The organism is Verrucomicrobiia bacterium, from assembly GCA_035577545.1.
Lineage (GTDB): Bacteria > Verrucomicrobiota > Verrucomicrobiia > Palsa-1439 > Palsa-1439 > Palsa-1439.
Genome location: DATLVI010000009.1, coordinates 1 through 115,343, shown reverse-complemented (window position 1 = coordinate 115,343; position 115,343 = coordinate 1). Strand labels below are relative to the sequence as shown.

Here is a 115,343-nt window from a genome sequence, read left to right as displayed (position 1 = left end):
TTCCAAAGATCCAGCCGAGCAGAAACAGTACTGTGTGGACGCCGAACAACTGGCTCGCGCCGCCGTGAAGCTCAAGCCCGATGACTCGAAAGGTCACGCCTACCTGGCCGTGGCCGTCGGTAAGCTCGGACTGTATGAGGGCGGAAAACGCAAAGTCGAACTGGCCAATGAAGTGCAGAAGGAAGCCGAGCGGGCCATCAAGCTCAACAATAAGGAAGATCTCGGCTACCACGTGCTGGGCGTCTGGAACCGCGAAATGGTCGAGTTGAACTGGGTCTTGCGAAAGTTCGCCGAGTTGATCTACGGGAAATTTCCTTCCGCGTCGCTGGATGATGCAGTGCACGATCTCACGCGCGCCGCCCAGATCGCGCCGCAGACAGTCCCGCACCGCGTGGAACTTGGCATCACTTTCGCCTCCGGACGTCGGTGGCAGGAAGCCAACGATAACCTCCAGAAGGCGCTCGCCATGCCGAAAGCCTGGGTCACGGATGAGTATTATTGGGAGAAAGCACGCCAGGCGCTCCCACGAGTGAAGTCGCATCTTGACTAACGGGTCCATGGCAGTCCCCCCGGCACAAGTTCTCAGCGTCACAGAATTGACGCACCGTGTGAAAGGTCTGCTCGAAGAACGCTTCCCGAAGGTGTGGGTCGAGGGCGAGATCTCCAATGTTCGCTCTCCATCCTCCGGCCATATCTATTTCACACTTAAAGACGCCGGTGCGCAACTGGCCGTGGTCCTCTTTCGGGGCGTCGCGGCCAAGGTCGGGTTCAAGCTGAAAGACGGCTTGCAGGTCATCACGTTCGGTGACATCAGCGTTTATGAGAAGAGCGGGCAATACCAACTCGTTGCCCGCCAGCTTCTCCCGAAGGGATTCGGCGCCCTCCAGTTGGCCTTCGAGGAGATGAAGCAGCGTCTCGCCAAAGAAGGACTTTTTGATTCGTCGCGTAAGCGGTCAATTCCCGTGCTGCCACAACATATCGGGTTGGTCACATCGCCCACGGGTGCGGCGATCCGCGATTTCCTCAACATCATCGGCCGCCGCTTCCCCAACGTGCACATCGTTATCTACCCCGTGCGCGTGCAGGGCGAAGGCGCCGCTACAGAAATCGCCGCTGCCATCGACGACTTCAACACGCTCCATGCCTCCGGTCACCTACCTCTCGATGTACTTGTTGTTACCCGTGGTGGCGGCTCGCTCGAAGATCTGTGGGCTTTCAATGAAGAGTTGCTCGCCCGTGCGCTCGCCCGGTCCCAGATCCCAACGATTTCCGCTGTCGGGCATGAAATTGATTTCACCATTGCCGATTTCGTTGCAGATCTGCGGGCGCCAACACCCAGCGCTGCCGCAGAACTGGTCGTGAAGGCGAAAGAAGAATTCAAGCAGCGCATGGCCCAGCACCAGGTGCGTCTGCAAAGCGACTTACGGCTCCGGCTCAGCGCGGCCCGCCAGCGCTTTTCTGATTTGGCCTCCAACTACGTGTTTCGCCGACCCACGGAAATCATCCATGAATACCAGCAGCGAGTCGACGACTCGGGCCACCGTCTGGCGCTGGCCGCTCGGGCAATTCTCGCGGGGCAACGATCGCGGATGGCGACCGCCTCTGGAACATTCGCACTTCTCAGTCCCGGGGCGCTTCTGGCCAACGGACGGCGGCGAGTCGGTTCCAACGAACAGAGCCTCCGCATGGCGTGGGCTCACCGCTGGCAGGAAACGGGGCATCGCTTGGCCCAAGCCAGTGCCAAACTTGAGCTTCTCAGCCCGAACGCCACGTTGCGGCGGGGTTACAGTATTACGCTGGTTCCCGGGACCGGGGAGATCGTCCGCAGCGTAACGCACGTCAAGCCAGGAACCAAGATTTCCACCAAGGTGCTTGATGGCGCATTCGGTTCTGTGGTATCCTCCTCCACTGACGTATAATGAAAGGCAAGAAAAAGGGAGCCGAGCCCGTTCTGAGCAGGAACGGGCTAACGTTTGAGTCGGCCATCCAGCGGCTCGAGAAGATCGTTGCCGATATGGAGGCTGCGGAATTGCCGCTCGAGGAGGTTCTCAAGAAGTACGAGGAGGGCACCCGTTTGGTGCGGTTCTGCAGCCAGAAACTGGACGAAGCGGAGAAGAAAATCGAGATCCTCACCAAGAAGACCGATGGTAGTGTCTCACTGGAACCGTTTGAACCCGAACAGGTGGAAAGCGGTGAAGAAGAGTCCGCGGACGAGAGCGGTAAGTTATTCTGACAAGCAAGGAGCCTAGAATGGGACGTTATCTTGACATGATCAATTCGCCGGCTGACGTCAAGCTGCTCACGATGGAGCAACTGCAGACGCTGGCACAGGAAATCCGTGACGAATTGATCACGGTGCTGAGTAAGACGGGCGGCCACCTGGCGCCGAATCTCGGCGTGGTAGAGTTGACCATCGCACTACACCGCGTGTTTGAATCTCCCAAAGACAAATTCGTCTGGGACGTCAGCCACCAGGTCTACGTCCATAAGCTCCTGACCGGCCGTCGCGGGGAGTTTTCCAAAATTCGACAGACCGGCGGCCCCATGGGTTTCGCATTCCGTGCGGAAAGCCCCTACGATTGTTTTGGGGCTGGCCACGCAGGTACGGCGCTTTCCGCCGCGCTCGGGATGGCCGCAGCCCGTGACCAGGGCAAAACGGATGAGAACGTCATCTGCATCGCCGGTGACGCGGCCCTTACGAATGGCATCACGTACGAGGCGCTCAACAACATCAAAGCCACCACCAAGCGTTTCATTGCCATCCTTAATGATAATGAGTGGAGCATTGCGAAGAACGTCGGCGCAATTGCCGAGTACCTCAATCGCATTGTGCGCCATCCGTCTTACGCGGCGGCACACAAGCGGATCGACCACTTCCTCGAGCGCTTCCCCCGCGTCGGCCCCGAACTGGCGCAGATCGGCCATAAGGTGGAAGAGGCCGTCAAAGGCTTCATCGTCCCCAGCCTGCTGTTCGAGGAGTTTGGCCTCCGTTACATCGGCCCCGTCGACGGCCACAACACCCAGTTACTTATCGAGACGTTGACATGGGCCAAGCAGCAGGAGGTGCCGGTACTAATACACATTCTCACCAAGAAGGGCAAAGGCTATGAGAAAGCCATTGAGGACCCGCAAACGTTCCATGGCTGTGGACCATTTGACGTTGCCACTGGCAAGTCGCCGCCGAAGAAGGAAGGCGTGCCGGCCAATTATCAGGATGTTTTCGCTGACGCTCTTGTGCGGTTCTGTGACGTAAACAGCAAGCTTATCGGCATCACGGCTGCAATGCCCAGCGGCACGAGTCTTATTCGACTCCAGAAGGCGAAGCCTGACCGTTATTTCGACGTGGGTATCGCTGAGGAACATGGGGTCATTTTTGCGGCGGGTATGGCCACCATGGGGTACCGGCCTGTCTGCGCAATTTATTCCACGTTTCTTCAGCGCGCCTACGACTGCATCATTCACGATGTCGCGCTGCAGAACCTGGATGTGATCTTCGCCATGGATCGCGCCGGTTTGTCGGCCAATGACGGTCCAACTCATCATGGCGTGTTTGACATCGCCTATGCGCGATGCATACCACGGGCGATCCTTATGGCGCCCAAGGATGAAGACGAGTTTGTTGATATGTTGTGGACCGCGCTGCAAAATCATGGGCCCATTTTCATCCGCTATCCACGCGGTGCCGGTGAAGGTGTGCCTATCAAGGAACGTCCTGCCATCCTGCCGCTTGGCAAAGCCGAAGTGCTGCAGCACGGAACTGATGTCGCTGTGATTTTCTATGGCGCCATGACCAAGATGGCGCGCGAGACAGTTGCGGCCTTGCAAGCGGACGGCCTGTCGGTCGCCCTGATCAACGCGCGGTTCTGCAAGCCGATTGATCGTGAAGTGATTGAGAAATACGGACGCATCTGCAAGGTGCTTTGCACGCTGGAGGATCACGTGCTGATGGGCGGTTTTGGTAGCGCTGTCCTGGAGGCGCTCGAAGACTTGCGAATTGACACACCTGTCGCCCGCGTCGGTTGGCCCGATAATTTCCTCGAGCACGCCTCGAGCAACAAGGATCTCCAGGACAAGTATGGCCTGAACTCCAAAACCGCGGTTGCCCGGGTTAAGGAGCTGCTCGCGGAATCCGCGACGCGGCACGAGAAGCCCCAACAGTTTCGTGTGCTCGGCGCCGCAAGTGCACGTACAGCCTAGTGGGAGTCGGACTGCCCCGCAGTAAGCTTGGTGGCTACAACCATGCGTGAGCGTATCGATACCCAACTTGTTACCCGCGGTTTGGTGGAAAGCCGCGAGAAAGCGAAGCGCTTCATTCTCGCGGGAGCGGTCCGCGTTAATGGACAGCTCGCCCACAAGCCCAGCGAGCTTGTCGCGGAAGATGCCGTACTCCTCATTGAAGTTGCCGACAAATATGCCAGCCGCGGTGGCCACAAACTCGAAGCTGCACTTAACGCGTTCCAGATTTCCTGTCGTGGCCTCATTTGTGCCGATCTCGGCGCTTCCACGGGCGGTTTCACAGATTGCCTGTTACAGCGTGAAGCGGCGCGCGTGTATGCCGTAGATGTCGGCAAGGGCCAGCTCGACTGGAAGCTGCGCCAGAATGCACGCGTCGTCATCCACGACGAGATCAACGCGCGCAATCTCACGGTGGCCACTCTTGGCGAACTCGTTGATCTCACGACCATTGACGTCTCATTCATCTCCTTAACGAAGGTCCTGCCTGCGGCTGTCGGCATCCTCAAGGCTGGGGGCGCGATTGTGGCGCTTATCAAGCCACAATTCGAAGCGGGGAAAAAGCTCGTGAAAAAAGGTGGTGTTGTGCGAGACTCCCGGGTACACGACGCCGTGACGAAGATGATCCAGGACTTTGCAACGGAGACACTCGGGTTGACCCTGCTGGGAGTCATCGAGTCTCCCCTGCTCGGTCCAGCCGGCAACAAGGAATTTCTCATCGCACTTCACAAACCGTGAAACTCCGCATCCCAAGGACTGTAGGCGTCGCCGTGCACGCCGGGAAACCCCAAGCGCGTGACCGCTTGTGCGAATTGCTCTCGCTGCTCGAGGACAGCAAAGTCGATGTCCTGCTCGAACACGAAGCAGCCACCCTCGCAGCCAGGCCCCAGGCAGGCCGCACACTCAAGCACATCGGGAAAACAGCCGATCTCATCATCGTACTCGGTGGCGATGGCACGATTCTTCGTGTAGCCCGTGAACTGGAAGGCTCCGCCGCACCCCTTCTCGGCGTGAACCTGGGCAATCTTGGGTTCCTCACAAGTGTTCACGGCGACAAGCTGATGAGTGCTGTTCGTGAGATCTTGCGCGGCGAGTATCAGGTCAGCGAGCGCCAAGCGCTGCAGGCCACACTCTTGCGGGCCGGCCGACGCAAAGAAGCGCTTCGGGCCCTCAATGATGTCGTGGTTTCCCGCGGCGCGTTTTCGCGGATTGTGCGCCTCAGATTGTCAGTTGATGGTGAGTTGTTGACAGAATATGTATGCGACGGCATGATATTCGCCACGGCAACCGGTTCGACTGCATATTCGCTGAGTGCGGGCGGGCCGATTATGGTGCCGACAGCACGGGCGCTGATAATCACGCCCATCTGTCCGCATGCGTTGAGTAATCGTTCCGTCATCGCAGGCGAGAACTCAGTGGTTCACTGTCAGGTTATGGGTGCGGCCGGCGAATTGCTGTTAACGGTGGATGGCCAGGTGCAATTGCGGATGGAACCGGGCGATGAGGTGGAGGTTCGCCAATCGTCCCGCGCCATCCAATTGGTCACGCCGAAGAATCATTCGTATTTTGAAGTCCTAAGGAAGAAATTGAAATGGAGCGGTGCAAATGTCTAAAGGACCGAAACCTTCTCCATCGAAAATTGCGTCGTTGTTAAGTCCCGAGGCAATCCGACTGGAGTTGCAGGCGAAACAGAAAGTCGCGGCGCTGCGTGAAGTCGCGGAATTGCTGGCGCAAAGCAAATGTGTTGGCAATTTCGAGGCGTTCTTCAATGAAATCTTACAGCGCGAACGCGTCAGCAACACGGCTCTCGGCCACGATGTTGCGATTCCCCACGCGCGCACCGACCAGTGCTCCGACATCCTGATCGCCGTTGGCCGCAGCCGCGACGGGATTGATTTTGAAGCCAAAGATGGCCAACCCGTAAAGTTAATCTTCCTGATCGGCACACCGAAACAGATGGTGACCGATTACTTGCGCGTAGTGGGAACCCTCGCACGCCTGCTCCGGCAGGACGATCTCCGTCAGCACTTACTGGATGCCCCGGACGCCGCCGCATTTATCAAGATCATAGAAACTGCCGAGTCGTAACGCGAGCATCACGGCACCACGTCACGTTTTCAGTGAGGCCAGATAGCGCTCCGCGTCGATCGCTGCCGCGCAGCCAGTTCCCGCCGCTGTGACCGCCTGCCGGTATACGCGATCCACGCAGTCGCCTGCTGCGAACACACCCGCCACACTCGTGTAGGTGCCATTCTTGCAGAGGATGAAGCCGTCGCCGTCCCGATCAATTTGCCCCTTGAATAGATCCGTGGAAGGCACGTGGCCAATTGCTACGAATACGCCCGCACAGGGCAGTTCGGACGATGTGCCCGTCTTGACGTTCTTGAGTTGCACGCCGGTCACGATGCCCTTCTTGGAATCATAGATGTCCGTCACGGTCGTGTCCCATACGAGCTGAATCTTTGGATTCGCAAAGACCCGTTCAGCCATGATCTTCGAGGCGCGGAGGCTGTCGCGCCGGTGAATGAGATACACCTTCGACGCAAAGTGCGTCAGGTAAGTGGCCTCTTCACATGCCGAGTCTCCGCCGCCGACAACGACCAGGGTTTGGTTGCGAAACATCGGCAGGGCTCCGTCGCACGTTGCACAATACGTCACGCCTTTGCGCTCGAGCAATCCCTCGTTCTTCAGTCCCAGATGCCGATGTGAAGCGCCGGTTGCAATGATGATCGCCTTCGCTTCGACAACTTCATTGTCCAGCCACAACCGGGAAGGCGACTTGCTGAAATCAACTTTTGTCACGGTCACACCGTAGCGGGTCCGCGTGCCAAAACGTTCCGCCTGCTTCTGCATCGCCATCATCAATTCGGTGCCATCGACACCCTCGGGAAAACCCGGGTAGTTCTCAACGATGCTCGTCGTGGTGAGCAACCCGCCGGGTTGCTCGCCGGTGAGCAACAGCGGGTATAGATTCGCGCGCGCGGTGTACAGCGCCGCCGTCCAACCAGCGCAACCGGAGCCAATAATAATCACGTTTTCCATGTGCAATTCCAAACTCGTACCAACTAGGATGCGTGAGACTAATGGCAAGTTGCAGCGGCGGTCAAGGCTGGAGCCGGACTGGGCCGGTATCAGGATTGAACATGACCGCCCGGGGCGGCTGGTTTCGTGCTGTCCCGTCGAAGTTGCTCGGCCAGGATGATTGCGCGAGCCACTTCAACAAGTTTTCGATTCTCATTGCGCGCCGTCTTCTGCAGCTTGAGGTACGCGGCTTCCTCGTCGATGCCCGTTTGTCGCATCAGGATGCCTTTAGCCCGCTCAACAATCTTGCGCGACTCCAGGGCCTCGTTCATCTGCTGGATCTTCGCTTCCAAGTCCTTTGACTTCTTGAAGTTCGCGAGTGCCAACTCAATGGCCGGTTTGAGCTGCTCGCCGGTGAACGGTTTGACGAGATAGGCGTTGGCCCCGGCCCCGGCTGCCTCGCTGCCGAGACCGGACTCTGTATGAGCGCTCAGAATGATAACGGGTGTTGGGCGCTGGCTTTGAACGAGTCGCGCGGCCTCCAAGCCATCCATTTTCGGCATGCGAATGTCAAGTATGACCAGATCTGGATTGGTTTCACGCGCGAGGGCCACCGCCTGTTGACCGTCACCGGCTTCGCCGACGACTACATGTCCCATCGCCATGAGTATCTTCCTCACCACCATCAGCGTGAGACCATCGTCGTCGGCAATGAGGACTCGAAGAGCTTTCATCTAAACCTAAACAACCGCAGTCGCTTCTCCATTCGCATCTTAGTGCGGTCCCTTCCAAAGTCAAGCTCGTGCCGCCGCGAGCGCGGACGGGTTGCGTTCGGCAGGCCCCGGCCCATGTGGAACAACCTCAAATTGCAACTCGGCATGGACGCCGTCATCGCGCGAATGAATCTTCAGATCGCCGCGAAGATTTACTTGCGCCAGTTGCGCCACGATATTCATCCCCTGCCCTTCGAACTCACGCCAGTCCTTGCCATCGTCAAACCCGCCGCCATTGTCGGACACAACCAACAGTACATGAGTACTCTGTTGCCGGCATTGAATTTGGGCACGCAACGGCTGGCCCGCCGACGGGCAGCCGTGGAGGAAGGAATTGGAAACCAATTCGTTGACGATCAACGCGAGCGGCACGGCCTGGTCCGCCCCCAGCCACAAGTGTTCGACATCGACCGTCACTTCGGGCACTCCGTTTGTTCCCGGCTTGGAACTAACAAGCGTGTGCACGATGGTTGTAATCAATCTATGTACATCCACTTTCTCCGGCATCTCTTCACTCAACAGGTTGTGCACCTGCGCAATTGCCTGGATTCGCGTTATCGCCGTCCGCAGGAATTCCGTTGTCGATCCAACCTGGGCGGTGTCGGCCTCCAGTTGCAACAATCCAGAGATCATCTGCAAGTTGTTCTTGATGCGGTGATGCGCCTCCTCTATGAGCAACTGCAAGAGATGGTTCTTACGGCCGAGATCTTTCAACAGCTGTGCGTTGTCGATCGCCACCGCGGCCCGGCTGGCAAACGCCTCCATGAGTTCAAGATTTGCTGGCGTAAACTCAGCGGCGTTCAGACCGTGTCGCGTCAAGCTAAGGGCGCCGATAAGTTCATTACGGGAAATCAAGGGAACAACCAGGGCGGATCGAACACCCGTCGCGCGCAACACGGGACTATATCCATGCTCCACGACTTCCTGACGGGTGAATATCCTCCCCTGACGGTGCGGCCGAATCTGACCGAAGAGACCGAGCGTCGCCGGATAGCGCATGCCGATGAGTCGCGTAAAGTTTGTGCTGGCGGCGACGATCTCCACACGTTCCTCCACCGCGTCGTAGTGGGAAATGTAGGCGGCGCCGGCCTTGAGCAGCGTAGCAGCACGCTGCAGAATGCGCTGCAGCAGCGGCTCTAATTCGAGTTGTTGGGCGCTGCCACTGCTGATGTCCACCAGCGCCGTGAGCTTTTCGTTCTCCCGGAGTTGCGTCTCGTACAACCTGGCGTTGACAAGCGCGATACCCAGCTGATTCCCCATGGCCGTGATCATCTCCACAACTTCCGGGGTGAACTCAATCGGTTGGCGATTCACCAGAGCGAGCGTTCCCAGCAACTCGCCTTTCGCCCTCACAGGCACCACGATGATCGCTCGGAAGCCGTATGGCGCCGCCATGGATGGGACGGCAGGCGGGTGCACGGTCATATCGCCTATCACCACCGCTTGGCCGGATGCTGCCACGTAGCCGGGCGTGCCTTCACCCCACTTCAAGACGCCGACTTCTTCTACAAACTTGTCGGGCAGCCCCATTTGCAGGTAGAGACGTAGCTGCTGCAGTTTCAGATCGGCAAGATAGATGGCCCCACCGTTCATGCCCGCACTTTCCAAGGCGACCTCAAGTGTATTCCGGGCGATCTCGTCGATATTCAGGGAAGAATTGGCCACCGCAGCCAACGCAGTAAGGGCCGCGAGCTGCCGATTTCGCCGGAGCAATTGTTGTTGGCGTTGGCGTGCCTGGGTAACATCGCGGACGATGAACTGCAATTCACTTACGTGCTCTCCCTCACGCGAGAACACGCTGCCGCTGCACTGCAAGTCGATCCACAACCCGTCCTTGCGATGAAAACGGTATTCGAGATTGTGGATGGCTTCACCACCCATCAGAGTGTTGAACGCGCGCCGCACGGTTTCAACATCTTCCGTGTGGACGTACTCCAACAAACCCGTCCGTGCCACCTCGTACAGGGCATAGCCAAAGATCCGCGGGAAGGCGCTGTTGACAAACCGCGGCCGTCCCGATGTATCCGCGATGTAAATCGCGTCGTCAGAGTTCTCAACCAACGCGCGGTATTGCTCTTCGCTCGCGCGTAAATCGGCCTGTAACTGCGCGTGCACCATTGCGTTGCCGATTTGGTTGCTGACCACCTCGATCAGATCAACGTCGGCCGCGTCGAATTTCCGCAACTTGTACGTGCCCAGCCCCAGCAACCCGACGACGAACCCGTGCGCGCGAATAGGTACCAGCACGGCTGAATGAAATCCCGCACGTACGACATCGGTGCGGAATACGTGCGTGTTCAAGGTGAAGTCCTCAATGATGCGCGCCTCGCCATTCAGAACGGCATCAATGATCTCCGTACCCTTGGGCAATACGGTCACTTGTCGAACAAACGCTTCGTTCAGCCCGCGCCAGGCAAACATATGAAGAGCCTTGTCTGTATCCTGCCAGATATACACCGAGCCTGCATCCACTTTCATCACAGCCAGGATGGCATCGAGAGCGTTGTCGGCAATCTCCTTGAGGTTGAGGGTGCGGTTGATGGCGTCGGCAACGAAATTGATTGCCGTCAAGCGTGGGTCGCGCAAGGGCTTCGGCGCGGACGTGGTGGGATCAGGAGATTTCATCGCGGCCAGCCACGTAACTACCTATACCAGAAAAGCAGTGTCTTTTCACCAACTATTCTTGATATTATGGCGCAACTTATGAGCAACCTCGACAAACTGGAAGAGATATTTCGCCTGCAAGAGCAACTCAATGAGCGCATCGGCGTGGACACTACCAAGATGACCGACGAACAGCGCCAACAGTGGGTGCTCAACTACTGCCGCGCCATGACACAGGAAGTCGCCGAATTGACCGACAGCGTCCCGTGGAAATGGTGGGCCAAATACCAGAAGTTCGACAAACAGAACGCCCGCGTTGAAGTTATCGACTTGTTACACTTTCTCGTTTCCATCGCCCAGGTCCTCGAGATGACCCCGGCTGATTTCTATGAGGCCTACGCCAAGAAGCACCAGGTCAATCTGGCCCGGCAGGACAGCGGCTACCAGACCAAGGACGAACATGACAGCAAGCACATTTGAGCGAAATTCGCATCGTGTCTGGAAACGTCGACGGCTTCCTTCGGTAAGGAAGCCGTGACGATAATGCTTATTGTATGAAGTGTCCTAAGATTCCGTTCCGGCTTCTTCCTTCTTCTTGCCGGCTGCCTTCTTGGCCTTGGGCACTTTTATTTCCTTTGCTGCCGGCTCCTCGGTCTTGTCACTCTTCTCGGAATCGGGCGCAGCCGTAACGGTGCCCGTCCACTCGAGAATGGCTATCTCGGCGGCGTCACCCATGCGTTGGCCGACGCGCACGATGCGCGTGTAACCGCCGTTGCGATCGCCGTGCTGTTTTCCGAGCTCCGCAAAGAGCTTCTCGACAGCGGGCTTATGCCGCAGGAACGCGATGGCCTGGCGACGATGGTGCAGCGTACCTTTCTTAGCGAGCGTGATCATCCTGTCGGCGTAACGGCGCGCGACCTTGGCCTTGGCAATTGTGGTCCGGATGCGGCTGTGTTCAATCAGGCTACACACAAGGTTGGCCAGTGTGGAGCGCCGATGCTGGGACTTCATCCCGAGTTTGGCTGTACGTTTACGATGTCGCATGACGTTGTGTCCCCTGTGTCAGTCCGACGCTTATTCCGTCGCCGGTGCCGTGCCGGAAAGCACGGCTTCCACACCCTTGTTCGGATCCACCGCTTCAAGCAGGGCCGCATCGAATTTCATTCCAAGCGTCAGGCCAAGCGCGGAGAGCTTTTCCTTGATCTCGTTCAGCGACTTCTTGCCGAAGTTGCGGTACTTGAGCATTTCCTGCTCGGTTTTCATGGCCAATTGGCCAACTGTGGTGATATTGGCGTTGTTCAGGCAGTTTGCGGCGCGAACGCTGAGTTCGATCTCGTTGACGCTCATGTTAAGGATCTTCTTCAGTTTCGCCTGCTCAACGCTGACCTTCTCGCCCGCCTCCTCGAATTCAACCACAACATTCTTATCGTAATCGCAGAAGACATCGAGGTGGTGACGCAGGATACTCGTGGATTGCACCATGGCATCTTCAGGTGTGATGCGCCCGTCGGTCCAGACCTCAATAATGAGCTTGTCGTAATCCGTGCGCTGGCCAACACGCGTGTCTTCGATACTGTAGCGCACACGGCGCACGGGCGAGAACAGTGAGTCGATGGCGATCACACCGATCGTTTGTTCTTCCTTCTTATTCTCTTCCGCCGGGCAAAAGCCGCGCCCCACTTTGATTTCGAGCTCGGCTTCAAAGTGCATCTTCTTATCAATCGTGCAAATATGCTGTTCAGGGTTGAGCACTTCCACGACTTGGTCGCTCTTGATGTCGGCGGCGGTTACGGCACCCTCCTTGTTGGCGGAAAGATAAACCACATGCGCCTCCCGGCTATGGGACTTCAACAGCACCCGCTTCAGGTTAAGCACGATGTCGGTCACGTCTTCGACAACACCGGGAATGCTCGTAAACTCGTGCGGCGCACCTTCGATCTTGACAGAGCTGACCGCAGCGCCTTCGAGCGAGCTCAGCAGCACTCGGCGCAGCGAGTTGCCGATGGTATGGCCGTAACCCGCTTCGAGGGGTTCGGCAATAAACTTGGCGTATGTCGGCGTGGCGGTGGCATCATCACGAACCAACCGCTTGGGCATTTCAAAACGACCTAGACGAACGGGCATGGTGAACTTCTCCTCTGAGTCGGGTTTCCCGCGTTCTAGAAGCGCGGACCTACGACTCGTTGTCGCGTCCGAGGAGCGGACATCGGTTTTGGTTATCTAGAATAAAACTCGACGATTAACTGTTCATTAACGATTGGCTGAATCTCATCCCTTGAAGGAATGCGAACGACCTGCCCCTTGAATGCGTCCCGCGTGAAAGAGATCCAGCTCGGCACGGGTCGCACTTGCGCCGACTCCAAACTCTTCGTGGCCAACTGGCGCGTCGCGGGGGTTTCCCGGACCTCGATCACATCGCCGGGCTTCACGTTGAACGACGGCGACGATACCTTACGACCGTTCACGCGGATGTGTCCGTGGGTGACCATCTGTCGTGCAGCCGGGCGCGTCGTCGCAAAACCAATGCGAAAAACGACGTTGTCGAGACGTGTTTCGAGCAACTGCAACAGCGTTTCACCCGTAACGCCACGTTTCTTCAGCGCTTTTTCGAACATCCGACGGAATTGCGCTTCCATCAGTCCATACTGGTAACGCAACTTCTGCTTCTCGGCCAATCCCAAGCCGTAGTCGCTCTGCTTGCGCCGCGACTTTTTGGGGCCGTGCACACCGGGTGGATACGCGCGTCGCTCCAGGTACTTCGACGGGCCGAATATTGGTTGGCCGAATCGGCGACTAATGCGAACTCGTGGTCCTTTGTATCGTGCCATGGTAACGAAATCTCCTGACTATACGCGGCGGCGCTTCGGGGGCCGGCAACCGTTGTGCGGAACCGGTGTCACGTCTTTGATTACTGTGATCTCCAGGCCGATGGCCTGCAATGCGCGGATCGCCGACTCGCGTCCGGTACCGGGACCCTTCACCCACACTTCAATTTCCTTCAGTCCGTGAGCCATACCCTGTCGCGCGGCGTCCTGGGCCACCAACTGCGCCGCGTATGCTGTGCTTTTGCGCGAACCCTTGAAGCCGACACGGCCCGCGCTCGACCAACCGATCACCTTTCCCTTGAGATCGGTAATTGAGACCACGGTGTTGTTGAATGTGGCCATAATGTGGGCAATGCCTTGGAAAACGTTCTTGCTGTGCTTGGCCTTGACGACCTTCTTGGCCACTTCGCCTTCAGCCAGGGCCTCGGCAGCCGTCGTCGGCACCGCGGGCGCTGCCGGTGCAGCAACGGCTCCCGTCACTTCGGCCTTTGGTGCGGGTACGCTGGCCTCAGCAGCGGGGGCTGCCGGCTTCGCTTTTGATTCCTCGGATTTCTTTGGTGCTTCTTTAGCCATCGTGCTCCTTCAAATTGAAAATATGATCAGGCCTTTGGGGCTGCCTTGGATTCCTTGGCGCGGGTGACGCCGACCGTCTTACGCGGTCCTTTGCGGGTACGCGCGTTTGTTGACGTGCGCTGACCGCGCACCGGCAAGCCTTTCTTATGACGAGTTCCGCGGTAGCAATTGATACTCATCAAGCGCTTGATGTTCGTCTGCAGTTCGCGACGCAGGTCGCCTTCGATTCGATACGTCTGCAGCACCGTCGACAGGTGCGAAAGCTGTTCGTCATTCAAGTCCTTCGCGCGAACGTTTGGATCGACGTTCGCCTTCTCACAGGCTTGAAGCGCGGTCGTCGGGCCGATCCCGTAAATGTAACGGAGCGCGATCCCGATCTTCTTTTGGTCTGGTACTTCTACACCGATCAAACGTGCCATAGCTACACCTCTACCCTTGACGCTGTTTGTGACGCGGATTGGTGCAAATTACGCGCACCACTCCCTTGCGCCGCACAACTTTGCAGCGTTCGCACAATCGTTTCACCGAAGGTTTAACTTTCATTTTTATCCTGTTTCCTTACTACTCTTTCTGCCGAAACGTAATCCGTCCCTTACCCAGATCATACGGTGACATTTCAATCATCACCTTGTCACCCGGTAACAACCGAATAAAATGCAGTCGCATCTTACCCGAAACATGCGCCAAAACTCGATGCTTATTCGGCAACTCCACCCGAAACATCGTGTTCGGCAGCAATTCGACTACCGTGCCTTCGACTCGTATGGGCTCTTCCTTAGCCACGTCAAAATCTCTGCATCTCCATCCGTTACGAGTACCGTGTGCTCGAAGTGTGCGCTAGGCGCACCATCAGCCGACACCACGGTCCAACCATCACTCAACATCACGACATCCTTTGTGCCGGCATTGATCATCGGCTCGATGGCCAAGGTCATGCCCGGCTTTAATTTCGGCCCGTCCCCGGACCGACCATAGTTCGGTATCTGCGGCTCTTCGTGCATCTTCCGTCCTACGCCGTGTCCGACAAATTCACGGACCACCGAAAACCCTTGCGACTCGACAGTCATTTGCACCGCGTGCGATATATCGCCCACTCGATTGCCTGCCCGCGCCGCCGCGATCCCCGCCTGCAGTGCCTGTTGCGTCACCTGGAGCAGCTGCTGCGTCCGCGCCTCGACAACACCAACAGCTACCGTCGTCGCATTATCCCCGACAAACCCATCCAAAATGATACCGATATCGAGACTGACAATATCGCCGTATTGCACGCGCCGCTTGCTCGGGATACCGTGCACAACTTCCTCGTTCACAGACACACAGATATGCCCGGGGTAGCCCTTGTATCCGAGAAACGGGCTCTTGCCCCCGACCTTCGCGATCAACTCGGCCGCAACGTCGTTCAACTCAGCCGTCGTGCGTCCGGGCTGTACTTCCCGCACAACCGCAGCCAATGCCTCCGCCGCCGCGTTACATGCGGCTCGCATCCGCTCAATCTCGTCTGGCGTCTTGATTACGATCACGACTGCAACAATCCCACAATATCCGCAAAGACTTTGTCTTTCTGTTGACCGCCATCCACACGCTTCAGGATTCCCGCCCGTTCGTAGTACTTTACCACATCCAGCGTCAACTCGTCATAGATATCCAACCGCTTCCGCACGGTGTCCGCTGTGTCGTCCGCGCGCTGTACCAGTTTGCCGCCACATCTGTCGCAGATCCCCAGCCTCTGTGGGGGCACGAACTTGCTATGATACAGCGTACCGCATTTTTCGCAACTCAGCCGTCCAAGCACACGCTGGAGAATATCCTCTTCCCTGGCATCGAGCAGTATGGCCACCGTGACGGGCATCTCTCTCTCACGCAGCACGCGGTCAAAGGCCTCGGCCTGCGCGCGAGTTCGCGGGAACCCATCAAAGATGAACCCACTGTCTTGGCCATGCTCGTCAAGCCAAAGCCGCACGACCTCAATCGTAATTTCATCGGGCACCAACTGCCCTTTGTCAATGAACTGCTTCGCCGCTTCGCCGACCGGTCCGCCTTTTCGGATCGCCTCGCGGAACATCTGTCCTGTCGAAACGTGTGGGACACCAAGCGCGGTGCTCAACGCCGCGGCGGCCGTGCCTTTGCCAGACGCCGGCGGTCCCAAAAACACCATGCGGTGCTGACCCACGTCAGTCACCCCCTCGCCGCCGTCAGCGGCGACCTCGCAATTTACCCTTGCGCAAAAAACCATCGTAATGACGCATTACCAGATGCGACTCGACCTGCCGCATCGTATCGAGCATCACACCGACCGTAATCAGCAAACTGGTCCCGCCAAAGAAACTCGCCGTTAAATATGGCAGGCGGAAGTTGTGGGACAAAATATAAGGAATCACGGCAATGATCGTCAAGAACACCGCTCCAGCCAGGGTGATACGTGTCATCGTATGATCCAGGTATTCCGCTGTCGGTCGGCCCGGTCGAATCCCCGGTACGTAACCACCATAGCGCTTCAAGTCATCCGCGATTTGCAGCGGGTTGAATTGGGTTGCCACCCAAAAGTATGAGAAGAACAGAATCATCAGCCCATAAAGAGTGAGATAGAGCGTCTCCCCCTCCGTTAGGGCACGCGATAGTTTTTGAAATGTCGGCATTTGCAACATGGAAAACAGCTTCGCGGGGAAGAGCAAAATCGCCTGAGCAAAAATGATGGGCATCACCCCTGAATAGTTGATCTTCAACGGCATAAACGTCTGTCCACCGCCCAGCATCTTCCGTCCCACCATTCGTTTGGCGTATTGGACGGGAATCTTGCGTTGCGATTCAGTTACTGCAATAACCGCTGCGGTCACCGTCACCGCCATCACGAGCAGTAAAAGCGCATGAAGGAGGTTGAACTGGCTTTGCGGTCCAACGAACAAGCGCCATGTCAGACCAATCGCCCGCGGGAGACGATCGACAATACCCACGGTGATGATGATCGACATCCCGTTGCCAATTCCACGCTCCGTGATTTGCTCGCCGACCCACATCAACAGAACCGTCCCACTGGTGATCGTGATCACTGTCAAAATCTCAAAACCCACTCCGGGATTGGCTACGAGGACTCCATGAAAGCCCGAGAAAAGCTGTTCCGGATGTTCGAACATCCTCGCCAGGAACCAGCCCTGGATAATGCACAGGCCAACGGTCATGTAACGCGAGTACTGGATGATCTTCGCGCGGCCGGTCTCGCCTTCTTGCTTGAGTCGCTCCAACGATGGCATGACTGCGGTCAGCAGCATCATGATGATCGAGGCGCTGATGTACGGCATGACGCCGAGGGCGAACACGGCACACTGTTGCAGTGCGCCACCCGTCAGCATGTCCGCCAACCCCACGATACTCCCCCCGACCTGCTTTTGGACGTCCTGCATGTAGACGTTCAATTCCGTGGGATTTACCCCCGGGCACGGGATATTGGCGCCAAGTCGTGCAATCGCGACCATGCCGAGCGTGAAAAGAATCCGCCGTCGCAGTTCGGGGATTTTCCAGCAGTTGAGGAATGCGGAGAACATACGTAATTAACAAGCGCCCGTTACTTGTCTCCCGCAGGTGCTTTCGTTGCGGGCGCTGCTGCCGCCGCTTCTTTATGATGAATACTGCGGAGCGGCAGTTCTTCACACTGACCGCCTGCCTTTACGATTTTGTCGCGTGCCGTGGCGCTGAAGCGTTGGGCTTTCACCGTGAGCTTTTTCTTGAGTTCCCCATTGCCGAGCACTTTCACACCTTCAAAGAGTTTGCCCGCCAGACCGGCCTCCGCGAGCGCCTCGGGAGTCACCACGGCGCCATTATCGAACGCATTGAGTTGCTCGACGTTAACGATCGTGTAAATAGTCCGAAAGTTGGCGTTATTAAAACCGCGCTTCGGGATCCGGCGCAACAAAGGCATCTGACCGCCTTCAAACCCAAGACGAATCGAACCACCGGAACGCGCAGTCTGACCTTTGCCGCCGCGTCCGCTCGTCTTGCCGTGCCCTGAACTCTCGCCAATGCCCAGGCGTTTCGTACGGTGCTTGGCACCGGGCCGCGGCTTCAAATTGTGCAATCTCATCGTCATCTTAGCTTACCCCTGCCGTCGCTTGCCGCGTGAAACCGCGCACGCGAAAAATCTCCTCACGAGGACGGAGTTGCAGCAATGCGTCGATTGTCGCCTTTACAACGTTCACGGCATTGCTGGAACCCATCGATTTCGTCAACACGTCACGCACACCGGCGGCCTCGATGACCGCACGCACGCCGCCACCCGCGATGACGCCGGTGCCAGGTGACGCGGGACGGAGCAACACGCGACCTCCGCCAAACACGCCGATTACCTCGTGTGGAATCGTGGAATTCCTCCGATTGATTGACACCATGGACTTCTTCGCCTGATCCGTACCCTTGCGGATGGCATCCGCAACTTCATTGGCCTTGCCGAAGCCCCACCCCACGTGACCGCGGCGGTCGCCCGCGACCACCAGTGCGCTAAAATGGAAACGGCGTCCGCCCTTGACAACCTTGGCGCTGCGGTTGACATAAACAACCTTTTCAATGATCTCCCCGCCCCCACGTTCGAGTTCGACGCCCAATTCCTCAACGACCGCCACAGGGGAAGCTTCCTTGTCCAGGGGAGTTACGGGCTTTGCAATTTTCGGTCTTTTGTCAGGTGCCATAATTAAAATTTCAGTCCCGCTTCGCGCGCCGCGTCTGCCAACGCTTTGACACGCCCGTGATACCGCAACCCACCGCGGTCGAAAACGACCTCGGTGATTTTCTTCGCCTGCGCGTTCTGTGCGGCGAGTTGACCAACTTTCTTCGCGCCCTCGACCGTCCCCTTCGCGCCCTTCAATTCGGCCGCCACCGTGCTGGCGGCAGCCAGGGTTACGCGCTTCACGTCATCGATGAACTGCACATAAATGTGCTTGCTCGTAATGCAAACACTCATGCGCGGGCGCTGCGCCGTGCCCTGGATCTTCTGCCGCAGACGCAGGTGCCGGCGTTGTCGCGCTTCAACTCTGTTTCTTGGAACCATGTCTTATATACCCAATTAACCCGCTGTGGTGACGGTCTTGCCCGCCTTGCGGCGCACTTGTTCACCCACGTAGCGGATGCCTTTGCCCTTGTAAGGCTCGGGCGGATAGAAACGGCGAATTCGCGCCGCAGCCTCACCCACCATCTGTTTGTCCGCGCCTTCAACTGTGATCTCGGGCTTCTTGTCCGCCGTATCCGCCACCGAAATCTTCACACCCTTTGGAATCGCGAAAACGATCGGATGCGAATAACCAAGGGACATCTGCAAATTCGTTCCCTGCACGGCGGCGCGGAACCCCACGCCCTCGACGAGCAGCTTCTTGGTGTAACCTTCGTTGACGCCCTTGACCATGTTCGCAATCAAGCTGCGCGACAATCCCCAGCGGGACTTGCCGACGCGATCAAGCTGCGCTGTGGTCGCGAGGATCTTACCGTCTTTTACCGCGACCTTGATCGGCGAGGGTACGACCCATTCCAACTTGCCCTTCGGCCCTTCGATAGAGATCGCCTGACCTTTCACTTCGACCTTGGTCTTGGCCGGAATCTCAACGGGTTTTTTGCCAATTCGTGACATAATGCATCACCAAACGTACGCCAAAAGCTCTCCGCCCACGTTCGCCTTTTTGGCTTCGTGGCCGGTCATGATCCCACGCGAGGTCGTGAGAATTGAAATCCCCATCCCGCCCAGCACGCGCGGCACATCCTGCGAACCGACATAGCGCCGCAGCCCCGGTCGGCTGATGCGCTTGATGCCGACGATCGCGCGCTCTTTGCCGATAATCTTGAGCTGGATCTTCAACACCTGCCGCCCATTCTCCAACTTCTCCGCGTAGAAATCCGCGATATAGCCCTGCCGCTTTAGCACCTTCGCAATCTCCGCCTTAAGGCGCGAATACGGCACGAGCACGTCCGGCTTGAGAGCGCTATTCGCGTTGCGAATCCGCGTCAACATATCGCCAATGGAATCGGTTACGTTCATCGAATTACCAACTCGCTTTCACCACGCCGGGAACCTTCCCCTGGCTGGCCAACTCACGGAAGCAGATGCGGCAAATCTTGAAGCGCCGAATGTACGCACGCCGACGGCCACAGTTTTGGCACCGGTTGTACGCTCGCGCCTTGAACTTAGCGGGCCGACGCTGCTTCACTTCCCAAGTCAGTTTCGCCATACTTCGATCCTTTAACTGCTGAACGGCATGCCGAGCAGTTTCAAAAGCTCCTTCGCTTCCGCATCCGTGTTCGCCGTGGTTACAATTGTTACGTCCATACCCAAGTTGTGCTTGATCTTGTCCAGCTCGACCTCGGGAAAAATCGTTTGGTCCTTCACGCCCATGGTATAGCTGCCGCGGCCGTCGAACCCCCGCGGATTCATACCTCGAAAATCGCGAATGCGCGGCAACGCAGCATTGAAAAACCGCTCCAGAAATTCGTACATACGCTGCCCACGCAAAGTCACCTTCGCACCGACAGGCATGCCCTCGCGTACTTTGAAATTCGAGATGCTCTTCTTGGCCTTGGTGACCAGGGCCTTCTGGCCGGTGATCGTGGCCAATTCCTGCTGGGCCTCATTGATTACGTCCTTGTCGTGATTGGCGTTGACGCCCATGTTGATCACAACTTTCTCGACCTTCGGAACCTGCATCCGGTTGGTGTAGCGGCCACCCTTGAGTAGCTGCTCGACAACATCTTTCTTATAAAATTCGTAGAGTTGGACCATGTTTACGCCTCTGCGGTTGCCGGGGCCACGCCATGCTTCTTGCGGCGCGCCTCGTACCGCTCCTGTTTCATCACCTTGGAAATCTGAATCGGCGCTTCTTTGGTAACAATTCCGCCCTTGGGATTGTCCTGGCTCTTTCGCAACGCCTTCTTGATTACGTTAATCCCCTCGACCAAAACGCGGTTCTTCGCCGGAAATGTAGCCAGCACTTTGCCGATTTTTCCGCGATCCTCACCAGCGATCACCACCACCATGTCGTCTCTTTTGACGTGCAAATTCTTCATGACCTACAGTACCTCGGGGGCGAGAGAAATGATCTTGGTGAAATTCTTGTCGCGCAACTCACGCGCCACCGGACCAAAAATACGCGTGCCCTTTGGGTTGTGCTGATCGTCAATGATCACCACGGCGTTGTTGTCGAAACGCACATAGGAACCATCGGCCCGGCGCAAGGGTGACCGTGTACGAACAACCACACACGTTACAACTTCGCCCTTCTTCACGGTTCCGTCCGGCGCGGCTTCCTTCACATGCGCTTTAATGACATCGCCAATCCGTGCGTAACGTTTCTGGTGTCCGAGAACGCCAATCGCCCATGCCACGCGCGCGCCGGTGTTATCCGCGACATCGAGATGTGTGCGAATCTGAATCATACTTCGACCTTCTCGATCCCCGTCGCCTTTTCCAGGACCTGCACCAGCCGCCACCGCTTCAGTTTGCTCAGGGGCCGGGATTCCACGATGCGCACCTTGTCACCCACGCCCGCTTCGCTCTTTTCGTCGTGCGCGTAGAACTTCTTGTACAGCATCATGACCTTCTGATACCGCGGATGGCGGACGCGGCGCGCCACCTCGACGACGATAGTCTTATCCATCTTGTCGCTGATGACTTCACCCACCAACTCCCGCTTCTTGCTTTCGATTGTCGCTTGGTCCGTCATGTGAATCCGAAATCTTTCCGTCGGCCTGGGTCTTTACTTTACCGCTGCCGCAGCAGCCGGGAGTTGTCGCTCCCTCAAAATGGTTTCAATCCGCGCCATGTCGCGCCGCACTTCGCGAATACGACTCGGACGCTCTAGCCTCGCGGTCTGTTGCTGAAGCCGCAGGTTGAACAACTCCTGCCGAAGGTCACGTAGTTTGGCTTGTGCCTCTGCATCTGTCAACTCACGGATTTCTTTTGCTTTCATATCGCTAACTACCGTCTGCTAACAAATCGCGTCGGAATCGGCAATTTGGAGGCCGCCAGCCGAAACGACTCGCGCGCAAGCACTTCCGTTACACCACCCAGTTCAAATAACACATTTCCCGGCCGCACAACGGCCACCCATGTCTCGGGCGGTCCTTTACCCTTGCCCATACGCGTTTCGGGCGGCCGCTTGGTAATCGGCTTATCCGGGAACACGCGGATCCACAATTTTCCGCGGCGCTTCATATTGCGAGACAGCGCAACGCGGCAGGCTTCGAGCTGCGTCGTGGTCACCCACGCGCGAGCCAACGACTGCAAGCCGTATTCGCCAAACGCCACCGTGGCGCCACGCCAGGCCGTCCCCGTGCGGCTGCCGCGTTGGGCTTTCCGATACTTCACTCTCTTGGGCATCATTGCCATGTTTTCGAAATTCCTCTATTACTTCTGCCTGGCACTAGGCCGCCGGAACAGGTCCGACCGGCACCGGCGTGACCTGGGGCTGCTGCGCCGCCCGTAAGGGACGCTCGCCTTTGCAGATCCAAACCTTTACGCCAATCTTCCCGTACACCGTCTGGGCCTCCGCGAAGCCGTAATCAATATCCGCGCGCAACGTATGCAGCGGAATCTTGCCGACGCGATACTTCTCGTGCCGCGCCAGTTCCGCGCCACCAAGCCGACCGCCACAGGCGACCTTGATTCCCTGCGCGCCGAAATCCATCGCTGTCTGCACGGACTTCTTCATCGCCCGCCGGAAGCTGATGCGGCGCTCCAATTGAAGAGCGATGTTCTCCGCCACCAATTGCGCGTCGGTCTCGGGCGTTTTCACTTCCAGGATATCTACATAAATCTCTTTGCCCGTGAGCGCGGCCAACTCTTCCTTGAGTTTGTCGATCTCCGCACCTTTGCGCCCGATTACGATCCCAGGACGCGCGGTTGAAATCGTAATACGCGCTCGGTTGGCATACCGTTCAATGGCGATCTTCGGGACCGCGGCCGATGCCAGCCTCTTTTTCACAATATCGCGAATCTTGATGTCTTCGAGCAACAGTGGCGCGTAATCCTTCTTATCCGCGTACCACTTGGACAGCCAGTCCTTCGTGACCGCCACGCGAAAACCAATTGGATTCGTTTTTTGTCCCATAGATTATTGTCCGTCCGTCAATATGATCTGGATGTGCGCCGTCCGTTTGATGATCGGACCTGCGCTGCCACGTGCCTTCGGCTGCCAGCGCTTGAGGCGCGGCCCTTCGTTCGCAACAGCTTCTTTTACCCGCAGCGACGCCGGATCGAGCTTGTGGCTGTTGGGGTCGGTCGCGTTGGCGATCGCCGACTTCAATGTCTTTTCAATCATCCGCGCCGACTTGCGCGGAATGACCCGCAACACTTCCAGCGCGCTGGAGGCGCTCAAGCCCTGGATCAAACGCGTCACCTCGCCGACTTTCGACGGGCTCATGCGCGCATATCTTGTTATCGCTCTTACATCCATAAAATCACATTCACGAACTCTTGGTCACCCGTGCGACGTCTCCCGTCTTGAGAGTGACTTTCTTTTCCATCCGTTCGACCAGCGCGCCGCAAATTCGCCTGCGCACTTCCACGATTTCTAATTCAGCCACGACGTGATCGCCGCGCAACACCACCATCGGCATCCCGACGCGCGCGCCTTGCAGTAGCCCGATATTCAATACCACGAGCCGCAGGTTCGGATTCACATCCAGAACCGCTGCCGATTCAAGCGTCCCACCGGCCTGTTTCCCAGCCGCAACCGTTTTCCCTGTCTGAACAGAGGCAGGAGGCTCGGTCATCGTCAACAGCGTTTTCGTCCGCGCCAGTTCACCCGGCACATCCCCTTGCTTCTGGATGGCGTCGAGCAATCGCTGCAGTTGCTCGATGAGGCGTTGCCGCTCCGCTTCCGCGAGATACAACGCGCGCACGCTTTCCACGAGTTGGCGCTGCCCCTGCGTCGCCGTCTCATCGGCAAAGTTGACGCCGAGCGTCTGCGCCCGAAGCTGCGCATCATTCCATTTCCTCTGGAACAACTCGCTCTCCGTCCGGGCGATGGCCAGGTTCTCGCTAAGCAGGCGAATGATCGTCTCGCGTTGCTCGAGCTCTGTCTTAAGCCGTTGATTATCACTGGCCAACGCTGCAACTACCACGCGCAACTCATCCGCGGCGGTCATCGGCGCCCGCGCTTCTTCGGCCGCCCGCAATCCTGTTGCTGCAAAGAACAAACAAACCGTACAAACTCTCGTTACCGTGCCAGACGCAGGCACCACGCATTCCCGGCCGCGTTACTTCGCGACCGCCTTTTCAGTATGGGCGCCATGCGCCTTGAATGTGCGGGTCGGCGAGAATTCTCCCAAGCGATGGCCAACCATGTTCTCCGTCACGAACACCGGTGTGTGCTGCCGCCCATTGTGAACCAAAAATGTCTGGCCGACGAACTCAGGAATGATCATCGAGCGGCGCGACCAGGTTTTGATTGGTTTTTTCTCCCCCGCCCTCAGCGCCTCGACCTTCTTCAACAAATGATCGTCAACAAACGGGCCCTTTTTAAGCGAACGTCCCATTTATTTCTTCCTTCTCTCTAAAATTAACCCATTTGAATACTTTTTCTTCCGCCGCGACTTGCCGCCCTTGGCTAGCTTGCCCCACGGCGACACCGGATGATGCCAACCGCCACCACCCTTGCTCTTACCCTGGCCGCCGCCCATCGGATGATCCACCGGGTTGCGCGCCATGCCTCGCGAAATGCCGCGGCGCCCCAGCCAGCGGTTGCGACCGGCCTTGCCCAGCATGATATTAATGTGATCGGTGTTGCCAATCTGCCCGATCGTGCAATAGCACTCACGGTTAATCAGACGCAGCTCACCCGACGGCATTTTAACGGTCACGTAATCACCTTCGCTGGCCGTGACCTGGGCCGCCATCCCCGCACTGCGGCAAATCTGTGCGCCATGACCGCGATGCAACTCAATGTTGTGGATCGGCATGCCAGGGATGATCTTTTTCAACGGCAACGCATTGCCCAGGGACAATTCCACGTCAGGGCCGCTCATCAACTTCGCGCCAACCTGCAACCCGAGGGGCGCGATGATGTACCGCTTCTCGCCGTCGGCGTACTTCAGCAACGCAATGCGTGCGGAACGATTGGGATCGTACTCAATCCCTTCCACAACTGCCACCATCCCGATCTTGTCGCGCTTGAAATCGATAATACGATAGCGTTGCTTATGGCCACCGCCGATACCGCGGGACGTCATGCGCCCGTGATTGTTGCGTCCACCCGTCCGTCGGCGTGCCACCGTAAGCTTTTTCTCAGGCGTATGCTTCGTGATCTCCGAGAAATCGGAAAGCACAGTCCCGCGCAGTGACGGCGTCAACGGCCTAAAAGTCTTGAGTCCCATAAATCGCTATGCCAATTCAATCTTATCGCCCTCTTTGAGGGTGACAACCGCCTTTTTCCAACTGGGTGTGCGGCCATACTGGGCCGTCCGTTCGCGTCGCGCCTTGCCGCGTACGTGCATCGTGTTCACGTGAAGCACCTTGACCTTGAACAATTGCTCGACTGCGCGCTTCACGTCGACTTTGTTCGCGTGCTTGTCGACAACAATCTGGTACTGGTTCAATTTCTCAATCTGTGCCGTGCCCTTTTCGGTGACGCGCACGGTCTTGACCACTGTGTAGGGATCCTTCATTCGTCCTATCCCAGTCGGGCGCCCAACTTCTCGAGAGCGGCTTTCGTGGTCACGATTTTGTCGAAACGTAACAGTTCGTATACGTTGACGGAACCCACCGGTTCGACCTGCACATTCGGGAGATTCCGCGCCGCCAGCTTCAAATTCTTGTCTACCTGTTCCGTGACGACGAGCGTTGGCTTGTTCTTGCCGCCCAGCGCCGTTACGATGCCCGCCAGGTCTTTTGTTTTGTGACTCGCCAGGTTCAACTCATCGATCACGACTACGTCGCCGGCAAGCAAGCGCTCACTGAGCGCCTTGCGAAACGCCAGCGCCTTCACCTTCTTCGGCACGTTGATCGTGTAGTCGCGCGGTTTCGGCCCGAACACCACACCACCACCACGCCACAACGGCGAGGCAAATGATCCCGCACGCGCGCGGCCAGTTCCTTTTTGCTTCCACGGCTTCTTGCCGCTGCCGTGCACCTCGCTGATCTGTTTGGTGCTCGCCGTGCCAAGACGTTGGTTCGCCATGTAAGCCGTGACCGTGTCGTGCACTGCCTGCGTGCCCTTGCCGTTCTTGATAAGCAATTCGTCGGCGAACTCGACTTCGCCCTTGGCCTGGCCGGAAACGTTAAGAACAGGCAGCTTCATTTCGCCGCCTTCGCTACCGGCTTGGTTTTCTTCAAGGCGTGGCGGATGACCACAAACGCACCCGTCGCACCCGGGACCGCACCCTCGATGAATAGAAGATTTTCCACCTCACGCACCTGCACCACGCGCAAATTCTGTGTCGTGACGCGGCGGTCACCCATGTGGCCAGGCATCCGCATGTTCTTGAAGACGCGGCCAGGGAACAAACGCTGACCGATCGCGCCACCGCGGCGATGCCACCCTTTCGCCCCGTGCGTCATGTCACCGCCCGCAAATTTGTGCCGGCGCACAACGCCCTGAAATCCTTTACCTTTACCGGTGCCAATCACATCCACGTATTGGCCGGGCTGAAATTCCTTCACCGTGATCTGATCGCCAACATTGAACTGCACGGGCTCTTCCGTGCGATACTCGCGGATAAATCGGGCTGGTGCTGTGTTGGCCTTTTTGCAGTGGCCGATGAGTGCCTTGCCAGCGTTCTTTTCCTTGCGGGTGCCCAGACCGATCTGCACCGCATGGTAACCGTCGTTTTCCGGTGTCTTCTTCTGCAACACCGTGCAGGGACCGACTTCGATGACGGTAACGCCGATAAAGTTGCCGTTCGCGTCGAACAACTGCGCCATACCAAGTTTTTTGCCGAGAAGTTCCATGACTAAATCTTGATCGTAATGTCCACGCCCGCAGGCAGGTTCAGTTTTTTCAACTCGTCAACCGTCTTGGCCGTCGGGTCAATGATATCCAACAACCGCTTGTGCGTCCGCATCTCAAACGATTCCATCGACTTCTTGTCGGCGTGCGGTGAACGGTTCACGGTATGGCGCCAGATGTCGGTCGGTAACGGAATTGGCCCGGCAACTTTCGCACCGGTGCGTTTGGCTGTTTCCACGATGTCATGCGCCGATTGGTCGAGCAACCGGTGGTCGTAGCCTTTGAGGCGGATTCGTATGCGCTGGTTGTTCATTTCTTCTGCTGTCCCGCCCTTGGGTTGCCGCCGCTGTTCTTATCTAAAATTGCGGCCAGAATATTCTCCGGCACCTTCTCAAACGCCGCCGGCTCCATCGAGTAGCTCGCCCGCCCTTTGCTCAAGGAGCGTAACGCCGTGGCGTAGCCGAACATTTCCGCCAGAGGCACGGTTGCATGCACGATTGTAGAACTCGCGCGCGACTCGATATGGCTGATCTTGCCCCGGCGGCTATTCAGGTCGCCGACGACATCGCCCATGTGCTCCTCGGGTGTAATGGCTTCCACGTCCATGATCGGCTCCAGCATGATCGCGCCCGCCTTACGAGCTGCTTCCTTGAAAGCGAAACTGCCGGCCATCTTAAACGCAATTTCCGAACTGTCCACCTCGTGGTAGGTACCGTCGATAATCTGAATCTTAATATCCACCATCGGGTAACCGCCCAACACGCCGGTTTGCGCGGCTTCGATAATACCATCTTCGACCGCGCCAATATATTCCCTCGGGATCGCGCCGCCGACGACCTCGTCCTCGACTACGATGCCGCTGCCCTTTTCGCCCGGTTCGACGGTAACAACCGCATGGCCGTACTGACCGCGGCCGCCCGATTGACGGATAAACTTGCCCTCGGCCTCGGCGGCCTTGGTGATTGTTTCGCGATAGGCGACTTGCGGTTTGCCCGCGGTCGCGCCAACGTTGAACTCGCGGAACATACGATCCTTGATGATGTCCAGGTGCAACTCACCCATCCCGGAAATGATGGTCTGGCCAGTCTCGTGGTCGGTGGTGAGACGGAAAGTCGGATCTTCTTCGGCGAGGCGTTGTAACGCGGTGGACATTTTGTCGCGGTCAGCCTTCGTATTCGGCTCAATGGCCATGGAAATGACGGGCTCAGGGAACGTGATCGACTCGAGCAAGATCGGATGATCATCGTCCGAAACCGTGTCGCCCGTCGTGACGTTCTTTAGGCCAACGAGCGCGCCGATGTCTCCGGAGTAACACACGTCGATTTCCTGCCGATGATTGGCGTGCATCTCGAGCAGGCGACCGATGCGCTCGCGTTTGTTGTTACGCGGGTTATAGACCGTCATGCCTTTGGTGACTTTGCCCGAATAAACCCGGAAGAAAATCAGTCGGCCCGCGTACGGATCAGTCCAAATCTTAAAGGCCAGCGCGCAGAACGCGCCATTATCATTTGCCGAACGAGTCTCAGGCTGTTTGCTATCCGGGTTCGTTCCAACAATCTCCGGAATATCGAGCGGAGACGGAAGGTAATCGACAACCGCATCGAGCAACGGCTGCACACCCTTGTTCTTAAACGCCGCGCCACAAATCACAGGCACCAGTTCGTTCTTGATCGTAAGCCGTCGAATACCGGCTTGCAGTTGTTCCTGATTGATCTCTTTGCCTTCGAGGTAGAGGTGCATCAACTCCTCATCCTTCTCGGCAACCGCTTCGACGAGCTTCACATGCGCCGCGTCGGCAGCCACTTTCAAATCGGCAGGAATATCGACTACCTCAAATTCTGCCCCGAGTTCCTCACCCGACCAAAGGACGGCCTTCATCTTGACGATATCGACGACACCTTTGAAGTCCGCTTCCTTGCCAATCGGAATTTGGATCGGCACGGCATTGGCTGCGAGACGCTCGCGCATCTGCGCCACGGCCGCTTCGAAGTCCGCGCCGGTACGGTCCATTTTATTGACAAAGGCGACGCGCGGAACCTTGTACTTGTTGGCTTGTCGCCAAACTGTTTCGGACTGGGGCTCCACACCCCCGACCGCGCAGAAAACAGCGCAGGCACCGTCAAGTACACGCAGGCTGCGTTCAACCTCGACGGTGAAGTCCACATGCCCGGGCGTATCAATGATATTGACGCGATGCTCGCGCCAAAAGCAGGTCGTCGCGGCGCTCGTGATCGTGATGCCACGCTCGCGCTCCTGCTCCATCCAGTCCATGGTCGTTGTGCCCTCGTGGACCTCGCCGACCTTGTAGACCTTCCCTGTGTAGAAAAGTATCCGCTCGGTGGTCGTGGTCTTACCGGCGTCGATGTGCGCGCAAATCCCAATGTTTCGGGTGCGCTCCAACGGCACCAGTCTGTCCGTGGACGATCTCGACTGTTCCGGGCCCGGCTGTTTCGGTTGTTCTAACACGGCCTGCATTTTCTAAGTGCTACTGTTTGTTGTTTCACCAAATTTCACGAAAGCATAACCGTGGCTCGTCCAGACGGGTGAATTCACCTTCGGACTACCAGCGGTAATGCGCAAACGCACGATTGGCCTGTGCCATCTTGTGCGTGTCCTCACGCTTCTTGACGGATGCGCCCGTATTGTTTGACGCATCCAGAATCTCGGCAGCCAGGGCATCCATCATTGCCGTGCCCTTGCGCGCACTGGCGTATTGGATCATCCATCGCATCGCCAGCGCTTCCTGACGATCGGACGAAACCTCGACCGGCACCTGGTAGTTCGCTCCACCGACGCGCCGGGACTTGACCTCCAACCTCGGCTTTACGTTCTCCAGCGCCGTCTGCAACACGTCCAGCGGACTCTTTTCCTTCGCCTTTTCCGCGATGCGGTCGAATGCGCCATACACAATACGCTCCGCCACCGACTTCTTTCCACTCTGCATGATGCAGGTGATCAGTCGTGTGACGGTTTCGCTGTTGAACCGCACGTCCTTAATTCTCGGTCGTCGCTCTGCTCTTCGTCTGCGCATACTTGAATTATCTCAAATCCTCAGGCGGCTTTCGCGCCCGTGTCCTTCTTCGCGCCGCTGTCCTTCGGACGTTTGACACCATACTTGCTGCGGCTGCGGCGTCGCTTCTCCACCCCCATCGCGTCCAGTGTCCCGCGGACGATATGGTAACGAACACCCGGCAAATCCTTTACACGTCCACCGCGCACGAGCACTATCGAGTGCTCCTGCAGATTATGTCCCTCATCGGGGATGTACGCGATCACCTCGATGCCGTTGGTCAGGCGCACCTTGGCAACTTTGCGCAGGGCCGAATTCGGTTTCTTCGGCGTTCGCGTCATCACCTGCAAGCAAACCCCACGACGTTGTGGACATTTGCCAAGCGCCGGCGCTTTGGACTTCGCCTTCAACTGGCGGCGACCCTTTCGAACAAGCTGATTGATTGTTGGCATTCGTTAATCCGTTAAACGCCACTTCCCTAGTGGCTCCAAAGGAGCGCGAAAAGTAACACACGCTCCGGTGCAACGCAAGACCTTTTGAGCAGCCTACCTTAGATCACTGCCTCCTCGGGTTGAGGCTCGAGTTTCTCCTCGCGTGGTTGTTCCACCGGCTCGGCCAGTGGGACCAACTTCACACCGCGAAGCGCCCCGAATCCGGTGCCTGCGGGGATAAGATGACCCATGATCACGTTTTCCTTGAAGCCGCGCAGATGATCGACTCGTCCGAGCGTCGCTGCTTCCGTCAGCACGCGCGTGGTGTCCTGGAACGATGCCGCGCTGATAAACGACTCGGTCTCCAGCGAGGCCTTGGTAATGCCGAGGAGAACGGGCTGCGCTTCCGCCGGCTTGCCGCCCGCTTCCGCAACGCGCTTGTTCTCCTCTTCAAACGTTACCTTGTCGATCTGATCGCCCCAGAGAAAACGCGTGTCTCCGGGATCCACAATCCGCACCTTGCGCAACATCTGGCGGACGATGATCTCGATGTGCTTGTCGTTAATCTCCACACCCTGCAGACGGTAGACTTCCTGCACGTCGTTCACGAGATACTCTTGCAAGTCCTGCGGACCACAAACCTCAAGTATTTCGTGTGGTACAACCGGGCCTTCCGTTAGTTGTTGGCCTTTCTTTACCGTGTCGCCCCGGAAGACGATGATGTGTTTCGAGTGCGGTATGAGATGCTCCTCTTCCGCGCCTGTCTTGGGATCCTTCACGATAATACGACGCTTGCCTCGAACAGTACCGGCGAAATCGACAACGCCGTCGATCTTGGCAATTTCAGCCGCGTCCTTCGGCCGACGGGCTTCGAACAATTCCGCGACACGCGGCAGACCACCCGTGATATCCTTCGTCTTGAAAACCTTTCGTGGCGTTTTCGCGACAAGCGCCCCTGGCTCCATCCGGCTACCTTCCTCGACGACGATATGGGCTCCTGCAGGAATCGCATAGAAGGCAACCACCTCGTCGGCCGCGTTCACCAGATTCACCTGCGGGTGCAGGTCTTCCTTGTGCTCGATGACAACCGTGCCCATCAGGCCCGTCGCTTCGTCGAGCTCACGCTTGACCGTGATGCCCTCGATTAAATCGTGGAACTTGACCGTACCAGCCACTTCGGAAAGCACCGGCACATTGTACGGGTCCCACTGGACGAACACGTCGCCCTTCTTCACACGACCACCGTCGGCGGCAGCAATCTCGGCCCCGACAACCACTGAGTAACGCTCCAATTCGCGGCCTTCGTCATTGCTGACAACGACCTGGCCATTCTTATTCAGCACGACCCAATTACCTTCTGCGCGTTGGACCGCGCGAACTTCCTGGTAGTGAAGGACACCGTCATTTTTAGCCTTGATTTGCGGCTGTTTGAAGACCTGGCTGGCAGTGCCGCCAATGTGGAATGTGCGCATCGTGAGTTGTGTGCCGGGCTCGCCAATCGACTGCGCGGCAATGATACCGATCGCCTGACCCAGCTTCACCATCTTGCTGGTGGCGAGATTACGTCCGTAACACATCCCGCACACTCCACGGCGCGATTCGCACGTGAGCACCGAGCGAATCTTGATCCGTTCAATACCGAGTTTATTGATCGCTTCCGCGGCGGCTTCGTCAATTTCGGTGTTGGCCTTGACGATCTTCTTCTTGCTGATGGGATCGCTGATGTCTTCTGCCGCGATGCGGCCGATGATGCGCTCGCTCAACCTGACCACTTCGTCTTCACCTTCAAAGATTGGCTTTACCCAAATGCCGTTGACGGTGCCACAGTCCTCTTCGAGAACAATGACATCCTGCGCCACATCTACGAGCTTGCGAGTCAGATAGCCGGAGTCGGCTGTCTTAAGAGCGGTGTCCGCTAATCCCTTGCGCGCGCCGTGTGTCGAAATGAAATACTCCAGAACGCTCAACCCCTCACGGAAATTCGACAGGATCGGTCGTTCAATGATTTCACCCGACGGCTTGGCCATCAATCCACGCATGCCCGCGAGCTGACGAATCTGCTGGCGCGAGCCACGGGCCTTGCTATCCACCATCATGAAAACCGGGTTCAGCTCCGCGCGGCCTTCGTTGTGTTCCATCGCGGCATACATGATGTTGGAAATCTTGTCGGTCGCGTGCGTCCAGATATCAATGATCTTGTTGTAGCGTTCACCGTCCGTAATGATGCCGCGGCGATATTGCTTCTCAACATCGGCCACGTCCTTGAGCGCGTCTTCGATCACCACCGTCTTTTCCTTCGGTACGATCATGTCTTCGATACCGATGGAGACTCCCGCCAGGGTGGCGTGTTCAAAACCGAGAGCCTTGAGCTTGTCCAGGACCTCGACCGTTTTTGGGTGACCCGCGGTGCGGTAGCACTGCCAGATGATCTCGCCCAATGACGACTTGTTGGTCGAGCGGTTAATGAAACCAAGTTCCGGTGGCCAGATTTCGTTAAAAAGCACTCGCCCTACTGTCGTCTCGATGACCTTCGACACAGCATCGCCATAGACCGTTTGGCGGCCGTAATCCGGATTCTTCAAGCGTATGTGCTCGTGAATCTTCACATCGCGTTCGTCATGGCAGAAGAACACCTCTTGTGCATCTGAGAACAACTTTTGGCGTTTGGCGTCGCCGCCGCGATCCTTCTTGCCGCCGTGCGTGAGGTAGTAGACCCCCAGGGCGATGTCCTGCGTCGGCGTCGTGATCGGCTTGCCGCTTGAAGGCGAAAAGATGTTGTTCGGCGCAAGCATGAGCAGCCGCGCTTCCATCTGCGCCTCGACGGACAGCGGCACATGCACGGCCATCTGGTCGCCGTCGAAATCCGCGTTATAGGCGGTACAAACCAGCGGGTGAATACGGATGGCATCGCCTTCGATGAGTTGTGGCTCGAATGCCTGGATGGATAACCGATGCAATGTGGGAGCCCGATTGAGCAACACGGGGTGTCCTTTGCTGACTTCTTCGAGAATGTCCCAGACCTCGGGAGACTGGCGTTCAATGAGTTTTTTCGCGGAACGAATCGTGTGAACCAAACCCATTTCTCGCAAACGACGAATGATGAACGGCTCGAACAGCACCAGCGCCATCTTCTTCGGCAGCCCGCATTGGTTCAACTTCAATTCGGGGCCGATGACGATCACCGATCGACCCGAATAGTCGACGCGCTTGCCGAGCAAATTCTGGCGGAAACGGCCCTGCTTGCCCTTGAGCATGTCGGCCAGCGACTTCAGCGAGCGGCTGCCCGCGCCCGTAACCGGCCGACCGTGGCGACCGTTGTCGAGCAATGCGTCCACTGCTTCCTGCAACATGCGCTTTTCGTTGCGAATGATCACGTCGGGTGTGCGCAATTGCAGCAGGTTCTTGAGGCGGTTGTTACGATTGATAACGCGGCGATACAAATCGTTCAGATCGCTGGTGGCGAAACGTCCGCCTTCCAGCGGAACCAGCGGACGGAGATCCGGCGGAATCACCGGCAACACTTCGAGGATCATCCATTCCGGACGCATCTTCGAGTTGAGAAACCCTTTCGTGAGTTTCAACCGCTTGGCGATCTTCTTGCGGATCTGTTTGCTCTTGGTCGCATCAAGCTGATGTTCCAACTCGTGGGCGAGCTTGCGAAGGTCAATTTTCGCCAGGGACTCTTTCACGGCCTCGGCGCCCATTTTGGCGGCGAACCCATCGGCGTATTGCTCACGGGCTTCGCGGTACTCCATTTCGGTGAGCAATTGCTTGTCCTTCAGCGGTGTCTTGCCCGGATCCACCACCATGTAGTCTTCATAGTAGAGCACGCGCTCGAGGTCGCGAGCCGTCATGTCCAGCATCAGGCCCATACGCGACGGCATGCACTTGAAAAACCAAATGTGGCTTACCGGCACGGCTAATTCGATGTGGCCCATACGTTCGCGGCGCACACGCGCCAGCGTCACCTCGACGCCGCAACGATCGCAGATCACGCCGCGATGCTTGATGCGCTTGTATTTGCCGCAATTGCACTCCCAATCGCGCACCGGACCGAAAATACGCTCACAAAACAGACCGCCTTTTTCAGGCTTGAACGTGCGGTAGTTGATCGTTTCAGGGTTTTTGACTTCCCCGTGCGACCAGGAGCGAATCGTATCCGGCGACGCGACACCAATGCTAACTTGGTCGAACGTATCCGCCTTCTCCAAACCGAGCGCGGCACGCGCGGCCGCCGTGGCTTGCGCGACAGAGGGTAATGTGGTTCCAGGCTTTGCTGCGATCATAACTTGTGTTCGCCTCCGTTCTTCCCGACGCGAACGTCGAGGCATAGACTCTGCATTTCCTTCATCAACACGTTGAACGACTCGGGCGTACCCGCTTCGAGCGTGTTGTCACCCTTGACGATGGACTCGTAGATGCGGGTGCGGCCCTGTACGTCGTCGCTCTTAACTGTGAGCAACTCCTGCAACGCATACGCGCAGCCATAGGCCTCCATCGCCCATACTTCCATTTCGCCGAAGCGCTGGCCGCCATACTGGGCCTTGCCACCGAGCGGCTGCTGTGTGACCAGCGAATACGGGCCAACGGCGCGGGCGTGAATCTTGTCCGCCACCAGGTGACCCAGCTTCAGCATGTAGATGTAGCCGACAACAACTTCCTGATCAAACGGTTCGCCGGTACGGCCATCATAGAGACGCGATTTGCCGTCTTCTTTCACCCACCCATAGCCGTCGATCTTCCGGGCCTGGTTGATCATCTCGTGGATTTCCTTCTCGGTCACACCGTCGAACACGGGTGAAGCGATCTTCAAACCCAGTGCCCGCGCGGCGACTCCCAGGTGCGTCTCAAGCACCTGGCCGACATTCATACGACTCGGCACACCAAGCGGATTCAGCACGATGTCTACCGGTGTACCGTCATCCAGGAATGGCATGTTCTCTTCCGGCATGATTTTGGCAATGACACCTTTATTACCATGACGGCCAGCCATCTTGTCGCCAACGCTTAGCTTGCGCTTGCTGGCGATGTACACCTTCACCTGCTTGATAATTCCCGGATCGACGTCTTCACCACTCTCGATGCGGTCGAGTTGGCGATCGCGCTCCATGTTGAGTTCGCTAAAGCGATGCTCAAACTCGCCGATGATCTCGCGAATCTTGATGCGGATCGGTGACGGATCGATCTCAATGTGATCGTACACCGTAGCCAGCTTGCGCAGGAGCGTCTTGGTGATCTTCCGGTTGGCCGGAATGATGATCTCGCCCGTCTCCGCATTGACCACGTCGAGCGGAATCTTCTCGCCGAGCAAAATGTTGCTCAACTTCTCGGTGAGTTCCTCGCGCAATTCGGTGGATTTCTTCTTGTGCTCTTCCTCAATTTGCTTCTTCTGGCGGCGTATCTCGGTCGGCGTCAGGTTCGGACGACTGAGCTCCTTGCGAGCGGACACCTTGACGTCCATGACGATGCCGTAGGTGCCGCTGGGCACACGCAACGACGTGTCTTTGACGTCCGCCGCTTTCTCACCGAAGATCGCGCGCAACAACCGCTCTTCGGGCGCGAGTTCTGTCTCGCCCTTCGGGGTTATCTTGCCGACAAGGATGTCGCCGGGTTTCACTTCCGCGCCGATCCGGATCACGCCATCGTGGCCAAGATCCTTGAGCGCTTCTTCGCCGACATTCGGGATATCCCGCGTGATTTCTTCAGGGCCAAGTTTCGTATCGCGCGCACCCGCCTCGAATTCGTCGATGTGAATCGAGGTGTACACGTCGTCTTTAACAAGACGTTCGTTGACCAGAATGGCGTCCTCAAAGTTATAACCGCACCAGGGCATGAAGGCCACGAGCACGTTACGTCCGAGCGCTAATTCGCCATCCTCACAGCAGGGACCGTCGGCCAGAACCTGCCCCTTCTTGATCTTCTCACCACACTTGACGATGGGCTTCTGGTTAAAACATGTGCCGGCATTCGAACGCATGAACTTGCGCAGTTCGTATACCCACAGATGATTTTCAGGATCAGTGGCAAGCTTTCGCTTACCCTCGGGCATCTCACCGTTCTTCGTGACGACGATCCGTCGCGCGTCCACGCTGGCCACCGTACCTGATTCTTCCGCAACAATGCAGACTTTGGAGTCACGCGCAATGCGGCCTTCCAAGCCGGTTCCCACCAGCGGCGAATCACTTTGGAGCAACGGCACCGCCTGGCGCTGCATGTTCGAACCCATCAACGCGCGGTTCGCGTCGTCGTGCTCGAGGAACGGGATCAATCCCGCCGCAACGGAAACAAGTTGTTTCGGCGACACATCCATATAATGGACGCGGTCCGGCTCAACTTCGATGAAGTCACCCTTATAGCGGCAGGAAACCTTCGGCACCGTGTAATGACCCTTGCCATCAATCGGCGCGTTGGCCTGGGCCACTACATAATTCTCTTCCTGGTCGGCGGTCAAATAATCCACCTGATCCGATACGCGCCCGTCTTTGACCTTGCGGTACGGTGTCTCGATGAACCCGAATTCATTGATCCGCGCATAGAGACTCATGGCGCTGATCAGACCGATGTTCGGACCTTCAGGAGTTTCAATCGGGCAAATGCGGCCGTAATGCGACGGGTGAACGTCACGGACTTCAAAGCCCGCGCGCTCACGCGATAGACCGCCCGGCCCGAGGGCAGAGAGACGGCGTTTGTGTGTCAGCTCGCTTAACGGGTTCGTTTGATCCATGAACTGGCTGAGTTGGCTGCGACCAAAGAAATCACGAATGACCGCTGAGAGCGCCTTCGGATTGATGAGCTGCTGCGGTGTCATCGTGTCGGTATTGACGTCGAACAGCGTCATGCGCTCTTTAACTACACGCTCGGTACGCGCCAAGCCAATACGGCATTGATTGGCGAGAAGTTCGCCCACCGTGCGCAAGCGGCGGCTGCCAAGATGGTCGATGTCGTCCACTGAACCTTCGCCCTTGCGCAGGCTGAGAAGATACTTGATCGCCTCAATCAAGTCTTCCTTCTCCATGACACGGCTTTCCATGTCGGCGTTGCGATTGAGCTTCTGGTTGATCTTGTACCGACCAACCCGACCCAGGTCGTAGCGCCGCGCATCAAAGAACAGGCGCTTGATCAGCGCGTTGGCGTTGGCAATCGTCGGCGGATCACCAGGACGCAAGCGGCGGTAAATATCCTTAAGCGCTTCCTCCTGGTCCTTGCAGGTGTCCTTGCGAAGGCACTTGATGATGCAACCATCGTCTGACGAGATATCTACAACCTTCACCTTGTCGATCCCCAGATCGATCAACTGGCGGGCGACACTCTTGCTGAGGGGCTCAAACGCGCGTCCCACGACGAGTTGTTTCTCGGTATCCATCACATCGGCGATGAGCACCTTGTTGGTGGTTTCCTCGCCGCTCGTGAAGTCCTTCAACTTCACGTCCTCGATTTGGTAGAACAACTTGAGGATCTCTTCGTCGGTGCTGTAGCCGAGGGAGCGCAGGAACGTTGTCGCCAAAAACTTGCGGCGGCGATGACGGCGGTCGAGATAGATGTTAAGCAAGTCGTTGCTGTCAAACTGGACTTCCAGCCACGAGCCGCGGTCGGGAATAATACGAAATCCGAAAAGCACCTTGCCGCTGGTATGGATGGATGATTCAAAACAGATGCCGGGTGAACGGTGCAACTGGCTGACGATAACGCGCTCGGCGCCATTGATGACGAAACTGCCGGACGGTGACATGAGCGGGATTTCGCCCATGTAGACCTTCTCTTCCTTCGTGCCGTTGGTGTCCTTGAGACGAAAGGTAACGTGCAACGGGCCGCTGTAACTGATGCCCTCGCGCAGGCAATCCAACCAGTTGGTCTTGGATTCACCGATGGAGTACTCGACGAAATCAAGTGTAGCCTGACCGTCATAGCTCTCAATCGGGAACACTTCCTTGAAAACGGCCTGCAGGCCGACGTTCTTACGACGGGTCGTCGTCGCGTCGGACTGTAGGAACTCCGCGTAGGAATCCGTCTGCGCCTCGATAAACGGAGGTGGCTCAATTACGTCGCCCAACTTGCCGAAATATTTTCGTTCAGCCATTGCTTACTTCCCGGGCATTACTGCCCTCTGACTGCTGCTGTTTGCCAACCGGTTTTATGAGGGCGCGGTGCCAACTGCGTCCCCGCCCGAATTTCAACGAATGCAACACTACTTGAGCTCGACCTTGGCGCCGGCCGCTTCGAGCTTCTTCTTGATCTCTTCGGCTTCTTCCTTTGTGGCGCCTTCCTTGACGGTCTTCGGTGCACCCTCGACCAAATCCTTGGCTTCCTTCAAGCCGAGGCTGGTCACCGCGCGCACTTCCTTGATCACGCCAATTTTGTTCGCTCCCGTTTCCTTGAGAACGACATCAAAAGTCGTCTTGGCTTCGGCCACCGGAACCGCTGCGCCGCCGCCCGCCGGGCCTGCCGCCGCGACTGGAGCCGCTGCGCTAACGCCCCATTTCTCTTCGAGCTTCTTCGAGAGCTCCGCGGCTTCAATGACCGTCAGGACGCTCAGTTGTTCAACAATTTGATCCAGATTTGCTGCCATGTTCTTATCTTTCCTTTCGGTATCGTCGCGCTCCAAAGCTTCGGAGCCATTACCCCCGAAAGCCTTCGGGGCGACGAGGAACCATTTGTTTCAACCACTACGCGGGAGCCGCGCCTGCCGTGACTCCCTGTTTATCGGCGTGTGCCTTCAGCACTCGCGCAATTTGACTCGCGGGCGCGCCGAGCACCACCGCGATGCGGGTCGCCGGTGTCTGCAAGAGGCCCACCAACTGCGCCCGCAACACGTCCAACGAAGGCAGATCGGCGACAGCCGAAATCTCGTCCACGCTTAACGCCTTCTTGCCAAGTGACCCAACTTTAAACTTCGGTTTCTCAAATTCCTTGCCAAACTGTTTCAATACCTTTGCCACTGCACCGATATCGGCCTTCTCATTCCCGACAACGACCGCGGTCATGCCGCCAAGGTTCCCATTAAATTCCGGTAATTCGGCGGCCTTCATCGCATGCCGCAGCATGGTGTTCTTCGCCACGTGATACTCCGCCTTCGCGCCGCGCAGCCGCTTCCGCAACTCAGCGAACTGCGCTACCGTCATGCCCTTGTACTCGGTCAAGATGACGAACGGCGAGGAACCGACCTGTTTCTTCAAATCCTCAACAATCAGTTGTTTCTCTGGTCTCATGAAAGTCTTTAACCTCAGCTTAAGCTCGCCGAAAACTCGTGATGATCAATGCTAATTCCCGGGCTCATCGTGCTCGAGAGCGTGCAAGTTTCGATGAAGTGCCCCTTCGCGGTAGGCGGTTTTGCGTGCACGACGGCATTGATAACCGCCTTCGCATTCTCTTCAATCGCCTTGTCTTCGAAGGAAAGCTTGCCAAACGAGACGTGCAAGTTGGCGGCCTTGTCCATCTTGAACTCCACGCGGCCGGCTTTCACTTCCTTGACGGCTTTCGCCGTGTCTTCCGTAACGGTCCCGGTTTTCGGGTTCGGCATCAGCCCTCTGGGGCCAAGGGCCTTGCCAAGCTTGCGAACTTCCTGCATCGCTTCCGGGGTCGCCACCGCCACATCAAAATCGGTCCAACCTTCCTGGCACTTCTTGACGAGATCTTCCATGCCCACGAAGTCCGCTCCAGCGTCCTTGGCCGCCTGCGCCGCCGCACCCTTCGCGAAAACAACGACGCGGACCTTCTTGCCGCTGCCATGCGGGAGCGCCACGGTTCCGCGAACCATCTGGTCACTCTGCTTGGGATCGACACCCAACTTGAACGCCAGTTCAATCGTCTCGTCAAATTTCGGCTTGGGCAATTTTTTGAGAAGCTCGACCGCTTCGCCAATCTTATAATGGCGCTTCGAATCGACCTGCTTGACTGCCTCGTTATAGCGTTTGCCGTGTGTTGCCATAGAAACCTCGAAATGCCTTAGTCCACTACGTCGATGCCCATGCTGCGCGCAGTCCCCGCGATCACGCGACAGGCGGCGTCCTCGCTACGCGAGTTTAGATCCGCCATCTTGGCCTTCGCGATCTCCAGAACCTGCTTGCGGGTCACCTTGCCGACTTTATTGCGGTTCGGCTCGGCGCTGGCCGTCGCAATGCCCGCGGCTTTTTTCAACAGCGCACTGGCGGGTGGCGACTTGGTAATGAATGTGAAAGTCTTGTCCTTATAGACGGTAATGATGACGGGAACGATCGTTCCCGCGATCTTCTGGGTCGCCGCATTGAACTGTTTGCAGAACTCCATGATATTCACGCCCTGCTGACCGAGCGCCGGGCCTACGGGCGGCGCCGGGTTTGCCTGCCCCGCCGGAATCTGCAACTTGATCATGCCTGTGATTGGTTTGCCTGCCATATTCCCTCGCTACGAGCGTTCCACCTGCCAGTACTCCAACTCAACCGGTGTCGAACGCCCGAAAATTGAAACTGAAATCTTCAACTTACCGCGGTCGGGATCGATCTCGTCGATCACGCCCGTGAAGTTTTGAAACGGTCCATCGTTCACCTTGACCGTTTCACCCTTCTCGAAGGCAACCTTGGGGGCCACCTTTTCCTGACGCTCCTCAATCTGCGCCAAAATGCTATCAACTTCATCCGGTTTCAACGGCACCGGACGCTCCCCGCCGATGAATCCAATGATCCCCGGTGTTTCGCGAACGAAATACCACGGACGGTCGAGCAACTGGTTCTTTTCATCCAGTAATTTCATATGTACCAGGATGTAACCTGGGTAAAACTTCCGTGTACTGGTCGTCTTCTTGCCCTTCTTGACTTCGGCCACTTTCTCCGTGGGGATCAGCACCTCTTTAATCAAGTCGGCCATTTCCTCGATTTTGATGCGTTTTTCGATACTGTCCTTCACCTTCTGCTCTTGGCCAGAGAGAGTGTGGAGCACGAACCACTGAAATTCTGATTTTATCGTGGATTCCATCTCGTTTCTTTCGTTAGGCCTTGGTCAGGAAGGCGATAACCCTTAGGAACACCAAATCCGCCAGCGCGACAAATACACCCAAAATCAACACCGTGACGATCACGACCAGCGTCGAATCGATTAGCTCTTTCCGCGTCGGCCATGACGACTTCTTCAATTCGGCCGTGACCTCGACCAGGAAGTCCCGCACTCTGAGAAATGGGTTTGTCATGTGTTACTATTCTCTGCCGCCTCCACGCCACCGTGACCCGACCAACCCGCCTCCAAAGACGCGAGCCTGATTTCATCGAAGCTGGCACGCCAGGAGGGACTTGAACCCCCAACCTACGGTTTTGGAGACCGTCGCTCTGCCAATTGAGCTACTGGCGTATCCGTACTGCGGTCTCGTCCGCCTCGAACCTCCATCCACGCCTATTTGGTTTCGCGATGGGCGATGTGCTTGCCGCACCGGGGACAAAACTTGCGCAACTCCAGTCGTTCGGAACCCTGGGCCTTTTTGTTCCGCGTCGACGTGTAGTTGCGGCTCTTGCACTCGGTGCAGGCCATCGTGATCAACTCTCTCGGCATTTTGCGTCAGCTCCTGAATCCTCGTTCTTATTCCACAATCTCGGTCACGCGTCCGGCCCCGACCGTGCGGCCGCCCTCACGAATGGCGAAGCGCATCGTCTTCTCCATCGCAATCGGCGTGATCAATTCGATTTCCATCTGGACATTGTCGCCCGGCATGACCATTTCGACACCCGCCGGCAATTTCGCCACACCCGTGACGTCCGTGGTGCGGAAGTAGAACTGCGGACGATAGCCATTGAAGAACGGTGTGTGACGACCGCCCTCTTCCTTGCTGAGAACGTACACTTCCGCCTTAAACTTCTTGTGCGGCTTGATCGAACCGGGCTTGGCCAGCACTTGACCGCGCTCGATGCCTTCCTTTTCAATGCCGCGCAGCAGCAGGCCGACATTGTCGCCCGCTTCCGCCTGGTCCAGAATCTTGCGGAACATTTCCACGCCGGTCACAACCGTCTTCGCCGTGTCACGCAACCCGACGATCTCAACCTCTTCTCCGACCTTGACCGTGCCGCGCTCGACACGACCGGTAGCCACCGTGCCGCGGCCCGTGATCGAAAACACGTCTTCAACGGGCATCAGGAATGGCTTATCGATTTCGCGGGTCGGTTGCGGGATGAAATCATCAACCGCCTTGACCAGCTCCAAAAGCTGTTTCTCGGCCTCGGCATCGCCATTCAACGCTTTCGAAGCGCTGACGCGAACCACCGGCACTTTGTCCCCCGGGAATTGATACGCGGAGAGAAGTTCACGCACTTCGAGTTCGACGAGATCCAGCAGTTCCGCATCATCGACAAGATCCACCTTGTTCAACGCCACGACTATCGCGGGCACGCCGACCTGGCGGGCCAGTAGAATGTGTTCACGCGTTTGCGGCATCGGACCGTCTGCAGCGCTAACGACGAGGATCGCGCCGTCCATCTGCGCGGCACCGGTAATCATGTTCTTGACGTAATCCGCGTGGCCCGGACAGTCGACGTGCGCGTAGTGGCGCTTCTCGCTCTCGTATTCGACGTGTGCAGCGGCGATTGTAACGGTCTTTGTTTCATCCCGCACCGTACCGCCCTTGGCGATGTCTGCGTAGCTCTTGATTTCAGCCTTGCCTGTCTTGCTCAACACCGCGAGCAATGCTGCCGTCAACGTGGTCTTACCATGGTCGATGTGACCGATCGTTCCGACGTTGGCATGCGGCTTTGTGCGTTCAAATTTTCCTTTGGCCATGGTCTCCTCCTGTCTGCTTACCTAATTTATGATCTACTCTGAACTCGTCCTGCTCAATTCCCAACTGGCACCGGTACCATATAATACTGGAGCCCACGATCGGGTTTGAACCGATGACCTCGTCCTTACCAAGGACGTGCTCTACCAACTGAGCTACGTGGGCCGCATTTTTTCAAGATTGTCTCGCACATCCATTTTTCAAGAGGCACCCTGAAATCCCCCGGCGAAAACACTCTAGACACAAAAAGACGTAAAAACCCGTCCCCTTCTGTTTCCTTAATCTTCCCTTCTTCAAGGAAACAGTCGGCGGGTTCTACGACGCCGTGTTAACTTGCCTTACTATTTTTCGTTATCGCCCCAACTAGCGGGTGATACGCACTATAGCCGAATCCGAATATGTGTCAACACCTCTCTTTGAGAATTCTGACCCTGTCTGGCATGATCAAATTCGGGTGCCCGCGGGTATGACGGCGTTCTTGGGAATAATGACGATTCCGTCGCGAATGCAATAGTTCGGGCCGTCGAAATCCGGGCTCTTGCTTTTGTCCGTAATTACCACGCCTTCACCGATATGGACGTTCTTGTCGATGATGGCTCGCTCGATTCTTGACCCGCGCCCAATGCTCATATGCGGAATGCCCATCGCATCTTCCTCGAGCATTTCATGCTGGGTCTCATAAAAGTCACACCCCATGATGATTGTATCGCGCAATTCGCAGTCGGCCCCAATGAACGAGCGAACACCGATGACCGTGTTCTCAATTCGGGAACGCAGGATGACGCACCCATCCGCGATCAGCGCCGTGCGAATGTCGCTCTCCACCACTTTCGACGCCGGCAGAAATCGCGCATGCGTGTAGACGGGCGCGTCGCGATCGAAGAAATTGAACGACGGTTTCAAGGAGCACACGGCAAGGTTCGCGTCAAAGAACGAACGAATGGTTCCCACGTCCTGCCAATACCCCTGGAAGATGTAGGCCGAGACGCGATAACGGCCGATGGCGTCGGGAATAATGTGTTTGCCAAAGTCCGTCGTATCATTGTCCAATACCTTGCGAAGAATGTCCCGGTTGAAGACGTAAATGCCCATCGACGCGAGATAGTGGTCATCACTACTCGTGATGCGGACGTGTGAAAGGAGTGGATCCTGGATTTTCAGGTCATCCAGCAATGTTTCGTCCTTCGGTTTTTCCACGAAACGCACGATCCGCCTTTCCTCATTCACCTGCAGAATGCCCAGCCCGGTCGCTTCACATCGTGTTACGGGCTTCGCGGCAATCGTGATGTCTGCATAGCTCTCCAGATGCTGCTGGAGGACCTTCCGAAAATCCATGCGGTACAACTGGTCGCCGGACAGGATCACGATGTACTCATAATCGTGCTCCAGGAAGTACCGCAGATTCTGACGCACAGCGTCGGCCGTCCCCTGGTACCAGCTCGATCCGCCGGTCGTCTGCTGTGCGGCGAGGATCTCCACAAATCCGCGTGAGAACCGGTCGAACGCGTAGCTTTGATGAATATGCCGGTGCAGCGATGCGGAGTTGAACTGCGTGAGAATGTAAATGTGACGGATGTTCGAGTTGATGCAATTGCTGATCGGAATATCCACCAGCCGATACTTGCCTGCGATCGGTACGGCGGGTTTCGAACGTTCCTTGGTCAACGGAAAAAGTCGACGACCCTCTCCCCCACCCATAATAACACCGAGAACATTGGTGGGGCTAACTGGTCTGAGTCCGAGAGGGGCCATGGCGCGATACTAGTCAAAGCGCCATCATCGCGTCAATTGACAATCTGCTGAACTTGGATACAGTAACCAGCGTCGGCGGTAAAAAAACAAACGCGATTCGAAGTCCACGCAATTGTGATTCGCCATCGCCGCCGATGCCCGGATGTTTCGGGCGGTTGAATCATCGTCGCGCGACTTCAGACAAGGACCGTCCCATGTGTGGCATTATCGGCTACATTGGCAAGAAACCCGCCCAGAATGTCATCCTCGAAGGGCTGCGCCGTCTCGAATACCGCGGTTACGACTCGGCGGGCCTGTGCATCATCAATAGCAAGGGAGCTTTCGAGCTTCGTAAGAAGAGCGGCCGCATTAACGATCTCGCTGCCGTCCTCGCCAAACAACCCGCCAAGGGTGACACGGGCATTGGCCACACCCGCTGGGCGACGCATGGACCACCAACCGACGCCAATGCCCACCCGCACCTCGATCAATCCGGCAAGATTGCGCTCGTTCACAACGGTGTGATCGAGAACCACCAGCTCCTTAAGGAACGGCTTCTCGCCAGAGGCCACCAGTTCACCTCGCAGACCGATACCGAGGTGCTCGCCCACCTGGTCGGCGAGCATTATGAGAAAGTCCACGCGGACAACCCCGGCACCGACGGTGCTGCGTTCACCGAAGCCGTTCGCCTCGCCCTCAAGGATGTCGTGGGCACGTATGGCATCGCCGTCGTCCATGCAGACCACCCCGGCCAAATCGTCGGAGCGCGCCGTGGAAGTCCGCTCCTCCTCGGCGTCGGACGGGACGAGAATTTCCTCGCCAGCGACGTTAGCGCCATCATCGCCCACACACGCCGCGTGGTGTACCTGAACGACTTCGAAATCGTCGCGCTTTCACGCGATGACTTTCAGGTCTCCACAATCGAGGCCACGACTGTCAGCCCGCAAATTCGCGAAGTGGAATTCGCCGCAGAAGAGGTCGAACGCGGAAAGTTCCCACACTTCATGCTCAAGGAAATCTACGAGCAGCCGCAGGCCGTGCAAAACGCCATCCGCGGTCGCATTAGCCACGACGAAGCAACCGCCCGCCTTGGTGGATTGAACCTCGCTCCGGGAGAATTACGCGCGGTTGACCGCGTCATCTACATCGCCTGCGGCTCCGCGCTGCACGCCGGCATGGTCGGTGAATACTTGATGGAAGACCTTGCGCGCGTTCCAACCGAGTGCGATTACGCGAGTGAATTCCGCTACCGCAACGCGCCAGTCGAGAAGCACACGCTGGTGTTCGCCATCAGCCAATCGGGCGAGACGATCGATACGCTGGCCGCCGTGCGGGAATCGCGGCGCAAGGGCCACAAAACGCTCGGGATTGTCAACGTCGTCGGCTCGACCATCGCCCGTGAAGTTGACGGCGGCACCTACATGCACGCAGGGCCGGAAATCGGCGTGGCGGCGACCAAGACATTCACATCGCAGATCACGACCATGACGCTGCTGGCGGTGCTGATGGGCCGCATGCGTCATCTCGCGTCCACTCGCGGCACGGAAATCCTCCGCGGGCTGGAGGAAATCCCGTCGAAAATGGAACGCGTGCTCAAGCAGAGCGACGCGATCGCGACCATCGCCAAAAAGTACTGCGACGCCAACAGCTTTTTGTTCCTGGCGCGGCAGATCAACTTTCCCATCGCACTGGAGGGCGCGTTGAAGCTCAAGGAGATTTCCTACATCCACGCCGAGGGCTATCCCGCGGCGGAGATGAAACATGGCCCCATCGCCCTCGTCGATCCCCGCACGCCGTCGGTCTTCCTCTGTCCGAAGAACTCGGTCTACGAGAAAGTCATGGCCAACATCGAGGAAGTGAAAGCGCGCAAGGGCCCGGTGATCGTCGTGGCGACCGAAGGCGATGAGAATATCCACAAGCGAGCCAACGATGTGATTTACATTCCCGATACGCTGGAATGTCTGGAGCCCCTGCTCACTGTCCTGCCATTGCAACTGCTCGCCTACCACATCGCCGTCCTCCGTGGGTGCGACGTGGACAAACCGCGGAACCTGGCCAAGAGCGTAACGGTCGAATAGCCGTCGTCGCTAGAAAACGGGCAAATCTGGCTAGATGACCGGCGGCACGGGCGTGTGAACAGCCCAAGTGGCGATGGGACTGGGCTTGCCGCAGTTCAGGCAGTTGGTCGCGGCGAACTGCAACCCACAATGCGGACAGGTGGCCTGCGAGACAAACGTGTCGAAAGGTTTCCGGCAACGACCGCACAGCCAGAACTCACCAGCTGGTGGCGCGGCCCTGCAGATAGGACAGGCGAAATCGTGATGATGAGGCGCGTTCTCCAATTCCCTCATGGCCCGAGCCATCTTCCAGCCGCGGATGCAGTTCATTAAAATGAAGGTCGCCATTAGCCCTATCCACAAAGAGTGCGCTTGCATGGCTTTGAGGATTACGCCTGCTACTCCGACAAATCCAACGAAGCACGCAACCGTCAAGCTGCGGGCGCGACCAAGGCCAAACCACAAAAGCGACCGCAAGATCTGGCCTCCATCGAGTGGGTAAATTGGTAGCAGGTTGAAGCCGAGGATGAGGAGATTAATCGCCCAGACGTGGAATACCAGCGTATATAAATTCGGCATCGCTTCCGGCCAAGCGGCCGCGCGGCTGATCAACCAGGTTGGAGTCAGCACGAAGAGTAGTACCACGTTCACAAGCGGCCCCGCCGCAATACTCCACAACATTGCCCCCGGCCGGGGTGGCGGATCCACATAGGCCACGCCGCCGAGCGGCCACAGCACGATCTGGTTGGCCTGCCCACCCACCTGACGACAGGCCAGCGCGTGACCAAACTCGTGCATCGTCACGATCACAAACAAAGCCAGGTACTCCAACGCGTTCCAACCCAATGAAGAGTAATCTCCCTTCTGCGCCTGAATTTCATACGCGGCCACCAGAAACCACGACCAATGCAGGTACACATCAATCCCGGCGATGCGAAAAAGACGGACGGAGCCTTGTTTGGTGGGTAACATTTGCCTCACATATCACACGCCTCAAAGCAAACACAAGTGATTTGGTGTGGTCATCGCTCCTGACGGGTGCGGTTTCCGGCATTCCGATTGAATGGACACGCAAACTCCGGTAGCATCCGGGCATGAGCGATCGTCGCCCCCTTTCGAAAGTCCAATGGGTTCTGGTCATTGTGGCGGTTCTCGCGATCCTCTTCAGTCTCGGGAAATGTTCTACTTCCACTACGTCTCCGTCGCATTCCGTTTTTAGCTCGCCAGCCGTGAAGAGCACGTCCCCGTGGCGACAAATCAGCGCCGAGCAGCACGAAAAGATGAAGGTTCTTCTCGCTCCTTACGCTGGCTCCAGAATCGCGATGGTCACCGTTGTTGGCGATGAAGAAAGCCAGGCTTTCGGCTCACAGTTGGACGCCATCTTCCGGGAAGCGGGATGGCAGACCGAGGTTCAGGCCGCCCCGTCTGCCGGGCCCATGCCGAGTGTTTTTCTCAGGGTGCCGAGGTCACACATACCGGAATCCAAGGTGACCGAGTTCTCCCATTCCGCGACTGATGTGACGCTTACGGTCGCCGATCTTCCACCGTCGGATCTCGCCGTCCTTAAAGCCTTCCGTGTTCTCGGCATGGATTGTCCTTTGGAGACCATGGATATTCCGAAGGAGTACGTAGAAGTCAGGATTGGCACCCGACCCTAGACGGTCCGCTGTCTGAGCCACCGTAAGTCGGCCCTGAAGAGAATTCTGTCGCGTCCTGAAATGGTACCGACGGAGGGAATCGAACCCACACGCCCTTGCGGGCACTGGATTTTGAGTCCAGCGCGTCTGCCAGTTCCGCCACGTCGGCAATTTAGAACATGGACAGATTAGCGGCTTGTGCGGTGTCCGTCAACAATTCACGGAAAACCGGCACCACTAGGAGGACGGGCCGAGGTCGAGGTGTTGCGGAGGATTCGGCGGAAGTTTCCAGACGATCTCGCCGTGGTCGGTTGCGGTGTGCATCTGGTTGGCCAAGGTGATCCCCGCGTTGTAGGTCTTCTCGAATTCGGCGAAATTCTTCGCGGCGATGTGTTGGTCGAGCGGGTCGAGAATCTTCTTCGTGTAGTTCTCGACCATGCCCTTGTACTTTGGGCGGGTCAGGTTGCCCTTCTTGAACAGGCTGCGGACGCCGCGCAACTGATAGGCCGCCAACTCCCAATTGCCGCCCTTCGCCGCATAGTACGCAATCCAGTAACGGTCGCTCACGTCGCGCATGAGCGTGCCGAGTCCCGGCTGCAGTTCCGCGATCTGGTCCAGAGTCAACTCGCCGTGCTTGGTCCGTCCAACAATTGGTTTCTCGTCCGCCATACTCAACTGTGTAGTCCGCGCTCCCCGACAAATCAATGCAAAACAAAACCCCGACACCTGCGTGTCGGGGTTCGTCACTTTTAAACGGCTGGGTCTAGGTCGCTTTGTCGGTCTTCGAACCCGTGGATTTCATGTAGGGGCACTCGCCGCTGGCCTTGGCCTTGCAGCTGTGGGCTCCCCACTGGGCCAACTGGTCGGGCGAGAGGATTTTCTCCAGGCCGCCGTTGAACATCGCGTGGAATTCCGATGTCGAGGTCGCCTTGAGACACTCCTGTTTCAAAACGTCGATTCTCGCCTTCTGGCCGTCCGTCAGGTTCAGCTTGCTGAACATGTCGCCACAGGCCGAGCCCTTCGCGCTGCTCTTCGACATGCCTCCGCAACAACCTTCTCCCGCAAACACCGATGCCGCGCTGAGCGCGACGACTGCTGCTACCGTGAATGCTAAAAACTTTCGCATGTGTTCTCCTCTTGTTGGTTGCCAGATTGGACGCAATACTACCATCGTTTGTTCAATCCGTGGACTCATTTCTTCGCCATCAGTGCGTTCAGGACGCGCTCAGGTGTGAATGGCGCTTTCAGCATCCGTACGCCGCACGCATCGTAAATCGCATTCGCCACTGCGGGTAGCGGGCCGTTGATTCCGATTTCGGCGATGCTTTTCGCGCCGAAGGGGCCGGTGGGTTCGTAGGTCTCGACGAGTATCGTGCGGATCTTGGGCGCATCCACCGTTGTGAACAGTCGGTAATCGAAGAAGCTCGGGTTGAGCATGCGGCCGCGCTCATCAAACACCATCTCCTCGCACAGCGCGTAGCTCAGGCCGTTCAAGGCCGCGCCTTCCATCTGGCCTTCTGCGAGTTTCGGGTTGATCGCCACGCCGCAGTCCACGGCGCAGACGTAATCGAGCACGCGCACTTTGCCCGTCTCCGTGTCCACTTCGACTTCCGCAAAATGCGCGGCGAACGGCGGCGGCGAGACGTAGGAGATATGCGACGCTTCGCCTTCGATCTGGAACTGGTTCTGGCCGTACAGCGAGCGGTTGATGATGTTGGTGTAGGGCACTTCCTTGCCCGACTTGCTGATGACCTTCGCCTTTTCGCACCGCAAGTTCGCGACGTCCTCCTTCAACATCTCGGCGGCAACCTTGAGGATCTTGTCGCGGCAGGCTTCCGCCGCTTTCTTGACCGCCCCACCGGACACGTACGTGGTGCTCGACGCATACGCACCCTTGTCGAACGGCGTCATGTCGGTATCGGACGAGTAGGTTTGAATCTTATCGACGGTGACACCCAGAACTTGCCCCGCGATCTGTGCGAGCACGGTATCGCTGCCGGTGCCGAGGTCGGTTGCGCCCATCAACAGGTTGAACGAACCATCCTCGTTCATCTTGATGCGCGCCGACGCCATGTCGATGCCCGCGATGCCGGAGCCTTGCATCAAACAGGCCAGGCCGATGCCGCGTTTGACGCGTGCGTTCGGGTCGCGCTTGGCGTACATGCGATGCTTCTCTTTCCAGCCAATGGCCGCCGCGGCACGGTCAATGCATTCATCCAGGCCGCAGCTTTCGATGGGGTTTTCGTGTCCTTCCTTCCCCTCGCCCAACGCACTGAAAACAGGATTGGTCTCGCCCTTCTGGATGTGGTTCTTCTTGCGCAGTTCAATCGGGTCGATGTTCAACTTCTCGGCGATGATGTCCATCATCTGCTCGATGGCGAACGCCCCTTGTGTCGCGCCGTACCCGCGGTACGCGCCGGTGACCGGCGTGTTCGTGTACACCGAGTCGCCCCAGAACCGCACATTCTTGCAACGATAAAACGGCAACGTCTTGCTGCCAACGTTCGTGAGCAGCGTCAGCGAATGCGTTCCATATCCGCCCGTCCAACTCGTCACGCGCTGGTCCATTGCGGTGAACGTGCCGTCCTTCTTCACGCCGATGGTCATTTTGACGATCGACGGATCGCGGGTGCGGCTGGCAATGAATTCCTCGCGACGTGTCATTTCGATCTTCACGGGCCGACGCGTGCGCACCGTGATCAGCGCGCACAAATCTTCGAGGATGATCTCCTGCTTCGCGCCGAACCCGCCGCCGATGCGCGGCTTGATGACGCGGATTTGGTTGACGGGAATCTGCAGGCATTGCGCCACGATGCGGCGGCAATGCCACGGCACTTGCGTCGCCGTGCGTAACACGATGCGATGGTTCTCGTCGAGATAGCCGATGCAGATGTGCGGTTCGAGCGGACAATGTTGCGCGTATTGCGTCTCGAACTCCTCCTCGACGACGAAGTCCGCTTCCTTCAATCCCTGATCGACCTTACCGATCTCGACGTCGTAATGCGCCGCGATGTTGTGCTTGCGGTCGTGAATTCCGTCGGCATCCGGTTCATCATGAATGACCGGCGCGCCTTCCTTCACCGCCTCGCGCACATCGAACACCGCCGGTAACACTTCATACTTTACGTTGATGAGCTTCAGGGCCTGCTCGGCGATCTCGGCGGTGTCAGCGGCAACGCAGGCCACGCGGTCACCGACAAATCGTACCTTCGTATCGAACATGAACGCATCATACGGTGACGGCTCCGGATACCCCTGCCCCGCCGTCGTATGCGGCACGCGCGGTACGTTCTTGTACGTCAATATGATCACCACGCCCGGCAATTTCTCCGCCTCCTCCGTGTCGATCTCGAGAATGCGCGCGTGCGCATGCGGACTCCCCAGGATCTTCGCATGCAGCATGTTCTTCAGGAAAATGTCGTCGGTAAACTTCGCAGACCCCGTGACGAGCCCGATCCCGTCCACGCGCCACGGACTCGTCCCGACGGATTCTTTTTCAAAGGGAAGTACCGATGCTTCCTTCATGACTTTGCTCCTGCGGCATTGCGCATTTCGGCGGCCGCGGTGAGGACGGCGGCGATTGGCTTGACGTAGCCGGTGCAGCGGCAGATGACGCCGGAAAGGGCTTCGCGGACGTCGGCATCGGTCGGGGTCGGGTTTTCGTCGAGCAATTCTTTCGCGGAGAGGATCAGACCGGGGGTGCAGAAACCGCATTGCGCTCCACCCTCATCAAGGAACGCCTTCTGCAGAGGATGGAGCGTCCCGTCTTTTGCGGACAGGCCCTCGATGGTCCCGATCGTCTTGTTCTCGCAATGCTTGGCGAGCACGACGCAGGAGTTGACCGTCCGCCCGTTCAGCAAGACGGCGCAAATACCGCAGTCGCCGTTCGAGCAGCCAACTTTCACACCCGAATAACCCTCGCGCCGCAAAATGTCGAGCAGCGTGTCCGTCGGCTGACACGGGAAATCTTTTGATTCGTTGTTAACGGTGACGTGTAAGCTCACAGTGACCTCCCTTTGGCAAATTGATACGCTTCCGCAAGAGCGCGACGCACCAGCACGCCGCAGATTTGCTTGCGATACTGCGCGCTGCCGCGAACGTCGGACACCGGCTGAATCAAATCGGCGGCCTTCGCGCTGACGGATTCCACCAGCGCGGCGTCGAGCGGCTTGTCGGTCAACTCTTGCTCCAGCGCAGTCAAGCGCACAGGGGCGGGTAAACCGCCGCCCACGGCGATGCGCGCTTCGCTGCATTTCTTTCCGGTCATCTTCAAGACCGCGACTACATTCAAAATCGCCACCGCGTCGCCGTCGGTCAGGGCTACGCGCTGCAGCGACGCGCCAACGTCGCCGCTCGGCAGTTTGGCGGAGAAATCCACCGCGATTTCCGAATTACTCAAGATTGCCCGGTTCTCTTTGCTGAAGAAGCTGGCCAACGGCACGACGCGTTTCTGTTTTCCCTGCACCGTCACTTGCGTGTCCAGCGCCAGCAGGGCCGTGAGCAAATCGAAAAAGGTCGCGTACCCGAACAGCACATCCTGCAGGGTCGTCATGTTGCGCTGGATTCTCGTGGAATAGGCCTGCGCCGCCTTTGGCAACAGACCATTGAGCGCCTCGGTCAACTCTTTCGAGGCCACGATTTGCTGGAAGGTCGCCGCGCCGCCGATGGCGAGCTTTTTGCCTTCGACCTTCACATAATTGAGGTCGACCGCCGAAATGTCCACCAAGCAGGTCGCTGCTCTCAACTTGCTGGAGATAAGGTGAAACGCGCCTGTCACTGGGACGGGGACCTGCCCGTCATTCTTCATCAGCTTCTTCAGAGCGTCACGAAGCGAGGTGGCGTGGTAATATTCTTGGACATTCGCAAACATTTGATTTCCTTACGCTAAAGGCCGCGACCCTGACACGTACCAGCCTACACGTGAGGCCTTTTCTTGACCAGAGATTTCTTGGGCAGTGCGTGGGCCAACATGCGTTACGGAGATGGCATGATCGTCACGAAGCCGCTATCGTTCGTTCCCAGAAAGAGGCCTCCGCCGAAATGATTCGTTTGCACCAATTGCCCGGTAAAGACAATGGGAGACTTGTTGATAGCGGTATCGACGAAGTTGCCGCTAAACAGCCCGGTCTGCGGTACCACAAATAACGCCAGCTTCTCACTGCCGGGCGACGAGACTGTGACATTCCCGAAAGCATCGACGACCACTGTCTTTACGATGTTGCTCACAAGGTTGCCCCCGCCCAACGTGACCACGTTGGTACCCGCGACCGACAGACCCGCGGAGTTGGTCGACGAATTCGGCTTGAGGTACAATCCGCCCGCCAGGGAGACCAACGTCGTGAATCCGCCCGAGTAGAAGCGGTCCCCTGGCACCGGCGGTTTCTGCCAGTCGAGTGCGGCGTCGATCACATTGGTGCCAGTAAAGGCAATCCGCCCAAGGGAGAACCCTTTCTTGGAATAGAGCAACTCATAGAACGGCCATGAACCAAGCAATGATATTGGAGCGGTGCCTGAAATCTTCGTCCCATCGCCAAGCACGCCCCGTAGGCTGCCCTTGCCGGTTTTTGATATCGTCAATGTCCCATAGCCATATCCCTGGGGGAAATTCGTATCGGTGGTATCAACTGGCGGCACGACGAAAGTAAACTTCCCCGCGAACGGGCAGCGGAAGTTTTTACCGAACCCACCCAGATCAGCCAGCAGCTGAGACGTGAACACACCATCCGACACGGTGCCGATGACTTGATTGGTCCCGCCAGCCTCACTCAACTGCATGATGAGTTGAAGCGAGTTCAGGTTTTTGCGCGCGATCGTATTCGTCGTATTCCCTGTCCCATCGAACTGGCCCTTGAAGGCGGAGAGCACGCCGCCGATCGTCAGCTTTGCCGTATAAGAACCCGTGGCAGTGAGGGAGAGCGTAATCGAACCTGAACTGTCAAACGTTGGCGCGTTGGTCTGGACCGCGAGGCCGTTGTACGTCCCGGCCGGGAAAATCCCAAACCGGAATACGGTGCCGTGGAGCTTTGCGCCCCCGAAGGCTGTCGTCCCGTAAAAGAAGGCGTCGTCGCCCTGGATCAGCCCGGCGTAGGGAAACGCGCCATCCGTACCACCGTTGAAGCTGTAGAGCGACGTGAACACGCTGTTGGACGTGACCTGGTACACGGTCCCGAATCGGTTCCCTCCACCCAGGGTCATCCCGTAAAAAAAGCTGTCGCGTCCCTGAACAAGCACGCCCCGTGAGTCTTTCCCTTCGCCGGCGGCAAAATTATGCAGCGTCGTCAGCGTGCCAGCCGTAGTGATCTTGAAGACGGTGCCATCGCCGCGCGGCCCGTCCGAGGTTGTTCCGTAGAAAAGGCCGTCGCTACCCTGGATAAGTTGCGCTTCTGGAAAATCCCCATTCGTGTTGTCGGCAAACTGAAACAAGGTGGTCAACGTTCCGGCCGGGGTAATCTGGAACACCGTGCCGTGGTCATTCGTCCCGCCGAAGAAAGTTGTGCCGTAGAAATTGCTGTCGCTACCTTGCGCCAGACCCGCCGCAGGCCTGCCGCCGTCGGTACCGTCAAAGCTGAAAAGCGTCGTGAATGTGCCCACGGAACTGACAGTGAACACACTGCCGGTGCCGTTCACGCCACCCCCGGTGGTGGTCCCGTAGAAAAGTCCGTCGTTCCCCTCTACCAGTTTGATATCGGGGACACCGCCGTCGATGCCGCCGGTAAAAGTGTAGAGCGTGGTAAACACGCCATTTGAGTCGACCTGATAAATCGTGCCAAAGCCGTTCGTCCCGCAGCCGGAGGCCGTCCCATAGAAGAATCCGTTACTGCCCTGGATCACTCCCGCGCGCGGGCTACAACCGTCGGAGCCGCCCGTAAAGCTGTAGATCGTGGTCAACGCGCCCGCCGTCGTGATTTTGAAGACGGTCCCGGTGTTGTGAGCCCCGCCTTCCCCGGTTGTCCCATAAAGCAGTCCGTCGTTGCCCTTCACCAGCTCGGACTGCGGTAAGCCGCCGTCAGGTCCGGAGAACTTAAAGATGGTTTCAGGCGTGATCTGGGTCGCCAAGGCACCCGCTCCCGCCATGCCCAGCACGATAATTGCAGCCAAAATCCGGAAGCTTTTTAGCACGACACGTTTTCCTCTCAATTCTCTCTGGCGCGAGTGGTTGTCCCCGATCAGCAGGTCATCATCGCATAAAATGGCGCCACGACCCACAGGTTCATAGCGGAACGACATCCCAACGTCAATACAGGGAATCTGACATCGTCACTACTCGGACCAAGATGCACCCTGCCACGGCAGCGACCTTGGTCTCACGCTGCCGGTTTTCAGCGGATGCCTGATTGCTTGCAACCACGCTCACGGATTGCGTAGTATGCTGCAGGTTTCTTGCACCAAAGGAAATCGCGATGGCGATCCTCGGAACCACGGATTCTCATTCTGCAGACACTTGCGCTGTGGGCCTGTAGCTCAGTTGGTTAGAGCAGGGGACTCATAATCCCTTGGTCGTAGGTTCGAGTCCTACCGGGCCCACCAATTCTCCCGGCCTCATGTCCCCTGCCCTTTGTCCTGCGACGTTCAGGGATACGTGATATGGACACGGTAGAATATTTGTGTCCCGACGGCATTCAGATCGGTGACAGTCACTTGATTGCCGTTGGTCTGCGGTCCACCGAAACTGCCGAGCGCCAAGTAACTGCCCTTGGCCGCGTCAGTGTTCGATTCAACGATGTACGTGCGACCGTTGGCGCGGGGGCCGAAGATGAGCGTTTTCTGGTTGGGCTGGCCGGGCACATTCTGGATCTGCAGCATAAACACGGAGGCTGGATTGGTCGGATCAAGGCCGGCAGCGTACTTGAACAGATTGTTCTGACCGGTGCCATCAGCATCCTGATAAGCCATGGAAAGGTTGGACACCAGACCGGTTGAACTCCCGAAGTACTGCTGCGTCCACGAATCTGGAACTCCATCGCCATCTGTATCGAGAGGAACGATCGTCAACATAATGTTGGCGGTGTGCGTGATATTACTACTGGTAGCCGTGATGGTCAGTGGGTAGCTGCCCAGCATAGCGTCGCCGGAAACCGATAGGCATAAAGTCGAAGTCCCCGACCCGGCGACCGACGGTGGATCAAAAACTGCGTTGACACCTGTGGGCAGGTTACCCAGAGAAAGAACCACGCCCCCACCAAATCCGGTGATCGCCCCCACTGTTATCGCGTACGTCGCATTGCTGCCAACGGTTACGGACTGGGTATTGGGAGTAACCACGAAAGAGAAGTCGACGGCTTCGATATGGCCGGCAAGTCGGCGAACGAAGAGCGCATCGCTGTCAGCCGTCGCGGTCAGATCGTACAAGCCGTTGTTATTCGCGACTGCGGGAAATGTGTCGGTGACCGTGCTTCCCGCTGGAACGTTGTAAGTCCATGGGCCGCCGGTTGGATAGTCGTTGGTAACTGTGAAAACGACTGTCGATGTCGTTAGGTTCTGCATGAAAAGGGCAATGGTGCCGGCAACTGGGTCGATGGCGGAAGTCAACTCGACCTGGTTGCAGTTTGCATTCACGTTGCCGGCGAATCGCCGCTGGAAGCCATTCGGCCCGTAGCACGTGAGGTCGTACAGGCCGCCACCAAAACTAATGATATCAAAGCCATCACTCACGGAATTGTTGGCGTCGACATCGTACTGCCACGGGCCATCGGTCCGGTATGCATTGGGGTAGATCGCGAGATGGATGGACGCGGCCCCAGCGTTTGTCATGGTGATCCCGAATTGACCCGCGCCGCAATCGATAAGGGAGACGGCGTTCGGTTGATACGGCAGCGGGCGGTCGGGCCGCGCACCGGACTCCTGCGTAGGGACGGTTTGCTGTGCGGGCGCGGAAGGCGAATTGCCATCAGAGCAATTAATCGCTGGGACAGTCGACAGATACGGATAATCAGCGTTGGGGGATGTGAAGTTGAAAGCGGATGTCAAATCCCCGCAGACCTGCCGACGCCAGGCGCTGATGTTCGGCTCTTGCACACCCGTCCAAGTCTCAAGAAAGCGAATGACCGATGAATGGTCAAACACCTGCGAGCAGCGATAGCCGCCACGCGTCCAAGGCGATACCAAAATTGTGGGCACGCGTACCCCGAGACCGATTGGCTCGCCAATGATGAATTCGTCGGGCGTTCCTGGAGGTGGCACTGGCGACGGGTCATGGTCGAAAAAGCCACCCGCCTCGTCATAAGTAAGGATAAAGACTGTCGAGTTATACACCGTTGGGTTTGAGGCAAGCGCATCGAGGAGTTGTTTCGTCAACCGCTCGCCGTTGGCAGGGGAGTAAGGTGGATGCTCCGATAAGGACCAGGGCGGGATGATCCAAGAGACGCGTGGCAGTGTATCATTGGCGACATCCGCTTGGAACGCCGAGACGAGGTTGTTTACCAAGGCGACGCCCTTGTCGTGGAGAGGATTTCCCGGCAGAGCAAAACGGTACTGGGCGAACCAATCGAGGGCGTTGAGCGGGAAGAAATCGCTGAACTGCTGGTAGACTTTCCAACTAACCCCTGCTGCCTGGAGCCGTTCGGGATAGGTTGTCCAAGTGAAACCGAATGGTGGGAGACTATTATCCAATCGCGGTCCACCGCCGGTGCCGTTGGGATCCATCATGCCGGTCATCAAGTACAGGCGATTGGGAAACGTTGGCCCCATTACCGAGCAATGGTAAGCGTCACAGAGAGTATAGGCTTCCGCCAGGCTGTAGTAGTAGGGCAAGTCATCACGTGTGAAATACGTCATGGCGCTTGGGCCGTTGATTTGCCAGCGGTCCCAATGACCGGAATTCCATACTTCATGCCCGGCGCCCCAGTCGTGCTCGACATCGTCCAGGCATTGTGGTGTGTAATGAAATGGCAAGACATAGCTGGAACCTTGCGGCTGGAAAAACACCGTATTCCCATTCGTTAATTGCAAGGCATTACGGTCGCTGAACCCGCACACGCCCTTAAGCGTGCCGAAGTAGTGGTCAAACGAGCGATTCTCCTGCATGAAAATCACGACATGCCGTACGTCCTGGATCGTACTCGTGATGGTGGTGTCGGAAAGGATTACCAGCGCAGCTGGGGCACTCGTGCTACTGCCCGATCCATTGCTGGCGATCACAGTATAATTGCCGGCGGCAGTCAGTGCCAGATCGGTGAGGAACAGCTGACTATTGGTTGCGCCCGCAAGAAGATTGCCATCTTGAAACCACTGGTAGGTCAGTGGTGGATCCCCCGCAACAACACACGAAAGAAGAAAGCCGTCCCCCGGATACCGTGTGCCGCCCTGGGGTTGTTGAATGAAAGATTGGGCGGGCAGCTCCCGCAGCGGAGCCGTCAGGGCGACAATTCCCGCTGCGAGTCGAAACATCTTGATGAATCGACACCAGGAAAACGAATGTGCTACAACGCTTCTCATCAGCACGAGTCTCCTTACTTATAGCAAATAAGTTGGCCCGGGAGAAGCCAAATCAGCGCGCTTGGGAGGGAGGCCTCTGTTGTGGGGCCACCACTTATCTCAGCATCATGACTGCGTAACTTGGGGCCGGCGGAGCCGGATGCGTATCCAGCCAGGTGACCGCCTCTGGAATTGTCGAGATTTCCTTCCGCAGGATGGCCAGAACCAGATCCTGGGAGATCACTGTATTGAGAGGCGCGCCGTAGATCATCGGTTGATTCTTCCCCGGTGCCTTCAGGATAAACGGCACGTGATAATCAAGTTGGCCGTCATAACCCCGGGCATCGCGCCACCAGTGGTCGGAACTGACGAGGACCCAGGAGCGGTCCCACTGGCCGGCGTGTTCCATGTCACGGCGGAGGATCCCCATCGTTTTGTCGGTCAACTGCAGGTTCTGAAAATAGCCACGGATGCGGGAGAAGCTCATAATTGTGAACGCTCCATTGGCTGGATCATAAATACCAGGATAGTGCGGCCCCGGTAAATGGAGAAACACCAGTCCGTAGCGGCCGTCTTTCACGAGGTCACGCGAGTTTTCCAGCGAGTTTTGGTAGAGATCGATCTGCATCCAGCGCTGTTGCAGGGGTGACATCAATGACCAAATCTGGGTGATCATGCTGCTCAGAACTGTTTCGCTCCGGTCGGGCTGGTAAGGCGGATAGGGATACCACACGGAGTAGTTCAGACAGTTCGTAAAGAGACGGGTGTAGGGATGGTACCACCCGACCAATGCGGTGTTAAAACCCAGCGCACGGGCGCGGGAAAAAACTGTTGGCTGCTTGCTCCACCCAACGGGAGCGCTGGCATCCGGGTAGATGATACTCAACTCATCCCTGGCAGACGGCTTCGCCGAGATGACATATCGCCCTGTGGTCAATGCCGGTAACGAGATGGCCGTGGACACACCCGGCGGAAACGCATTGGTCGCCTGCAGGCTCTCGGCGCATACGCGATCCAGTTCGGGAAGTTGCGTGTCTTTCGGCCGGTTGGAGAACGCCAAGCGCTGATCCAATTCGTCATAGATAATCCAAACGACCCGCGGTTCCACCGATGGCCGGGGGGTGGGAAAGAACGGCGCGAACTGGGGAGTATGTCGAGGAGGGGTATTGAGGAGGTAATAGCCAACTTTCCCGAACGTCAAAATGGACATCGGCGCACAGATCAGCAGACCAGCAGCCAACACACTCGCAGAGATTCTGGGCCAGCACCAAAACGTGAACAACACAACCAAGCTGACACCAATGAAGAACGGACTCTTTCCAAAAACGATTACGTTGCTGCCCGGAACATGGAAATAATAGGTTCGCAGGAAATCGACCGGAATGAGCAGCAATATGCACACAATTGCGCAAGCGGCGCGATAGAGGTTGCGGGAGTCGGTGCGCCTGACCCACCGAACCAACCGCCAACCCATGAGCCCAAACACGAACAAGTTTAGGCTCAACGCCAGGAGAGTTTCCTTTGTCAGGGAATGGTGTTTGTAATAACGAAAGTCGTTGTCGAAAAATAACGCCCATCGCGCCCGGATGAAACAGAGGTTCACCAGCGAGAACGCCAGCAAAGCGTCCGACACCGTTTTTAATCGCTCTTTGAGTGACTCATTCATGAAGTCATTCGATTATCAGGGATATCGACGTCGAGGGGTTAAGTCGATTCCTTTCGGCTTGTTTTTCGGAGCAGGTACAGACGGCGGCGGCCACCCTCGAGTTGTTTGGAGCGAACAATCTGGAAACGCCTCCGGCAGGCCGCTTCGAAATTGGCCTCCGTAAGACCACCATGAAGATGCTGGCGTCCGCGGGCGATGGTTTGAAACATCTTATCGTCCGTCGAGACGAATTCGATGATCAGCAGGTCCGTGGTCAAATCCCCGGCCAAATCCAACACCTCTTCCAGCGGAATGCGTTCCGTCACCAGCAAGTGGTGCAATACCGCCAGCATCAATACCGCATCAAACGCGCCCGTGGCCCGCTCCAGAAAACTGGCGCATTCGTGATTGCGCCAGCCTTCGCCCGCGCTCGGACGGCACAAGTCCACAACCAGCGGGAGCACATTCCGATTGTGGTCCCGCGCCTGACGCCAAACCGCGCCGACACAACCGAGATCGCTGTCAATCGCCACGACTTTCGCGCCGCCACGGGCCGCCAGCTCGCTGAAATGCCCGGTATTGCACCCGATATCCAGGACCCGGCCAGGTTTCAACTCGGCCAGCGCGTTGCTTACGAATTCCTCCTTGGCGGCGAAATTGGCCTCGGTATAACTGCAGGAATCCTTGTAATCCGACCAGACAGTGTGGCGAGCTGGTTTGGGTTCCACCCGTTGAAGCGATCGGCGTAGCCGGTTAAAAAGCGAGTCCAGGATAAATCGCGCTTGCTCGTGATTTTGGAGCACGCGATCGCGATAAATGGCCCCCCCGGCATCCTTGCGCGACAGCCAGGTCGGCAGGGACACTTGTGTGAGAAAGGGCGGAAGAAACTTTCGCACCGGCCCACAGAGTCGGTACACGTCGTTCGCCTCAAAGCCGTCGCGATGTTTGGCAAACACATCCGCAGGCCGAGTCCCCCAGTATTTGTATGCCAGCAGCGGCAGCAAGAACGTCCTGCAAAACTGCGCATCTGGCTTCCAAATCGGGTCCCCCGGAATGCGACGCTCGAATGAGAGCACATCAATGAAGACCGGTTTGCTTCCGAGAAACAGCACGTTGTACGGCGTTGCATCTTTCAGCGAGTAGCCATCCCCCAAACAGGCTTGCGCCAGGTCCAACGTCAACATGCCCGCTGCATACAGCATCTCGGGAGGCCACTCGTAGGGATAGCTGGGGAATTCCACACGCTCGTGCTCAAACACCGCCCCCACTCCGCGTTCCGGAACAAGCTCTTCAAAGCCTTTGGTCTGGCGCAGCTCGTCCAGTTCGGCGGCACCCAAGCGGCGAGTGGGAATCAGTTGTTGGCGGCCCAGGAACTGGGCCGCCGTGGACGTCGTAAGAAAAACCTCGATTTCGGCCAGCGCGGTGGGGTTCACCGTGCGCAATACCCGATCACTCCATATAAAACAACGTCCACCGGGATCTCGGAAAGAGGAAACCGTCAACATGGCCAAGAGATCCGATAGCGGGAGGATTCGGCCCGGTGCCAGGTCAATGTTTCTTGAACCACTTCTTCACCAGTCTGCCCAGGAAATCCCGGACTCGTTTGATATAGAACAGCCCGCCAACACATGCGGCCGCCACCATCTGCCAGATCAACTGGCCGGATCCGGGATCCACATATGCCAACGGATACGCCAAACAGCGCCCGCCTTGGCCAGAGAAGCTATAAGAGAGTCCTGACAGCCCGTCAAAGGCCAATTTGTCTCGCAAAGCGAATTGTTGATTGCCCGCAGAACCCTGTGAAAATGCGCCTGCGAAGGCCGAAGTCTTCAAGACCACCACCGCCAGGGCACTAATTAGCAAACTCCACCACAGTAATCTAACAAACTTGTAACACATTGATCCCAATTCAATCTAGGGCCTCGTAAACACGAGTCAAGCGCAATCACCATGCGTGGGGCGACGGCCTCCTTAACCGGCTCTTTATTTCGTCGCCGCGACACCAGCCACTTCGGCGTTGTCCAGGATAACGGGAGGACCCTGCTTGGCGGCGATTTGCACGTTCTTGAATTCTATTCCCTTGGCGTTTTGAATCTTCAAACCGGTCGTTGCGGAGGTGATCTGGACATTCTCCAATGTGACGTCGGAGATCAGGCTTTCCGGTAAACCAATGATGATCCCCGCCGCTTTCTGGCAGGTGGCGGTCAGGTTGTTGATGTGGATATTCCGATAAATCGGCGTCCCGGCGGCAAGAGGCTGGGCGGTGTCCTTGGCGGGCTCGGATTTTTGTTTGGCATCGCCGGCAGAGTTGAACATGTAGTAGCTGGTCAACGTGATCGCGGGATCGACATTCTTCATGGTGATGTCGCTATAGCTGATGTTCTCGACGATACCTCCCCTGCCCCGTTGTGATTTGATGCGAATCCCATTCTCCGTATTTTCAAATGTGCAGTTTCGCACCGTGACATTGCGCACGCCTCCGGCAGTTTCGCTGCCAATTGACATCCCATGCCCATGCAGGAACGTGCAGTCGGTAACGGTAATGTTCTCGCACGCGAAAGGCCGCCCCGGCATGGCCTTGCCGGCCTTGATGGCGATGTTGTCATCGCCCACGTCAATGCGGCATTTTGTAATCACCACATTCCGGCAGGCACTGGGATCAATCGCGTCGGTGTTCGCCGCGTGGGCGGGAGCGAGGACTGTCACGTTCGAGATAATCACGCCGTCGCAATCGGTCGGTACCAAATGGAACTTGGGTGAGTTTTGCAGCGTGATATTCTCGATGCGCAGATTCGTGCAACCCGTTAACACAACCAGATTTGGACGGGGCAGCGTGTAACCCGGCGTCTTTTGTCGGGCGGCCTCGGCGGGGATCCACCACTTCGCGCCTGAGCCGTCGATGATCCCCTGACCCGTGATGGTAACATTGCGAAGTTTTTTTCCACTGATAAACGGGATGAAAGAGTTTGAACTACTCCCGGCAAAGTCAGCCGGATCGTCCGTCGCCAACAGCGTTGCGCCGGCATCCAGTTGCACGGTGGTATTGCCACGAAGAACAACCGGTTTGCTCAGGTACGTGCCAGCACGAAATCTTACCGTCCCGCCGCCCGCCTTCCCGCAATCATCAAGCGTCTTCTGGATCGCGTCCGTGTCCAATGTTCTACCGTCGCCCTTCGCACCGGTTTCTTTGACATCAAAGACGAGCGACAGTATGCCATTCGCCGGGCCCGCGGTAACAAACAGCAGTGCCATCCACAGGGTCATCGTAAGAATTATTTTGCAGTTCAATTTCATCGCTGGTTCCTCATGAGTTGTTGTTCAAGGCAATGACAGATCGGCAACACGCAGAGTGGCGGCCGCCTCCGAGGCAATGATCGCCCCATCTCGTAGATTCACTCCACCAACCATTTCTTGTTGCCCCGAAGGAATTGCAAAGTTCAAGGTATCCGTTCCACCACCGGAAACGTAGCCGGCGACTTTACCAGATTTCAAGACGAGTTGCGGCTTGCCCTTCACCGTAACGCTCTCGCTGAAGACAACCTCGAACCGAGCATCTTGTTGTTTAACGCTTCGAATGGTCGGACCGGCGTGTCGTTCGGGATCCCATTTCCCCGCAAACGCCCAAGCCGCCGTCATCTGCTCGGGCTCCGGTGAATTCGTCGCGGAAGATAAGTTGTCCTTGTGCCAGGTGTAATCGCCACCGTCGCGGTGGCAGTTGTAGAAGTATGCATGTTCGCCCCAAATGTTGCTGGCGTCCAAATCGTGGTTTCTCTTCTTGTCCGCCTCACTCGGCTCGCCGTGGTTAAGCGGATAAATGACGCGCAACGGCGGTCGATTACTCAGGGTCTTGGAGAAGCTGCAGTCCAGCAGGTAGAACTGGGCGTCGTGGTGATGGCGGGCCAGAATCCAGCTCGGCATGTCCCCCACCCCCTCAAACCGGCAATTGCGCAGGACAAATTTCATATCTGCGTCCTTGGCCCCGTCATGCCAAATGGTCGCGTCGGCTTTGGGATTGACCTGGTGCAGGGAGCAATCGGTCATATAACACCAGCCGCGTGGGCACACGAAGTCCACCGAGCCGCAGATGTCGAGACGTGCCTGGTAGGACCCACTCCGATCACCCCACAATGCGAGTGTGTCCGCACCCTGGCTCCATACATTGCAGTCCACGATCACGGTTTTGTCGCCATGGCCATAAATCGCGAAGGCGTGCGGGCCGATGATGCCGTGCGTGTTCTTGACAGTGAGGTTTTGCAAGACACAATCGCTGCCGTTGATATTGACGACCGCGCGCCCGACCTTGTCCGGGTGGTTGGTGAAATCATCGGCCCCTTGGGGGAATTCGACGCGCGTGCCGTCCCGACTCTGGCCGCGGAGCGTGACGAACCCGGGGTCAATCCGCACTTTTTCATGATACAGGCCGTCCTTGATAAAAATAATGGTGCGTTGCCGATTGTCGCGCGGCACCGAGTCCAGCGCATCCTGAATCGTTTTGAAATCTCCACTACCGTCTCCCGCAACCGTCAGGTCGGGCGGTACAGCGGCCTTCGTTGTGTTCCCAGCAGGTATTCGCCTGGTGGAACCCGTCTTCGGGTTCCATCCATCCACGCCACCCAGGACTTCTTGCGGGGTGATCACGTCGGCTTCCGCCTTGCTTAGTTGACGCGACCATGGCACACGCGCCTGTGGATTCGCGCCGGGACCGCTACTGTCGAATTCAGCGTAACGCGCCGTTTTTTCGCGGGTCGGGTCTTTCCAATTGTTCCAACCGACGTTGGTGACGACGCCGGACATCTCGGTATTCAGATACGTCACGCTGGAGAACGCACGCCAGGGCCTGCCCAGATAGGTCCGCACGCCGGGTGATTCACCGGTAATCTTGCAGTTCGAGAAGACAAAACCGTAGGGATGTTCCTCCGGCGTCGAAGCCGCAGTGACATAACCATTCGACAGACAATGAATATGGCAGCTCTCGAAGAATGTCGTTGCGCCGCCGAAAATAAAATCAACGTGTCCCGCGATGTAGCAGTTTTCGAAGTACTGGCGGCCACGGTTCACCAGGATGGTGTCCTGCCAACCGAGGAACCGGCAGTTGCGAAACACCACACGGTCGCCATCCACGCGAATTGCCAGGGCCTGTCCGACGGGACCCGCGGAGTTCTCGAAGGTAATGTTCTCCACGGAGAAATCGTCCGCATCGATCACCGCCGACGGCGTGCGAAACGTGCCGACCGGCTTGCCGTCGACGCCCAAAAGTTTCGCGTTCAGGTCGTACGTCAGCACCGTCTTGTTTGCGTCTTCACCAATGAGATGGACGTAGCGTTTCTCGTGCTGGACGTGGATCAACTCTTTGTAAACCCCCGGCTTCACGTGGATCATGCAGGGGTTGGCCGCGCTGGCGTTCTGCGGCGTGGCGTTGATCGCTTCCTGAACCGTCTTGAATTGGTTGGTGCCGATCATTGCGGCAACAAGATTCGTTTGCGCCACCACTTGTTGGCTGGCGCCAAGGCAGACCAGCATGAGCGCGGCAGCCCACGCCAAGAAGAACTTTTGTCCCACCATCGTCTCCTGTTCCGTCATTAGTTAGCCGAACTGTTGCCCTTAACCTTTTCCACCGCCGTCTTCGCCGCCTTCAGATTATTACCTTCCAGCGTTACCTCGTCCGCGGAGTCCTCGTTCACGCGCAGAAATGTTTCTGTCTCCGGCGCGGCCACACAGCCTCGCACAAATACACTCTTGACCTTGCCCAAATCGATAACGGGTGTCCCCGGGTGCGCCTTTGCAGTTTTAACTCCATCAATCTCCAACCCTTCGGTGGTCGTCGCCGTGATGGCCGGCCCGCTCTCCGTGTTGACGGTGACGTTATGAAACTCAATCCCCTTGACATCCTTCAACGCGAAACCGGTTTTGGCGTCAAGCTGGATGTCGTCGAACGTAATATTCTCGAGGGGCATTTCTTCGAGGCCGGTTAGTTCGCCGGCGATCTTTGCGTCGCCCGTAATGCCGCTGAAATGGATATTGCGAAAGATGGGCGTGCGCTCCGATACCGGCTCGGGTTGCGTCTTCGTATAAAACGTCGTGAGCAATATCGCATCCTGACGAATATTGCGCATCACGAGATTACTGATCCGAACGTCTTCAATGACACCGCCGCGACCACGGGTGGATTTGATGCGAATACCGTGGTCGGTGCCATCGAACACGCAATTGGCAATCGTCAGGTTTTTCACGCCACCAGACATCTCGCTCCCAATGGACAGGCCATGGCCGCGGAGGAGCGTGCAATTCACAATCGTGCAATTCTCCAGCGGCCGCCCGGCGCGCCGGCCATTGGCGTCACGGCCCGATTTGATGGTGATGCAGTCATCTCCCGCGCTGATGTAGCAATCCGAGATACGGATGTTGCGACATGAATCGGGGTTGATGCCGTCCGTATTGGGTGACGTCGGAGGACTGATGATGGTGACGCCACGGACGTTGACATTCTCACAAAAGACCGGGGTGACATTCCAAAACGGCGAATTCCGGATAGTAACGCCCTCGACCAGCACGTTGCTGCATTCATTCGGTTGGATAAACGGCGGTCGCAGGAAACCGATGTCGAGCAGCCGGTAATTCAACTCGGCGATCGTGTCTTTGTTCAGGCGAGTGAATTCTTCCTGCCATTTGCTCCGCGGTACCGCATTCGTCCCCCGTGAGATCTTTCGATAGAAGTCCCACCATGCCTGCCCTTGCCCATCGAGGGTGCCCCGGCCAACGATGGCGATGTCCTGCGCCTTGTACGCATAAATCAATGGCGAGAAATTTGTCACGACAATCCCTTCCCACCGCGACAACACCATGGGCAGGTAATCATCGAAGTTGGTGCTGAATTTCAGCGTCGCGCCGGCATCCACGTATAATGTGATATGGCTCTGGAGATGAATCGGCCCGGTCAGATACGTACCGGCTGGAAAATACACCGTCCCCCCGCCTTTGGCCGAGGCCGCGTCGATGGCTTTGCCAATCGCCTCGGTGCACTTCGCCTGCCCGTCCGGCGAGGCGCCAAAACTGAGGACATTGAAAAAGCCGTCAGTCGGCATTGTTTGCGCCATCGTGAAGGGTGCGATGCAGAGTAAGGCGGCGATGGCACATGAATTGAAGCAGGGTATCAGTTTCATATTATCTTTATATCGAGTTTTTCAAATCCTAGGGCACAAGACGGATCCGATAGTAGCGAGATGGAACATTCGTTGCCGCGCCGCCGTCCACATAATTGGTTGTCACATCCCCACTCCCAGAGATGATGAGCGGCCCGCTCAGGTCCGTGAAATTCGTCGTGTAACTGCCGTTCACGTCTCCCGGCACCGTCTGCACGGCGTTCGTGAATCCGCCAGCCGTTGTCCACGTCACGACCACATCGTTGCTTTGGCGTACCGCCGAAATGATTCGGAATGCCGAGATCGCATTGGTCGGGATCGTACCTGAGAGAAATTCCGCCATATTATTCTGGCCGTCCCCGTCGGGATCGGCATTGGCGTCCGCGTCGGCGCTATTTGTCGAATTGAAGTATTGCATTTGCCATTGCTGGAACGCTGTCAGCGGCGGCGCAACCGTCGGCGTTACGTGGATGCCGATAGAATTCGTCAAGGTGCTGCCCACGGCGTCGGTGACGGAGAAAGAAAAGCCAGCCAATCCGTTGGTGCCCGGTGTTGGAGTAAACTGCGCTGTCTTGCCGTCTCCGAGGATAGCAACCGTTCCGAGCGTTGGACTGAACACAGTGTAAACGGGGACATTGGTGAAGCCAGCGGTGAATTGGCTTAGATCCAGATTGACCGATGAATCCTGCGCACAAGTCGCGTGTGGCGCGGCGAGCCAGTTCAGGTAATCCTCAAGGTTCGAGTAGCCATCGCCGTCCGGATCGGCGTTGCTGTCGGAGAAATCGCCCGGCGACGAATTGGGATTGGTCCCGTGGAGAATTTCCCACCAATCCGGCAGCCCATCGTGATCGGAATCCACATCGACGTTGTAGGTGTTGTATGTTGGCCACGGATAATTAGGCGCGTTCGTGGGCACGTCGTGGACGTCGGTCGTCGCGTCGATGATGCCAGGCCGGTTGGGACTGGCTTGGCTGGGTTGCGGCACGCCGTCGATGGTATACGTTGGACCATTGGTCCCCTCGTAATGGACCGTTTTGGTAAGTGTCTCGCCGATGACGCGTTGATCGATCACGTCTGCCGCCGGGAGGTTGCAGCCGACATCTGACAACACGACCTTGAACGCGTCGCGAGCGGTTTGCGTCGTAACGTAGGATGGGAAAACTTCCGCATTGGTCCGCACGCCGGCCAATTGGTTGGAAGTCGCATACGTACTGCCGTCCCCAACAAACACAGCCGTACCGAATTGCCAGTTGTTCGAATCGTAATTCTGCCCTTCCATGACATTGCCGTCGAAGAAATAACTTTCTGTGCCCCAGACCGGGTTGATCGCGTCGAGCCGGAACAGCCATTTCACGCAGTACGAGGCGTTGGTATAGGGTTTGTAGTAATTGTTCACGTAGTTCCCGCGCTGCACACCGCCGTCGGTCGTGCGGGAGGTCCAGTTGTAAACGACATTGTTGCGGATATCGAGCGACCCCGCGTAATGCGAGCTTTGATCCAACCCGCCGGCCATGCTCCAATTTCGTCCCGTGCAGTGGGCCAAGAGGTTGTGGTGATAGCTGGCGATCTCGCCACTGATCGAACCGGCAAACGAATGCGGCTGATAGCACTGAGTGCAGCCATTGGTCGCCCGCTGGGCATCGTCGTAGTGATAGGAATGGTCCAACGCCTCCGAAATGATATTGTGCTGGAACGTGATGTTAGCCGAACCGCTGCCCACCGCGCCGCTCTGGCGGGAGCTGGTGGACTCGTCGATGGTCCAACTGATTGTGCAGTGATCGATGACGGAATCGCTGGAATTACCCAGGCCAATTCCGTCCATGGACTGCTTGCTGGCTTCTCCCAGTCGGAGGCGGATAAAACGCATGATCACGTCACTGCAACTGCTGATCCCCGCCCGCCAACCGCTCAGGCAGATGCCATCACCGGGCGCGGTCTGCCCAGCGACCGTGAGATAGCCGTTGGTGTTGTTAATCGTGCAGGGACGTTTGAGTCGGATCAACCCGGAGATACGAAAGACGACCGTGCGTGGCCCACTGGCTTCAATCGCCGCTCGATAACTGCCGGGAATCACGGGCTCACCGATCGTCGTATCATAATCGTTCGTATTCGTCACCTCGATGACTACGCCACCGCGACCGCCGCGGGCAAAGCGACCATACCCTTCCGCCGTTGGGAACGCGATGTGACGTGTCCGGAAACGCCAAACCGCGCCCCTGGAAACACCGTTCGTGGAATCAATCTCATCAATACGCCAGTAGTAGGTCAGGGCGCTATCCAGGTTGGTGGCGGTGTTCCAGATGTTGGTCGTAAAGTTGCCCTTGAATTCAGGCGAAGCGTGGGTGGCAATGTTTACCGCATTGCTGACGGTTCCAAAGTACACATCATGCGAAACCGCAAACTCCGAAGGCGTCCAACTGAGCGTCGTGAAGCCGGTGCCTGCGGAACCGGGAGTGGGGCTGTCGTTATTGGCGAAGACGTGCTCGTTGCCGTCGCCCGGAATTGCCCCGGTCGCCGTGGTCCCGGGGAACGGACCATCAATCGCAAAGCCGTTGAGAATGACAAAATCCAGATTGCTGGTGCTGTTGTGAGCGGGATCAAAATTGATTATCAGCGGCTGGCCGTCGATGGCGTTTACCGTGAAGTAGGCGAACCCGCATTTGAAGTCGTTGGTAGCGTAATAGGACGGCGTATTGGTGAACACCGGAGCACCGCCCACGCTCACCACGCAACTACTCATGAAATTATTGCTGCCATGCCAGGTGGTGTTAACGTGGTTGCCCCACTCGTCATTGTGATAGGTCGTGATCGTGTGCGCGCCCGCAGAGAGGTTGGAGACGATCAGACAGAAGGCCCCGCCATTGGTGGCGGGGATCCCGGCGGAAAAATTGAACGCAAACACGCCATCGGCGGACAGTCGATAACCCGCGTTCGGATCGGTGCTGGTGTTGTTGCCGTCCTTGTTTCCCCAATCCGCTTTCAAGCCGATATTCGCAGTCCCAATTACGGGAGTCGTTTGGGAAACCGTACAGGAGATCGGGCTATTGGCGGCGTTGGTGAATACGCGTGTAGCACGATTACTATTGGAGCCCAGGTCTGTGGCGAGATTCCATGCCTGATAACCCGGCGCGGTATTATCCCCGCGGGACGTGTTATTGATATCAACCTTCAATAATTGGGCCTGCGACAGATTCGCACCAAAACACGCCAGTGCAGCCGTTCCAGCTATGAGATATTTGTTTCGCATCGTCCTCCCTCCCTACGGCACGAGCCGGATACGGTAGTAACGTGCCGGACTGTTGGTCGCCCCGCCGCTGTCCACGTAGTTGGTGGTCGCATCTCCGCCGACGGTGATGATGATCGGAGGGCTGATGTCGCTAAAGTTCGTGCCATAGCCACCGTTGCCGTCGCCGGTGCTTGCTTGCACAGCGTTGGTTCTCACACCGGCAGTCGTCCAAGTGATGGTGACATTGTGACCTTCGGGCGTCACTGCGGTAATCCGCAACGCCGACGCGCTGTTGGTCGGATTCAAGCCCGCCAAAAACTGGTTGGTGTTGCTCATCCCCTTGCCCAGTGGATCAGCGCCTGGCCCGCTAAACGACGAGGTACCGAGTTCAGCCAACGTGAAATACTGGTTTTCCCACGCGGTGAACGGATCCGATGGCGGCATGTTGCTGCCAACAACCAGGTTCACCTGTCCGATCGTGTTGGTGGAAACGGTATATGTGAAATTCGCGTTCGGCGTCGTGCCCATGGTGATGCCATTGTAGGTCAGCGTCCCGCCGTAGGTGAAGAGCGTGTACGTGTTGTTGGTGAAACCACCGGCATCGGTGATGTTGAGTGTGCCGCTCACCGAGAGATTGCCGATAACAACAATTTCAGTCGCGTTCGTACCCAACCCGAAGTTTAGCGTCGATGTGCCACCCAGATTCAGACTGTTACTCACCGTGAACGTGCTGCTGCCCAATGTAAGCAATGGATTGGTGCCGAGCATGTTGGTATCAGTGATCGTGGCCTGCGTGTTGAAGAAGCTCAGGTTGTTGTTGGTCCCTCCCTTTGCCAGGCCGCCCAACGTCACGACATTGATCCCCGGTGCCGAGTTGGTGATCAGGACTTCCGCATTATAAAGCGTCAGCGTGTTGGTGCTGCTGGGTGCAGTGAGATTGGAGTTGATGATCCGAATGCCCCGCGCGTTGTAGATGTCAAAAGTCTTGGTGGGGGCCGCGAAATTCACGTTGTACAGGGTCACGTTGGAAACGACCATCTCCTGTCGTCCCCACAGGATGCCCGCGATATTATTGCCCGTGGTCGCCGTCACCGTGAGATTGCTGAAGAGAATGTTGCGCCAGATGGGAGTATTATCAACAATCGGTTGGGCTGCGTTTGCAGCCGCATTGGACGGCATGATGTTGTTGGGCGTTCCGATGGAGTCGTAGAAACTGTACACAATGATCGGATAATCCACGTTGGTCATCGTAATGTCGATGTACCGGAGGTTCTCGACCAGCCCACCAATGTCCCGGTCGGATTTCAGACGGATCCCGTTATCGGTGCCATTGAACGTGCAATTGCTGACCAACAAATCATGCACCCCGCGTTGTGTGGGGCTACCGATGGACACGCCATGGCCGGTGCCAAAAGTGCAATTCGAGACGGTCATGTCCGCCACGGGAGCGGCGCTGCTTCCCATCTGGATGTTGTCATCCCCGACACTGATGGAACAGTTTTGGACCAGAACATTGGTCGAGCCCACGTCCATCCCGTCCGTATTGGGTGAATTCCCCGGGGTGTTTTCCGTAATGTTTTGGACGGTCACGCTCACGTTGTTACCCTTGAGCAACATATGAAACACCGGTGGGTTCTGCAGCGTCACACCCTGGATCAGAACGCGGGTGCAGCCGCTGAAGTCGATCATATGCGGGCGCAACGACTCATCGAGCGTGGGCGATTGCCACCAATTCGTGGAGCCGAAGCCGGCGTTCCCGTCGATGGTTCCTGACCCGCTGATCTCGATGTCGTTCAGGCCGGATGCGCTGATGAATGGCGGCAGACTCGGGCTGGGCCAGTTGGTGACGGTGGCTGTCGCGAAACGCGGAAGCATTTTTAGCGTCGCGCCGCTGTCCACCTCCAGATTGATGCTGCTGGAAAGGATAATCGGGCCGCTCAGGTACGTGCTGAGCGTGCCGCCCGACGGCACGATGACTGTGCCGCCGCCTGCCCCGGCAGCGGTATTGATCGCGCTTTGAATAGCCGCCGCGTTGTTTGAGACACCATTCCCCAACCCACCGAAGTCCAGGATGTTGAAGGTGTTGGTGGGAATCACCGGCAGCGGCGGTGTCCGGGGCAGCACCGTAAGGGTCGCGTTCAAACTGGATGTCGAGCCGATTGCATTACTCGCGACAAGAGTGTAGGTACCGGCATCAGTCAATTGGATGCCAGGCAGGTTTATCGTGGTCGAAGTAGCGCCGACAATCGGCGTCCCGTTGGCCTTCCACTGGTAACTGATCGGCTGAGCCCCGATGGTTGACGCGCTGAAGCTGGCATTGTCTCCAACCCGCGCGGTAAACCCTACCGGTTGCAAAATGAATATCGGCGTCACGGGATTGGTATTGACGGTCAGTACGGCGTTGGAACTGACGGCGGTGCCGATCGGGTTGCTGACGATGACGGAGTAAATGCCCGCGTCGCTGGGTTGCACGTTGGAAATTGTCAAAGTGCTGGACGTAGCATTCGTCAGCAACGAATTCGTGTTGTAGTACCACTGATAACTCAACGGTTCACTGCCGACGGCCACGACGCTGAATGCAGTGGGTTGAGTAGGAATGACAGTCAGATCTTGCGGTTGCGTGGTGATCGTTGGGGCGGCTTCCGTCACCGTCAAGTTCGCTACCGCGCTTGTCACGGAACCGGAGGAATTCGTTACGACGACAAAATAATCCCCGACGTCCGTCAATTGGACGTTCGTGAGCGTCAACGAGGGATTGGCGACGGGCGTGTGTGCCGGCGGGAAATTGACGCTGGAGGCAGCACCAATGGGTGTATTTGTGTCGTTGAAATACCACTGGTAGCTCAGCGGCAGCGTGCCGTTGACGACCGCACTGAACGTGGCGGTCTGCCCTGAAGAAAGCGCCTGATCCTGAGGATCCGCGAGAATCGCTGGAGCGACGGGCGCCGAACTCACTTCGACTTTCACTTCTTGGAACAGGTTCGTGGCGGGCGCCTGCGTATTGTTGGCCGGACGAAACTCGATCGTATCGAAGTTGAAGTTGGTAGCAGTGTTGTCGGCTGTGGAGAGGGAAAGCGTTGCGGCGTTGGCGAGGTTCGACCAGGTCATGGCGATCGCCATCGAACTCAGGTTCGTGCGTTGCAGAAGGATTTGGAATGTGTATTGCGTTAGGTTGCTGAAACCGGCAAACGTATTGGTGAGGCCACCTTTGGCCAGCGAGGTGTAGTCGGCACTGGCACCCAGCAAGGAAGCGTCCCCGATGGCAGTGCGTTTGCGAATATCAATCGGCTGATTGTCAGCGAAGACCACGTACATTTTCTGAAACAACGCATATCCTTCCACGAACGTACCCTGTCCACCGCTGCTGAACGGGGACCCATCCGCAGTCACTCGCTTGGGGACGTTGCTCCCATCCGCGGAATCGAACAAGCCAATCTTGAAACCCTGCGAACTGCTCCCAAGCGGTGGAACTCCATTGAACGTGAATCGGAAGGTCGCGGCCAGCGTATCCCCAACATTCAACTGCACGGGTGGAGTGTTGCTGTTGGCGGTGAAGTAGCTGATACCTGCACCGGAGCTGGTGCCCACGACCATGCGCAGCGCACCGCCCGAAACACTCAAGGACCCTGTGCTGGACGCAAACCACGCCGACCTTGTTGGCAGACTCTGGGTCCTGCGCGTGGTCGTTGTCCAAGAGGTCTGGTCCAGAAGAACAGTGGCGCGAACGGGTAATACCAGGCCAAATAGCGCGGCGAGGATCGGAACAACTTTGCGTCGGGATTCCGTTCTCATGTTCACGTTTCCATTCTCTATTCTCGAGGAAATCACGGCGTCGGCTCAAAGACGACAAAACCGCTGGTGTTGGAACCGAGGAAGTATCCGGCCCCCGATCCGTCGAGCTGCAGCACCAGCCCGTTGAAATTCACTGTCCGACCCAGCCCCGGATGCGTGAAGCTCCCGCTAAACTGTCCAGTCGCCGTCTGGATCTTCATTTGCAGGTTCTCCGGGTTTGGCGGCGGCACAATCACCGCGCCGACGTCCGTGACCAGCACTGTCTCCACGATACTGCTGACCAGGTTGCCGCCGCCCAGCGTCACCTGGCGGTTGCCCGCCGCACTCGGCCCGTTGTCTACCGGTGAGAGGTATTTCTGGCCCAGCAGCGTCACGTTGGTCGTGAACCCCGCTAGGAAATACGCTGAACCGGCCATCCGAGGACGGAACCAGTCCACCCTCGCCCCGACCGAGCTGTTGGTTCCGAACGTCATCCACCCAATCGACGCGCCGTGATTGTTGTACAGCACCTGGTACAGCGGCAACGTGCCGTGCTTGGACAGCGGCACCCGGACGTTGAGCTTCGTTCCGTCCGCCAGCACCCCACTCACTCGACCCAGTCCGGTTGGCGTCACTGTCAATGTCCCGTAACCGAATCCTTCCGGAAGGCTCGGATCGTCTCCTTCGGGCGGCTCCAGCACCACTGTAAAGGTACCGGCCAGCGGACAACGGGCCGTGGCGCTGAATATCTGGCGGTCGGCCAGCACCTCCGAGGTAAATTCCCCATCCGAGATACTCCCTCGTATCTGGTCGGTGCCTTCGACCAGATCCAAATGCAGGATCACCTGCAAGGAATCCAGCCCGGTACGTGTCACCGTGTTGGTCGCGTTGCCGGACGCATCGAACTGTCCCTTGAAGACGCTGCGCACGCCCCCCAGGCTCAGGCTGGCGGCAAACGGCCCGTTTCGGGTGACCATCAGCTTGATCGACCCCGAGCTGGCCTGCGAGGGCGCATTGGTTTGGATCGCCAAACCGTTGTACCGACCCAACGCCGGGACCGCCGTGACAAACGTCTGGGCGCAGGCATCGGCGCTCGACGCCGACACATGCCCGAGTTCATCCTGAGCCGCGACTACGTAGCAATACACCGTTTTAGCAGCCAGACTGTTGTCGGAATACGTAGTGTGGATTGTCGTCGCAATCTGCTCGCCGTCACGGTAGAGCCGGTAGCTGGCTACACCCGAACCGTTGTCACTGGAGGCGCTCCAGCTCAGATCGATCTGGTTGGTGGCAATGGTCGTGGCGGTCAGGTTGATCGGCACCGACGGAGCATTGTTGTCTACGATCACGCAATTGCTGGAAACGGCGGTGTTACCGGCCAGGTCATACGCCCTGGCCGAGAAACAGTGCGGCCCATCTGCCAGGGTTGTCGTGTTGAAACTGATGACGTATGGCGGAGAACTGATGGTCCCGAGCAGGAAGTTGCCATCCCGGTAGAATTCCACTTTCGCGACTTCAACATTGTCGGTTGCCGTCGCGCTGACAGCCACCGCGCCGCTCACGAGGCCCGCTGCCGGTGTGGTCAGAGCAACGGCGGGAGCGATGGTATCACCCGGCTGGTTCACCGTGAACGTCTGGCCGGCAATGGTCATTGTCCCGGCGCGCAGTGTGGTGCTGCTGCTCGGCAGGACGGCGTACACAATGGCGGCGTCGCCCGCGGCGTTGACGCTGCCACCAACAATCTGAATCCAACTGTCATTGCTGACGGCAGTCCAAGATGGGCAGGAATCCGCAGCGGACACGGTGACGAGGTTGGTCCCTCCCGTGACGCCAAAGCTGGCGTTCGTCGCGGATAATGTGTAGGCGCAGGCAGCCGTGATGTAATTGACGCGCGTATTGGTGCTCACCCCGCCCTGCCCGCTCACGATCAACTGTACGGTGTCGCTTCCAGCCGCGTTGTACGTGTGCGCCACGCTGGTCGCCACCGTATTGGTCGTCACTCCATCCCCAAAATCCCAAAACCGATTCGTGATCGAACCAATCGATGCGTCGGTGAACATCACAGTCAAGGGCAACACCCCGTTGGTCGGGTCGGCGGTAAAGTCGGCTATTGGTGCTGCAAACGTCACCAGTAGTCTCACAGCCCCGAGTGAACCAACATCCACGGTATAGTTGAAGAAGCTGGGGTTCGCCACCACACCCAGGGTCAGGATGGTTGGACTCCCGTTCGTGGTCAGTGTCCCACCGTAACTAAAGAGCACGTACGTCCCGTTGGTGAGGCCGCCGCCATCGGCGATATTCAGCGTGCCGTCCAATGCCAGATCGCCGCTCACAACTGTTGGTTCGCTGTTTGTGCCCGGTGCGTACTGCAACACCGCGCTGCTACTAAAGGCCACATTATTGCTAATCGTCAACGGGCCGGGGCCGCTGAGTGTGCCGCTCAGCGTATTACTGCCGCTGCTTATGACTAACGTGCTGGCCGAGAGCGCACGAAGATTGTTGGGGATAGTCACCGAGTCCTGCGTGAGCGTCAGCGTACTATTGTCCAGTGTGATGGAACCGGTGCCGAGCATGTTCGTATCGGTAATGGCGGCAACTGCGTTAACGAACGCGAGGACGTTGTTGGTCGGGGGCACCGCCAGCCCACCTAGTGATACCACGTTGGTGCTGGCGACGGCGTTCGTGATTGTGACCTGGGCGTTGTAGAGGGTCAAGGTGTTGGTACTACTGGGCGCAGTGAGGTTGGAGTCAATGATCTGGATGCCTTGCGCGTTGTAGATGTCAAAACTCTTGGTGGGCGCCGCGATATTCACGTGGTACAGCGTCAAGTTGGAAACGAGCATCTCCGGCAGGCCCCAGATCAGGCCGACGATGTTTTTCCCACTGGTCGAGAACACCGTCAGGTTGCTGATGGTGATGTTGCGCCAGATCGGGGTGGTGCTCGTGACGGTCTGAACGGTGTCCGTGGAAGCCATGAACGGGCTGATGTTGAAGGTGCTCGGCGAACCGATGGAGTCATAGTAGCTGTAAATCGCGATCGGGTAGCTCACGTTGGTCATTGTGATGTCGAGGTACTGGAGATTTTGCACCACACCGCCAATATCCCGGTCCGACTTCATATGGATGCCGTTTCTCGTGCCGTTGAACGTGCAGTTGCTCACGATCAAATCATGTACGCCGCCGCCCGCTCCATTCACCAAACTGCCAATCGACAACCCGTGCCCGGCGCCGAACGTGCAATTGGAGACGGTGATGTCCGCCGCCGCGGCGCTGCTGCCCCCGATCTCGATGTTGTCATCCCCGGCACTGATAAAGCAGTTGCGGACCAGCACATTCGTCGAGGCCAGGTCCATCCCGTCGGTATTGGGTGAAGAAGCCGGGGTGTTGATCGTAATGTTCTGGATCGTCAAACCGATGTTGGTGTTTTTCAACATGATGTGAAAGGTCGGCGGGTTCTGGAGCGTCACACCCTGGATCAGGACGCGTGTACTATGGGTGAATTGGATGAAGTTCGGCCGCGTCGAGGCTTTAGGGAACCACCAGTTCGTGCCTTGCCCGTCAATGATCCCCGAACCGGTGATGGCGACATCGGTGAGGCTGCTCCCGAGGATAAACGGTGTAGAAGCCGAAGGCCATTTGGGGATGATGGTCGAGCCGTTCGTCGTCACGTTGCGCGGGAGCATCTGGAGCATCGCGCCGCCGTCGATCTGCAGATTGATGCCGCTGGCGAGGTTGATCGGGCCGCTGAGGTAGGTACTCAACGTGCCGTTGGCCGGTATTTCGACGGTCCCTCCCCCGTTGGCGCTTGCGTCGTTGATGGCGCTCTGGATCGCAGCGGCGTTGTTCGTCAAGCCGTCGCCGATTGCGCCGTAGATCGCGTTCGTGACGACGAACGTTTGGTTGGCGATGATCGGCAATGACGGATCGCCCTGTGCCAGCCCGGCCAGTGCGAGCCAGACCAGCACGCACCGCATGATCGGCCAACCCGGCATCGGGGCGAAGGCCAGCCTTGTCCACCACCCGTGCTGCTTTCTGCTGAGCGGTTGATGCAGGCGCATGTATGCCATGTTGCTTGGACAAGCCGTATTACGGCACGAGCCGGACACGGTAATAACGCGACGGGGCATTGGTGAGACCGCCACTGTCCAGATAGTTCGTCGTTACATCCCCACTACCGGAAATAATGAGTGCACCGCTGATGTCCGTGAAGTTGGTATTGAAGCCACTGTTCGGATCGCCCGCCGTCGCTTGCACCGCGTTGGTGAAGCCACCTGCGGTCTTCCACGTAATCAGCACATCGCCTGCCCCCTGCGGCACGACGGAGATGATCTGCAAGGATGAGGCCGTACTATTCGGATCCGTGCCGGCCAGAAATTCCGCTTGATTGTTCATTCCGTCACCGTCCGGGTCCGCCGAGGCATCCGCGTTCGGGCAATTGGTGCAACCGAAGTGCGCCAATTGCCATTGCTGGAATGCCGACAGCGACGAGCTGATGTCAAGCGTGGCGGAACAACCCGCAGTGCCTGCGCTATTGCTGGCAATTACCGAATAGATGCCGACATTGGTTGATTGGACGCTATTCAGCGTAAGAACGGTATTGGTCGCATTAGCGATCGGCGTGTTGGTATTGAAGTACCATTGGTACGTCACGGGTGCGCTGCCGCCGGCGAACACGGAGAAAGATACATTTTGGCCCGTTGTGGCGATCAAGCTTGTCGGACAACTCCCGATTACCGGGGCGCTTGGCGCATAAGCTGTGATCATCCAGTTGGTCTTGTTCCATGTCAGCACCCCGGCTCCCGCGCCGGCCGTGGGGCTGGTGAGGATCGCCTGCAACTGGCTCGGATCGTCCATGGTATACGCGTAGGGCAGTTGATTACCGGGGAGATTCCATGAAAAGGCAATGATCGGGGCCTGGAACGGACCTAGTTGGCTGCCCGGATCGGTACTATTGCCGCGCGTGACCACGCCGTTCTTCCGATAAATTGTGTCGAGTGCCAGGATCTTGCCCGTGTAAGCTGGATTGGAAGGATCGGTCTGGTTATTCCGCAGCGGGGTAAGACATTCGAGGTACGCCGATTTCTCAACCAGGAGGGCGCCATTCTCGGTCGAGATCGCACCATTCATCGGTGGATTGAAGCTGTACGTGTTGTTCAGGGTATTTTGGTTTGCGGTGCTCATCGCGGCGGCACGCGCATTGCGCAGGTTCTTGGCGGCAAGTAATACGATGTCGTCCGCGTAGAGGTTGTAATCATGCACATTGCCGGCTCGCAACCGCGGCACGCAACGGTCCCACACGTTCATGAGCCACAGGTGGTGGAAGGTCATTGAGAGAGTCGCATTCAGTGGGTCGAGATCGTTCGAGCCCGCGAGGTGAGTCTTGTCATGCCCTTGTATAACCGTGACGATGTCGGTAGTGCTAAACCCATTACTGCGCAAGAAATTATAGAACGCATAGCTGGTTTTATTGGACTCGAGCTTGTTGATCTGCTGCCAAACAAAGCTGTTGGGATTGGTGGCCCCATCGTCACCGGTGTATTTGCACCAGGAAAAGGTAAGCGCCGAGCAGCCATGCTTCGTGTCAACGATACCGTCATACGACTTGGTGAAGGTGCAGTGGTCGATCCAGATGTTCGACACCACGCCGCCGTTACCGATGGTGATGAAATCCCAGTCGTTCTTGTCGTATTGACCTTTCGTCGCTTCATCCCATTCCCAGTTTTCATCGAACTTCAGATTGCGGATGATGATGTTGGTGCAACCTTTGACATTGAAGTTGCAATGCCTGATCGTGGAACCGTTGGCGGAGAAGATGGTCAGCCCGCCCTTGGGCTTGATGTCCATCAAGCTCATGCCCGTGACTAGGAGCACCGGGTGCAGTTGCGGTGGGTTGTGCGCGCGGAACGGAGTGCTGGACAGATTTTGCACGGTAGAGCCGATTTCATTCCAACCCAAGTTCAGGTCGTTCATGATCTCGATGACCTTCACGGAGCCCGCCGTCTTATTGGCGGAAAGAACGGCATTGGCCAAATCAAGCGGCGTAAACACCTGTCGATACGCGGGGTCGTTCGTGGCGATTACACCGCCACCCGTGGTGGTCCGCGCAAAGCCGGTCAGATTGTACGCGCTGTTCGGCACGATCACTGACGTCGTCACGCTAAGTTGGGCCGGATCGCTGGTTGTGACCCCGACACTGTTTGAAGCCGTGGCAGTGTAGTTGCCGTTATCGGCGGCCGAAACGTTCGTGAGGGTCAACGTGGTTGACGTCGCACCGGGTACGGGAACCCCATTCTTGTTCCACTGATAACTGATCGGCGCGGTACCCGCCGCCACTGCAGTGAAGCTGGCCGTGCCGCCGACCAGGACAACCTGCGAGGCTGGTTCCGTATTGAAAACCGGCGCCACGCCATTTGTGTTGATAGTAAGAACCGCATTGGAACTGGTGACGGAGCCGGCCGCATTACTCACGACGACAGAATAGGTGCCCACATTCCCAGCCTGTACGTTGGTGATCGTCAAAATGGAATCATTCGCATTCGCCACCGGCGTGTTGGTGTTGAAATACCACTGGTAGCTTAACGGATCGGAGCCGCCCGCAACCACGGTGAACGAAGCCGTCGCCCCAGGTAGGATATTGAGCTGGTTCTGTGGTTGGGTGCTGATCGACGGGGCGACCGGCAGGTTGACAGTCAATTGAGCCACTGCGCTGGTCACCGCGCCATACGCGTTGGACACCAGAACGGAGTACCCACCCGCATCGGAAGTCTGGGCATTCATGACTGTCAACGTGGAATTGGTCTGGATGTTCAACGCGGAGTTGGTGTTGTAATACCATTGATAGAACAACGGCGCTGTCCCGCTGGCCTGGACATTGAATTGCGCGTCATCACCGACAAACACAGACTGGTCCTGCGGATCCAGGTCAATCGAAGCCGGAGTCGCCCCGGGAATGAACTCGACCTTGAATAGAGTGGTATCAAACGAAGTGGCTGAATCGTTGGCGCTTGATGGGCGAAGGCCATAAGTATCGTACGTGAAGCTGCTGGGGGTGGTATCGGTAACAGAAACCGAGGCACTACCTGTGTTGTTGAGACTTCCACCCGTCATCGTGGCCGTGATATCCACCGCGTTCGTTGCGTTGCGCGTGATTGTCATCACGAAGGTGTACTGCGTGCCGCTGGCGTATCCGGTATTGCCACTGCTTGCACCATTCCCCAATGCGCCCCAGGTAAGCGTGCTGCTGGAGGAGAGGAACGCAGCGCTTGTCCCGGGAGCGACTCGCTTGATTAGCTGGAACGGGCTACTACTGGCCAACGTCGTGGCCATGTTCATAAACATGCCATAACCCGCGTAGGTGCTGCTGCCCGGGCTGCCGTCCCCGGTAAGTCGTGCACCTGATGGGCTATCCACGAGAGCGAGTCGCAAACCGCTTCCGCTGGTGCTGCTCCCGTTAACGCCGGAAGGAGTAAATACCCATGTAACCTTAATCGCGTCCCCTGCGCCGGCCAAAGTGACCGGGCTAGCCTCCGGCGTGAAGTAGGTTGTCCATGAGGCCGAGGAAGTGCCATTGGCCGGCATTGTTCCGACCAAGTGACCGGTACTCACAGTCAATGTACCGTTCGCATTGTACCAAACAGACTCCAGATCTCCATCGTTATCGGCATCAGTGCCGACCACTCCGTTATTCTCGGCGTATCCATTCGCTGCGGTGGGATCGGTCCGCGTACCGTCCTGCCACGTGTCGTTGACCAGGAGGTTGGCATGGGCGGATAGACCGAGCCCGACCATGGTGCCGATAACAAAAACCCTTAAAAAGGTATGCCTCATAATGATTTACTTCCAAGACCCGTCACCATCCCGCTCCGGGCTGCGCAAAGCGGGAGCTGTTTAGATTCAATAGTTTATCCCTATCCAGACGGTAAAGTCCACGCCAGCGGCATAGCATGGCTGTTCATTGAGCGAAAACGCTCCTAGAAACGCCTGTTAGGTCTTCGTTTGCGTCCCGCGGGTGTCAGGGCACCAACCGGACGCGGTAGTAACGTGCTGGGTTGTTGGTCGCACCGCCACTATCCGCGTAATTGGTGGTTGCGTCCCCACTACCCGTGATGATGATTGGTCCGCTGATATCAGTAAAGTTGGTTGAGTAACCGCCACTCCCGTCACCGCCGGTCGCCTGAACAGCATTGGTGTGGGCGCCCGCCGTTGTCCATGAGATCGAAACATCACTATCCTGCTTCACTGCGGAGATGATCCGCAGCGCCGACGCCGGATTGGTCGGATTGAGACCGGCAAGGAATTGGTTGGTGTTGCTCATTCCCTTGCCCAGCGGATCAGCGTCCGGCCCGCTGAAGGATGGGTTGGCCAGTTCGTCCGGTGTGAAATACTGGTTCTGCCACGCCGCAAAGGGATCCGTATTCGTTGGCACATTTACCGTAAGCGTGGCACCGGCACTATTGGTCGAGCCAACACTATTACTGACGATGGCCGAATAGATCCCGGCGTTGGTCGCCTGGATATTCGCGAGCGTAAATAGGAAATTGGTGGCACCGGCAATCGGACTGTTGGTATTGAAATACCACTGATAGCTCAATGGCGCGCTGCCCCCGGCCACAACCGTGAAGCTGATGGTGGTATTCTGGGAAACACTCTGGTTCTGAGGGCCCGCGACAATGACCGGCGCCGTCGGCGCATAGGACGTCACCAGCCAGTTTGTCTTGGCCCAGGTCAATACTCCCGCGCCAGCTCCTGCCGTGGGACTGGTGACGATGCCCTGTAACTGGCTCGGATCATCCGGGAAATAAGTGTACGGCAGTTGGTTGCCGGCCAGATTCCACGAGAAAGGAATGATTGGCGCCTGGAATGGGCCCAGTTGACTGCCCGGGTCGGTGCTGTTGCCGCGCGTCACGGAGCCATCCGCCGGGTTCACATAGATTGTATCCAGCGCCAGGATCTTCCCGGTGTATGCCGGGTTCGAAGGATCGGTCTGGTTGTTCCGCAGTGGTGTGATGCAGTCGATGTACACCGATTTCTCCACCAGCGTGGCCCCATTCTCGGTGGAGATACTTCCGTTAAGGAATGGATTGAAGCTATAGGAACTGCTGAATGGGTGCGAGTCGCGAAGATGTTTGGCGGCGATTCCCGCCGTGTCGTCCACATAGATGTTGTAGTCATGCACATTACCGCCGCGCAAACGGGGCAACCGATCCCATGGATTGATGAACCACTCGTGGTGCAGTGTGACGGTGTGCAAAGCATTGTTCGGGTCCATGTCATTGGCGCCGATCAAATGGGTCTTGTCGTGCCCCTGAATCACGGTGACTATGTCAGTACTGCTAAACCCGGCGGTGCGCAGGGTGTTGTACATTACGTAACTCGCCTTGTTTGATTCGAGCGCGTTGATCTGCTGCCACACCCAACTGTTATTGTTGGTCGCGCCGTCATCACCCGTGTACTTGCACCAGGAGATGGTAATCCCCGCGCTCCCGTTCTTGATGTCCACGATGCCATCATAGGCTTTCGTAAACGTACAGTGATCAATCCACAGGCCGGTGATGGAACCAGAGTCACCGATGGTCATGAAGTCCCAATTATTCTTGTCGTAATTGCCCTTGGTAGCTTCATCCCATTCCCACAGTTGGTCGAACTTAAGATTGCGGACGATGATGTTGGAGCCAGCCTTGATGTTCAGGTGCGCGTGGCGGATGGTCGAGCCGTTGGCGGAAAAGATTGTCAGCCCGTTTTTCTTTTGGATATCGATGAGACTGACCCCGGTCGTCAACAAGACGGGGTGCAGCAGCGGCGTGGAATCTGCGCGGAATGGCTCGCTCGTGGCCTTGGCGGCTGCCGGGATTTCATTATAACCAAGGTTCAGATCGTTCATGATCTCGATGACCCTGACCGTCTTGCTGATGAGCGCGTTGGCAAGATCGATCGCGGTAAAGACCTTCGCGTAATTGGGATCTGTATCCGCTAAAACACCGCCACCCGTGGTGCCCTGGCCGAAGCCGACCAAGTTATAGGCGCTCAGAGGCACGGGCACTGGTGGTGTCACGGTCAATTGGGCTGTTCCGCTAGTTGTCCCACCGACATTGTTGGAGGCAGTGACGGAATAGTTCCCATCGTCGGTAGTCTGCACATTGGTAATGCTGAACGTGGTGGCGGTCGCACCCGCAATCGCCACATTGTTCTTGCTCCACTGATACGTGATCGGGGCCGTGCCGGCGGCTGCGGCAGTGAAATTAACTATCGTCCCCGCCAGCGCGATCTGCGAAGATGGCTGGCTGATGAACACTGGCGCGACAGGGTTCGTGTTCACGATTAGAACTGCGTTGGAACTCGTAGCCGTGCCCGCAAGATTGCTCACCAACACCGAATAATTACCTGCCTGGCCCGGTTGGATATTGGTCAGTGTCAATGTCGAATCGTTTCCGCCGGTAATTGTGGTCGTGTTGTTAAGGAACCACTGGTAGGTCAGGGGCTGGGAGCCGCCCGCGACCACGTTGAAACTGAAGCTGCTGCCGGGCAGAACAGTTCCGCCCTGCGGTTGCGTGCCGATGCTGGGCGCGGTTGGGATGGTCACCGAGAGATTGGCAACGCCGCTGGTATCAACACCCGAAGTATTTGAGACGATGACGGAATATTGGCCGGAATCTGAAATCTGGCAATTCGTGAGTGTCAAGGTGGCACTGGTCGCATTGGTCAGCAGCGTTATGCCGTTGTAATACCATTGATAGCTCAACGGCGGTGAGCCGCTCGCGAGAACCCCAAACGAGGCGTTCTGGCCCACGAACACCGCCTGGTCCTGCGGGTCTGATGTGACAGTGGCGGGCGTGTTTGCCGGGATGAATTCAACCTTTGCTTCCTGGAAAGTAATTGTTGTCGCCGTGGAAGCCGCTGTCAGTGGACGCAGGCCGATCCCATCGAAATTAAAATTCGTGGCCCCGGTATCGGTTTCACTCGTAATCAGAGTCGCTCCGTTGGCGGTATTCAGCCAGGAAGCCGTAATCGCCATCGTATTGGTAGCCGTGCGTTGCAGGGTAATCTGCAGGATGTAATTCGTGCCGTTCGAGAACCCGGGAAATGCGGTGACGTTCCCGGGCCCGGTGCCCAGCGAAGTATAGTCGCTGCTCGTTCCTAACAGAGAATTGTCCGTCAAAGTCGTACGTTTGCGAATGTCCATCGGGGTGGAGTTGTTGAACTGTGGACTCATGTTTTGTAAAAGCGCATATCCTTGCACCCCGGCTCCCTGAGAACTGCTGCTAAAACCGTCCGCGGTCACCCGCTTGGGAGAAAGTGTTGAGTCGGCAAAATCAAATAACCCGATCCGAAACCCCTGCGAAGTATTCGATGCGGCCAGGCCGCTGAACGTCAGGTTGAATGTGGCTGTGAGCGCGTCACCGACACCCAGTTGCACGGGACTGGTGCTGTTGGTCGTATAATACGTGAGCACCAGGATAGCGCTGCTGCCCATTGACAGGTTCATCGATCCCGGCGTCGCCGCCAGCGATCCGCTACTGGACGCGAACCATGCGGACTCAGTCGGCAGGTTCTGGGTCGTGCGCAACCCATCGCTCCAGAAGTCATCAAGATAAACGGTGGCGAAATTGGAAGCGGTCAGTCCCAACAAAACAACCAGCATCAAAATGATCCTGTATATACGTTGCATATCCACGTGCTCCTATTCTCTACATCCGCGCGAATGTTCTATGGCACCAGCCGGACTCGATAATACCGCGACAGGCCATTCGTCACGCCGCCAGTATCCAGGTAATTGGTTGTTGCATCCCCGCTGCCCGTAATAATGACCGGACCACTGATGTCCGTAAAGTTGGTGGCATAACCGCCATTCCCATCACCGCTAGTGGCCTGTACGGCGTTGGTGTGGCCGCCCGCTGTCGTCCATGTGATCACGACGTCGCTGCCTTGCCGCATGGCGGAGATGATCCGTAGCGCCGAAGCCGCGTTGGTCGGGTTGAGGCCCGCGAGAAACTGATTTGTGTTGCTCATACCTTTGCCCAACGGATCGGCGTCCCCCGCCGCCTGTGCGCAGTTGGTGCAGCCAAAATATTGCAGTTGCCATGCCACGAACGGATCGAGAACCGTGACCAGATTCAACTGAAAGTTGGTGCCATCGCCACCCGGGCCGCTCGCAACCAGCGTCACCGAGTACGTGCCAACAGCCCCGTACGTGTGCACGAAGTTAGCGGCTGCCGCCGTGTTGGTTGTACTGCTGTCGCCAAAGTCCCAGAACAGATTAGTGATCGATCCCGTTGAAGTATCCGTGAAGGTAACTCCCAATGGCGCAACGCCCGAGGTCGGAATGGCTGTGAAACTGGCTGTCGGAGATGCTGCAGAACCGGAAACATCCAATTTCACAAGACCAGCGGTATTGGTGTTAATCACATACGTGAAGTTGGTGTTCGGCGTGGTGCCGATCGTGACGCCGTTGTACGTCAGCGCGCCGCCGTAGGTGAACAGTGTGTACGCGGTATTGGTGAACCCGCCAGCGTCGATTACATTGATCGTACCGCCCAAGGTCAGGTTTCCACTCACCACCGTCAGGTCGCTATTCGTGCCCAGCTCGTATCGCAAGACCGCGCCGCCATTGACTACCACATCGTTGCTGATCGTCAGTGTGCCGGGACTATTCCCCGGTGCCAGTGTACCGCTCACGGTCAGCGATCCACCGATGATACCGCCACCGCCCAAGGTCCCGGCGCTGACGACGGTGACCGCACCCGCGCCGGTCCCACTGCCGGTGGTGTTGTTCACCAGCAGAGTCCCGTTGCTCACCATCGTGCCGCCGGAGTAGGTATTGGCACCAGAAATCGTGAAGCTACCACTCCCAGCCTTCGTCAGGGCGACGGTGTGGGGTGTGCTGAGACTTGTCCCATCGGTGATCGTGCCATCAAATGTCGTGTTCGAGTTGAGGCCGCCAATGGCATAGGTGTCGATCCCCGGCCCGGTCTGGTCGCTGCCGGCCAGGGTCGACGACGTCCCACCCGAGAGAGCGCCCAGTGAAATCATGATGCTATTTGTCGCGTGGTTGTTCAGGATTCCCGAAAGGCCGTTTGCGAACACGGCATTGCCATCGCCCCAGGCATTCGTTCCCTGATCAAAGCGGAGAATGCCGCCGTTGGCGTTGGAAACCGTCCCGCTAAAGCCCGACCAGTTACCCCGCACCGATAACATGCTGAACGACGGTGTAACGAAACTGAGCGTCAACGGTCCGGGACCAGTCAGTACGCCGCTAAATATGTTGGTACCGGCGCTGACCACGAAAGTGCTGGCTGCAAGAACATTCAGTGGGTTGGAATACGTAATGGAACTCTGACTGAAGGTCAGCGTACTGCCCGACAGTGTGGTGGAACCGATGGCGAGTAGGTTGGTGGTGACGACACTCGCGTTGCCGTTGAAGAACGCGAGCGTATTGGTCCCGAAGACCAGCGTATTCGTGCCATTGTAGGCCAATCCGGTCATTGTCACCGGATTCGCATTGAGGGTGCTATTGGTAACGGTGACCTGAGCATTGTAGAGCGTCAACGTGTTGGTGCTGGTGGTGGGCAGGGTCAGGGTGGAGTCAGTGATTTGAACGGCCTTGCTGTTATAAATACAAAGCGTTTTGTTATGCGTGGCGATACTGACTTTCGAGATGTTAACGTTGGACACGAGCGATTCCGGTAATCCCCAAATGATTCCCGCGATATTTGCGCCGATCGAAGTCACCGTCACGTTGCTGATGGTGATGTTCTTGAAAATCGGGGTCGTACCGGTAACGGTGTGGACCGTGTCCGTGGCCGCCATGAAAGGACTGACGTTAATGCTACTCGAAGGCGAGCCAATTTGATGATAGTAGGGGTAGATCGCGACGAAGAAATTCACATTGCTCATGACAAGGTCGAGATACTTCAGGTCATGAATCGAGCCGCCGATGTCGCGGTCGGTCTTCATATGTATGCCATACTCGCAGCCATTCCAGGTACAGTTGCTTACGATAAGATTGTTTACCCCGGCTTGCGTGGGACTGCCAATCGACAGGCCATGACCACTACCGAAGAGGCAGTTGGTAATCGTGATGTCCGACGCCAACGCCGAACTGCTACCAATCTGGATATTGTCATCCCCGTCGCTGATGGAACACCCCTGGATCAACACATTCGTGGAGGCCAGATCGATGCCGTCCGTGTTCTGCGAGCCGCTCGCGGTGGCGATCTTGATATTCTGGATCGTCAGACCGTTGTTGTTGTTATGCACCATGATATGAAAGGTGGGCGGGTTCTGGAGCGTCACGCCCTGAATCAGCACCCGTTTACTGCCGTCGTACTCGATCATGTTTGGGCGGTTGGCAACCGCATTATTGCCGCCCGAAGTGCCCCACCAATTCGTCGTGGTGCCGGAGATAAATGAGGCATGGCCATCGATCGTCCCCGCGCCGCTGATCGCGCTATCAGTAATCGTGCCCCCGCTCAAGAAGGTAATCGTGCTCGGCCAATTGGCCATGGAGAGCATCGTCAACGTCGTGTTGGTGTCGATCAAGAGATTGACGTGGCTCTTGAGCGCAATTGGTCCGGACAAATAGTTGGTAAACGTCCCAACGGCCCGCACGCGAACGGTGCCACCCGTGGCGCCTGCGACGATATTCGTCGAGATCATGTTGATGGCCGCTTGAATTGCCGCGGCGTTGTTGGAAACGCCGTCGCCCAGCGCACCACCGGCAAACACTGTGTTGGTCACGTCGAAGACGAGGTTGCTGTTGAAAGTCGGGAGCGGAGGGGTGCCGGCGCGTGCCAATCCAGCGGACACAAACAGCAGGAATGCGGCAAAAACGTGGTGCAACCCGGGCATTTTACTTAATGACCGCCCACCCCGGCGGTGCATACTCCGCCCTCGAACGATAACCCTGCTTCCCGTCATGGGGATACTATACTTCTAACAAACATTTCTTCCACTTCCGACGAACCTGCAACATGTTCGAATGGCCACCCACCTTGTCGTGGATGGCCATTCGCGATTATTGGCTTATTTATTACCTATGGCGCCAACCGCACACGATAGTAGCGAGACGGGACGTTCGTTCCGCCGCCCACATCCGTATAGTTCGTGCTCGCATCACCACTGCCAGTGATGACGATGGGCCCACTCAAATCGCTGAAGTTGGTGGTGTACCCGCCGTTCCCATCGCCTGCGGTCGCCTGCACAACATTGGTGGCCCCACCGGCCGTGGCCCATGTGATGACCACGTCACTGCCGGATCGCGCCACGGAGCTGATGTGTAACCCCGACGCGCTATTGTTCGGGTCAGTCCCCGCCAGGAATTCAGCGAGGTTGTTCTGGCCATCGCCATCGGGATCCGCACTCGCGGCCGCCTGTGGGCAGTTGGTGCAACCGAAGTGCGACAATTGCCACGCTTGGAATGCTGTGACCACGGTAATCAGGTTGTTCGAGACAATCGTGCTGTTGGCGCCGAAGGCGTTGCTCGCGGTCAAGGTTACGGTGTAGGTACCTGCCGCATACGAATGCACCAGGGTAGTCCCACCCGCCAGATTCGTTGTGGTGCTGTCACCAAGATCCCAGAACAGGGTGATGTTCGGCGATCCGCTCGATGTATCCGTAAAGGTCACAGCCAACGGTTCCGTACCACTGGTCGGTGCCGCCGTAAAGCTGGCCGATGGACCCGTGCCCACGACCGTCAACGTCGCGCTGCCGCTGGTGATTGAACCCGCGATATTCGAAACGATCACGGAATACCCTCCCGCGTCGCCTGCCAGCGCGCTCGGGATGACAAACGTGGGGCCCGTCGCACCGGTGATGGTCGCACCATTCTTGAGCCACTGATAGTTCGGATCGGGAATACCGGTGGCAGCCACGGTGAATGTCGCGTTGACGCCCGCTGTGACCGTCACGCTGACCGGGTTCGTCAAGATGTTCGGGGCGAGTTGCGGCACCCAGCCGCTGAGCCAGCAGGTCGGACTTAAGGCACACGCCAGATTCGGATCGCCATTAGTCAGGGTGACGCCGTTAAACGACAGCGGGCTGCCCGTGAGCAGGTCGGTGTCGTTGTAGGTCCACCACCGCAGATTCGGACACCCCGTAAGATCCGCCGCTGTCCAGCCCACGACATTGCTGTCGATTTGGCAATTGATAAAGGCGGCATTGCCATCGCAGAACCCGAGCGCGCGCCCGAACGTGGTATTAGTGACATTCGTGCCGCCTCTTGTAATCTGGCAGTCCACGAAGTCCAAGCCGTTGCTGCCGGCGGGAGTTCGCGGTTGGGTAATCGAAGCGCCGCCAGTCACCGAGCGGATTTCACAGTTTGTAGCGAAAAGATTCCCAACACCCCAGATGAAGTCCGTATCACCCACGATCAAGCTCTTGTAGAAGTATGCCTGCGAGCTGAAGTCGTTGATGAGGATCGTGTCCTGGAAGCTGTCCACTTCCGCGTAGTTGAGAATGAACCGCCTGGCCGCCGTATTGACCATGATTGCCTCGGCCTGTGACCCGCCCTTGGGCGTCATATTGGTCACGGTCATGTTCTCAATCGCGTTATCGTTGGCATTGATCTTGAAGGCCATACGATTCGCCGTGCTGCCGTTGATATTATTGTTATTGGGGTAACCAACGCGCGTCTTCGTCCGGTCCTGGCCGCGGAATGTGATGTTGTTCTTGAGCCGCGTGTCGACGATTTCCGTGTAGGTGCCGTTGCGGATATTGATCAACGTTGGCGTCGTGTTGTTCGCTGGCACTGAATCCACCGCGCCCTGGACGGTCGCGAAGTCGTCACTCTCATTGGTGCTCACAATAACATTGAGCGGATTAGCCGGGCCGGCGGGCTTGGTCGTGAAGACCCAGCCGTTTGTGCTGACGATGCCGGCATACAAGGCGCCGTTGGTATCGGTGAAGATGCCGGCGTCCACAGTGACAAAATACGTCTGGTTCGTACCCAACACGCCGAGATGCGGGTAGATCGCGACGGTCGTACCGGTGATGATGACCGGGAACGTGCTGAATGTTTCGCCGCCGATGGTGCGCGACTGCAGCACACCGAGACTTGTGTCGATTGTATCCACAGCCGACGCGGGATTGGTCACATTGTAAATCGAGACTTTACCAGCGCCGTTCAACACAGGCAGGCGGTCAAACGCCATGAACAGCGGCGTATCGTAACACACGCTCGGAGCGCCGTTGGCCGGCGTCAGCACAGCGGCCATCGTGGAATTAACCGTGAGTGTCACGTTGGTGCTATCGATAGTCCCCGCGGTGTTAGTGATTCGGACACGGTAGGTGCCCGCGTTAGCCGGAGTCGCGCTCGTAATCGTGTAGCATGTACTGGTGGCGTTCAGGATGGAGCTGTTTCCGAAGAACCATTGATAGGTCGGTGTCGGCACGCCATTGGTGGACACCACACAGAAGGTTGCGCTCTGCGTCTGCGTGACCACCAAACTTTGCGGCTGCGTGGCGATGATCGGGGCGACAATGACGTGCAACGTCTGGCTATTGGTTGCACTGCCCGAGCTGTTGGTCGCAATCAATGTATAGAGGAACCCGTCCTGGGAAAATTGAACATTCGTCAGGATGAGCGGAATGCCCGTCGCGCCGGGAATATCAATCCCGTTGACCTGCCATTTAACCCCGGGCGAAGGTGAGCCGGCAACCGAGGCATTGAACGTGCCATTGTTGCCCTGAATGACGGTCTGATCCGACATGCCACTGATACTCGGCGGAACGTTGCCATTTGAGACCGTGAGGCCCATGCAGTTCGTCGCCGAGCCCTGACTGTTGGTGGCAATGATGCAATAACTGCCGCTGTCGTTGGTCTGTCCATTCGAAAGAGTCAGCGTCAGGGTCTGGCTTCCGGCAATCGTCGAACCGTTTCCGGTCGCGCCGTCTGTGATATTATTGCCGTTGTACTGCCAGTACACTCCCGGTGTCGGCACACCGGTTACGGTGGCGCTAATGATGGCGTTACTGCCAACGAGGATCACCTGGTTCGTCGGGCCGGTCAGCCCCGGCACAACTTCTTGCGGGACGATCTTGAGAATGCCTTGGGGAAATTGCGTGAGGTCATAGCGCAAGCTCGGATCCAGTGCCGGCAGGTTGCTGGAGGTAAAGCCGCCGCTCAAGGCTCCCGCCGCGAAAATCGTGTAAACGTCGCCCGCCGAAAGAGGCGCAGTGCCGTTGGTGACGATCGTGATCGTCCCGGCGTTGGCCAGGGTGCCAAGGACGTTGAGAAAATCATTGCTGCCGGACTGACTGCTGTCCAACTTGATTCTGGTCGTCGTGCCCGAGACGAGAGAGAGGTTGTTGGTGAACGTAAGCGTTCCTACCGAGCTTCCCGAACCAAGTGACAGCGCCGAAGTACCCGCTGTGTAGGCAGTATTGGCCGCAATCGTACCGAAGCCCGTAATCGCGCCGGCGTTATTGGTTACTCCCACCGATGCCCGCAGCAACCCACCCGCCATTTTCAGCGAATCCCCAGCAGCGATGGTCACCACGGTAACGTTGGAGACCACTCCATTATTACCCACGACGAGTGAATTGTTTGACCCAACGCCAGTGGTATTGCCGACCTGAATGATTCGTCCGCCATTATCCCAGATGCCGCCACCTTGTACGGTCACTGTATTATTTGACGAACCGCTGCCAGCGCCAATCGTGGCGGTCTGATTCCTGGTGAATAGCTGCCCGCTCGAGTCCACAATGACTGAATTAAAGCTGGAAGGAGCCTGGAAACCCAATTGGAAAGTGCTCATCACGGTCATGGAGGCCGAGTTGGATATCGCCAACGAGCAATTGTTGGCCAGCGCTACGTTACCAATCGACATGCCGTTCGCATTTGACCACGACGACCCGGAACCGCTCACAACCAGTTGTGAAGGGGTTGCACCGGCATTATTCGCTATGACCGTAATACCCCCGACGAACGTGCCGTTGGTGAAAAAGATGGATGTCGCGGCACCCGAGTTGCGTCCAACAGTCATGCGAGCATTGCCCGTTGGCGCGCCAGCATTGGTGTTGTACATGCTTCCACAAGCAATGTAAACGATCGTGGTCCCCTGTTGGCCAAACACGAAGTCCGAGCCGCTGGTTGTATTCCCATTGAGGCCCACAAATGTGTTCGTTCCAAAGTCCAGGGTAAGATTGAGGGTTTGGCCACCCCCGCTGGCACCGATTTGAAACGAGCCATTGTTCAAGAAATTGTTGGTCAGCCGCAGGGTCTTCGTCGCCGCCTGTAGAATCGTAAAGGTGTCGAGGTTTGTCCCGGGGCCACCGACCGGGCTCCAAGCGTTGGGATCACTGAGGAAAGCGGTGGCTGCAGTATTGGTAAAATTGTACGTGACCTGCGCCTGCGTGTCACCCACACCTATGAATAGGGCCAATCCAACGGCCATGGCTCCCGCCGCGAGTGACTTCAGGGATTTGCGGAAATTGTGCGTGGTCACTCGGAGCGGATGTGGCATGGTCATAGGATTTTTCCCTCTCGCGATACTTCAACCAGTTTTAAAACAAACAACTCACCAAGGTGGTGTGCATCTCAACCACACATTTGTTTCAACCGCGATCCCTGCCGTAACTGCGCTTTCAACTTCCTGGTTAGACAACTCTAAAAACTTCCCAACCCCTCACCGCTCCCAAACTTAACCGGCGCCAAACCCACTTCAATTCATCGCCATCCAGAACTTCGAATCGACAGCACCACCGCAAAACTTTCCAGGTGAAAATCTCCCACCAGACCTTCTCCCCGCTAATTCAGTTGGGACGCCGGGTTGGCTGGACTGCCAGAATCCATTGCCGTTACCTGCTGCATGGTTTGCGCTTCGGCGTGGAAATCACCAAAAAGACAATTGACAACCGAATTATGCCATTGGATTGGCGGGACAGGGTCACCTGCACCCGACGCCGGCGAGCTCACCTTGCCGGCAAACTGACCGCTATGCATGGTGTTGTAGCACTCAATCAGCAACACGAATTGAGAGGGGTTGGGGCAGGACGTCAGGTTCGGCCAATAGGGATTCGTGGGGGTACCGTAAAAAGGGTTAGTGAACCCAGGCGACGGGGCAGTATCCGCATCCTTATAAGCCAAGCCCTTGCGATAGGTCCCAACGGGCATATTATAGGCGAGACTTGGAGGGTTCATGCGCGCCACTCTTGCCGGACACGCTCTCATGACACGTAACTTCTCCACAGCATTGCTACTTCCTATGTACTGCATCAGAGGGGTATTGTTGTCAGTAAAGTGCACACCGCCTGCGTCGTAGAACATCGTGCCGCCCCAATCGTCAGCATACATGTTTAAGGCCAGTCCCCACTGCTTCACATTAGAGATACAAGAGGCTTGGTAACCTTTCTGGCGCGCCTTGTTCAGCGCGGGTAGCAACATCGCCGCCAAGATGCCGATAATCGCAATGACCACCAGCAGTTCAATGAGGGTAAACGCGTTCTTTTTGGTTTGATTGGACTGCATATATCTCCAGTGCCTCCGTGTTTCAGATGACCTCATCCACATTCCGTCTTGGCTTGTTTTGCGACCCGTTTAGCGGCACGTTCTCATTCCAAACACAACGGGCCACGGCTATTTAACCTGCACCCTTTTCGCGGCGTTTGCAAGAATTTAAGGTTCGTTTTGCATGGATTTGAAGAGCTTGTTCGCTCAGTGAGCAGATATGCTAGGCTCCGAAGTGGGCGATTTTATTCAGATGCACACCCCTGCTCGGGAAGCGCATGTTGTGCTGCATCTACGGCCATGGTGGCGCTCCACAATCCCCCGCCAAACCGCAACTCCGGCGCGAATACTCCAAGCAGATGTTCTTGTCATTTGTTCTGGCTAACTCGATAGCATCTCCCATCTAATACACTACAATCGCTCCCGCTGCGCTATTCTCAGCATGTCCATTCGATCTCTTCTTCCAAGGAATAGTGTAGTTCGATCCGCAGTTAACTTGACCCGGCATTCTACGCCCCAGAAAGAGCACCTCATCAGCTCACCCTGAAGGCGAATGGTCAACAAAAGAACCTCAAATCGCGGGGGTGTGCGCCACCTTCCCATCTTTGGATGGTTGCGACAGAATTGCGCAGTCGATTTGCGAAAACATGCTAACGTTTCCAAACTTGTTCGCTTGCGTGTATACGGAGACCTTTCCCATACCGCGCTGGAAACGCGACCTAGCATCTTTCTTCACTGAAAGAATACGCTCCTGAAATTCAAGGGTTTCCGCTGCAAATCACTTGCAAACCTGGCAGAGCGAATGCATACTTTTAGGCACAAGAGCATACACTCCGACGGGGGTTTGTTCTGAAACGACGGGTGCAGAAAGCCTTGCAGGCATAACGTGGTCAGTGAGGCCGGACAAGAGATCAAAATCAAAGGGCGAGGTCTATGATGAATCAGCTATCAGGGGTCGGGCACACTTTTCGGAAACTTACCAAAAATCTTCTGGGCGGAGCGTTGCTTTTGGCACTGGGCTTGGCATTGGGTAGCAACACGGCACGGGCGACGAACGAAACCTGGATCGTGAACAGTGGGACTTTTGGCACTGCGGCGAACTGGGATACGGGTTTGGCACCGGTGGACGGCGACGTAACTTTTTTCACAAACGAGACGAGCATCACGGTAAGTCTCGGCGCCAACACACCCAACCTCCTGAGCACTGTCATCTCCAACCACACCGGCGTGGTTACGATCAATCCCAACGGATTGACGTATCGCGTCACAAATACCTTCCGTGTGGGCGTCGCAGATTCTATATCAACAGTTTTTATAACGGGCGGGACGCTCGCCGTTGCCGGCGTGACGGCTGTCACCGGCCAACTTCGTATCGGGGATTCTGTGACGAACGTTCCCGGTTTATTCTGTACTGGTACACTCGTTGTCACCAACGGAACGGTGGCGGCTGACGCGGGCATCGTCGGAGCAAGTAGCAATTCGGTCGGCACGCTGGTCATCACCGGCAATGGTGTGTACACGGACGGCGGCACAGGCAGCGGCAGTACCCTTACCATCGGCTCATCCAGCGGGTTGAATCGGTTGATCATCACGAATGGTGGCAGACTCTTCGTCGACGGCACGATTACGGTCGGTAACGGCATTGGCCTTACCAACAATTCCATGCTTCTCTCAGGTCCGACCAGCGGCGCAACGATAACCTCCGCGGGGGATCTCAAGTTCAGCGGAAATGGCGGCTCATTGATCATCTCCAACGGCGCCAAACTTTTCGAAACTGGCTCCTTTCTCTTCGGCGGCACTGCCAGCTTCAACACCGGAGTCGTCACTGGCGCCGGCTCGCAGTTGATCGCGCAAGGTAGTGTTCAGATCGGTCTGGGTGGCGCGGGTGCCACCAATAACCTCTTCACCGTTCAAGATGGCGCTTTTATCAGTTGCGGCGGCACATTTGCGTATGGGAACAATTCCAGCAACATCCACAATGGCTTCGTCATGGGCGGGACAGGTCTGACGAGCACCGGGTCGTTTGTCGTGGTGCGAAGTTCGTCAGTCAACACGAACCATCAAGACAACTTCATCATAGTCACGAACGCATTTATGTCCTGTAACTTCCTGAATCCGCAAGGACCGATAGAAACCATTTCCGTCAACGGCAAAGGGACTCTGGTAGTAACCAATAGCATCAGTCTCGGGGTTCCTGCCGGCAACTCCAACAGCATCAACGTGGCTGGCTCGATGGACATCTTGCGCGTTGACAACGGCACGCTCCTCAACCCTCTTACCTCCGACAATGTCGGTGGCGTCAACCTCGGCGGTACGGGTGGCAATAACCTGATCGTCACCAACGGCGGCGTGTTGCTGTCGGGTAACGGCACAATTGGCGCAAACAGTTCGCTGAATACGGGCATTGTGATCGGCGCCTCGTCGGTCTGGTCCAATTCCTCCTCGGTGGCCAACTACACCAATCACATCATTGTCGGTACGGGCACTGGGGGCACGAATTTCCTGGGCGTCTTTGACGGCGGCAAGCTCTACAACAACGGCACCTTCAGTATCGGCAACAACATAACCTCGGTGTTCAACACGGTGAAGTTTGGCGGCCCGGGCGCCGCGGCCATTGTCGTCAACACCGGTTCGCTCAACATCGGCGCCGCAAGTAACACCTTTGGCAATGTGCTGACCATCACCAACGCATCGGTGACCATCACTAATCTGAACGTCGGCAACAGTGCCGCAATAAGCAATTCTCTCGTGCTTAATGGCGGCGCACTTTCCGTCGGGTTTATGCGCGTTCGACCGACTAATACGGTGACCTTCTCCGGTGGTGTACTGAGTGCTGGTGGCGCCACCGTCGATAGCCACCCCGATATCCCCGGCACCTTTGCAGTCGGTGACGGCACGGCGGCCAGCGGGGCAGTCTACGAAATGGCGGCGGGCGGCACCGGCTATCACAATTTCAATAGCGGCGGCTTGACGGTGACCAATAACGCCACCCTACGCGGGGGTGGCACAGTCGCCGGCAATGTTACCAACCTTGGCATATTCTCTCCGGGAATCGGTGCCGCCGTCGGTACTGTCCTCTTCAGCAACAATCTCGTGTTTGGTTCCTCCGCGGTGCTCAACTATCACTTGGGCACGCTCCAGGACTCGGTAGGTGTGAGCAATAGTTTGACGCTGGCCGGCACGGTCAACGTCACCGGTGGCGCCGGATTCGGCGCGAATGTTTACACGCTGTTCACCTACTCCAATCTGGTGTCGAGTGCCCTGGCTGTGGGCACGTTGCCCGGCGGATTCTCCGCCACAGTTTCCAATGATCCGGCCACTACACGGATCTTGCTGGTCGTAACTGCCGGTGGCGGCGGCGATCCCTACAGCACCACGTGGGCGACGCATTATGGCCTGAGCGGTGGTAATGCGCTTGGCACGGCGGACCCGGATGGTGATGGCATGAATAATACGAACGAGTTCCTGGCAGGATTTAATCCGACCAGCAGCGGGGCGTATGTTCACATCACGAGCATCTCCAAGACCAATGGTGGTGCAGACATCCGCGTGGATTACCTGGGCGCGAGTGGCGACAGCACTTACACGGGTGGCCCCGCCTCCCGCACGAACGTACTGGAGTTCACCACCGGCACGGGTGGCAACTACAACAGCAATACCTTCGTAACCGCCAACGTGACCAACATCCTGAGTGGCGGCACCGGCCTTGGCACACTGACCAACATGGTGGATCCGGGCGGAGCGACCGGCGCAACGCGATACTACCGCGTCCGCGTCTTGGTGCCGTAGTCGGCCAGTATTGTAGCGGCGGTCTATGACCGCCGACGTTGCAGAGGCGCAGTTTGAAAGCAAGGGCGTCCCGCTGGATAGCGGGACGCCCTTCTGCTTTTTACATGCACCGTTACCGGTTGTAGAGGCGATCCTTTCAACCGCCGCGGACACGTCTGCGGCCGTCTGCAAACGCTTGCTCGCAAGATCGAGATTTGGATGAAACCCCTCACTCATTTAACCCTTTCGCATTACGATACTTGCCAGACCATTCAATGACGCAAGATGCTACTAAATAGGCGCGCGCGGTCGGCTGGTATGTCTTGCAAATGCACTGCAAATTTCATATTCTAGTAAAGTAGTTTATCGGCCCAATAGCGAGTTGGGCGAGAGTCCGATGGAGAACGTTGTAAGTGATTACAGCGTTTGCGATGTTAAAGGGTATAGCGAGTTCAAACACGGGAAAGGGTGAGGATCATGTCTAAAAGGTATTCATTTCTAGCGGTTACACTCATAGTCACGGCGACGTGCGCCTTGGCGCTGTCCAGTCATGCGACTACTACTACTCTGGTCAATGATACGTGGCAGGATGGTACCCGTACGGATCCGGCGTCGCCGACGTACGCGGAGAACAACGGCACATCAGCAACCGATGCTGATTCCGATGGCAACCTCGAGTCCGCTTGGTTTGCATCCAACAGCGCGAGCTTGACTGTCGCCGGCCCTGGCGATCTGCGAGGTGCCGTACCCACAACTTCCCTCTCGATGTATACGTATTTCACGCAGCCGACGACCCCGGTCACGTTGGCCAATATTGGGGATGAACTCAAGCTTACTTGGCAGTTCACCCCGAACGGCACAATCACAGTCAACACAAGCCAGGGTTTCTTGCTGGCTCTTGGTCTGACGCCAAACGGCTCACGAAACACTGCCGACGGTGGTATTCAAAGTGCCAATTACACGAATAGTTTTGCCATGTTCATGAACATGTCCTCAACCATGGGCAACGGCAATTCCTTCCAATTAAGGAAGTGGGGGCTTGCTGGCTCCGGCGCGTTCTTGGGTACATCCGGCAACTGGACGGCCCTTACGAATGGCGTTGCCAGTGGCACGACCGGTTATACTGTTGGTACCCAGTACACCTTCGTTTACGATCTGACGATGACTGCCGGTGGTTTGCAGGTTGTCAGCTCGATGTCGGGTGACAATATCGGTGGCACGGGATCCATCTCGGATACCTTTGTTGATCCTTCGATTACAAGTGTGTCCTACGATACGTTCGACATTCGTCCAGCCGGCAGCGCAACCGGCGCGTCGCAGATCGATACCAGCCTATTCAAGGTAGATCTCACTACAGTTCCCGAACCTTCCACGGTGATGTTGGTCGGCGCCGGCCTTGGCTTGATGCTCACCTTGGCACGCCGCCGTCGCAGCTAAACCGGCGAGTAAAACCTACGAATACCTCGAAGGGCGTCCCGTTGAAAAACGGGACGCCCTTTTGATTTGTTCAACAAAGGACGGGTGTCTGACGGTGGTTACTGGACGGTCTGCAATCGCGTGAGCCGGTTTCGAGCTTGTTCGTAATCGGGGCGAATCCTTAGCGCTTGCTCGTAGTGCCCAGCGGCTTCCCTCACCCTGCCCGTCTGTTCCAGGGCGACTCCGAGGTTGTAGTGCGCCTCAGCATAATGGGGCTTGATCCGCAAGGCCTGCTCCCAATGCCCCATCGCCTCCGGTAACCTGCCTTGCCGGGCCAGACCGAGGCCCAAATTGTAGTGCGCCTGCGCATAGTCAGGCTTGAACCGTAACGCCAGCTCCCACTCCGCCATTGCCTCCTCGGTTCTGCCCGTCTGCGATAAAACATTTCCCAGGTTGCAATGGGCATCGGCGTACTCGGGATTGAGCCGCAACGCCTGGTCGAACTGGTGGATCGCCTCGTTAAATCGGCCCGTTCGCTGCAAGGCGCATCCCAGGTTATTGTATGGCCAAGGAGCCGGATTCCTTGCCACGTTGTCCCGCCAGAGTGTTACATCGTCAGCATAGACATGCCCACGTCGCCAAGTGGCCGCACCCAACACCAACAGCACCGCCACGGAACCCACCCCCCCCCAATACAACCCATGCTCGCCCAAGCGACGGCAGATCCTCTCCCCGGCGGCAACCATGAAAGCGATAACTCCGATAATGGAGTAGTACTGCCAATGATCGGCGACGAATGCGTGCCGATAAAATGGTTGATAAAAAAAACCCAACACCGGGAAAAGCGTCACGACAAAGTATCCCAGTCCGAATAATAACGACCGTCCCCACGTTTGGCGTTTCCACCAAAACATCACGAGCCCACCAATCAGAATGATTCCTGGCATGTAGGAAATCCAATTGGAGGTATTGACCTGCCATTTGGGATATACCACCATTAGGTCAATCGGCAGCAACGCCTTGGATAGGTAAAACCACGGTACCCAGCCAGCAGTTGCCAGGCGAGTTGCGAAACCAGTTGCGTGGACTCCGAGCCCTTCCGTCGCACGGTGATACTCAAACCACACATTCACCAATCCCATGATGAGCGAAAGGGCAAAGAACGGTACACTGTAGAGAAAGTCTTTCACCCGCAAACGACCGTGCATCCACCACACACAACCCAGCAGGACGACGGGCAACATGACGATCGCCGTCTTGCTTAGCAAGGCCAGTAAAAACGCCGCCAACGATAGATTAAACCAACGCCAGCTACCTTCCTCATCGAAACGCAAATATGAAAGGATCGCCACGGCGTAGAAGAACATCGACATTGTGTTCTTCTGCTCGGTGATCCAGGCAACTGTAGCGACGTTCACCGGGTGCAGAGCAAAAACCAGTCCCGCCACCAAGGCTCCCGGAATTTTGAGATGTCGTAGGATAATCCACACCAGGATGGCATTGGCCGAGTGCAAAAGGACGTTGGCGACGTGGTACCCGATCGCGTGATCACCCCATAACCGCCACTCGGCCCACCATAAACTCCACGACAGTGGATAGTATTCCGTGGCTTCGGTCGTAAACCAGAACCGTTGCAACCCGTCGCTGACCTTGATCAAAGGGTCGTTGACGAGCAGCGCGTAGTCGTCAAAGACAAAGCCCCCCCGCATCGCGGGTATGTACGTGATGAGTGTCAGCAAAACAATTAGCGCACAGCCCCAGCCGTAGGATCTCCACGCGTTCTTCATAAGCTTCCCAAGCATCTACTGCACCGTATGTAGTCGTACCAGCGCATTCCGTGCCTCGGTATAATCAGGGTTGAGCCGTAATGCCTCGCCATACTGCTGGATCGCTGCCGGCATCCGGCCCAGCCGAGCCAGGACATTTCCGAGATCGTAATGCACTGCGGCCAGGTCGGGCCTGACTCGCAGCGCCTGCTCGTAATGCGCAACCGCGTCCTCCAGCTTGCCAGCTTGCTCCAGAGCAACCCCGAGATTAGCGTGCGCCTCGGCGTAATCCGGATCGATGCGTAAGGCTTCCTCCCACTGCTCCATCGCCTCTGTCATGCGATCCAGTCGTACGAGTGCGGTTCCTAAATTGTAATGGGCGTCGGCGTAATCGGGGTCCGTTTGCAACGCCTGTTCGTAATGTCTGATTGCCTCCTCGTACTTACCTTCACGCTGTAAGAAGACCCCCAGACGACAGTGCGCGTCGGCCATATCGGGCTTGAGCTGCAGCGCCAGATTGAATTCATCAGTGGCCTCTTGAATCTCGCCGGCTTGCGTCAGCGCGATCCCCAGGTTCCTGTGCGTTTCGGCGGACGGTGCAACTTCTACGGCGTGTTGCGCATGTACGAGCGCTTCGGGAATCCGATTCTCATTCAACAACGCCTGCGCCAGCATCTCATTGGCCAAATCGGAATTCGGGAACTGCGCCAGCACACCGCGCCACAGCGTCTCGTCATTGCGCCAGACCAGTGTCTGCGCCCGCGTGCGCATTCCAAAGAAAAATAGTTCACCCACCAACAAACAAACCAGCCCGCATCGCCCAATCATCGGACTGCGCCTCCACAACCACACCACCGCACCGCCCGCCAAGACGAGCAAGGGCAGCATGGCCAGGTAAGCGTACCGGTCCGCCACGGCCTGTCCACCCGTCGGCGTCAACCCCGACACCGGCAGTACGAACAGCACATACGTCCCCCACCCTGCCATCAGCGCCGGTGCGCGGCGTCCGCGCCAAATGCACAACGCCGTGATGACCGTCACACCCAGCACCGACGCGAAGGCGAATGGTTGGAACATTGAAATGTTCACTGGCCGCGGATAGTAAGGCGACAGCTGTGTCGGCCAGGCCAGTTTGCATGGGTAGAACACCAGGCTCTGTGCCATCAGGAGCATGCGTTGCGACGGCCGGATCGTCTCCAGGGGCACGAGCAGGCCGCCGGTACGAGATTCTGTGATGATCGTCGTCACCGCTGCCGCCACGCCTACCGCGATCAGGCCCGCGTTCCGTCGCAACAACCGTCCCCATTTCGGTTCCCCGTCCCGTCGCGCCAAAAGGTAATCTAGCGCCAGCATCGCGAAAGGTAACGACACGGCCAGCGGTTTGCAGAGTAACGCCGCAATGAACATCGCCCAGACCAACCAACGTCGCGTACCGGCGACGTATGCCCAGAGACTGCCGATCCCGAATGTCGTGCACAATAGCTGCGTCCGCCCTGACATCCACGCAACCGATTCAACCTGCAGCGGATGAATCGCGAACACCACTGCCACACCGATTGCCAGCGCCAACCGCTCGCGCATCGTCAGCGAGCCCGCCACGACGCCGAGTATTGTCCTGAGAAAACCGAACACGATCGCGGCATTGAGCGCATGGTTCACGACGCTGGTTGCGTGGTGTCCCTGCGCGTTCGTTCCCCAGAGCTGATAGTCGAGGACATGCGAGAGGCGCGGCAGTGGTTGATAATACGGCTCCGTGCTCGTAAACGCCCAGCGGACCGCGCCCCAGCTCAACCCCTGCCAACGCACAGACTGTCGCAGGTATTCGTCATCGTCCATCCGCGTCAGGAACCCGCCGTTCACGGACGGCCAATGCAGCCAGAGCGCGCTCGCAAATATTGCCAAGGCCACTCCCAAAAGCGCGGCGCGGGTCACCTTCATCGGCCCGGAAGCGTAGCGCAACTTACCAGCTGTGACCATCCGATACTTGCGCCCTGTGCCCGAAAATGGGAAACTGGCCGGATGCATTTTGCGTCCCGCTGCTTGATAACAGCCATCCTCGCCGCTGCATCGATGCCGGTTGTCGAAACCCAGGGCAGTGAATCCGTCTCCACGAACAGGGCTTCGCCCACTGTGACGATCCCGAGTGAGATCACCCAGAAAGCGGTGCTGACAACCATGAAACGGGTTGCCGACTGGCAACTGGCCAACCCAAGTGCGCATCGCGCGACGGACTGGACACAGGGCGCATACTACGCCGGCATGATGGCGCTGGCGTCGGTCTCCACCAACGATTCCCGGTATCACGACGCAATGATGGAGATGGGACGGAAAAACGATTGGAGGCCCTCTACCAATCTTGTCTACCACGCGGACAATCACTGTGTGTTGCAGACGTATCTCGAACTCTTCCTGCAACATCACGATTTCCAGATGCTCGAGCCGGCCAAACAACGTTGTGACCAAATCATGGCAGCACCGCCCCCGGATGAAAACGATTTGGATTTTACCAAGCCCCACGCACAGGAAAAGTGGGTTTGGTGCGACGCGCTGTTCATGTCACCACCCATGTGGGCGCGGCTTTCCGCAGCCACCGGAGACAGGAAATACATGGATTTTATGAATGATCGCTGGTGGCGGACCTCCGACCATCTCTACGACAACCAGGAACATCTCTATTACCGCGACGATCGTTTCCTGACGAAACGCGAAGCCAATGGCAAAAAGATCTTCTGGTCGCGGGGAAATGGCTGGGTGATGGGCGGGCTGGTGCGCGTGCTGCAATACATGCCCGCCGATTATTCCGGCCGCCAGCGATATGTTGCCCAGCTCAGGGAAATGGCGGCGCGCCTCGTGGATCTCCAAGGTGAAGACGGCCTCTGGCGCGCAAGCCTCCTGGACCCAGGCAGTTTTCCCGCACCGGAGAGCAGCGGGAGCGGCTTCATTCTGTACGCGCTGGCCTGGGGAGTGAACCAAAAACTGTTGACTCGAGCGGACTACGAACCGGCAATCCGCAAAGCCTGGCAAGGGCTCGTGCGCTGCGTCGATGCCAGCGGTCGACTTGGATTTGTACAACCAATCGGAGCCAACGCGGCGTCATTAAGCGCAACCAATACCGAAGTGTATGGCGTCGGTGCGTTCTTGCTGGCCGGCAGCGAGGTTTACCATTTCGCCTGGCCACCCGGCCCCGAACCGCCCCTGAACATCGCCACACCAACGCCGGTCCCCTGAGCCTCGTATTGCGATGGGAACACGAACCTGATAGCCTCGTGAGTCTTAAAAAAGGACTGCCATGCAAACCAGAACTGTTGCCGATGCGACGCGGATGATGCGGATGACGACCGCCGAACTGCGCGCCAACTACCTCGTTGAGAATCTGTTTCAACCGGGAACGGTGCAACTGGTCTACACCGACGTGGACCGGGCGATTGTCGGCGGGATTGTCCCTACGACGCAAAAGCTCGCGCTTGAAGCCTCCAAGGAATTGGCGGCGACCTACTTTACCGAGCGGCGCGAGATTGGCGTGCTCAACCTCGGCGGCAAGGGCACAATCACCGTCGATGGCAAAGAATTCGCGCTGCCGAAGCGTTCCTGCCTGTATATCGGACGCGGAAGCCAGAAGATTGATTTCAGCAGCGCGGATCCGAAGGACTCGGCCTGGTTTTACCTCATCAGTTACCCGGCGCACACGTCTCACCCGACGCGGCTGGCAACCGAAGCCGACGCGGAACCCGTGGAACTTGGCTCACAACGGGATGCCAACCAACGGACGATCCTCAAATACATTCACACCAAGGGAATCACGAGTTGTCAGTTGGTGATGGGTTTCACGATTCTCAAGGAAGGCAGCATCTGGAACACGATGCCGCCGCATACACACGCCCGGCGGTCGGAAGTTTACTTGTACATTGACGTCGCCCCGGACGCCGCCGTATTTCATTGCATGGGCACCGCACAGGAAACGCGTCACCTGGTGGTGCACAATGGCGAGGCCGTGCTATCGCCGCCGTGGTCCATCCACTGCGGCGCGGGAACGCGAAACTACGGCTTTGTGTGGGCCATGGGCGGGGAGAACCAGGAGTTCACCGACATGGACCAGATCGCCGTGAAGGATTTGCGATGATCCCGGACCCCTTCCGACTCGACGGGCAGACCGCGCTGGTGACCGGCTGCCGTCGTGGCATCGGTCTGGCCTTTGCAGAAGCGCTAGCTGCTGCCGGGGCCGACATCATTGGCGTGAGTGCGTCGCTCAAGGATAGCGGCGAAGAAGTCGCGCAATGCGTGACCGCGTTGGGACGCAAATTCTCCGCGTACAGTTGCGACTTTGGCGATCGAGAGTCGCTCTACGAATTCGTCCGCCGAGTTATCGTCGAGAATGCGCCGATTGACATTCTGGTCAACAATGCCGGCACGATTCGCCGCGCGCCGGCGGCCCAGCATTCCGACGAAGATTGGGACAAGGTAATTGAAGTGAATCTTTCCGCCCAATTCATCCTCGCCCGGGAACTGGGCAAGCCAATGCTCGCGCGCGGACGCGGGAAAATCATTTTCACCGCCTCGTTATTGTCGTTTCAGGGTGGCATCACCATCCCCGGCTACGCCGCGAGCAAGGGTGGGATCTCGCAATTGACAATGGCACTGTCCAACGAATGGGCTGGCAAGGGCGTGAACGTCAACGCGATTGCGCCGGGTTACATCGAAACCGACAACACTGCGGCCCTCCAGGCCGACCCTGTGCGATCAAAGGCGATCCTCGATCGGATTCCCGTTGGGCGCTGGGGGCGTCCCGAAGACTTGCAGGGTGCAGTGGTTTTTCTGGCGTCCCGCGCCTCAGACTATGTCAACGGGACGATCCTCACGGTGGACGGCGGTTGGATGGGGCGTTAGGGCGGCTCATGCTGCGACGCGCCGCAGGTTCTCGTCGAGCGGTGTCATCTTCGGCATCAGCACGTGCGCCACTCCCAGCAGGATGAGATAACACGAGCCGGCGACCAAAAAGGCGAAGAAATAACCGGAAGGACCGCTCGACGTAAGCACCTTGCCCAAGCTGCGATCCGCCACGATGCCCGCCACAGCCCCCACCATGCCGCCAATACCGGTGACGGATGCCGTGGCCTTTTTTGGGAATACATCCGAGACAAGAGTAAACACGTTGGCCGACCACGCCTGGTGACCAGCCGCAGCAAGGGCGATCAGCAGAACGGAAATCCAATAAAAATTATCCGAACGGGCGCTCTTCATTAGCGCGGGCTCCATGCTCTTATACTGTTCCTTGCCGAGAACGCCGGCCACGGCAGCAAAGAACTCCTTCGCCGAGTTAAAGCTCTTCCCATCCAGCGTGTGCAAGGCCGCAACGGCCGTCACCGGCACAGTTTCCGTGGTCTTCTCCTTCCTTGTCTTACCATCCACAACAGTGATCTGTTCCACGGTGTAAGGGGTGTTCTGCAATCGCTCAAAAAAGCGCGCATTGATATCAAACCGTGTGCCTATCTGCGTCACAAACATCACCGGCAGGATGAACAGCGCGCAGATAAAGAGCGTCGTCTTACGTGCCCGGTTCACTGGCCAGCCCTTCTTGATGAAAAAGGACGACATCCACCCGCCCGCGACACTTCCGCCATCCGCAATGACGTAAATGGTAATCATCGGGCCGGCGAGACCACTCAGGCTCAACCCGAACCTGTCATAAAGAAACTTCCCTCCCCAAAACAGGTAAAACCACCACACGGCATCCGTCATTTTGACGGCGGCGAATGCCCACGTTTCCCGGAGAGGAATGACCTTCAACCACGACACTTTGCCGGTGGAAGTTTCGGCGACCGAATCGCTGTTGATGTAAGCCAGTTCCTCTTTGGACAAATCCGGATGTACTTCCGGGCGTTTGTAAAACTTCAGCCAAAGCACGACCCACACCGCGCTGAACACACCGGTGGTGAGAAAGGCAAATTGCCAGTTGGTGCCGTCCGGCAGTACCACCAACGGAATCACCAACGGCGCAAGAATCGCACCGACATTGGAACCGGCATTAAAAATACCCGTGGCGAAGGCGCGTTCCTTCTTGGGAAACCATTCACCGACAGTCTTGATGGCCGCAGGGAAATTACCCGACTCACCAAAGCCGAGACCAAATCGGGCCAGGCAGAATCCGACAAAACCAAAGGCCGGGCGAACCGCCGCGTGCAACATCCCGAAGATGCTCCAAATGGCAATCGAAAGCGTGTACCCGATCCGGGTGCCAAGTTTGTCGATGATCGCACCCATGACCAACATACCGATCGCATAAGCGATTTTGAAAGCAATATTGATGCTGGCGTAGTCATTGTCCGACCAGTTGAAAACCTTGTATTGCAGCGTCGGACCCAGCACACCGAGGACACTGCGATCCATGTAGTTAATGGTCGTCGCAGCGAACAACAGCGCACAGATGGTCCAGCGATAACGCCCCACGGGCTTCTGACTGCGTGATCCGGCGGTTCTTTGGGCTTCTGAGGCAATCATGGGCTTTTAAGGCTTGTTGGTGATCGCTGTATGACCGAGCCGCGATTGACAGGATAGGGATTGCCGCCAGCACGGTCAAGGTGGATTCCGTCAAGCGCCGCGCACAATCCGTCAACAAGCGAAGATGCTTGGTCGCGCGAACTATGACTGGACGGACTTCGGGCTCTTGCCAACAAAATGCTTGAACGCCCGGCTGAAATCGTTCGGGTGCTTGTAGCCCAGCGCGTAGGCGATTTCCTTCACCGAGAAGCGGTTCGACTCCAACAGCTCTTGCGCCCGAGCCATCTTCATTCGTTGATGATACGTCGCGGGCGATTCCCCATGATGAGTTTGAAACATCCGGGCGAGCGTGGCGGGGGAAATCTGCAGATACTCACAGAGAGCCCGGACCGGGTTCCGCTCCGCCAGGTTCTGGGCCATCCAGCGAACGGCCAGCTCCATCCGGACGGATGGTTCAGGGGGCTGCGTCTTGGGACGGATGAGCCGGGCAACGGTGACATCAATCGCGATGTGCAACTGTTCGATCGCCAGCTTCGTCAGTTCGTCGGGCCGCTCCACCTCCTGACGACACAACGTGTGGAGTTGCTCCAGCTTGTGCTGCAATCGCGGGTCGATTGTCCACTGTTGATAGGTGCCTGGCGCCGCGACGCACTCCGTACATCGGGGACCGCTACGCCAGATCCAGACGAGCAGGTCACACACCGCATCAGGTCGATCCGTCCAACCGCTGGCACAATCGGGATCAATCACCAGGAAGTCACCCGGATTCAAGACCCTTTCTTCCTGCTCCAGTATCAGGGTTGGGCTGCCCCGGCTGACGAGCACGTAATGCCAGCCCGGATGCCGTGACATGGGGATTGGGTTGCGCCCGTAAACACGATGCCCCCAAGCCAGGTAGAGTAGGTCCAACTGCGCACTTTCCGCGCACACCCAGCGCGGGCGGCCCGGCGGGGGCAAATGTAACGCATTCGGCAGCGTGCTCATGGATTCAGCCATCTAGTCTCCACAAAAATGCTCCAAAATACTACCAGAAACCTGTTGGCGAGGAAAGCACCGCGTTGTAAGATATCAACCATTGTCGGTACTCTTTAATTGACTGCCATTTACGATGAACACAGCATTACCTGTTCCACTGGGTCTTAAGAAGTCATTCGGTTTCGGTGATCGGTTAGGATTGGCAACGCCCGGGCATTTCGCAGCCGCCCGTAAATTTGATTTCGCCCCGATTTTTGCGCAGCAATCCATCCGTGAGATGGAACGCACCCGGCGGAAGCCGGAGGATGTGATTAAGGCAGCAACCGAAGCGCTTCACGAGCTCGGCAGCAATAGCGCGTGGGGCGCGGACGCCGACCATCTGAAATTGCCGGAGCACGTCGATCGCACCGCAGCTGCGGGCTTCTGTTTCTTCACGATCGACCCTTCTGCCCATGTCGGCAAAGGTGCGCTGACTTCCGAGTTGGAGAGCTTATATCTGGGTCGCAAGTTCGAGGTCCCTGCCTTGGGGATGCTGCAATTCGACCGCCGTACATTGCAGGGTGCCGCTGTCAAATACGGCGGCTCACTGGAACACGTCGGCGTCATGGGCCGTCACATCGCCAAAGTCATGGATTCGCGCCCGTTTGAGATCGAGGTAAGCGTGGATGAAACGGATGAACCGACCAGCGCGCTGGAACATCTCTTTATCGGACTGGAACTTCGAAGGCACAAAGTCCCCAATGTTGTCAGCGTTGCACCGCGGTTCATCGGAGATTTTGAAAAGGGCATCGACTACAAGGGCGATCTGAAGAAATTCGAGGCTTCCCTGCGCGATCACGTCGCCATCGCGAAGCATTGCGGCCCTTACAAAATCAGCGTTCACAGTGGCTCGGACAAGTTCGCGGCCTACCCCATCGTCGGGCGCGTGTGCGGCGAGTTGCTCCACGTAAAAACAGCCGGCACAAGCTATCTCGAAGCCCTGCGCGTCGTGGCCCGAACCGTGCCACAATTGTTTGCCGAAATTGTCGAGTTTTGCCGCAGCCGTTTCGCGACCGACCGTCGCAGCTATCATATCTCGACGTCCGACGCACAAGTCACGGCACTGCCGAAATTCAGCGGACCGAAAGAGGAAGCCGTGTTCCTGGATGAGGTACCAGGCAGGCAATTGCTACATGTTACCTTCGGTTCCGTTCTGACCGACCCGAATTTGAAACCACGGATTATCGAAGAGCTGCAGCGTCACGCGGCCCTACATGAGGAGTTGCTCGATCGTCACCTCACGAAACACCTCGCGCTGCTGACCAAGGGCTGAGACCATGTCCCCGTTCATCACCGAGGATTTTCTCCTTCAAAACGAAGTGGCCCGCGAGTTGTATCATGAGCATGCACAACACGAGCCGATCTTCGATTATCACTGCCATTTGCCGCCCGACCAGCTCGCGGAAAACAAGACGTTCCAGAACCTTTATGAAATCTGGCTGGCGGGCGACCACTACAAGTGGCGCGCCATGCGTTCCAATGGCGTCCCGGAGAAATACTGCACGGGCGACGCGAGCGATTGGGAGAAATTCCTCGCCTATGCCCGCACCGTTCCCCACACACTGCGCAACCCGCTTTACCACTGGACGCATCTTGAACTGAAACGGTTTTTCGGCATCCACACATTGCTCAACGAAACGACCGCCAAGGAAATCTGGGATGAAGCAAACGCAAAGCTCGCTTCCCTCCCGGTTCACAGGATTCTCGAGTCAAACCGCGTCGCCGTGGTCTGCACGACGGACGATCCAACTGATTCACTGGAACAACACCGCCAGATTCGGAAGTCCGGCCATCTGACCGCCAACGTGTATCCAGCGTTTCGCCCCGACAAGGCACTGGCGGTCGATCAGCCCGCGTCCTGGAACGCCTGGATGGACAAGCTCGGCGATTGCAGCGACCTGTCCGGCTTTTTCGCGGCCTTGCAAAAACGGCTCGATTTCTTCCATGAGAACGGCTGCCGTTTGTCCGATCATGGGTTAAACCATGCCTACGCGGATGATTGCACCGAGGCCGCAGCCGCGGAAATCTTCGCCAAAGCCCGCGCGGGCAAAACAGTGTCCCCTTCCGAAGCCGATCAATTCCGTAGCGTTGTGATGCTCTGGCTGGGGGAGCAGTACCATGCGCGCGGCTGGGTCATGCAACTCCACCTTGGAGCGCTGCGCAACAGTAACACGCGCATGATGCGCACGCTGGGTGCTGACACCGGCTTTGACTCGATTGGTGACTGGCTCCAGGCTGCGCCACTGGCCCGCTATCTCGACAAACTCGATCAAAGTAACCGGCTGCCAAAAACGATCCTCTACAACCTGAACCCCACCGACAATTACGCGTTCGCCACGATGCTTGGCAATTTCCAGGACGGCAGTGTGCCCGGCAAACTCCAATTCGGCAGCAGTTGGTGGTTCCTCGACCAGAAGGAAGGCATTGAGTGGCAGCTCAACGCCCTGTCCAATCTCGGTCTGCTCAACCGTTTTGTCGGCATGATCACCGACTCACGCAGTTTCCTCAGTTACAGCCGGCATGAGTATTTCCGCCGCGTCCTGTGCAATCTCGTCGGCCGCGACGTGATGAACGGCGAACTCCCCCGCGACATCAAACTGCTTGGCGGCCTGGTGCGCGACATCTGCTATTACAACGCTAGGAATTACTTCCCGTTGACCCCCGGGAAAGTCTAGCCTGGCGCGTCCGGGGATTGCGTTTGCAAACCACCACGCGGTTCGTTACGGTTGTGCCCACACAATGATTGGCACGACTTTCGCCAACTACACCGTCCTTGAAAAGATCAACCGCGGTGGTATGGCCGACATTTATCTGGTCACGGACAACCTCAACCAGCGCCTGGTGTTGCGGGTTCTGTTGCCCGAGTTTCGGTTCACGTGGAGCCGCAAGCGCCAGTTCAAATGGGGCTGCAAGGTCATGCAACAGCTCGATCACCCGAACATCGTGCATTACTACGGCCATGGACGTTTTCGCGGCCTCTGGTATGCGATCCTCGAATGGGTCGACGGCCCGAATCTGAAGGAAGCGATCCTGCGCAACGATGCCAATCTCCGCGCCAATCAGCTCAAGGTGCTCACCAGCATGGCGGCTGGGCTCGCGCATGTTCACGAACGTGGCTTTCTCCACCTCGATTTCAAACCCGAGAACATTCTCGTCACGAAAACGTACGACGCGAAACTCGTCGACTTCGATCTGGCAATCCCCCGCCCCTCGAAACCCAAGAAGGCTTCCATCCTTTCCGGCACTCCGTTGTATCTCGCGCCGGAGCAACTGGCGCGCGAGCCTGTCGACGAGCGCGCGGATATTTTCTCGTTCGGTGTCACCGCCTACGAAATGCTCACGGGCAAGAAACCGATCGCCGGTAACACGCGTGATGAGATCCTGAAGAAGTATGTCGACTTCAACGCGCACTTGCGCCCGCCGCGCACGTTGGTTCCCGACATCCCTCACGCCATCGAACGCGTGATCCTCAAATGTCTTGAAAAGGAGCCGGATCGTCGCTACCCTGCCATGAGTTTGGTGGTTCGCGACTTGCAGACATGAAATCTTGGCTCAGTCTGGTCGTGCTGACGTTCTGGCTGGCGGGTTGTGACCGACTTCCGAGTTCGTCAACTCCCTCATCCGCAACCACGCCCGAAAGCCGCGCTACGAACTCCACGACCGTAGCGCCGACCATTTCCGTGAGCGGCCGGCCACCCGCGCCCGCGGAATCCAATGCCGAGCAATACCAGCAGGCGCTCACTCTGGAGAATGACGGTAAACTGGCCGAAGCCCGTGCGCTGTTACAACCCTTGGGCGACGGCGGCGATGCTTCGGACAAAGTGCTGGATTTGCTTGGCGCGATCGATATGAAAATCCTCTTTACGGCCGCGTCCGCACCCGAGAAGGTCGACTACACAATCGCGGCGGGCGATTCTCTCGGCAAGCTGGCGCAGAAGTTCGGTACCACGATCGACTTGATCAAAAAGTCCAACAACCTGACGCGTGACGTGATCCGGATTGGCGACCGACTGCGTATTTATCAGGGCCATTTTGCGGTCACCGTTAGCAAAGCGACGAATGAATTGCGACTGACCGACAATGGCAGGTTCTTCAAGCGTTACCATGTTGGCACCGGCGAGTACAGCAAGACGCCGGTGGGTGACTTCAAGATCACTACCCGCCTGGCCAACCCGCCCTGGTGGCGCGCTGACGGAAAAACCATTCCTTTTGGAGACCCCGAGAACATCCTCGGGACTCACTGGCTTGGGTTGAACGTCCCCGGGTACGGCATCCATGGTACGTGGGACACCAATTCCATAGGCAAACAAGCCACCGCAGGCTGCATTCGCCTGCTGAACGATGACGTCGCCGAATTGTATACGATCTTGCCGGTCGGAAGCCCCGTCGGCATTCACGACTGATCTTAAACGAGGCTACTCATGAAAATTTACACGCTGGAATTCGAAAAGCCGATCACCGAGCTGGAGCAAACGCTCGAAGCCCTTCGCAAACAGGCGAACGAACAAAAAATCGATCTCTCCACCCAGATTCAGTCCATTGAGGAGAAGCTGGAGGTCACGAAGAAGGAGATCTTTACCAGCCTCACGCCCTGGCAACGCGTCCAGCTCGCCCGCCATCCGAAACGACCGTATATGTTGGATTATTTGCAGCGCATCGCCACGGAGTTTATCGAATTGCACGGGGACCGTCGCTTTGCCGACGATCATGCGATCATCGGATGCCTCGCAACGATCGGCGATCGCCGCGTGATGGCCATCGGACAACAGAAGGGCCGTGACACCAAGGAGAACTTGATGCGCAATTTTGGCAGCCCCCATCCCGAGGGCTACCGCAAGGCGCTGCGCCTGATGCAGCTCGCCGAAAAATTTGAGGTCCCCGTGGTCTGCTTCATCGACACACCGGGCGCCTACCCCGGTGTTGGCGCCGAGGAGCGCCATATCGCGGAGGCAATTGCCGTCAACTTGCGGGAAATGATGGTGCTCAAGACGCCGTCGATCGCCGTGGTCATTGGTGAAGGTGGTTCGGGTGGTGCGCTCGGCATCGGTGTGTGCGACCGCGTGCTCATTCTCGAAAACGCCTACTATTCCGTGATCTCGCCGGAGGGCTGCGCTGCGATTCTCTGGAAGGACCGCGCCAACGCCGCGCAGGCAGCAGCCGCTCTCAAGATTACCGCAAAGGATTTGCTCGAACTCGACGTCGTGGACGAGGTTATTCCCGAACCGCTCGGCGGCGCACACAGGGATTATGACGAAACTGCGGCGACACTTAAGAAGGCGATCCTCAAAAACCTTGATAAGCTCTGGGATATGAAAACGTCGGAGTTGCTGGAGGCCAGATACAAGAAATACCGCAAAATGGGGGTCTTCATGCGCGCGGAACCAAAGAAGCGCGGGCGCACACGGAAACCGGCGGCAGCGGTTTCCCCGTCACCGAGCGCGATGTGAAGTGGTCCGCGCTCCCTTGGGGGCCAGATTTTTTCTGCTTTCCAAATCGGTTCGGCCTGTGATAAAGCAATGCCAGTCTGGGTGGTGGGTAGGGTCTCAACAACTAGCGTTCACCAAACGGCAGGTAAAAATGAAACAATGGCTCTGCGCGGTAGGATTGGCATTATCTCTCGGTTGCGCGACAGCGGTTGTCCGCCCGTACGTCGGCGATCAACAGGCCTGGCCCACAGCCAGTGGCGGTATCGTAAATACCAAGTACGGCCT

The 115,343-nt window shown here is 57.3% G+C and carries 94 protein-coding genes and 4 tRNA genes (1 of these 98 running past the window's edge); 21 read left to right on the top strand and 77 right to left on the bottom strand.

The features are described 5' to 3' along the window. The 7 genes in view from VNL17_02910 to VNL17_02880 are tightly spaced (at most 42 nt apart) and all read left to right on the top strand, a layout consistent with a single transcriptional unit that may run on beyond the window. Positions 1-550 carry the 3' portion of a hypothetical protein gene (locus tag VNL17_02910; GenBank protein HXI83022.1) on the top strand. 209 nt of this gene lie to the left of the window's left edge, so the window shows 550 of its 759 coding nt (coding positions 210-759); its start codon lies off the left edge, out of view; the stop codon is at positions 548-550. Positions 551-557: 7 nt separating this feature from the next. Continuing rightward, positions 558-1,919, top strand: a complete 1,362-nt coding sequence (xseA, locus tag VNL17_02905) for an exodeoxyribonuclease VII large subunit (GenBank protein ID HXI83021.1) — start codon at positions 558-560, stop codon at positions 1,917-1,919. Next, positions 1,919-2,233 carry an exodeoxyribonuclease VII small subunit gene (xseB, locus tag VNL17_02900; protein ID HXI83020.1) on the top strand — a complete coding sequence of 105 codons (315 nt, stop codon included), beginning with the start codon at positions 1,919-1,921 and terminating at the stop codon, positions 2,231-2,233. Before xseA ends, xseB begins: the two co-directional genes overlap by 1 nt. Positions 2,234-2,250: 17 nt before the next feature. Beyond that, positions 2,251-4,197, top strand: a complete 1,947-nt coding sequence (gene dxs, locus VNL17_02895; protein HXI83019.1) for a 1-deoxy-D-xylulose-5-phosphate synthase — start codon at positions 2,251-2,253, stop codon at positions 4,195-4,197. A 42-nt stretch (positions 4,198-4,239) separates the two neighbouring features. Next, positions 4,240-4,971: a TlyA family RNA methyltransferase gene (locus VNL17_02890; GenBank protein ID HXI83018.1), complete on the top strand. Its 732-nt coding sequence runs from the start codon at positions 4,240-4,242 to the stop codon at positions 4,969-4,971. Further along, entirely contained in the window at positions 4,968-5,846 is an 879-nt protein-coding gene (locus tag VNL17_02885; GenBank protein HXI83017.1) for an NAD(+)/NADH kinase, read from the top strand. Before VNL17_02890 ends, VNL17_02885 begins: the two co-directional genes overlap by 4 nt. After that, the gene (locus VNL17_02880) at positions 5,839-6,321 is read left to right on the top strand and encodes a PTS sugar transporter subunit IIA (GenBank protein HXI83016.1); all 483 of its coding nucleotides are present in this window, start codon (positions 5,839-5,841) and stop codon (positions 6,319-6,321) included. The genes VNL17_02885 and VNL17_02880 overlap by 8 nt, the downstream gene beginning before the upstream one ends. A 21-nt stretch (positions 6,322-6,342) precedes the next feature. On the opposite strand, the gene trxB is transcribed toward VNL17_02880, so the two are convergent. The 3 genes from trxB to VNL17_02865 form a co-directional block, all read right to left on the bottom strand. Continuing rightward, on the bottom strand, positions 6,343-7,275 hold the full coding sequence (gene trxB, locus VNL17_02875; protein ID HXI83015.1) for a thioredoxin-disulfide reductase: 933 nt from the start codon (positions 7,273-7,275) through the stop codon (positions 6,343-6,345). Positions 7,276-7,364: 89 nt separating this feature from the next. Then, positions 7,365-7,988, bottom strand: coding sequence for a response regulator (locus VNL17_02870; GenBank protein ID HXI83014.1), 624 nt, complete (start codon positions 7,986-7,988; stop codon positions 7,365-7,367). A gap of 60 nt (positions 7,989-8,048) precedes the next feature. Beyond that, positions 8,049-10,652, bottom strand: a complete 2,604-nt coding sequence (locus tag VNL17_02865) for a GAF domain-containing protein (GenBank protein HXI83013.1) — start codon at positions 10,650-10,652, stop codon at positions 8,049-8,051. Between the two features lie 66 nt (positions 10,653-10,718). Here VNL17_02865 and VNL17_02860 point away from each other — a divergent pair, with 66 nt between their 5' ends. After that, positions 10,719-11,111, top strand: coding sequence for a dUTPase (locus tag VNL17_02860; GenBank protein ID HXI83012.1), 393 nt, complete (start codon positions 10,719-10,721; stop codon positions 11,109-11,111). 84 nt (positions 11,112-11,195) lie between these two features. On the opposite strand, the gene rplQ is transcribed toward VNL17_02860, so the two are convergent. The 47 genes from rplQ to VNL17_02625 all read right to left on the bottom strand — a co-directional run bounded on the left by rplQ (position 11,196) and on the right by VNL17_02625 (position 44,866). After that, a complete protein-coding gene (rplQ, locus tag VNL17_02855; protein HXI83011.1) occupies positions 11,196-11,675 on the bottom strand; it encodes a 50S ribosomal protein L17 in 480 nt (159 codons plus the stop codon). A gap of 30 nt (positions 11,676-11,705) precedes the next feature. Then, positions 11,706-12,755 (bottom strand): DNA-directed RNA polymerase subunit alpha, encoded by a 1,050-nt coding sequence (locus tag VNL17_02850; GenBank protein HXI83010.1) that lies wholly within the window; start codon positions 12,753-12,755, stop codon positions 11,706-11,708. A gap of 92 nt (positions 12,756-12,847) precedes the next feature. Further along, positions 12,848-13,459 carry a 30S ribosomal protein S4 gene (gene rpsD / locus VNL17_02845; protein ID HXI83009.1) on the bottom strand — a complete coding sequence of 204 codons (612 nt, stop codon included), beginning with the start codon at positions 13,457-13,459 and terminating at the stop codon, positions 12,848-12,850. An 18-nt stretch (positions 13,460-13,477) separates the two neighbouring features. Beyond that, positions 13,478-14,029, bottom strand: a complete 552-nt coding sequence (gene rpsK, locus VNL17_02840) for a 30S ribosomal protein S11 (GenBank protein HXI83008.1) — start codon at positions 14,027-14,029, stop codon at positions 13,478-13,480. A gap of 26 nt (positions 14,030-14,055) precedes the next feature. Further along, positions 14,056-14,448, bottom strand: a complete 393-nt coding sequence (rpsM, locus tag VNL17_02835; GenBank protein ID HXI83007.1) for a 30S ribosomal protein S13 — start codon at positions 14,446-14,448, stop codon at positions 14,056-14,058. Positions 14,449-14,458: 10 nt separating this feature from the next. Then, complete coding sequence (gene rpmJ / locus VNL17_02830) at positions 14,459-14,572, bottom strand: 50S ribosomal protein L36 (protein HXI83006.1); 114 nt, start codon at positions 14,570-14,572, stop codon at positions 14,459-14,461. Between the two features lie 18 nt (positions 14,573-14,590). Next, complete coding sequence (infA, locus tag VNL17_02825) at positions 14,591-14,812, bottom strand: translation initiation factor IF-1 (GenBank protein HXI83005.1); 222 nt, start codon at positions 14,810-14,812, stop codon at positions 14,591-14,593. After that, entirely contained in the window at positions 14,773-15,549 is a 777-nt protein-coding gene (gene map / locus VNL17_02820; GenBank protein HXI83004.1) for a type I methionyl aminopeptidase, read from the bottom strand. Before map ends, infA begins: the two co-directional genes overlap by 40 nt. Beyond that, a complete protein-coding gene (locus VNL17_02815; GenBank protein HXI83003.1) occupies positions 15,546-16,199 on the bottom strand; it encodes an adenylate kinase in 654 nt (217 codons plus the stop codon). Before VNL17_02815 ends, map begins: the two co-directional genes overlap by 4 nt. Before the next feature lie 22 nt (positions 16,200-16,221). Then, positions 16,222-17,568: a preprotein translocase subunit SecY gene (gene secY, locus VNL17_02810; protein ID HXI83002.1), complete on the bottom strand. Its 1,347-nt coding sequence runs from the start codon at positions 17,566-17,568 to the stop codon at positions 16,222-16,224. Positions 17,569-17,588: 20 nt separating this feature from the next. Then, positions 17,589-18,104 (bottom strand): 50S ribosomal protein L15, encoded by a 516-nt coding sequence (rplO, locus tag VNL17_02805; GenBank protein HXI83001.1) that lies wholly within the window; start codon positions 18,102-18,104, stop codon positions 17,589-17,591. A gap of 7 nt (positions 18,105-18,111) precedes the next feature. Continuing rightward, the gene (rpsE, locus tag VNL17_02800; GenBank protein HXI83000.1) at positions 18,112-18,705 is read right to left on the bottom strand and encodes a 30S ribosomal protein S5; all 594 of its coding nucleotides are present in this window, start codon (positions 18,703-18,705) and stop codon (positions 18,112-18,114) included. A 2-nt stretch (positions 18,706-18,707) separates the two neighbouring features. Further along, positions 18,708-19,064: a 50S ribosomal protein L18 gene (gene rplR / locus VNL17_02795; protein HXI82999.1), complete on the bottom strand. Its 357-nt coding sequence runs from the start codon at positions 19,062-19,064 to the stop codon at positions 18,708-18,710. A gap of 15 nt (positions 19,065-19,079) precedes the next feature. Next, positions 19,080-19,637: a 50S ribosomal protein L6 gene (rplF, locus tag VNL17_02790; protein ID HXI82998.1), complete on the bottom strand. Its 558-nt coding sequence runs from the start codon at positions 19,635-19,637 to the stop codon at positions 19,080-19,082. Between the two features lie 6 nt (positions 19,638-19,643). Then, the gene (rpsH, locus tag VNL17_02785; protein HXI82997.1) at positions 19,644-20,042 is read right to left on the bottom strand and encodes a 30S ribosomal protein S8; all 399 of its coding nucleotides are present in this window, start codon (positions 20,040-20,042) and stop codon (positions 19,644-19,646) included. A 4-nt stretch (positions 20,043-20,046) separates the two neighbouring features. Continuing rightward, positions 20,047-20,232: a type Z 30S ribosomal protein S14 gene (locus tag VNL17_02780; protein HXI82996.1), complete on the bottom strand. Its 186-nt coding sequence runs from the start codon at positions 20,230-20,232 to the stop codon at positions 20,047-20,049. Positions 20,233-20,243: 11 nt separating this feature from the next. After that, the gene (gene rplE, locus VNL17_02775) at positions 20,244-20,780 is read right to left on the bottom strand and encodes a 50S ribosomal protein L5 (protein ID HXI82995.1); all 537 of its coding nucleotides are present in this window, start codon (positions 20,778-20,780) and stop codon (positions 20,244-20,246) included. Between the two features lie 2 nt (positions 20,781-20,782). Then, positions 20,783-21,064: a 50S ribosomal protein L24 gene (gene rplX, locus VNL17_02770; protein ID HXI82994.1), complete on the bottom strand. Its 282-nt coding sequence runs from the start codon at positions 21,062-21,064 to the stop codon at positions 20,783-20,785. 3 nt (positions 21,065-21,067) lie between these two features. Continuing rightward, positions 21,068-21,433 (bottom strand): 50S ribosomal protein L14, encoded by a 366-nt coding sequence (gene rplN, locus VNL17_02765; protein ID HXI82993.1) that lies wholly within the window; start codon positions 21,431-21,433, stop codon positions 21,068-21,070. Further along, a complete protein-coding gene (gene rpsQ / locus VNL17_02760; protein ID HXI82992.1) occupies positions 21,430-21,720 on the bottom strand; it encodes a 30S ribosomal protein S17 in 291 nt (96 codons plus the stop codon). The genes rplN and rpsQ overlap by 4 nt, the downstream gene beginning before the upstream one ends. 33 nt (positions 21,721-21,753) lie before the next feature. Further along, positions 21,754-21,966, bottom strand: coding sequence for a 50S ribosomal protein L29 (rpmC, locus tag VNL17_02755; protein HXI82991.1), 213 nt, complete (start codon positions 21,964-21,966; stop codon positions 21,754-21,756). Between the two features lie 8 nt (positions 21,967-21,974). Next, complete coding sequence (gene rplP / locus VNL17_02750) at positions 21,975-22,385, bottom strand: 50S ribosomal protein L16 (protein HXI82990.1); 411 nt, start codon at positions 22,383-22,385, stop codon at positions 21,975-21,977. A 34-nt stretch (positions 22,386-22,419) separates the two neighbouring features. Continuing rightward, complete coding sequence (rpsC, locus tag VNL17_02745) at positions 22,420-23,106, bottom strand: 30S ribosomal protein S3 (protein ID HXI82989.1); 687 nt, start codon at positions 23,104-23,106, stop codon at positions 22,420-22,422. Positions 23,107-23,109: 3 nt separating this feature from the next. After that, positions 23,110-23,451, bottom strand: coding sequence for a 50S ribosomal protein L22 (rplV, locus tag VNL17_02740; GenBank protein HXI82988.1), 342 nt, complete (start codon positions 23,449-23,451; stop codon positions 23,110-23,112). A gap of 10 nt (positions 23,452-23,461) precedes the next feature. Beyond that, a complete protein-coding gene (locus VNL17_02735) occupies positions 23,462-24,145 on the bottom strand; it encodes a hypothetical protein (protein HXI82987.1) in 684 nt (227 codons plus the stop codon). Positions 24,146-24,256: 111 nt separating this feature from the next. Beyond that, positions 24,257-24,535: a 30S ribosomal protein S19 gene (gene rpsS / locus VNL17_02730; GenBank protein HXI82986.1), complete on the bottom strand. Its 279-nt coding sequence runs from the start codon at positions 24,533-24,535 to the stop codon at positions 24,257-24,259. After that, positions 24,536-25,372: a 50S ribosomal protein L2 gene (rplB, locus tag VNL17_02725; protein HXI82985.1), complete on the bottom strand. Its 837-nt coding sequence runs from the start codon at positions 25,370-25,372 to the stop codon at positions 24,536-24,538. A gap of 6 nt (positions 25,373-25,378) precedes the next feature. Beyond that, entirely contained in the window at positions 25,379-25,663 is a 285-nt protein-coding gene (rplW, locus tag VNL17_02720; protein ID HXI82984.1) for a 50S ribosomal protein L23, read from the bottom strand. Between the two features lie 5 nt (positions 25,664-25,668). Continuing rightward, positions 25,669-26,295: a 50S ribosomal protein L4 gene (gene rplD, locus VNL17_02715; protein ID HXI82983.1), complete on the bottom strand. Its 627-nt coding sequence runs from the start codon at positions 26,293-26,295 to the stop codon at positions 25,669-25,671. Next, positions 26,292-26,945, bottom strand: coding sequence for a 50S ribosomal protein L3 (gene rplC, locus VNL17_02710; GenBank protein HXI82982.1), 654 nt, complete (start codon positions 26,943-26,945; stop codon positions 26,292-26,294). Before rplC ends, rplD begins: the two co-directional genes overlap by 4 nt. A gap of 2 nt (positions 26,946-26,947) precedes the next feature. Beyond that, positions 26,948-27,256, bottom strand: coding sequence for a 30S ribosomal protein S10 (rpsJ, locus tag VNL17_02705; GenBank protein ID HXI82981.1), 309 nt, complete (start codon positions 27,254-27,256; stop codon positions 26,948-26,950). Further along, positions 27,253-29,418 (bottom strand): elongation factor G, encoded by a 2,166-nt coding sequence (gene fusA, locus VNL17_02700; GenBank protein ID HXI82980.1) that lies wholly within the window; start codon positions 29,416-29,418, stop codon positions 27,253-27,255. The genes rpsJ and fusA overlap by 4 nt, the downstream gene beginning before the upstream one ends. An 85-nt stretch (positions 29,419-29,503) precedes the next feature. Continuing rightward, positions 29,504-29,974 (bottom strand): 30S ribosomal protein S7, encoded by a 471-nt coding sequence (gene rpsG / locus VNL17_02695; GenBank protein HXI82979.1) that lies wholly within the window; start codon positions 29,972-29,974, stop codon positions 29,504-29,506. 20 nt (positions 29,975-29,994) lie between these two features. Continuing rightward, positions 29,995-30,405, bottom strand: coding sequence for a 30S ribosomal protein S12 (gene rpsL / locus VNL17_02690; GenBank protein HXI82978.1), 411 nt, complete (start codon positions 30,403-30,405; stop codon positions 29,995-29,997). A 98-nt stretch (positions 30,406-30,503) separates the two neighbouring features. Beyond that, on the bottom strand, positions 30,504-34,670 hold the full coding sequence (gene rpoC / locus VNL17_02685) for a DNA-directed RNA polymerase subunit beta' (GenBank protein ID HXI82977.1): 4,167 nt from the start codon (positions 34,668-34,670) through the stop codon (positions 30,504-30,506). Next, a complete protein-coding gene (gene rpoB, locus VNL17_02680) occupies positions 34,667-38,461 on the bottom strand; it encodes a DNA-directed RNA polymerase subunit beta (protein ID HXI82976.1) in 3,795 nt (1,264 codons plus the stop codon). The genes rpoC and rpoB overlap by 4 nt, the downstream gene beginning before the upstream one ends. 108 nt (positions 38,462-38,569) lie before the next feature. Further along, positions 38,570-38,950 (bottom strand): 50S ribosomal protein L7/L12, encoded by a 381-nt coding sequence (gene rplL / locus VNL17_02675; GenBank protein HXI82975.1) that lies wholly within the window; start codon positions 38,948-38,950, stop codon positions 38,570-38,572. Between the two features lie 97 nt (positions 38,951-39,047). After that, the gene (gene rplJ / locus VNL17_02670) at positions 39,048-39,590 is read right to left on the bottom strand and encodes a 50S ribosomal protein L10 (protein HXI82974.1); all 543 of its coding nucleotides are present in this window, start codon (positions 39,588-39,590) and stop codon (positions 39,048-39,050) included. Positions 39,591-39,604: 14 nt separating this feature from the next. After that, positions 39,605-40,309: a 50S ribosomal protein L1 gene (gene rplA / locus VNL17_02665; protein ID HXI82973.1), complete on the bottom strand. Its 705-nt coding sequence runs from the start codon at positions 40,307-40,309 to the stop codon at positions 39,605-39,607. 17 nt (positions 40,310-40,326) lie between these two features. Continuing rightward, a complete protein-coding gene (gene rplK / locus VNL17_02660; protein HXI82972.1) occupies positions 40,327-40,755 on the bottom strand; it encodes a 50S ribosomal protein L11 in 429 nt (142 codons plus the stop codon). A gap of 9 nt (positions 40,756-40,764) precedes the next feature. After that, positions 40,765-41,331 carry a transcription termination/antitermination protein NusG gene (gene nusG / locus VNL17_02655; protein ID HXI82971.1) on the bottom strand — a complete coding sequence of 189 codons (567 nt, stop codon included), beginning with the start codon at positions 41,329-41,331 and terminating at the stop codon, positions 40,765-40,767. Between the two features lie 13 nt (positions 41,332-41,344). Beyond that, positions 41,345-41,542 carry a preprotein translocase subunit SecE gene (gene secE, locus VNL17_02650; protein ID HXI82970.1) on the bottom strand — a complete coding sequence of 66 codons (198 nt, stop codon included), beginning with the start codon at positions 41,540-41,542 and terminating at the stop codon, positions 41,345-41,347. A gap of 82 nt (positions 41,543-41,624) precedes the next feature. After that, positions 41,625-41,700, bottom strand: a tRNA-Trp gene (locus VNL17_02645). A gap of 42 nt (positions 41,701-41,742) precedes the next feature. Then, positions 41,743-41,898, bottom strand: a complete 156-nt coding sequence (gene rpmG / locus VNL17_02640; GenBank protein ID HXI82969.1) for a 50S ribosomal protein L33 — start codon at positions 41,896-41,898, stop codon at positions 41,743-41,745. 27 nt (positions 41,899-41,925) lie between these two features. Next, positions 41,926-43,116: an elongation factor Tu gene (tuf, locus tag VNL17_02635; GenBank protein HXI82968.1), complete on the bottom strand. Its 1,191-nt coding sequence runs from the start codon at positions 43,114-43,116 to the stop codon at positions 41,926-41,928. Between the two features lie 87 nt (positions 43,117-43,203). Next, positions 43,204-43,279 (bottom strand) — tRNA-Thr (locus VNL17_02630). Positions 43,280-43,558: 279 nt separating this feature from the next. Then, positions 43,559-44,866 carry a glucose-1-phosphate adenylyltransferase gene (locus tag VNL17_02625; protein ID HXI82967.1) on the bottom strand — a complete coding sequence of 436 codons (1,308 nt, stop codon included), beginning with the start codon at positions 44,864-44,866 and terminating at the stop codon, positions 43,559-43,561. Positions 44,867-45,060: 194 nt separating this feature from the next. Between VNL17_02625 and glmS the strand changes: the two genes are divergently transcribed. After that, complete coding sequence (glmS, locus tag VNL17_02620; GenBank protein HXI82966.1) at positions 45,061-46,923, top strand: glutamine--fructose-6-phosphate transaminase (isomerizing); 1,863 nt, start codon at positions 45,061-45,063, stop codon at positions 46,921-46,923. A 30-nt stretch (positions 46,924-46,953) separates the two neighbouring features. Here glmS and VNL17_02615 read toward each other — a convergent pair whose 3' ends face one another. Beyond that, positions 46,954-47,874, bottom strand: coding sequence for a M50 family metallopeptidase (locus VNL17_02615; GenBank protein HXI82965.1), 921 nt, complete (start codon positions 47,872-47,874; stop codon positions 46,954-46,956). 122 nt (positions 47,875-47,996) lie between these two features. On the opposite strand from VNL17_02615, the gene VNL17_02610 reads away from it, so the two are divergent. Continuing rightward, positions 47,997-48,560, top strand: coding sequence for a hypothetical protein (locus VNL17_02610; protein ID HXI82964.1), 564 nt, complete (start codon positions 47,997-47,999; stop codon positions 48,558-48,560). 61 nt (positions 48,561-48,621) lie between these two features. On the opposite strand, the gene VNL17_02605 is transcribed toward VNL17_02610, so the two are convergent. From VNL17_02605 to VNL17_02575, 7 genes are all read right to left on the bottom strand, one after another. After that, a tRNA-Leu gene (locus tag VNL17_02605) sits at positions 48,622-48,708 on the bottom strand. Between the two features lie 68 nt (positions 48,709-48,776). Continuing rightward, positions 48,777-49,208: a hypothetical protein gene (locus VNL17_02600; GenBank protein ID HXI82963.1), complete on the bottom strand. Its 432-nt coding sequence runs from the start codon at positions 49,206-49,208 to the stop codon at positions 48,777-48,779. Positions 49,209-49,302: 94 nt separating this feature from the next. Next, entirely contained in the window at positions 49,303-49,665 is a 363-nt protein-coding gene (locus tag VNL17_02595; protein HXI82962.1) for a hypothetical protein, read from the bottom strand. Between the two features lie 65 nt (positions 49,666-49,730). Further along, on the bottom strand, positions 49,731-52,064 hold the full coding sequence (locus VNL17_02590) for a molybdopterin cofactor-binding domain-containing protein (GenBank protein HXI82961.1): 2,334 nt from the start codon (positions 52,062-52,064) through the stop codon (positions 49,731-49,733). Beyond that, positions 52,061-52,543, bottom strand: coding sequence for a (2Fe-2S)-binding protein (locus VNL17_02585; protein HXI82960.1), 483 nt, complete (start codon positions 52,541-52,543; stop codon positions 52,061-52,063). Before VNL17_02585 ends, VNL17_02590 begins: the two co-directional genes overlap by 4 nt. Continuing rightward, positions 52,540-53,409 carry an FAD binding domain-containing protein gene (locus VNL17_02580; GenBank protein ID HXI82959.1) on the bottom strand — a complete coding sequence of 290 codons (870 nt, stop codon included), beginning with the start codon at positions 53,407-53,409 and terminating at the stop codon, positions 52,540-52,542. The genes VNL17_02585 and VNL17_02580 overlap by 4 nt, the downstream gene beginning before the upstream one ends. Positions 53,410-53,513: 104 nt before the next feature. After that, complete coding sequence (locus tag VNL17_02575; protein HXI82958.1) at positions 53,514-55,658, bottom strand: choice-of-anchor tandem repeat GloVer-containing protein; 2,145 nt, start codon at positions 55,656-55,658, stop codon at positions 53,514-53,516. A 331-nt stretch (positions 55,659-55,989) separates the two neighbouring features. On the opposite strand from VNL17_02575, the gene VNL17_02570 reads away from it, so the two are divergent. Then, positions 55,990-56,066, top strand: a tRNA-Ile gene (locus VNL17_02570). Between the two features lie 42 nt (positions 56,067-56,108). Here VNL17_02570 and VNL17_02565 read toward each other — a convergent pair. The 15 genes from VNL17_02565 to VNL17_02495 all read right to left on the bottom strand — a co-directional run bounded on the left by VNL17_02565 (position 56,109) and on the right by VNL17_02495 (position 95,194). Continuing rightward, complete coding sequence (locus VNL17_02565; GenBank protein ID HXI82957.1) at positions 56,109-58,925, bottom strand: phospholipase C, phosphocholine-specific; 2,817 nt, start codon at positions 58,923-58,925, stop codon at positions 56,109-56,111. Between the two features lie 142 nt (positions 58,926-59,067). Further along, on the bottom strand, positions 59,068-60,618 hold the full coding sequence (locus VNL17_02560) for a sulfatase-like hydrolase/transferase (protein ID HXI82956.1): 1,551 nt from the start codon (positions 60,616-60,618) through the stop codon (positions 59,068-59,070). Positions 60,619-60,656: 38 nt separating this feature from the next. Beyond that, entirely contained in the window at positions 60,657-62,030 is a 1,374-nt protein-coding gene (locus tag VNL17_02555; protein HXI82955.1) for a methyltransferase domain-containing protein, read from the bottom strand. Positions 62,031-62,145: 115 nt separating this feature from the next. Further along, entirely contained in the window at positions 62,146-62,496 is a 351-nt protein-coding gene (locus tag VNL17_02550; protein ID HXI82954.1) for a hypothetical protein, read from the bottom strand. Positions 62,497-62,580: 84 nt separating this feature from the next. Beyond that, positions 62,581-63,891: a glycoside hydrolase family 28 protein gene (locus VNL17_02545; protein HXI82953.1), complete on the bottom strand. Its 1,311-nt coding sequence runs from the start codon at positions 63,889-63,891 to the stop codon at positions 62,581-62,583. A gap of 24 nt (positions 63,892-63,915) precedes the next feature. Further along, complete coding sequence (locus tag VNL17_02540; GenBank protein ID HXI82952.1) at positions 63,916-66,177, bottom strand: pectinesterase family protein; 2,262 nt, start codon at positions 66,175-66,177, stop codon at positions 63,916-63,918. Beyond that, complete coding sequence (locus tag VNL17_02535; GenBank protein ID HXI82951.1) at positions 66,177-67,757, bottom strand: glycoside hydrolase family 28 protein; 1,581 nt, start codon at positions 67,755-67,757, stop codon at positions 66,177-66,179. Before VNL17_02535 ends, VNL17_02540 begins: the two co-directional genes overlap by 1 nt. 28 nt (positions 67,758-67,785) lie before the next feature. Beyond that, positions 67,786-70,983 carry a T9SS C-terminal target domain-containing protein gene (locus tag VNL17_02530; protein HXI82950.1) on the bottom strand — a complete coding sequence of 1,066 codons (3,198 nt, stop codon included), beginning with the start codon at positions 70,981-70,983 and terminating at the stop codon, positions 67,786-67,788. Positions 70,984-70,995: 12 nt separating this feature from the next. Then, positions 70,996-74,754 (bottom strand): glycosyl hydrolase family 28 protein, encoded by a 3,759-nt coding sequence (locus VNL17_02525; protein ID HXI82949.1) that lies wholly within the window; start codon positions 74,752-74,754, stop codon positions 70,996-70,998. A 32-nt stretch (positions 74,755-74,786) separates the two neighbouring features. After that, the gene (locus VNL17_02520) at positions 74,787-78,860 is read right to left on the bottom strand and encodes a glycosyl hydrolase family 28 protein (protein HXI82948.1); all 4,074 of its coding nucleotides are present in this window, start codon (positions 78,858-78,860) and stop codon (positions 74,787-74,789) included. Next, positions 78,820-82,560 carry an immunoglobulin domain-containing protein gene (locus tag VNL17_02515; protein HXI82947.1) on the bottom strand — a complete coding sequence of 1,247 codons (3,741 nt, stop codon included), beginning with the start codon at positions 82,558-82,560 and terminating at the stop codon, positions 78,820-78,822. Before VNL17_02515 ends, VNL17_02520 begins: the two co-directional genes overlap by 41 nt. A gap of 184 nt (positions 82,561-82,744) precedes the next feature. Beyond that, complete coding sequence (locus VNL17_02510; protein ID HXI82946.1) at positions 82,745-86,398, bottom strand: immunoglobulin domain-containing protein; 3,654 nt, start codon at positions 86,396-86,398, stop codon at positions 82,745-82,747. Positions 86,399-86,436: 38 nt separating this feature from the next. Further along, the gene (locus VNL17_02505; protein HXI82945.1) at positions 86,437-89,577 is read right to left on the bottom strand and encodes a glycosyl hydrolase family 28 protein; all 3,141 of its coding nucleotides are present in this window, start codon (positions 89,575-89,577) and stop codon (positions 86,437-86,439) included. A gap of 185 nt (positions 89,578-89,762) precedes the next feature. Next, positions 89,763-94,196: a pectinesterase family protein gene (locus tag VNL17_02500; protein ID HXI82944.1), complete on the bottom strand. Its 4,434-nt coding sequence runs from the start codon at positions 94,194-94,196 to the stop codon at positions 89,763-89,765. Positions 94,197-94,474: 278 nt separating this feature from the next. Further along, positions 94,475-95,194, bottom strand: a complete 720-nt coding sequence (locus tag VNL17_02495) for a prepilin-type N-terminal cleavage/methylation domain-containing protein (GenBank protein HXI82943.1) — start codon at positions 95,192-95,194, stop codon at positions 94,475-94,477. 912 nt (positions 95,195-96,106) lie between these two features. Between VNL17_02495 and VNL17_02490 the strand changes: the two genes are divergently transcribed. Both VNL17_02490 and VNL17_02485 read left to right on the top strand, forming a co-directional pair. Next, positions 96,107-98,962 carry a hypothetical protein gene (locus tag VNL17_02490; protein ID HXI82942.1) on the top strand — a complete coding sequence of 952 codons (2,856 nt, stop codon included), beginning with the start codon at positions 96,107-96,109 and terminating at the stop codon, positions 98,960-98,962. Between the two features lie 456 nt (positions 98,963-99,418). Continuing rightward, positions 99,419-100,378, top strand: coding sequence for a PEP-CTERM sorting domain-containing protein (locus tag VNL17_02485; protein HXI82941.1), 960 nt, complete (start codon positions 99,419-99,421; stop codon positions 100,376-100,378). A gap of 98 nt (positions 100,379-100,476) precedes the next feature. On the opposite strand, the gene VNL17_02480 is transcribed toward VNL17_02485, so the two are convergent. Together VNL17_02480 and VNL17_02475 are read right to left on the bottom strand one after the other, a co-directional pair. Next, the gene (locus VNL17_02480) at positions 100,477-102,159 is read right to left on the bottom strand and encodes a tetratricopeptide repeat protein (protein HXI82940.1); all 1,683 of its coding nucleotides are present in this window, start codon (positions 102,157-102,159) and stop codon (positions 100,477-100,479) included. Beyond that, entirely contained in the window at positions 102,160-104,148 is a 1,989-nt protein-coding gene (locus VNL17_02475; protein HXI82939.1) for a tetratricopeptide repeat protein, read from the bottom strand. It abuts the gene before it with no gap. A 45-nt stretch (positions 104,149-104,193) separates the two neighbouring features. Between VNL17_02475 and VNL17_02470 the strand changes: the two genes are divergently transcribed. The 3 genes from VNL17_02470 (at position 104,194) to VNL17_02460 (ending at position 107,007) form a co-directional block, all read left to right on the top strand. Next, the gene (locus tag VNL17_02470) at positions 104,194-105,351 is read left to right on the top strand and encodes a glycoside hydrolase family 88 protein (protein ID HXI82938.1); all 1,158 of its coding nucleotides are present in this window, start codon (positions 104,194-104,196) and stop codon (positions 105,349-105,351) included. Positions 105,352-105,412: 61 nt separating this feature from the next. Beyond that, the gene (gene kduI, locus VNL17_02465; GenBank protein HXI82937.1) at positions 105,413-106,243 is read left to right on the top strand and encodes a 5-dehydro-4-deoxy-D-glucuronate isomerase; all 831 of its coding nucleotides are present in this window, start codon (positions 105,413-105,415) and stop codon (positions 106,241-106,243) included. Further along, on the top strand, positions 106,240-107,007 hold the full coding sequence (locus VNL17_02460) for an SDR family oxidoreductase (GenBank protein ID HXI82936.1): 768 nt from the start codon (positions 106,240-106,242) through the stop codon (positions 107,005-107,007). The genes kduI and VNL17_02460 overlap by 4 nt, the downstream gene beginning before the upstream one ends. Positions 107,008-107,013: 6 nt before the next feature. On the opposite strand, the gene VNL17_02455 is transcribed toward VNL17_02460, so the two are convergent. Continuing rightward, the gene (locus tag VNL17_02455; protein HXI82935.1) at positions 107,014-108,618 is read right to left on the bottom strand and encodes an MFS transporter; all 1,605 of its coding nucleotides are present in this window, start codon (positions 108,616-108,618) and stop codon (positions 107,014-107,016) included. 141 nt (positions 108,619-108,759) lie between these two features. After that, positions 108,760-109,614 (bottom strand): AraC family transcriptional regulator, encoded by an 855-nt coding sequence (locus tag VNL17_02450; GenBank protein ID HXI82934.1) that lies wholly within the window; start codon positions 109,612-109,614, stop codon positions 108,760-108,762. 112 nt (positions 109,615-109,726) lie between these two features. Between VNL17_02450 and VNL17_02445 the strand changes: the two genes are divergently transcribed. From VNL17_02445 to VNL17_02425, 5 genes are all read left to right on the top strand, one after another. Then, the gene (locus tag VNL17_02445) at positions 109,727-110,905 is read left to right on the top strand and encodes a tagaturonate epimerase family protein (GenBank protein HXI82933.1); all 1,179 of its coding nucleotides are present in this window, start codon (positions 109,727-109,729) and stop codon (positions 110,903-110,905) included. Between the two features lie 4 nt (positions 110,906-110,909). Then, entirely contained in the window at positions 110,910-112,307 is a 1,398-nt protein-coding gene (gene uxaC, locus VNL17_02440; GenBank protein ID HXI82932.1) for a glucuronate isomerase, read from the top strand. 64 nt (positions 112,308-112,371) lie between these two features. Continuing rightward, on the top strand, positions 112,372-113,175 hold the full coding sequence (locus VNL17_02435) for a serine/threonine-protein kinase (GenBank protein HXI82931.1): 804 nt from the start codon (positions 112,372-112,374) through the stop codon (positions 113,173-113,175). Beyond that, a complete protein-coding gene (locus tag VNL17_02430; protein HXI82930.1) occupies positions 113,172-114,035 on the top strand; it encodes a L,D-transpeptidase family protein in 864 nt (287 codons plus the stop codon). The genes VNL17_02435 and VNL17_02430 overlap by 4 nt, the downstream gene beginning before the upstream one ends. An 18-nt stretch (positions 114,036-114,053) precedes the next feature. Beyond that, positions 114,054-115,079 (top strand): acetyl-CoA carboxylase carboxyltransferase subunit alpha, encoded by a 1,026-nt coding sequence (locus VNL17_02425; GenBank protein HXI82929.1) that lies wholly within the window; start codon positions 114,054-114,056, stop codon positions 115,077-115,079. Positions 115,080-115,343: the final 264 nt, after the last annotated feature.

Excerpts from the sequence above, each read along its gene's own strand:
- VNL17_02445 (HXI82933.1), top strand. The coding sequence starts at position 109,727 with ATGAACACAGCATTACCTGTTCCACTGGGTCTTAAGAAGTCATTCGGT.
- rplR (HXI82999.1), bottom strand. The coding sequence starts at position 19,064 with ATGGTTCCAAGAAACAGAGTTGAAGCGCGACAACGCCGGCACCTGCGT.
- rpoB (HXI82976.1), bottom strand. The coding sequence starts at position 38,461 with ATGGCTGAACGAAAATATTTCGGCAAGTTGGGCGACGTAATTGAGCCA.
- VNL17_02485 (HXI82941.1), top strand. The coding sequence starts at position 99,419 with ATGTCTAAAAGGTATTCATTTCTAGCGGTTACACTCATAGTCACGGCG.
- rpoC (HXI82977.1), bottom strand. The coding sequence starts at position 34,670 with ATGATCGCAGCAAAGCCTGGAACCACATTACCCTCTGTCGCGCAAGCC.
- VNL17_02500 (HXI82944.1), bottom strand. The coding sequence starts at position 94,196 with ATGACCATGCCACATCCGCTCCGAGTGACCACGCACAATTTCCGCAAA.
- rpsQ (HXI82992.1), bottom strand. The coding sequence starts at position 21,720 with ATGACGGACCAAGCGACAATCGAAAGCAAGAAGCGGGAGTTGGTGGGT.
- VNL17_02510 (HXI82946.1), bottom strand. The coding sequence starts at position 86,398 with ATGCAACGTATATACAGGATCATTTTGATGCTGGTTGTTTTGTTGGGA.
- dxs (HXI83019.1), top strand. The coding sequence starts at position 2,251 with ATGGGACGTTATCTTGACATGATCAATTCGCCGGCTGACGTCAAGCTG.
- VNL17_02455 (HXI82935.1), bottom strand. The coding sequence starts at position 108,618 with ATGATTGCCTCAGAAGCCCAAAGAACCGCCGGATCACGCAGTCAGAAG.
- VNL17_02860 (HXI83012.1), top strand. The coding sequence starts at position 10,719 with ATGGCGCAACTTATGAGCAACCTCGACAAACTGGAAGAGATATTTCGC.
- rplC (HXI82982.1), bottom strand. The coding sequence starts at position 26,945 with ATGGAACTTCTCGGCAAAAAACTTGGTATGGCGCAGTTGTTCGACGCG.
- VNL17_02565 (HXI82957.1), bottom strand. The coding sequence starts at position 58,925 with ATGTTTCGACTCGCAGCGGGAATTGTCGCCCTGACGGCTCCGCTGCGG.
- VNL17_02490 (HXI82942.1), top strand. The coding sequence starts at position 96,107 with ATGATGAATCAGCTATCAGGGGTCGGGCACACTTTTCGGAAACTTACC.
- VNL17_02595 (HXI82962.1), bottom strand. The coding sequence starts at position 49,665 with ATGCGAAAGTTTTTAGCATTCACGGTAGCAGCAGTCGTCGCGCTCAGC.
- xseA (HXI83021.1), top strand. The coding sequence starts at position 558 with ATGGCAGTCCCCCCGGCACAAGTTCTCAGCGTCACAGAATTGACGCAC.
- rplN (HXI82993.1), bottom strand. The coding sequence starts at position 21,433 with ATGATTCAGATTCGCACACATCTCGATGTCGCGGATAACACCGGCGCG.
- nusG (HXI82971.1), bottom strand. The coding sequence starts at position 41,331 with ATGGAATCCACGATAAAATCAGAATTTCAGTGGTTCGTGCTCCACACT.
- VNL17_02580 (HXI82959.1), bottom strand. The coding sequence starts at position 53,409 with ATGTTTGCGAATGTCCAAGAATATTACCACGCCACCTCGCTTCGTGAC.
- VNL17_02430 (HXI82930.1), top strand. The coding sequence starts at position 113,172 with ATGAAATCTTGGCTCAGTCTGGTCGTGCTGACGTTCTGGCTGGCGGGT.
- VNL17_02530 (HXI82950.1), bottom strand. The coding sequence starts at position 70,983 with ATGCGAAACAAATATCTCATAGCTGGAACGGCTGCACTGGCGTGTTTT.
- VNL17_02850 (HXI83010.1), bottom strand. The coding sequence starts at position 12,755 with ATGCCCGTTCGTCTAGGTCGTTTTGAAATGCCCAAGCGGTTGGTTCGT.
- rpsS (HXI82986.1), bottom strand. The coding sequence starts at position 24,535 with ATGGGACGTTCGCTTAAAAAGGGCCCGTTTGTTGACGATCATTTGTTG.
- rplW (HXI82984.1), bottom strand. The coding sequence starts at position 25,663 with ATGAAGGATCCCTACACAGTGGTCAAGACCGTGCGCGTCACCGAAAAG.
- VNL17_02520 (HXI82948.1), bottom strand. The coding sequence starts at position 78,860 with ATGCCCCGTCGCGTTATTACCGTGTCCGGCTCGTGCCGTAATACGGCT.
- rpmG (HXI82969.1), bottom strand. The coding sequence starts at position 41,898 with ATGCCGAGAGAGTTGATCACGATGGCCTGCACCGAGTGCAAGAGCCGC.
- VNL17_02615 (HXI82965.1), bottom strand. The coding sequence starts at position 47,874 with ATGTTACCCACCAAACAAGGCTCCGTCCGTCTTTTTCGCATCGCCGGG.
- rpsJ (HXI82981.1), bottom strand. The coding sequence starts at position 27,256 with ATGAACAACCAGCGCATACGAATCCGCCTCAAAGGCTACGACCACCGG.
- VNL17_02610 (HXI82964.1), top strand. The coding sequence starts at position 47,997 with ATGAGCGATCGTCGCCCCCTTTCGAAAGTCCAATGGGTTCTGGTCATT.
- rpsK (HXI83008.1), bottom strand. The coding sequence starts at position 14,029 with ATGGCTAAAGAAGCACCAAAGAAATCCGAGGAATCAAAAGCGAAGCCG.
- rplJ (HXI82974.1), bottom strand. The coding sequence starts at position 39,590 with ATGAGACCAGAGAAACAACTGATTGTTGAGGATTTGAAGAAACAGGTC.
- rplL (HXI82975.1), bottom strand. The coding sequence starts at position 38,950 with ATGGCAGCAAATCTGGATCAAATTGTTGAACAACTGAGCGTCCTGACG.
- VNL17_02780 (HXI82996.1), bottom strand. The coding sequence starts at position 20,232 with ATGGCGAAACTGACTTGGGAAGTGAAGCAGCGTCGGCCCGCTAAGTTC.
- rpsH (HXI82997.1), bottom strand. The coding sequence starts at position 20,042 with ATGAACGTAACCGATTCCATTGGCGATATGTTGACGCGGATTCGCAAC.
- glmS (HXI82966.1), top strand. The coding sequence starts at position 45,061 with ATGTGTGGCATTATCGGCTACATTGGCAAGAAACCCGCCCAGAATGTC.
- uxaC (HXI82932.1), top strand. The coding sequence starts at position 110,910 with ATGTCCCCGTTCATCACCGAGGATTTTCTCCTTCAAAACGAAGTGGCC.
- rpsE (HXI83000.1), bottom strand. The coding sequence starts at position 18,705 with ATGGCACCTGACAAAAGACCGAAAATTGCAAAGCCCGTAACTCCCCTG.
- VNL17_02475 (HXI82939.1), bottom strand. The coding sequence starts at position 104,148 with ATGCATCCGGCCAGTTTCCCATTTTCGGGCACAGGGCGCAAGTATCGG.
- rplV (HXI82988.1), bottom strand. The coding sequence starts at position 23,451 with ATGGATGTAAGAGCGATAACAAGATATGCGCGCATGAGCCCGTCGAAA.
- rpsG (HXI82979.1), bottom strand. The coding sequence starts at position 29,974 with ATGCGCAGACGAAGAGCAGAGCGACGACCGAGAATTAAGGACGTGCGG.
- rpmJ (HXI83006.1), bottom strand. The coding sequence starts at position 14,572 with ATGAAAGTTAAACCTTCGGTGAAACGATTGTGCGAACGCTGCAAAGTT.
- kduI (HXI82937.1), top strand. The coding sequence starts at position 105,413 with ATGCAAACCAGAACTGTTGCCGATGCGACGCGGATGATGCGGATGACG.
- rplF (HXI82998.1), bottom strand. The coding sequence starts at position 19,637 with ATGTCACGAATTGGCAAAAAACCCGTTGAGATTCCGGCCAAGACCAAG.
- secE (HXI82970.1), bottom strand. The coding sequence starts at position 41,542 with ATGACAAACCCATTTCTCAGAGTGCGGGACTTCCTGGTCGAGGTCACG.
- VNL17_02880 (HXI83016.1), top strand. The coding sequence starts at position 5,839 with ATGTCTAAAGGACCGAAACCTTCTCCATCGAAAATTGCGTCGTTGTTA.
- rpmC (HXI82991.1), bottom strand. The coding sequence starts at position 21,966 with ATGAAAGCAAAAGAAATCCGTGAGTTGACAGATGCAGAGGCACAAGCC.
- VNL17_02505 (HXI82945.1), bottom strand. The coding sequence starts at position 89,577 with ATGCCCGGGTTGCACCACGTTTTTGCCGCATTCCTGCTGTTTGTGTCC.
- rplK (HXI82972.1), bottom strand. The coding sequence starts at position 40,755 with ATGGCAGGCAAACCAATCACAGGCATGATCAAGTTGCAGATTCCGGCG.
- VNL17_02425 (HXI82929.1), top strand. The coding sequence starts at position 114,054 with ATGAAAATTTACACGCTGGAATTCGAAAAGCCGATCACCGAGCTGGAG.
- VNL17_02600 (HXI82963.1), bottom strand. The coding sequence starts at position 49,208 with ATGGCGGACGAGAAACCAATTGTTGGACGGACCAAGCACGGCGAGTTG.
- VNL17_02460 (HXI82936.1), top strand. The coding sequence starts at position 106,240 with ATGATCCCGGACCCCTTCCGACTCGACGGGCAGACCGCGCTGGTGACC.
- secY (HXI83002.1), bottom strand. The coding sequence starts at position 17,568 with ATGTTCTCCGCATTCCTCAACTGCTGGAAAATCCCCGAACTGCGACGG.
- VNL17_02550 (HXI82954.1), bottom strand. The coding sequence starts at position 62,496 with ATGTGTTACAAGTTTGTTAGATTACTGTGGTGGAGTTTGCTAATTAGT.
- VNL17_02450 (HXI82934.1), bottom strand. The coding sequence starts at position 109,614 with ATGGCTGAATCCATGAGCACGCTGCCGAATGCGTTACATTTGCCCCCG.
- rplQ (HXI83011.1), bottom strand. The coding sequence starts at position 11,675 with ATGCGACATCGTAAACGTACAGCCAAACTCGGGATGAAGTCCCAGCAT.
- VNL17_02525 (HXI82949.1), bottom strand. The coding sequence starts at position 74,754 with ATGAGAACGGAATCCCGACGCAAAGTTGTTCCGATCCTCGCCGCGCTA.
- VNL17_02535 (HXI82951.1), bottom strand. The coding sequence starts at position 67,757 with ATGAAACTGATACCCTGCTTCAATTCATGTGCCATCGCCGCCTTACTC.
- VNL17_02495 (HXI82943.1), bottom strand. The coding sequence starts at position 95,194 with ATGCAGTCCAATCAAACCAAAAAGAACGCGTTTACCCTCATTGAACTG.
- rpsD (HXI83009.1), bottom strand. The coding sequence starts at position 13,459 with ATGGCACGATACAAAGGACCACGAGTTCGCATTAGTCGCCGATTCGGC.
- rplD (HXI82983.1), bottom strand. The coding sequence starts at position 26,295 with ATGAAGCTGCCTGTTCTTAACGTTTCCGGCCAGGCCAAGGGCGAAGTC.
- VNL17_02480 (HXI82940.1), bottom strand. The coding sequence starts at position 102,159 with ATGCTTGGGAAGCTTATGAAGAACGCGTGGAGATCCTACGGCTGGGGC.
- fusA (HXI82980.1), bottom strand. The coding sequence starts at position 29,418 with ATGCAGGCCGTGTTAGAACAACCGAAACAGCCGGGCCCGGAACAGTCG.
- rpsM (HXI83007.1), bottom strand. The coding sequence starts at position 14,448 with ATGGCACGTTTGATCGGTGTAGAAGTACCAGACCAAAAGAAGATCGGG.
- rplB (HXI82985.1), bottom strand. The coding sequence starts at position 25,372 with ATGGGACTCAAGACTTTTAGGCCGTTGACGCCGTCACTGCGCGGGACT.
- VNL17_02735 (HXI82987.1), bottom strand. The coding sequence starts at position 24,145 with ATGACCGCCGCGGATGAGTTGCGCGTGGTAGTTGCAGCGTTGGCCAGT.
- VNL17_02865 (HXI83013.1), bottom strand. The coding sequence starts at position 10,652 with ATGAAATCTCCTGATCCCACCACGTCCGCGCCGAAGCCCTTGCGCGAC.
- VNL17_02625 (HXI82967.1), bottom strand. The coding sequence starts at position 44,866 with ATGGCCCCTCTCGGACTCAGACCAGTTAGCCCCACCAATGTTCTCGGT.
- VNL17_02560 (HXI82956.1), bottom strand. The coding sequence starts at position 60,618 with ATGAATGAGTCACTCAAAGAGCGATTAAAAACGGTGTCGGACGCTTTG.
- rplP (HXI82990.1), bottom strand. The coding sequence starts at position 22,385 with ATGGCAATGATGCCCAAGAGAGTGAAGTATCGGAAAGCCCAACGCGGC.
- VNL17_02545 (HXI82953.1), bottom strand. The coding sequence starts at position 63,891 with ATGAAATTGAACTGCAAAATAATTCTTACGATGACCCTGTGGATGGCA.
- rplA (HXI82973.1), bottom strand. The coding sequence starts at position 40,309 with ATGGCAACACACGGCAAACGCTATAACGAGGCAGTCAAGCAGGTCGAT.
- rplE (HXI82995.1), bottom strand. The coding sequence starts at position 20,780 with ATGGTCCAACTCTACGAATTTTATAAGAAAGATGTTGTCGAGCAGCTA.
- rplO (HXI83001.1), bottom strand. The coding sequence starts at position 18,104 with ATGAGATTGCACAATTTGAAGCCGCGGCCCGGTGCCAAGCACCGTACG.
- VNL17_02890 (HXI83018.1), top strand. The coding sequence starts at position 4,240 with ATGCGTGAGCGTATCGATACCCAACTTGTTACCCGCGGTTTGGTGGAA.
- VNL17_02540 (HXI82952.1), bottom strand. The coding sequence starts at position 66,177 with ATGACGGAACAGGAGACGATGGTGGGACAAAAGTTCTTCTTGGCGTGG.
- trxB (HXI83015.1), bottom strand. The coding sequence starts at position 7,275 with ATGGAAAACGTGATTATTATTGGCTCCGGTTGCGCTGGTTGGACGGCG.
- VNL17_02470 (HXI82938.1), top strand. The coding sequence starts at position 104,194 with ATGCCGGTTGTCGAAACCCAGGGCAGTGAATCCGTCTCCACGAACAGG.
- VNL17_02590 (HXI82961.1), bottom strand. The coding sequence starts at position 52,064 with ATGAAGGAAGCATCGGTACTTCCCTTTGAAAAAGAATCCGTCGGGACG.
- xseB (HXI83020.1), top strand. The coding sequence starts at position 1,919 with ATGAAAGGCAAGAAAAAGGGAGCCGAGCCCGTTCTGAGCAGGAACGGG.
- rpsC (HXI82989.1), bottom strand. The coding sequence starts at position 23,106 with ATGGGACAAAAAACGAATCCAATTGGTTTTCGCGTGGCGGTCACGAAG.
- VNL17_02435 (HXI82931.1), top strand. The coding sequence starts at position 112,372 with ATGATTGGCACGACTTTCGCCAACTACACCGTCCTTGAAAAGATCAAC.
- rpsL (HXI82978.1), bottom strand. The coding sequence starts at position 30,405 with ATGCCAACAATCAATCAGCTTGTTCGAAAGGGTCGCCGCCAGTTGAAG.
- VNL17_02870 (HXI83014.1), bottom strand. The coding sequence starts at position 7,988 with ATGAAAGCTCTTCGAGTCCTCATTGCCGACGACGATGGTCTCACGCTG.
- rplX (HXI82994.1), bottom strand. The coding sequence starts at position 21,064 with ATGAAGAATTTGCACGTCAAAAGAGACGACATGGTGGTGGTGATCGCT.
- VNL17_02515 (HXI82947.1), bottom strand. The coding sequence starts at position 82,560 with ATGAGGCATACCTTTTTAAGGGTTTTTGTTATCGGCACCATGGTCGGG.
- tuf (HXI82968.1), bottom strand. The coding sequence starts at position 43,116 with ATGGCCAAAGGAAAATTTGAACGCACAAAGCCGCATGCCAACGTCGGA.